Raw genomic sequence first — 112,382 nt, 5'->3', positions numbered from 1 at the left:
CCTCCGGCGCGTCGTCCGACATCGACCAGGCGACCAAGCTGGCGCGCGCCATGGTCACCCGCTGGGGCTTCTCCGACAAGCTCGGCCATGTCGCCTATGGCGAGAACCAGGAGGAGGTGTTCCTCGGACATTCGGTGGCGCGCACGCAGAACGTCTCGGAAGAGACGGCGCAGATCATCGACGCCGAGGTGCGCCGCCTGATCGACGAGGCCTATGTCGAGGCCACCCGCATCCTGACGGAATACAACAAGGAGTGGATCGCGATCGCCGAAGGCCTGCTCGAGTACGAGACCCTGTCGGGCGAGGAAATCCGCCAGCTGCTCACAGGCACCAAGCCGACGCGCGACACCGGCGACGACAACCCGCCCTCGCGCGGCTCGGCGGTGCCGAAGGCCGGAACCACGCGCGGCAAGCCGAAGGGCGGCGAAGAGCCTGACGCGCCGATGGAGCCGCAGCCGCAGGGCTGACGCTCCGCAAGATCGGATCTTTCGGAAGGCCGGGATGAACTCCCGGCCTTTTCCATGTCCGGCCGGCCGGGAACCTTCCGTGCAGCATCGGCCACTTTCGGCTTGCGCCGCAGGCGGCCGCAAGCGAAAGATCCTGCGGGCTTTCCGGCAGAATCGTTCGATCCCTTCGGATGTCGCTCTATTGCGCCGTCCAGCCGCCGTCGACGGAGATGTGGGTGCCGTTGACCTGGCTCGCGGCTTCCGAGCAGAGCCATAGCGCGGTCGAACCGATCTGCTCGACCGTCACAAACTGTCCCGTCGGCTGGCGTTCGAGCATGACTTCGCGGATGACGGTCTCGCGGTCCATGCCGTGCGCCTTCATCTGGTCGGGGATCTGTGCCTCGACCAGGGGCGTCAGCACGTAGCCGGGACAGATGGCATTGCAGGTGATGCCGCTGGTCGCCACCTCCAGCGCCGCGGTCTTGGTGAGGCCAAGCACCCCATGCTTGGCGGCGACGTAGGCCGCCTTGTAGGGCGATGCGACGAGGCCGTGGGCGGAGGCGATGTTGACGATGCGGCCCCAGCCGGCCTTCCGCATCAGCGGCAACGCTGCAGCGATGGTGTGGAAGGACGACGAGAGGTTGATCGCCAGGATGGCATCCCATCTGGCGACCGGGAAGTCCTCGACGGGAGCGACATGCTGGATGCCGGCATTGTTGACGAGGATGTCGACCGAGCCGAACCGCGCTGCGGCGCTGGCGACGAGTGCCCGGCAATCCTCGCCCTTCGCCATGTCGGCGCGGACGTAGATGGCTTCGACGCCGTTCTTCCGGGCGATGTCGCGCGCCAGTTCGTGATCTTCCGGCCGATCGGTGAAGGAGTTGATGACGACGTTGCAGCCTGAGCCGGCGAGCGCGTCGGCTATGGCGAGACCTATCCCCGACGTGGAGCCGGTGACGAGTGCGACCCTGGGCATGACACCCTCCTTTGGTGTTGTTGCATTGCAAAAAGATAGACCGCCCCGAAGGGCGGTCCAAGTCGTTGCGCAAACCGGATTCGAGAACGGCTACTCCGCCGGGACGGCCGCCGGCTCGAAGTTCGGGCTCTCCGGCTCGGGCGGCAGGTCGCGTGCTGCCAGGAAGGTGTAGAACATCGGTACCACGAACAGCGTGAACATGGTGCCGACGATCAGTCCGGCGAAGATCACGATGCCCATCGCCGAACGCGCGGCGGCGCCGGCGCCCGAGGCGACGATCAGCGGCACCACGCCGAGGGCCATGGCGGCGGTCGTCATCAGGATCGGGCGCAGGCGCACCTTGGCCGAGGCGATGATGGCCGCATGCCGGTCGTAGCCATGCGCATGGCGTTGCTGGTTGGCGAACTCCACCAGCAGGATGCCGTGCTTGGTGATGAGACCGACGAGGGTGATGAGGCCGACCTGCGTGTAGATGTTCAGCGTCCCGAGGCCCAGGTTGAGCGGCAGGATCGCGCCGAAGATCGACAGCGGCACCGACATCAGGATGATCAGCGGATCGCGGAAGCTCTCGAACTGGGCCGCAAGCACGAGGTAGATCACCACGACGGCGAGGGCGAAGGCGATGGCGATCGTGTTGCCCTGCTGGCTCTCCAGGCGCGACTGGCCCGAATAGTCGATGAAGAAGCCGTCCGGCAGCAGCGGCCTGGCGATCTCCTCGATGGTGGCGAGACCGTCGCCGCTCGAGACCGTGGGCAGGGGCAGGGCAGAGATGGTCGCCGCGTTGAGCTGGTTGAACTGCTCGATCGAGGCGGGCGAGGCATTGGTCGAGACCGAGACGACGGCCGACAGTGGCACCATGTCGCCGGAAACGGAGCGGATGAAGAACTCGCCCAGCCGCTCCGGATTGTTTCGGAAGGCTTCCGGCACCTGCATGATGATGTCGTAGCTGTTGGAGTCGCGGTCGAACTGGGCAACAGACCCCCCACCGACGAGCAGCGCCAGGGTCGTTCCGATGTCGCTGATCGGCAGGGAGAGCGCTGCGGCGCGGTCGCGGTCGATGGTGACCGTGACCTGCGGCGCGTCGAAGGCGAGCGAGTTCTGAACAACGATGAAGCGGCCGGACTTCTGCGCCTCGAGACGGATCTGCTCGGCGACCTCATAGACACGCGAGGCGTCGCCGGTCGAGCGGATCACGACCGAGATGGGCAGACCGCCACCGGTTCCCGGCAGCGACGGGGGAGCGAAGACCAGCGCCTGGACGCCGGCCACCTTGGCGAGGCGCGCCTGAAGGTCGGCCTGAACCTGCTTCTGCGATCTATCGCGCTCGGACCAGTCCTTCAGCGCCCAGACCGAGAAGGCGGAATTCGTCTGGCCCCCCGAGCCGGCGATCGAGAAGTTCGCATCGACCTCGGGTATCTCGCTGGTCAGAGCGCGGATCTGGTCGATGTAGAGCTGCGTGTACTCCGTCGTGGCATAACGCGGTGCCGTGATGAGGGCGAACAGCGCGCCGGAATCCTCCTCGGGCGCCAGTTCGGTCGTGGTGTTGAAGAACATGAAGCCCGAAACGCCGACCAGCGACAGGACGACCAGCAGCGTGACCGGTCGGTACTTCAGCGAGCCGGTCACCCAGCGCTCGTAACCATTGGCGAAACGATCGAAGAAGCGGTCGATCGCCTTCTGGAAACGGCTGTGGTTGCCGGCCTTGAGGATGCGCGCCGACATCATCGGCGTGATCGTCAGGGCGACGACGCCGGAAATGATCACAGCTCCGGCGAGCGTGAAGGCGAACTCGCGAAACAGCGAGCCGGTGAGGCCGCCGATGAACATCAGCGGTGCGAAGACGGCGGCGAGCGTGATGGTCATGGCAACCACCGAGGAGGTGATCTCCGCCATGCCCTTGTAGGCCGCCTGAAGCGGTGAGAGGCCTTCCTCGATGTGGCGGTGAATGTTCTCCACCACCACGATCGCATCGTCGACCACGAGGCCGATCGCCAGCACCATCGCCAGCAGGGAGAGCAGATTGATGGAGTAGCCCATCATGTAGAGGAGGAAGCAGACGCCGATGAGCGACAGCGGGATCGTCACGACCGGCATCAGCACGGAACGGAACGAGCCCAGGAAGAGCAGGATGACGACGATGACGATCGCAACGGCTTCGCCGATGGTCTTGAAGACCTCCTCGATCGACGCGCTGATGGTCTCCGTGGAGTCGTAGACCAGTTCGATCGACATGCCGTCGGGCAGGCTGGCGCGGATGTCGGGGAGCTCTTCGATGACGCCGGCCGAGGTGTCGAGCGGGTTGGCGGACGGCGTCGGGAAGATTCCGACGAAGGTGCCTTCCTGGCCGTTGAAGCGGACGACCGTATCCTCGCTCTCGGCTGCCAGCTGGACATTGGCGACGTCGATGAGGCGAACGATGCCGTCTTCATCGGACTTGAGCGGCAACTGGCCGAATGCATCGGGATCCTGAAGCGTGGACGCAACCGTGATCGAATTGGCCACGAAGGTGTTCTTGGTCTTGCCCGGTGCGGAGAGGAAGTTCGAGGCGCGGATGGCCGCCAGCACCTCGGCCGCGGTCAGGCCGCGCGACGCGAGCTTCACCGGATCGATCCAGACGCGCATGGAGAATTCCTTGGCGCCGAGCACCTGCACCTCGGCGACGCCTTCGATGGTCGACATGCGGGGGCGAATGACGCGCTTGATATACTCGGTCAGCTGCTCGGCCGTCATGTTCGGGTTCTGCATCGCCAGGTACATGATGGCGAACTGCTGGCCGGTGCCCTTGACGATGATCGGGTCGTCGGCATCGGACGGCAATTGGCCCCGCACCTGGTTGACCTTGGCGATCACTTCCGTGAGGGCGGCGTCGGGATCGGCGCCGAGCTGCATCTGCACGGTGACGACCGAGGCGGAAGGCCGGCTCTGCGAGGTGACGTAGTCGATGTTCTCGGTCGTCGAGACAGATGCCGAGATGGGGGCGGTGATGAAGCCCTGGATCAGGTCGGCGCTGGCGCCGGCATAGGTGGTGGTGACGGTGATGACCGTCTCCTCGACCTTCGGATACTGCCGGACCGACAGGCCGAAGATGCCCTGGATCCCGAGGAGCAGGATGAGGAATGCGAGGACCGTCGAAAGGACCGGCCGGCGGATGAAGATGTTGGAGAAGCTCATTTCGACACCGCTTCTCCCGCGGCCACTGCCTGCGGCTGGACCGTGTTGTCGATGATGACGGGCGAGCCGTTGTTGAGGCGGTTCTGTCCGGCGGTGACGACGATATCGCCTCCCGCGAGGCCGTCGGTGATCTCGACCCGGCCATCCGACCGCCGGCCCGTCTTGACGAAGACCTGCCGGGCGACGAGGCCCTCGGCGCCCTCACCTTCGGCGGGACGCACGACATAGGCATAGTCGCCGTAGAGGCTGGTCACGACCGCGGTCTGCGGTACGGCGATGACGTCCGTCTCCTCCGGCAGCTGGATGCGCACCTGGACGAACTGGCCCGGAGCAAGCTTCCCGTCGGGATTGGAGATTTCGGCCCGGATCAGGACGAGGCGGGTCGCCGCGTCGACCTTCGGCTCGATGCCGACGATCTCGCCGGTAAAGGGCATTTCATTGTCGGTGACGCCGAAACGGACCGGCTGGCCGATGCTGACCAGGGCGAGGCTCTGTTCGGGAACGGAGAAGTCGGCCCGCAGGACGTCGAGATTCTGCAACGTGGCCACGGTCGTGCCCGGCGCCAGGTACTGGCCGACGTCGATCCGAGGAATGCCGAGCGTGCCGGCGAAGGGCGCGACGAGCCGTTTCTGCTCGAGAACCGCTTCGAGCTTCTCCACCTGTGCCGCCGATGCCGTGGCCGATGCCTGTGCCTGCTCGACGGTCGTCTCGGAACCAACCCCGCGCTTCTGCAGTTCCTGGGCGCGAACAAGGTTCTGGACGTCGAGTGCCGCCTGGGCGCGCTGGGCCGAAAGCTCTGCCCGCTGCTGGGTATCGTCCAGCTGGACGAGAAGGTCGCCTTCTTCGACGCGCTGGTTGGCCTCGAAACGGATCGCTTTGACGATGCCGGTCGTTTCCACCGACAGGTCGACACCGCGCGAGGCGCCGACCGTCCCGATCGCCTGGATTCCCGGGGTCCAGGTTATCGGCGTCACGTCCACCGTCGACACAGGCGACGGAGCCACCGGCCTGTTTGCGAAGAACTGGTTGATCGCATTCTCGCGGAAGATGTTGAAACCGACAACTCCGCCCACCACGATGGCGAGTAGAACGATGACTATGAGAAAACGCTTGATCACGAGTGGCTCCGCGCGTGTCGACCGACGAAAATGTATTGCTTGTCGGGGTTTAACCTGCAATTTTGCAGCTCTCGCTAACTGTACCGTCTGGACGGTAATGTCAATTGGCGAGGGCTTGGGGAGGTTCAACTTGGGCACACAAAAAGCAAATTCGCGTGAACGAATCCTTGAGGCCGCTGCGGAAGTGGCTCGAAACTCTGGCCCCGGCCACCTGTCGCTCGACGCCGTCGCGCAGCGGGCGGGCGTATCGAAGGGCGGGCTTCTCTACAATTTTCCCACCAAGGCGAAGCTAATGCAGGGGCTCGTCGAAAAGCATCTCGGCGAGATGGAGGCGGCACTCGACGAGGCTTCGTCGCGAGGCGAGCCGCTGCTGTCGGCGCTTCTGCACGTCATCGAGAACAATTCCGCGGAGGATCGCCCACCGGCGGCCTGGCTCTTCTCCGCGATTGCGGAAGATCCCAGTTTCCTCGAGCCGATCAACCGGTTCCGTGGAAGCCTGCTGAAACGGTTGCGCGCGCAAGGGGGAAATCTCGGCGACATCCTCATGGTCTTCATGGCCATGGAAGGCCTGCAGTGCATGAAGCTGTTCGATACCGATCTCCTGAGCCCGCAGGAGAGGTCCGTCCTGTTCGAGCGCGCGCATGCCATTGCCGACGGCCGGAGCGCGTGAACCGCGCACCGGAACCGAACGCAATCTTGACATGGCGTGGTGGGTCCGCCACCTGATGGCTGTCCCTTCCGGTCGAGGAGACCGCCCATGACGATTGCCGCCCCCTTTCCCGCCACCTCGATTTCGGCCGCCCGGCCGGTTCAGGAGACGGATCGCGCAGGTCCCGCGCCGCGCCGCGCGGCCGTCGGCGTCGACGTGGGCGGCGTGACCGTCGGTGGCGGGGCGGCGATCGTCGTGCAGTCGATGACCAACACGGATACGGCCGACGTCGATTCCACCGTTGCGCAGGTCGCGGCGCTGCATCGCGCCGGCTCCGAACTCGTCCGGATCACCGTCGACCGCGACGAATCGGCTGCCGCCGTGCCGCGGATCCGCGAGCGGCTGGAACGCCTGGGCATCTTCGTGCCGCTGATCGGCGATTTCCACTACATCGGCCACAAGTTGCTCGCCGATCACCCGGCCTGTGCCGAGGCGCTGGCGAAGTACCGCATCAATCCCGGCAATGTCGGCTTCAAGGACAAGAAGGACCGCCAGTTCGCCGCGATCGTGGAGACGGCGATCCGTCACGACAAGCCGGTGCGCATCGGCGTCAACTGGGGTTCGCTCGACCAGGAACTGCTTACCCGGCTGATGGACAACAACCAGGCGAAAGGCTTTCCGCTGACGGCGGACGCGGTGATGCGCGAGGCCATCGTGCAGTCGGCGCTGCTGTCGGCCGAACTCGCCGAGGAGATCGGCTTGCCGCGCGAGAAGATCATCCTCTCGGCCAAGGTCAGCCAGGTGCAGGACCTGATCGCGGTCTATGCCGATCTCGCGCGCCGGTCGGACCACGCGCTGCATCTGGGGCTCACCGAGGCGGGCATGGGTACCAAGGGCATCGTCGCGTCGTCGGCCGCCATGGGCATCCTGCTGCAGCAGGGCATCGGCGACACGATCCGCATCTCGCTGACGCCCGAGCCCGGCGGCGACCGCACCCGCGAGGTGCAGGTGGCGCAGGAACTGCTGCAGACGATGGGCTTCCGCCAGTTCGTGCCGATCGTCGCGGCCTGCCCCGGCTGCGGACGCACGACGTCGACCGTGTTCCAGGAACTCGCGGAGAACATCCAGGCCGACCTGCGCCGCAACATGCCGGTCTGGAAGACGCAGTATCCGGGCGTCGAGATGCTGAAGGTCGCGGTGATGGGCTGCATCGTCAACGGCCCGGGGGAATCGAAGCATGCCGACATCGGCATCTCGCTGCCCGGGACGGGAGAGACGCCGACGGCGCCGGTCTTCATCGACGGCCGGAAGGCTGCGACGCTGCGAGGGCCTGCGATCGCCGAGGACTTCCAGAAGATGGTGGCCGATTACATCGAGCAGCGCTTCGGCACCGGCCGGACGACGGCTTCGGAGTAGGCCATGGCCGATCGAAGAGGCCTGGCGCGGCTTCTTCCCGCCTGCCTCCTCGGTTTGGCGACCGCCGCGCAGGCGGTGCCGCCGCCCGTGCCGAAGGCGCGGCCCGTTACCGCAGCGCGCATCTGCGACCTGATCGCCAGCCACGCCGACCGCAACGGCCTCTCACGCGACTTCTTCGCGCGCCTGATCTGGAAGGAGAGCCGGTTCGATCCGAACGCCGTCAGCCCAGCGGGTGCGGAGGGCATCGCCCAGTTCATGCCGGGGACGGCGAGGATGCGCGGGCTTGACGACAGCTTCGACATCGACGAGGCAATCCCGGCCTCGGCGGCCTATCTCGCCGAACTCGTGGCGGGTTTCGGCAATCTCGGCCTTGCGGCGGCGGCCTACAATGCCGGCGAGAGCCGCGTCTCCCGCTGGATCTCGTCAGGCGGGTTCCTGCCGCTCGAGACCGAGAACTACGTGCTCGACATCCTCGGCGCTTCGGCCGACAGCTTCATCGGCCAGACAGGGGCGGGTGTCGTTCCGCCGCTCGCCGACGGCAAGGATTTCGACGAGGCCTGCGAGGCGCTGCCCGTGACCCGGACGGCGACGGTGCCGATGTCGAGGGTGCAGCTGAAGCCCTGGGGCGTGCAGCTTGCCGGCCATTTCCGACGCGACGTGGCCATCCGCCAGTACCAGCGCGTGAAGGGCCGGTTTCCCCGCCTGCTCGATGCCTACGAGCCTGTGGTGAGCCGCGTCCGCTCTCCCATCGGCCGGCGGGGCATCCACGCGGTGCGGATCGGCGTCGACGACCGCGCGAACGCCGACATCATCTGCCGGGCGTTGCGTGCGGCCGGTGGGTCGTGCATCGTCCTGCGCAACCGGTAGGATTGGGGTTGTGCATGGCGCACCGATCGACTGTCATGATCCTCAACGGGGTCGGAAGCGTCGGCAAGAGCTCGATTGCGCGCGCCCTGCAGGCCATTTCGCGGCACGCTCTGCTGCACGTGCAGATGGATGCCTTCCTCGACATGTTGCCCGAGCGGCTGCAGGACGACCCAGCCACGTTCCACTTCGTGAACGAAACGGAGGCCTCGGCTCCATCGGTGCGGATTGACGTCGGTCCGGTGGGCACGCGGCTCATGAGCGGCATGCGGGCGGCGATTGCGGCGCTGGCGGATGCGGGAAACAGCCTCGTCGTCGACGAGGTGATGCTTGGTAGCGAAGTGGGAGAGTACCGCCGCCTGCTCTCCGGTCATGCTTTGTACCTGGTGGGTGTCCATGCTCCGCTGGAGATCATCGAAGAACGCGAGCGGGTGCGCGGCGATCGAATGATCGGTCTCGCTCGTTGGCAGTTCGAAAAGGTCCATCGCGGCATCGCCTACGATATGGAGATCTCGTCGGCCGACGAAACGGCCGCATCATGCGCGGTGCGCATCCGCGACGCGTTCGATCTCTGAGGCGGTCAGCTTTTCCGCTCGGCGACGAATCGCGCCGCAGCCCGCAGCATCGAGGCCGTCTCGCCGAAGGGCTCGAGCAGGTCCTCGGCCTGGGCGACGAGGCCATCGAGCTGCCGCCGCGTCCAGTCGACGCCGTGCAAGCCGGGCAGGGTGGCCTTGCCCGCGGCCGCGTCCTTGCCGGTGGCCTTGCCCATGGTGGCCGCATCGGAGGTCAGGTCGAGCAGGTCGTCGGCGAGCTGGAAGGCGAGGCCGACGGCTGAGCCGAACTCGGCCAGACGCGCCCGCTCGTCGGCATCGGCTCCGCCGACGATGGCGCCGGCCTCGCATGCGAAGCGGATCAGAGCGCCGGTCTTCATCGCCTGCAGCATCAGGATGCCGGCCTCGTCGGGCGCGTCGCGTTCCGCCGCGAGGTCGAGCATCTGTCCGCCGGCCATGCCGCCGAGGCCCGACGCGCGGGCGAGCGCAGTCACCAGCGCCACGCGGGCCGCCGGCGGCAATTCCGTTTCCTCGCTCGCCACGATGTCGAAGGCATAGGTGAGCAGGCTGTCGCCGGCCAGAATAGCGGTGGCCTCGTCGAAGGCCTTGTGCACGGTCGGCTCGCCGCGGCGCAGGTCGTCGTCGTCCATCGCCGGCAGGTCGTCGTGGATGAGCGAGTAGCAGTGGACGCATTCGAGCGCCGCGGCGACCCTGAGAGGCGCTTCGCCCTCGATCCCGAACAGCGCGGCGCTTTCCATCAGAAGGAAAGGCCGCAGCCGCTTGCCGCCGTTCAGCACGCCATGGCGCATCGCCTGCATCAGACGCTCCGGCCGCGTCACCTCGCGGTCGCGGGGCCGGCCATCGAGCAGAAAGCGCAGGCGCCGTTCCACGGCTTCGGCGTGGCTCATGCGCGCGGATTCGAAGAGGGCGAGGGCGTCGGCTTGCATGGCCCGAGCGATGGCTGCAATTTCATCCCCGGTCAAGCGCCCCGGCGCTTGCGCCGCGTTGCGGCGTTGCATGACCCGCCCGCAGGCTTTATTCAGCCTTCGAACGACCCGGTCAGGCTGGATTTGAACACACAAGACAACAGTCCCAAGGCCGCCAAGGGCCGTAGCGTGCGCCGGAAGGCGCGGAGTGGTCGCAGCCGTGCGAGCCTCGTGCTGCGGCGCGCCGGGCTGGTTCTCCTCACGCTGGTCCTGGCGCCCGTGGTGCTGACGCTGATCGGCCTGATGCCGTTCGTCCATCCGGTGTCGACGCTGATGGTCCGCGACTTCGTGACGCTCCGCGCCTTCGAGCGGCATTGGGTGGATATCGAGGACATCCAGCCGCTGCTCGTCCATTCCGTCATCATGTCCGAAGACGGGCAGTTCTGTGCGCATGGCGGCATCGACTGGGGTGCGCTGTCGTCGGTCATCGATGGCGCCCTCGCCGGTGAACCGACGCGTGGCGCATCCACCATCTCCATGCAGACGGTGAAGAACCTCTATCTCTGGCAGGGCCGCTCCTTCGTGCGCAAGGCGCTGGAGGTTCCGCTGGCGCTGGGTTTCGACCTGGTCGTCCCGAAACGACGGACCATGGAGATCTACCTCAACATCGTCGAATGGGCTCCCGGCATCTACGGCGCGGAGGCGGCCTCGCTGTATCATTTCGGCGTCTCGGCCGCAGACCTCTCCCGCCGCCAGGCGGCACTGCTGGCCGTCACGCTGCCCAATCCATACGAGCGGGATCCGGCCAAGCCGTCCCCCGGTCTCAGGCGCCTCGCGGACATCATCGAGAAGCGGGCCCGGCAGGCCGGAGGGCATGTCGACTGCGTCAAGTGAGGCTGTCCGGTCCGGCCGCGGCCAAAAAATTTGGGCCCTGCGGCTGGCCAAGCGGCGTATGAGCGTGTATAGGCACGCGACTTTCACAAGACGGCCTGTCGCCACGGCCCTTCTCCGAGGGCGCGACGGGCTTTTGACCGATGATGGAGCAGGTACTATGGCTGTCCCGAAAAGGAAAACCTCGCCGTCGAAGCGCGGCATGCGTCGCTCCGCCGACGCGCTCAAGGCCCCGACCTATGTCGAGGACAAGAATTCCGGCGAACTGCGCCGTCCGCACCACATCGACCTAAAGACGGGCATGTATCGCGGCCGCCAGGTCCTGGAGCCGAAGGAAGGCTGATCCGCCTCGCTTCCGACAACGTCTCGAGACCGGCTTGCGCCGGTCTTTTGCGTTTTGGTGGCGCGGATCGTGCGCGGGCACGCTGCGGGGATCCTGCCGCGAACTGTCAGCAGCCGTCCCTCTGGCCAGATGGCGGGCTGCGACAAAGCTGGTATGCGTGAGCCTGCCTGGCACGGTGACGGGACCGTCATCGCAACCGACGGATTCCCGCCATGAACGACCTACCGATCACCCCGGACAAGGCGGCCTCCGGCGCCGGCGTCGCGCTGGCCATTTCCGCCCGTGGCCTCGTCAAGAGCTATGGCGACGTCCGCGCCGTCGACGGCATCGACCTCGACGTTCCGCGCGGCATGATCTTCGCGATCCTCGGACCCAATGGCGCGGGCAAGACCACGCTGATGCGCATGCTGGCGACCCTGTCGCAGCCGGATGCCGGCACGGCCACGATCATGGGGCACGATCTCGTCACGACGCCGCACGCCGTGCGCGGCTCCATCGCCATGACGGGACAGTTCGCCTCGCTGGACGAAGACCTGACAGGTCGGGAGAATCTCGTGCTTCTCGCGCGGTTGTGGGGCTTTCGCGGCCGCGACGCCAGGGGGCGGGCCGACGATCTGCTTGCAGCGTTCGGCCTGTCGGACGCGGCGACGAAGCAGGTCAAGGACTATTCCGGCGGCATGCGGCGGAGGCTCGACATCGCTGCATCGCTGGTGGTGACGCCCGGCGTCCTCTTCCTCGACGAGCCGACCACGGGGCTCGACCCGAATGCCCGCAAGGACGTCTGGCGCATGATCCGGGAACTGGCGGGTTCGGGCGTGACGATCCTCCTCACGACCCAGTATCTGGAGGAAGCCGATCAGCTCGCGGCGCGTATCGCCGTCATCGACCACGGCCGCAAGATCGCCGAAGGCACCAGCCGCGAGCTGAAGGCGGCGACGGGCTCCGGCTTCCTCTATGTCGCGCTTGCCGACCCGGCACGGCTGGACGAAGCCGCAGTACTGCTCGAACGTCATCTCGGGCACAAGGTGCAGCGCAGCGCCGAGGGTGCGGAGCTTTCCATCATGGCCGGCACGACGCGGGCCGCAAGCGAGGCGCTTTCCGCCCTCGTCTCCGCCGGTCTCGAACCGGCCGACTTCTCGATGGGGCAGCCCAGCCTGGAGGCGGTCTTCTTCGCGTTGACAGGTCAGCCGAGAACCGGGGACGAACAGGGGAAACGGCAATGACGGAACCGACCTCCCTTGGCAAGCTGCCGCAGGCGGCCCGGCCCCGGCAACCCTCGGCGATCTCCAACGCGCTCGTCTTCGGCTGGCGCGCCGTGCTCAAGTTCAAGCATGTGCCGGAACAGCTCTTCGACCTGGTGATGACGCCGATCATGTTCACGCTGCTGTTCACATTCGTGTTCGGCGGCGCGCTCGCCGGCTCGCCCAGCGAGTACCTGCAGGTCTTCCTTCCGGGCATTCTCGTCCAGACCGTCGTGTTCAACGCGGTCTATTCCGGCATGGGCCTGTCGACGGATCTGGGCAAGGGGCTGTTCGACCGCTTCCGCTCGCTGCCGATCTGGCCGCTGGCCCCGTTCGCCGGCCTGATGGCGGGCGACGTGCTCCGCCACCTCATCGCCGCATCGATCATCCTGACGATCGGCCTGATCCTCGGCTACCGGCCGGAGTCCGGGCCGCTCGGCGTGCTGGCAGCCTTCGTCATGCTGGTCGCCATCGGTTTTGGCATGGGCTGGGTGTTCATCGTGCTTGGCTTCCTCGTCCGCACTCCGACCACGGTGATGACGATCGGCTTCACCTTCCTGTTTCCGCTCGTCTTCGCATCCAACATCATGGTCGATCCCGCGACCATGCCCGGCTGGCTGCGCGGTTTCGTGGACGTGAATCCGGTGTCGCTGATGACCACGGCCTTGCGCGGACTGATGGGTGGCGGCGCTACCCCTTCCGAGATCGGGCTGGCGTTGATTGCGCCGGCGGTGCTCACCGCCGTGCTGGCGCCGACGACGTTGTGGCTCTACCTGAGGCGATAGCCTCGCACGGGCGAGCGCTTCGTCGGGCCACATCGTCCATGCCACACGCTTCCTGATACGGGTTCATTTGACGGACCCGGCTTGACGCGGTCGCGCCACCGCGACAGTTTGCGCCACCGCATCAACCGGAAGCCGCATCATGGCGATCGTCCCGCTGCTCATCATCCCCTTCATCCTGTTCAATCTCGGCCTCACCGGCGTCATGGGAGGCGGGGCGACGGGGCCGTGGGGACAGGTGCTGTTCTCGATTCCGATGATGTCGGGCGGGTCCTTCGCCATGACGCTCGGCGACCTGATGGTCGTCATCGCGCTCTTCCTGCTCTTCTTCGAGATCATGAAGTCGACGCGCACCTCGAACGCGTCCGTGGTGGACCACCTGCTGTCGACGTTCGTTTTCGTCGCCTACCTCGTCGAGTTCCTGCTCGTCGAGCAGGCGGCGCATTCGGTGTTCTTCATTCTGATGGTCATCGCCTTCATCGACCTGATCGCCGGCTTCTCCGTCTCGATCCGGGCAGCGGGACGCGACGTCAGCTTCAACTGATCCCGTCGGCGAACCGATCGAGGGCTTCATGCGCAATTTCGACCTGCCGGGCCGCTCGCCGGTGATCGCCGAAAACGGCATGGCCGCGACGTCGCATCCGCTCGCCACGGCCACTGCGCTCTCGGTGTTGCGCGACGGCGGCAATGCCGTCGACGCCGCGATAGCCGCGAGCGCGGTGCTGGCCGTGGTCGAGCCGCACATGACCGGCATCGGCGGCGATTGCTTCGTCATCCTGGCCGAGCCGGACGGCACCGTGCACGGGCTGAACGGGTCGGGCCGGGCGGCCGCAGGCGCGCAGGCTGGCTGGTATCGCGCGCAGGGCTTTTCGAAGGTCCCGGCCTACGGGCCGCATGCGGTCACCGTGCCTGGTGCCGTCATGGCCTGGGAGGTCCTTGCGCAGCGCTTCGGCACGCGCGGCTTCGACGGGCTCTTCGCCGACGCGATCCGCTATGCGGAAGACGGCTTCGCCATCCACCCGCGCGTCGCTCGCGACTGGCCCAACCACGTCGCCGACCTCGCCGCCGACGAGGGCGGGCGCAGGCATTATCTGGTCGACGGGCAGGCGCCCGCAGCGTTTACGCGGATGAAGCTGCCTTCGCTCGCCCGCACGCTGCGCCGGATCGAGGCGGAAGGATCGCGGGCCTTCTACGAGGGCGCGATCGGGGCCGAGATGGCCTCGACGGTCCAGGCGAAGGGCGGCTTCCTCGATGAGGCCGACCTCGCAGCCGTCACCGCCGACTGGGTCGGCACGATCACCACCGACTATCGCGGCCAGACTGTCCACGAGATACCGCCGAGCGGGCAGGGGATCACGGCGCTGATCATCCTGAACCTGATGACCGAACTCGGTGCCGATCGGTTCGCCCCCGGCAGCGCGGAACGGCATCACCTGATGATCGAGGCGGCGCGGCTGGCCTATGCCGTGCGCGACCGGGAGGTCGCGGACCCGTCCGCCATGTCCGGTACGACCGGGCAGATCCTGTCGCCGGCCTTCACGCAGGCGCTTGCGAAGGGCTTCGATCCGGAAAGGCGCAACACCGCGCTGTCCCTGCCGCCCCTGCCGCATGCCGACACCGTCTATCTCACCGTGGTCGACCGCGACCGCCGCGCGGTCTCCTTCATCAACTCGATCTACTCGGGTTTCGGATCGCGGATCGTCACGCCCGAATCCGGCATCGTCCTGCAGAACCGCGGCGCCTGCTTCTCGCTCGTGGAGGGACATCCCAACGAAATCGGACCGTCCAAGCGGCCGATGCACACGATCATTCCAGGCCTCGCGACGAAGGACGGCCGCCCCTCGATCGCGTTCGGCGTGATGGGCGGCGCCTACCAGCCGATGGGCCATGCGCTGGTCCTGTCCAACATGCTCGACCACGGCATGGACCCGCAGGAGGCGATCGATCATCCGCGGCTCTTCTGGGGCGACGACGACCGGGTGCTGGAAGCGGAGACGGGTATTCCGCAGGCGGCTCGCGCCGAACTCGAGGCTAAAGGGCATGCCGTTCGCAGCGCCGCCGCACCGCTCGGCGGCAGCCAGATCATCGCCATCGATTACGAAAGCGGGTTTCTGGTCGGCGGCTCGGATCCGCGCAAGGATGGCTGCGCGGCGGGCTGGTAGAGGCGGTCTCGCCGTCGAGACGAAAGGCTGATCGGAAGGGCCGTTCAGCCCAGTTTGTCGATCTTGCGCTGCATGGCGGCGATCTGTTCCTTCAACTCGCGCAATTCCTCTCCGCTCTGGCCCGCCGGCGCCTTCGCAGGCTCGTCGGAAGCCGGCGTGGCAGCGCCGTTCTGCGGCGGGAAGGGCGTGAACATGCGCATCGCGTTCTGGAACAGCTCGACATTGCGCCGGGCCTGTTCCTCCAGCGCCTTGATCGGCGTCGCGACGTTCATCATCTCCATCGGCGTCCGGGGAAGCGCCGACTTCATCTGCTCGCGAAAGCGCTCCTGCTCCTTGGCGAAGGCGATCATCGACTGTTCGAGGAAGCTCGGCACGACCATCTGCATCTGGTCGCCGTAGAAGGAGATGAGCTGGCGGAGGAAGGAGACGGGCAGCATGTTCTGCCCTTCCTTGTTCTCCAGCTCGAAGATGATCTGCGTCAGGACCGGGTGGGTGATGTCGTCGCCGGACTTTGCGTCCTGAACGGTGAAGTTCTCGCCCTTCTTCACCATTTCGGCGAGATCCTCGAGCGTCACATAAGTCGATGTGCCGGTGTTGTAGAGGCGTCGGTTGGCATATTTCTTGATGACCACCGGATCGTCCTTGGATGCCACGCGACTCTCCCAGTTTTTGTCGAGATGGACCGGCCTGAGGACCGCCACACCCTGTCTGTCGGTCAGGATATGCGCAAAAGCCGGCCAAATGAAAGCGAATTGTGCAGTGCAGGAGCCCGGACGCCGGGCGCTCGACTGCGTGGTCGTCGCGCCATGGCGAATTCGGCCGCGGAGCCGGGCGCAATCATCGCCGCTTCCATTTCCGGTTTGACTCGGATCAACGAACGGGCAAGAAAAGTCGGGAATGTACGTGCTGGTCGGGCCTCGGTTCGAGCGGCCATCGTCTCATCCATCCAGGGAGTTTTCCATGTCCGCTTCACCGTCGATCGTCGTCGCCAGCGCGGCGCGAACCGCCGTCGGCTCCTTCAACGGCGCCTTCGCCAACACGACCGCCCACGACCTCGGCGCGATCGTCATCAAGGAAGTGCTGCAGCGGGCAGGGGTCGATGCCGCTGACGTGGACGAGGTGATCCTCGGCCAGGTGCTCACCGCCGGCCAGGGCCAGAACCCTGCCCGCCAGGCCGCGATCGCGGCCGGCCTGCCGAAGGAGACAACGGCCTGGGGTCTCAACCAGGTCTGCGGCTCCGGCCTGCGCACGATCGCCATCGGAATGCAGCAGATCGCCACCGGCGATGCGGGCATCATCGTGGCGGGCGGCCAGGAGTCCATGTCGCTGTCGCCGCACTGCGCCCATCTCAGGGCCGGCGTGAAGATGGGCGACTACAAGATGGTCGACACCATGATCAAGGACGGTCTCTGGGACGCCTTCAACGGCTATCACATGGGCACCACGGCCGAGAATGTCGCCAAGCAGTTCCAGATCACCCGCGACGCGCAGGACGCTTTCGCGCTGGCTTCGCAGAACAAGGCGGAAGCCGCGCAGAAGGCCGGCCGCTTCAGGGACGAGATCGTGCCCGTGACCATCAAGGGCCGCAAGGGCGACACGATCGTCGATCAGGACGAGTATATCCGGATCGGCGCGACGATGGACGCCATGCAGAAGCTGAAGCCTGCTTTCGACAAGGACGGCACGGTGACCGCCGCCAATGCGTCCGGGCTCAATGACGGCGCAGCCGCCGTTCTGCTCATGAGCGAGGCGGAGGCCGTGCGTCGCGGCATCGTGCCGCTCGCCCGCATCGTGTCGTGGGCGACTGCCGGGGTGGATCCGTCGATCATGGGCACGGGTCCGATCCCGGCGTCCAAGAAGGCGCTGGAAAAGGCCGGCTGGTCTGCCGCCGACCTCGATCTGGTCGAAGCCAACGAAGCCTTTGCGGCGCAGGCCTGCGCGGTCAACAAGGGGATGGGCTGGAACCCGGACATCGTCAACGTCAACGGCGGCGCCATCGCCATCGGCCATCCGATCGGCGCGTCCGGAGCGCGCATCTTCAACACGCTTGTGCACGAGATGAAGCGCCGCGGCGCGAAGAAGGGCCTGGCCACGCTGTGCATCGGCGGCGGCATGGGCGTCGCGATGTGCGTCGAGGCGATGAACTGAACGGGCGAATTGCGAATAGCGAATAGGGGAGAGACAAGGACGGATGCGGCCGGGGCGGCGTCCCCATTCGCCATTCGCCATTCCCTATTCGCCTTCTGAACAGAGGGAGGAGACCAGCATGGCAAGGACAGCACTCGTCACGGGAGGATCGCGCGGCATCGGCGCGGCCATTTCGGTGGCGCTCAAGGAAGCCGGTTACAACGTCGCCGCCAACTACGCCGGCAATGACGAGGCGGCGGCGAAGTTCTCCGCCGAAACCGGCATCAAGACCTACAAGTGGTCGGTGGCCGACTACGATGCCTGCGCGGCGGGCATCGCCCAGGTCGAGGCCGATCTCGGCCCGGTCGAGGTGCTGGTCAACAATGCCGGCATCACCCGCGACGCACCCTTCCACCGCATGACGCGCGAACAGTGGAACGACGTGATGCGGACCAATCTCGACGGCGTCTTCAACATGACGCATCCGCTCTGGAACGGCATGCGCGAGCGCAAGTTCGGCCGCATCGTCACCATCTCGTCGATCAACGGCCAGAAGGGGCAGTTCGCGCAGGCGAACTACTCGGCGGCCAAGGCGGGCGACCTTGGCTTCACCAAGGCACTGGCCCAGGAAGGCGCGCGCGCCGGCATCACGGTCAACGCGATCTGTCCCGGCTACATCGGGACGGACATGGTGATGGCGGTGCCCGAGAAGGTGCGCGAGAGCATCATCGCGCAGATCCCCGTCGGCCGACTTGGCGAGGCCGCCGAGATCGCGCGCTGCGTCGTCTTCCTCGTCTCCGACGATGCCGGCTTCATCACCGGTTCGACGATCACCGCCAATGGCGGCCAGTACTTCATCTGAAGTTGTCTCCGATGTCGGGCGGCCGGTTCGCGAGAGCGACCGGCCGCTTTTCTTTTTGCTTGACGCGGTTCTGCCGTTGACACCGCCCGTTCGGTCAGGGCCAAGGCAAGTGATTCAAAAGATTCACCATCTGGTGTCCGCGACCAGACTCCCCAACAAGATGATGTGTCGAACAAAGCATGAATCGTCGCGAGTCAGCGATTCGTCGCCCTTTCGTTCCAGACTCGTTCCGGTTGCAGCGAATCTCGGCGGGCGCGTCACATTTGCGATTGTCATCAGGGGGCGGAGACCCTATGTCTCGGCAGCGTGTGGTACCGGTCGTGCCGGGCCGGACTCCTGCGGGGGCGCAGTGTAGGGGCTAAGGCACGAAAGGCCGCATCTCCAGTTCATGAACGTGCACCCCTCAAAGACATCGCCGTTGATCCTGTCGGGTCGGGATGTGACCGCCGTTCTCGGTCCCACCAACACCGGCAAGACCCATCTGGCGATCGAGCGCATGGTCGCGCACCCGTCGGGGATCATCGGGCTTCCGCTGAGGCTCCTGGCCCGTGAGGTGTATGTCCGGGTCGCCGAGAAGGTCGGCGCCGCCAACGTGGCGCTGATCACCGGCGAGGAGAAGATCCAGCCGCCCGGTGCTCGCTATTCCGTATGCACGGTCGAGGCGATGCCACGCGAGACCAACGCGTCCTTCGTCGCCATTGACGAGGTGCAGATCGCCAACGACCTCGAGCGCGGCCACATCTTCACAGACCGGATCCTGCATCTGCGCGGGCGCGACGAGACCCTGCTGCTGGGCGCGTCGAGCATGCGCGGCATCCTGGAGAAGCTGCTCAAGGGCATTTCGGTCGTCACCCGGCCGCGCATGTCGCACCTCGCCTATGCCGGTTCCAAGAAGATCACCCGCCTGCCGCGCCGTTCGGCCATCGTCGCCTTTTCGGCCGACGAGGTCTACGGCATCGCCGAACTGATCCGCCGCCAGCGCGGCGGCGCGGCGGTGGTTCTCGGCGCGCTGTCGCCGCGCACGCGCAATGCGCAGGTGGAGATCTACCAGTCGGGGGACGTCGACTTCCTGGTGGCGACGGACGCCATCGGCATGGGCCTCAACCTCGACGTCGATCACGTCGCCTTCGCGCAGAACCGCAAGTTCGACGGCTTCCAGTACCGCGACCTCACGGCGGCGGAGCTCGGGCAGATCGCCGGCCGCGCCGGACGGCACCTGCGCGACGGCACCTTCGGCGTCACCGGCCAGGTCGATCCGCTGGACGACGAACTGGTCGAGAAGATCGAAGGCCATGATTTCGAGCCGGTGCGCGTGCTGCAATGGCGCACCGCGCAGTTCGACTATGCGAGCCTCGATGCGTTGAAGCGGTCGATCGAGACGCCTGCGCCCGTCGAGGGCCTGACCAGGGCGCTGCCGGCGGTCGACGCCCAGGCGCTCGACCACGTCTGCCGCGACGAGGACATCCGCAGGCTCGCCGATCGGCCGCAGCGGGTGGCGCTGCTGTGGGATGCCTGCGCGCTGCCGGACTATCGTCGCATCGCGCCTGCGCAACATGCAGACCTGATCGCCTCGATCTTCACCGACCTCGCGCAACGCGGCCATGTCGACGAGGCCTACATGGCCGAGCAGGTGCGCCGCGCCGATTCCGCAGAGGGCGACATCGATACGCTGTCGCAGCGCATCGCGCAGATCCGAACCTGGACCTTCGTCTCGCACAGGCCCGGCTGGCTTGCCGATCCGGCACACTGGCAGGAAAAAACACGCGAGATCGAGGACAGACTTTCCGATGCACTGCATGAACGGTTGACGAAACGCTTCGTTGACCGCAGGACATCCGTGCTCATGAGGCGCCTGAGAGAAAACACGATGCTTGAGGCAGAAATAAACCCCGCTGGCGAGGTGCTCGTCGAAGGTCACCACGTCGGGGAGCTGCAAGGCTTCCGCTTTACGGCAGACCAGTCTGCCGGCGGCGAGGATGCGAAGGCCGTCAAGGCGGCGGCGCAGAAGGCGCTGGCAACGGAATTCGAAAGCCGCGCCGAACGCTTCGCCGCATCCGCCAATGGCGATCTGGCGCTCGGTTCGGATGGCGTCCTGCGCTGGATCGGCGCACCCGTGGCCACGCTTGTGTCCGGAGAGGACACGCTGAAGCCGCGCGCCATCCTGCTCGCCGACGAACAGCTGACGGGGCCGGCTCGCGACCGGGTCTCCGCGCGCATCGACCGCTACGTCGCCTATCAGGTGGAGACGCTGCTGAAGCCGCTCGCCGACCTCAAGAATGCCGAGCAACTGTCCGGCATGGCGCGTGGGGTGGCGTTCCGGCTGCTGGAGAATCTCGGCATCCTGAACCGCCGCGACGTCGCCGAGGATGTGAAGTCGCTCGACCAGGAGGCCCGCGCGGCGCTGCGCCGGCTCGGCGTGCGCTTCGGCGCCTATCACGTGTTCCTGCCCGCGCTGCTGAAGCCCGGCCCTGCGGGATTGCTCACGCTTCTCTGGGCGCTCGCCAATGACGGCAAGGACAAGCCGGGCTTCGGCGACGTGGTCAACGCCTTGTCGACCGGCCGCACCTCGGTGGTGGTCGATCCCACCTTCGAGAAGGAGTTCTACCGCCTCGCCGGCTTCCGGCTGCTCGGCCGCCGCGCCGTGCGCGTGGACATCCTCGAGCGACTGGCCGACCTGATCCGCCCGGCGCTGGCCTGGCGCCCGGGGACCGGTGCGCGGCCCGAAGGCGGGTTCGACGGCGCAGCCTTCGTGGTGACGCCTGCGATGATGTCGATCCTCGGCGCCAATGCCGACGACATGGAAGAAATCCTCAAGGGGCTCGGCTACAGGGGCGAACCCAAGCCGGCAGGCGAGGTCAAGTCCAGGCTGGAAAGCCTGGATCAGGCCGCGCGCGCTGCGGCCGAGGCGGAAACTGCGCGCAGGAAGGCGGCCGCCGAGGCCGCCGCGGCTCCGGCCGCCGAAACGGTGGCCGCCGCACTCGGCGACGGTTCGAACGACGAGCCGCAGTCGCTGGGCGACGTGGCGGCCGACATCGCCACCGCCGATGCGGATGCCTCCGATCCCGCGGAGGAGGCGGCGGCAGCCGACGCCGTGATGGCGCAGACCGAAGAACCCAGCCCTGAGGCGGCCGAGACGGTCGTGGCTGCGGCCGATGCCGATCAGGCATCAGCCGCCGTCGAGCCGCTTGCCGAGGCAGCCGCCGCGGCGCTGGGCGATGGCGAAGACGAGCCGCAGTCGCTGGGAGAGGCGGCCGTGGAGTCCTCCGCCCCGCCGGCGACCGAAGCCGCAGCTCCTGTCGAGGCCGGTCCGCAGACGACCGTCCAGCCGGCCGAAGCCGCGGCGCCTGCCGAGCCGGTCGAGGCCGAAAAGCCGATCATGCTCTGGCGCCCCGGACGTTTTGGAGACCGGCAGCGGCAGGACAATCGGGGGCGTGGCCGCCGTGGGCAGCCGCGCGAAGGTCAGGCGCGCGATGGGCAGCCTCGCGAGGGCCACGTGTCCCGCGAAAGGCAACCCGGCGAGAGGCAGCCTGGCGAGAGGCAGCCGCGCGAGGGGCAGGCGGAACGTCCGGCCGGGCGCCCGGGCGAGGGTGGCAAGAGCCGGTTCGAGAACCGCTTCAAGGACAAGGGCGATCGTCCGCGCGGCGACCGGCCCGACCGGGGCGGAACCGGCGGCAAGCCGGAGCGCGACCGTGGCGGCAAGGGCGACCGTGGCGATCGTCGCCCGCCCTTCCAGCAGAAGCCGCGCGAGGAGCGGCCGGTCAAGTTCGACCCGGATTCGCCCTTCGCCAAGCTTGCTGCCCTGCGGGATCAGCTCAAGAAGTAGGCCGGATGGCGGGACCCGATCGCCAGCGGCTCGACAAGTGGCTGTTCTACGCGCGGGCGGTCAAGTCCCGCTCGCTCGCCGCCCGGTTGATCCAGGCGGGTGCCGTCCGCGTCAATCGCGAGAAGGTCGGCCAGCCGTCTCATCCCGTCAAGCCGGGTGACGGTCTGACGATCACGCTCGACCGGCGCATCCTCGTCTGGCGGGTGCTCGAAACCGGAACGCGCCGCGGCCCGGCGGAAGAGGCGCGCGGCCTCTACGAGGATTTGACGCCGAAGATCGATCCCGCCGCGGCGGCTCTGGAGCCTGCCCCGGCCGCCGAACGAGAGCCGGGTGCCGGACGCCCGACCAAGAGGGAGCGGCGGCTCATCGACCGCTGGCGCGGCGAGTAGCGCTCAGCCGCGGGTAAAACTTTCCCCGAAGCGGCACCCGCGCGCCAAACGGCCCCTTGCACCATTGCCGCAACGGGGCTACCTCAACCGCGTTGGACGCTGGAAGACGCTGCCGGAGCCGCCTGAATGACCTATGTCGTCACCGACAATTGCATCAAATGCAAGTACATGGACTGCATCGAGGTGTGTCCGGTCGACTGCTTCTACGAAGGCGAGAACATGCTCGTCATTCATCCCGACGAGTGCATCGACTGCGGCGTGTGCGAGCCGGAATGCCCGGCCGACGCGATCCGTCCGGACACCGAGCCGGGGCTCGACAAGTGGCTGAAGGTCAACGCCGACTTCGCGGAGAAGTGGCCCAACATCACGGCCAAGAAGGAGCCTCCGGCGGACGCCAAGGACTTCGACGGCGTCGAAGGCAAGTTCGAGAAGTTCTTCTCCGCAGAGCCCGGCGAGGGCGACTGACTGCCCCGGACTGACGCAGCGTCAGCCTCGATTTTGCTCCGTGGCATTGGCCGGCGGGGCCGCGTTGCCGTTCGCTTGTGCAGCAAGTTGTTGATTCTTTCGCATATTTATGTTACATAAAAACATCATGCAGGTGAGACAACGTCCGTTTGCGGCGCATACGCCCTAAATCTCGAAAGGTGCGATCAATTTCCGGTCCAAGGTGACTTGGCTCAGCCTGGAAGGCTTGCGCCAAGGTTTCTCGCCTCGATTCCGGAGATTGTGCGTTTGCGTGCGTCGTTCGGATCCGCGCGGCATTCGGCCGCAGCATGATCGCGGCCCATGAGAGTCGCTGCCGAAACTAAGGAGTTCAGGGCGTATGGCAACCCAGCAGAAGAAGACAGCAGCGCGCAACGGCTTCAAGACCGCGGAGTTCATCGTCTATCCGGCGCATGGCGTCGGTCAGATCGTGGCGATCGAGGAGCAGGAAGTCGCTGGCCACAAGCTGGAACTGTTCGTGATCGATTTCCAGAAGGACAAGATGCGGCTGAAGGTTCCGGTGGCCAAGGCTGCGACGATCGGAATGCGGAAGCTGTCCGAGACCGATTACGTCGACCGTGCGCTCAAGGTTGTGCAGGGCCGCGCCCGCGTAAAGCGGACGATGTGGTCGCGCCGCGCCCAGGAGTATGATGCCAAGATCAACTCCGGCGACCTGATCTCGATCTCGGAAGTGGTGCGCGACCTCTACCGCGCCGACAACCAGCCCGAGCAGTCCTACTCCGAGCGTCAGCTCTACGAAGCCGCGCTCGACCGGATGGCGCGCGAGATCGCGGCGGTCAACCGCATGTCGGACACCGAGGCCGTGCGTCTCATCGAGACCAACCTCAACAAGGGTCCGCGGCGCGGCGTGAAGGCCGACAACGAAGGCGACGACACCGAGCAGGAAGTGGCCGCCTGAGGGCGGTTTTTCCGCAGAAGTTCCGAAGCCCGGCCTGGCGACAGGCCGGGCTTCTTCGTTTCCGGGGACCGTCGTCCCGGCTGGCAGCCGGTGGCCCGGCAGCCAGATGTCGTGGCTGCCCTCGCCGCCTCAGATTCTCGCCGAACGCGTCACTCCTCCGGTTCGGTGCCGAAGAGGAGCGGGAACCCCATCTTTCGTCCGGCATCGGTCGCACGGGTGGCCTTGGTTTCGGCAACGTCCTTCGTGAAGACGGCGACCACGCAGGCGCCGCGCTGGTGGGCCGTGATCATCACGCGCCGCGCCTGGTCGGCGTTGAGACGGAACTCGGCCTTGAGCACGCTGACGACGAAGTCGCGTGGCGTGAAATCGTCGTTGAACAGAATGACCTTGTGCAGGCGCGGGCGTTCGGTCTTCGGCTTCGTGACGGTTCGCGGCGTGGTAAAGGCGTCGCTCATCGTGGCGGCTCTTCGGATCGGACGGGACGGGGCGGCAATCCGTCGCTTATGCCACGGACGGGCAGGGGCGTAAACGCAGTGCTTTCAGGCAGCCGATAGCGGCGCGGGTGAACGGGGACCGACGATGGCGCTCGCAAGGATACTGGCGGCGGGGGGTGGATTGAGCGGCGCGGGCGGGGTGGCGCTGTCTGCGGCTGCCGCCCATGCCGGTGGCGCCAACACCGGCACTGCCGCATCCTTCCTCCTGATGCATGCCGGCGCCTTCCTGGCGGTCGGCCTCACGCGATCGAGCCGGCCGATGCGCATCGGCGCCACCGTCGTCCTCGTCGGGCTTGCATTGTTTGCAGGCGACCTCCTGATGCGCGACTTCGCGGGCATGCGCCTGTTTCCCATGGCGGCGCCGATCGGCGGGTCGCTCATGATCCTCGGCTGGCTGGCCGTGGCCGTTACCGGCGCCATTCCCCGTTCCAGGCCCGCGGGCTGACAGCCAGGGTCCCGACCGCCGAAAGACGTCAATACCATTCCGGTCTCATGGCGAGCGTCGTGTCATCGAGCGACTCCAGAAGCGCGCGCTGCGTCCGGGCCTTCGGCAGTTCGTAGGTGAAGAAATAACGGCAGGCGGCGAGTTTGCCGTCGAGGAAGTTCGCGTCGCCCGATCCATCCGCCAGGCGGCGTGCCGCGGCGGTCGCCTGGCGCAGCCACATCCAGGCGATCACGACATGGCCGAACATGTCGAGGTAGATCGTGGCGTTGGCGAGCGCGCGCTTCGGGTCGTCGGCGGTGGCCACCGCGAGCTTGCGGGTGGTGGCGACGGTTTCGGCCAGCTCCGTCGCCAGCATTTCGGCGAAAGCTTCCAGCGACGCCATCTGATGCGCCGCCGAGACATCAGCCATCACGCGACCGGCCAGCGCCTTGACGCTTGCGCCGCCGCCCATGCCGACCTTGCGGCCGAGAAGGTCCAGCCCCTGGATGCCGTGGGTGCCCTCGTGGATGGGGTTCAGCCGGTTGTCGCGGTAGAGCCGCTCGACGGGATAGTCGCGCGTGTAGCCGTAGCCGCCGAGGATCTGGATGGCGTGCTTGTTGGCCTCGAGGCAGAACTCCGACGGCCAGGACTTGGCGATCGGCGTCAAGAGGTCGAGCAGCAGGGCCTCCTCCCTCGCCATGGCCTCCTCGCGCTCGCCATGGGCGCGGTCGACGAGATCGGCGCAATAGAGGCAGAGCGCCAGCGCGCCCTCGACGGCGGCCTTCTGCGCCAGGAGCAGGCGGCGGATGTCGGCGTGCTCGATGATCGGTACCTGCGGCGCTGTCGGGTCCTTCGCGCCCGTCGGCCGGCCCTGCGGCCGCTCGCGTGCATAGGCGAGCGAGGCGCGGTAGCCGGCCGATGCCAGCGCGGTCGCCCCCATGCCGACGCCGATACGGGCCTCGTTCATCATCTGGAACATGTAGGCGAGGCCATGGTGCGCCTCGCCGAGCAGGTGGCCGACGCAGGGCCGCTCGTCCCCGAAGTTGAGCAGCGTGTTGGTGGTGCCGCGGTAGCCCATCTTGTGGTTCAGCCCGGCGAGCGTGACGCCATTGCGCTCGCCGGGCGAGCCATCCTCGTTCAACTGGAACTTGGGCACGATGAAGAGCGAGATGCCCTTCACGCCGGCCGGGCCCCCGGGGATGCGTGCGAGCACGAGGTGGACGATGTTGTCGGAGATCTCCTGGTCTCCGCCCGAGATCCACATCTTGCGGCCGGTCAGGCGGAAGGTGCCGTCCTCCTGCGGCTCGGCCCGGGTGGTGATGTCGGCCAGCGACGAACCCGCCTGCGGTTCCGAAAGGCACATCGTGCCGAAGAACCGGCCCGCGACCATCGGGCGCAGGTAGCGGTCCTTCTGTTCGGCCGATCCGAAGGATTCGATCAGGCGGGCGGCGCCGACGGTCAGGAAAGGATAGGCGGACGTCGAGATGTTGGCCATCGAGAAGATGAAGGCGGCCGCGACGCGCAGCGTCTCCGGCATCTGCGATCCGCCCCATTCGGCGTCGAAGGCTCCGCCGAAGAAACCGGCGTCGCGGTAGACGGCGAGCGCGCCGGCCACAGCCGCATCCATCTCCACCCTGCCGTCGACGAACCGGGGCTCGTGTTCGTCCAGCCGCGCCGCGTGCGGCAGGAAATGCTCCATGGCGATGCGCTCGGCCGTGTCCAGCACGCCGTCGATGGCCTCGCGGTCATAGTCGGCGAAACGGGACATCGTGCCCAGCCTGTCGACATGGATGACGTCGTGCAGCTGGAAGGCCAGGTCGGCCCGGTCGATCGTGATCATGGAACGTTCTCCGATGGGTGGAGTTTGGGGTCAGCTGCAACCGAGCGCCCGGCTCCGGCGGGACGACGGAAACGGCTCCTCCGCGCTGCGCTGATCCAGAGGGACAGCGCAAGCGTAAAGCGCAGCGAATGCCATCGCAAGTTCAGGAGCGGTCCATGAATGGCGAGCCAGCCGGGACATCAATGATCAGCGCGGCGCGAAAGGCGCCATACCTCGACCGGGTCGAGGAGCACGAACTCGCGGTGCGCTGGAAGGAAAAACGCGACCAGGAGGCGCTGCACCGGATCACGATGGCGCACATGCGCCTCGTCATATCCATGGCGACGAAGTTCCGCTATTTCGGACTTCCTCTCAGCGATCTCATCCAGGAAGGGCATGTCGGGTTGCTCGAAGCCGCAGCCCGCTTCGAGCCGGATCGCGAGGTCCGGTTCTCGACCTATGCCACCTGGTGGATCCGCGCCTCGATGCAGGACTACATCCTGCGCAACTGGTCGATCGTGCGCGGCGGGACGAGTTCGGCCCAGAAGGCGCTGTTCTTCAACCTGCGCCGCCTGCGAGCCCGCCTGGCGCAGGGATCGGAGCCCCTTCGCGGTGCCGCCGTGTACAAGGAGATCGCGGATGCGATCGGCGTTTCCGTCTCGGACGTGGCGCTGATGGATTCGCGCCTGTCCGGTCCCGACACCTCGCTCAACGCGCCGCTTTCGGACGATGGCGAGGCCGGCTCCGAGCGGATGGACTTCCTCGTCTCCGACGCACCGACGCCGGACGAAGTCGTCACCGCATCGGTCGACGACGAGCGCCGCGTCCTTTGGCTCAACCGCGCGCTCTCGGTGCTCAATGACAGGGAACTGCGTATCATCCGGGAGCGGCGCCTGCGCGACGAAGGCGCAACGCTCGAATCGCTCGGCGAGAAGCTCGGCATCTCCAAGGAGCGCGTGCGCCAGATCGAGAACCGGGCAATGCAGAAGCTGCGCACGGCACTCCTGAAGATCAATCCCGACATGGCGCCCGCCATGATGTGACCGGCGGTCGTCCGGTCCGGACGGCTACTGGTCCGTGATGATCTTGACCTTGTCGCCCGGCGAGACGCTTCCGCCGGGCGGCATCGCGTTGAGCAGCCGGAACATGTCGAGCGCGCGGCCTACCCCGGTCATCTTCGCGGCGATGCTTCCGGCCGTTTCGCCAGGCTGGACGGTCACGACGCGGATGCGCAGGGGCTTCAGTTCCTTGCGCTCGTTGTCACCGAGCAGGCGGAAGCTGCCCGTCACGGTCGCCGCGGTCGTCTCGAGGCTCGCGCTGCCGCGCGGAGCGGCCGTGAGCACACGGTAGACCTGCCCGCCGGCGCGAACCACCGCGATGTGGAAGCTCCATTTGTCGGCCTGGGCATAGGCGACGGCGGCTTCGTTGCCGTTGATGGAGATCTTGCGCACCGAAGCCGGGTCCAGACCCGCCACCCAGCCGCTGCGCAAATAGTCGTCCAGCTTCTTGTTGCGGTTGAGCGCCACGCCGTCGAAGCGCACGGCGACGTCGCCGGGGCCCGCCGCCGTGACGGCGGCCGCCGAATTGTCGATGACGAAGCCTTCCGGAACACTGAAGGTCACCCCGAGGGTGGGATGCACGAAGGTTCGGCCGCGCACGTAGCCCTCTTCGGGCGTGTCGCCGAACAGCATGCCGTCGATGCCCGCGAGGTAGGAATCGCGGTCGCGTCGCCCGGCGCCCGGCGCACCGAACTGGCGAGCGTGGCGCAGGGCGAGATCGATGCGCTGCGGCGCGTTGGGGTGCGAGGCGAGGAAGTCGAGGCTCGCATCGGTGGCGCCGCTGATGCTGCGGAAGTCCGAATAGGACGCCATCGACTGCAGGAAGCGCGCGGCGGAATAGGGGTCGTAACCGGCGCTGCCGATGGTCTTGATGCCGATGCCGTCGGCCTCGAGCTCCTGGTTGCGCGAGAACTGCGCCAGCCGAAGCTTGCCGCGAACCACCGCTGCCCGCGCCACCTGGTTGTCCGTCAGCACGTCGTCGACCACCTGGGAGGCAAGCTGCTCCTCGGCTTCCTTCTGCTGGCGCTGGATGCCGTGGTTTGCGGTCACGTGCCCCATCTCGTGCGCGATCACCGCGGCCAGTTCGGCCGAATCGTTGGCGAGCGCAAGCAGGCCGCGCGTCACGTAGAGGAAGCCGCCCGGAAGCGCGAAGGCGTTGACGTTCGGCGAGTCCAGCAGGGTGATCTGGTATGTCTGGTCGGGATTGCCCGATGCGACCGTCAGGCTGCCGACGACCTTGGCGACCATCCGTTCGAGCTTCGGGTCGGAATATTCGCCGCCATAGGTGGCCAAAATTCGCGGATGCTGCGCGCGCGCGAGGGCCACCATGCGGTCGTTGCGCGTGACGGAGTCGACCGTCACCGGATTCGAGGACGGCACGAAGCCCTGCTCGCTGATGCCGGGGTTCAGCACCTGGCAACCGGCAAGCAGCATGACGGCGGCGCCGGCAAACAGCAGCCGCAGCGAGCGTCCGGCGGGTAGAGAAGCGCCCGCGTCGTGCATGGCCTCAGCCTTCACCTGTTTCAGAACCTGATCCTTCCCGGTCTTCGGTGCCGGTCGCTTCGATGCCCGAATCACCGGGCCGCAGCCGCAAGCGGGCCGCAGTCCGCGATAGTCGAGGACGACGGTTACCAAAGCTTCTACGCCATTGCCCGAGTGCTGCGGAACAAATATGGCCCGATCCTGGCAATTCTTTGTTATCGCGGGCTTCCTTCGCCAAGATAGCGGCCAAACGCCGCCGATCGGGTCGCCGCAAACAGATCCTCGGTCGGCCCCGTGGCGGCGATCCTGCCGTCTTCCAGGAAGGCAGTGCGCGGCGCGATGCGCCTGGCATCGCGCGGATCGTGCGTGACCATCAGCACGGTCATACCTTTCGATGCGTGAAGACCGCCGACGAGGTCGAGCATCTCGTCGCCCAGCGCCGGGCCGAGCGAGGCGAAGGCCTCGTCGAGCAGCAGGACGGGCCTGTCGCGCACCAGAACCCGGGCCAGCGCGACGCGTTGCCGCTCTCCGCCCGACAACTCGCGGGGGAGCCGCCGTTCCTTGCCGGCGAGGCCCACGCGCGCCAGCGCCTGATCCACATGGACCCGGTCTTCGGTAGTCAGGCGCAGCGAGGGCGAACGGCCGAGCCCGACATTTGCCGCGACGTCCAGATGGGCGAAGAGGTTGTTCTCCTGGAAGATCATGGAAACGGGTCGGGCTGCCGGCGCAAGCAGGGACACATCCTCGCCTCCGATCCGGATCGTGCCTGCGGTCGGTGTCTCGAAACCCGCCAACAGGGAGAGAAGCGTCGATTTTCCCGACCCGCTCGGACCCATGATCGCCAGGATTTCGCCGGCCGGCACCGTCAGGTCGAAGTGCATCGGCCGGCCCTTCGGCCATGCGAAGGTGACGCCGTCGAGCACGACGTCCGCTCCCCCCTTCGCCTGATCCGCGTGGCTCATGGTCTCCTCCCGCCAAGGCGCTCCGCGATCATCATCAGGGCGAGGCAGAGAAGCGCCAGGATGAGCGCCAGGCCTGCGGCGTCGGCCGTCCGGTAGCTGCCCATGCGCTGGAACAGCAGATAGGGCAAAGTCTGGACGGCGTCGCTGCCGAACAGCGCGATCACACCGAGATCGCCGAGCGACAGCGCCATCGCGAAGGCGAAGCCGGTGGCGAGCGGACGCCGCAGCGACGGCCAGTCGATCAGCCGCCAGCGGTCGAAGCCGCCGATCCCCAGCTGCGCGCAGAGCCGGTCGTGGCGGGTGGCGGCATCGTCGTGGGCGGGACGGATCGCGCGCATGGCGAAGGGGATCGCCATTGCCGCGTTGACCGTCACCACCATCACGGGGGCGAGCGCGAAAACGTCGGCTGCGTGCCGCAGCAGGATGAACCAGCCCGCGCCGATCACGATCGGCGGGATCACCAGGATCAGGCTTGCGCCGCCGTCGAGCGCCCGCTCCGTGAAGCCGGATCGCGAGCCGCGTCTCGCAGCCGCGAGGCGGTGGCGCGCGCGGGCCATGGACAGGGTAAGCGCGACGCAGAGGCCTGCCGAGAGCGTCGCCAGCACGAGGCTCGTCGTCATGGCATCGCGCACGGCTGTTTCGGTCATCAGGCGCAGAAGATCGGCCTGCAGCCCTGCCGCGACGATCGCAACGATGGGCCCGGCGACGAGGGCTGCGGCAAGCACGATGGCCGCCGCATTGAACCCGGATTCGAACCGGCCCGGCCGGTCGTAGCGCCTCGCCGAGACCGACAGCGTCGCGTCGCCCGTCAGGTCCGCGCCCAGCCGCAGCAGCAGCGCCAGCACGAAGACGGTAAGGCCGACTTGCAGGGCAGTCAGGGCGAGTGCCCGGGCCGGGTCGAAATCGAAGCGAAGCGCCTGGTAGATCGCCACCTCCAGCGTGGTCGCAGCCGGTCCGCCGCCCAGCGTCAGCACGATGGTGAAGGAGGCGAGGCACAGCATGAAGACGAGGCCGGCGATCCCCGGCAGGGTCGCCCGCAGCGCCGGCCATTCGATCAGCCACCACCGCGCTGAAGCGCCCATGCCGAGCTGGCTCGCCAGCCGCCACTGGTCGGCGGGAATGGCATCGAGCGCGTGCAGGAACAGCCGGGTCGTGAGCGGCAGGTTGAAGAAGGCGTGCGCAATGAGGATGCCCGACAGGCCGTAGATGCCGGGCCACTGTCCGCCGCCGAGCCAGCGGAAGAGGTCGGCGGCGAATCCGGCGCGGCCGAGCAGCGCCAGGATGCCGAGCGCCGCCACCAGCGCCGGCAGCGCGAGCGGCAGGGCAAAGAGCATCAGCAGGGCGCGGCGACCGAAGAACGCCGGGTGGCGCGAGAATGCGCGCGCCACCAGCAGCGCGGGTCCGACCGAGATCAGCGTCGACAGCAGCGCCTGCCAGAGCGTGAACCGCGCGACGCGCAGGAGGTAGGCGTCGAAGCTCGCGAGGGCGTTCCCGAGATCGCGGCCTCCCTCCACCAGCAGCCCCGCAAAGGCCCCTACAGCAAGCAGCGCCACGAAGCCGAGCGCAGCGATGCCGCCCGTGACGGACGATGTCGGTGGAGCGCGCATCGCGGCCGGCAGTCTGCTACTCGCTCATGGCCGCCAGCCATTCGTCGACCCAGGCCTTGCGGTTCGTGGCCACCGTCTCGGGCGCCAGGATCAGGGTCCTGGTCGGCTCGACCAGCCGCTCGAAGGCGGGATTCAGTGGCTTCGACGTCTCGCCGGCGGGATACATCCAGTTGGTTTCGGGAATGGCGTCCTGGAAGGCGGGGGTGGCGATGAAGGCCATGAAGCGGGCCGAATGCGGGTTGTCGGCACCTTTGGTCGTGATGCCGGCCACCTCGACCTGCATGTAATGGCCTTCCTCGAAGCTCGCCGCCTGGTAGCGATCGGTGCCCTCGGCGATCATGTGGTAGGCCGGCGAGGTGGTGTAGGACAGCACCATGGGAGCCTCCCCGGAGGTGAACAGGCCGTAGGCCTCGCTCCAGCCCGGCGTGACGGTCAGGATGCGGCTCCTCAGCTTCGCCCAGGCTGCCGGCGCTTCGTCGCCATAGACCGCCTTCACCCACAACAACAGGCCAAGGCCCGGCGTCGAGGTGCGGGGGTCCTGAATGACGATCTTCTGCTCCGGATCGCCCTCCACCAGGTCCTTCAGGCTCTTCGGCGGCGTCTCCAGCGCCTGCGTGTCGTAGACGACGGCGAAATAGCCGTAGTCGAAGGGCAGGAAGGTGTCTTCGGTCCAGCCGCCGGGCACATCGACGGCGGCCATGTCGGCGCCGTGCGGCACGAAGAGGCCGGTTGCTTTTGCGTCGGCGGTCAGGTTGGTGTCGAGGCCGAGCACGATGTCGGCCTTCGTTCCCGAGCCCTCCAGCTTCAGACGATTGAGCAGCGCCACCCCGTCGGCCACGGAGACGAAGGCGAGGTCGCAGCCGCATTCGGCTTCGAAAGCCTTTTCGACCTGGGGACCCGGACCCCACTCGGCGGTGAAGCTCTCATAGGTGTAGACGGTCAGCGTACCGTTCTCCTGCGCGAAGGCCGGCAGGACGGAAAGGGAAGCGGCAAGAGCCGCGGCAGTCGGTATCCATGTCATGCGCATGACGCGCCTCCTCTGTTCGAATGAAAGGAATTGAGGCGCCATCGGATGAGCGTCTAATCCCTCCGCCGGTACAAACCGGATCAGGTTCAGCGGGTTGGCCGGGTTTCCCCTTGGCCTCTCAGCCGGCCGGTCAAGCGACCGCCGGCACCCCGTTAGAGCACCTCGACATCTAGGACGGGTTTCATCGGGCGGCAAGCGCTTTCGGGCGCCGGGCACTTTGCCGGCCATTGAACGTGATGGCCCGCCGCCCTTTCGCACGGCGCCCGCCCCGTGATAGAGGCGACGCCCATGAGCACATTCGCGATCCTGCTCGGCGGCGATCTCGTTCGCACGCCCCGCCTCGACGCTGCCCTTGCGCAGGCCCGCGTGATCGCGGCCGATTCCGGCATCCGCCATGCCGCGACGCTCGGCGTTATGCCGGAACTGTGGATCGGCGACTTCGATTCCGTCACGGCCGCCGAGATCGCGGACAATGCCGGGATCGAACGCGACATGCATCCGCCCGAGAAGGACAGCACCGACGGCGAACTGGCGGCGGAGGCTGCGATTGCGCGCGGCGCGACCCGTCTGATCATGGTCGGGGCCTTCGGCGGCGAGCGCGCCGACCACGCCTTCCTGCACATGACCGCCGCCATCCGGCTGGCCGAGCGCGGCCTGCCGGTGCTCCTGTCGAGCGGTACCGAAGAAGGCGCCCCCCTGCTGCCGGGCGAGCACGGCTTCGACCTTCCAGACGGCACGCTGTTTTCGATCCTGGCCTTCTCGCCGCTTGCCGGACTCTCTGTCTCCGGCGCGAAATGGCCGCTGACCAACGTGGAACTGGCCTTCGGCTCGTCGCTGACGCTGTCGAACGAGGTGCGCGGCGACCTGCGCGTCTCGCTGCGCCAGGGCCGTGCGCTGCTGCTTGCCCGCCCCGAAACATCTCCCGCCTCGAAGGGCTGACACCGCATGGCGCCTCCCATTCTCCGCCTCGACGACATCGGCCTCACCTTCGGCGGCACCCCGCTGCTGCAGGGCGCGTCGATATCCGTCCAGCCCGGCGACCGCATCGCGCTGGTCGGCCGCAACGGATCGGGCAAGTCGACGCTGCTCAAGATCGCCGCCGGCTTCATCGAGCCGCAGGACGGCGAAATCTTCCGACAGCCGTCGGCGACCGTTCGCTACCTGCAGCAGGCGCCGGACACCGAGGGCTTCACGACCGTACGCGCCTATGTCGAGGCCGGGCTCGGTCCGGCCGATGACCCGTACCGCGCGACCTACATCATGGAGAACCTCGGGCTGACGGGCGAGGAGAAGCCGGACACGCTGTCCGGCGGCGAGGCGCGCCGCGCCGCGCTGGCGCGCGTGCTGGCGCCGCAGCCCGACATCCTGCTGCTCGACGAGCCGACCAACCATCTCGACCTGTCCGTCATCGAGTGGCTCGAAGAGGAACTGTCGCGTACCTCGTCGGCCTTCGTGGTCATCTCGCACGATCGGCGCTTCCTCGAACGGGTGACGCGGGCGACCGTCTGGCTCGACCGCGGCGTGACGCGCCGGCTCGACCGAGGCTTTGCCCATTTCGAGGAATGGCGCGACCAGGTGCTGGAGGAAGAGGAGCGCGACCAGCACAAGCTCGGCCGCCAGATCCTGCGCGAGGAGCACTGGCTGCGCTACGGCGTCACCGCCCGGCGCAAGCGCAACATGCGACGGCTGGGCGAACTGCAGTCGATGCGCGCGAAGTTTCGCGGCCATCGCGGAGCGGAAGGCTCCGCCAAGATGGAGGCGAGCGAGGCCGCCGAATCCGGCAAGCTCGTCATCGAGGCGAAGTCGATCGCCAAGACCTATGGCGATGCGGCCATCGTCAGGGACTTCTCCATCCGCGTCCAGCGCGGCGACCGCATCGGCCTCGTCGGGCCGAACGGCGCCGGCAAGACGACGCTGCTCCGGATGCTGACAGGGGAACTCGAACCCGATTCAGGCTCGGTGCGCCTCGGTGTCAACCTGGAGATCGCCACGCTCGACCAGCGCCGCGCCGCCCTCGACCCGGAGGAGACGCTGGCGCATTTCCTCACCGACGGCCGCGGCGAGACCGTGGTCGTCAACGGTGAGGAGCGCCACGTCGTCTCCTACATGAAGGACTTCCTGTTCAAGCCGGAGCAGGCCCGCACGCCGGTGCGCGAACTCTCGGGCGGCGAGAAGGCGCGGCTGATCCTGGCCCGCGTGCTCGCCCGTCCATCGAACCTGCTCGTCCTCGACGAACCGACCAACGATCTCGACATGGAGACGCTCGACCTGTTGCAGGAACTGGTGTCGGGTTTTGCCGGCACGGTGATCCTCGTCAGCCATGACCGCGACTTCCTCGACCGGACTGTGACAAGCACGATCGCGCCGGACGGCGACGGCCGGTGGGTGGAGTATGCGGGCGGCTACAGCGACCTGCTCGCCCAGCGCGGCAGCACGCGCTTCGTCAAACGAGCCGGCGAGACGAGAGCGGCTCCCGAGAAAGTCACACGTGAATCAGGCTCAGGAGAGGCGCCGGCAGCCAGGGGTTCCGCAAGAAAGCTCTCCTACAAGCAGAAATTCGCTCTCGAGAGCCTGCCGAAGAAGATGGAAGAAACCACCGCAGCCATCGCGAAGCTCGAGGCGACGCTTGCCGATCCGCAGCTCTTCGCCCGCGATCCGAAGAAATTCGGTGCCAACGCCGAGAAGCTCGACAAGGAACGCGCCGCGTTGGCGGCCATGGAAGAGGAATGGCTGGAGCTGGAGATGCTGCGCGAGGAGATCGAGGGCAGCTGAGCCGCGATCAGTGATCCTTCGGGCGGTTCTGCTCGAAGGCGACCTGCTTTTCCGGGGAGGCTTCGGTCTGGTTCTTCGCCTGCCATTCGGCATAGGGCATGCCGTAGACGATCTCGCGGCTCTCGTCCTTCGAGAGTTCCATTCCCTCTGCGTTCGCCGCGTCCCGGTACCAGTTCGACAGGCAGTTGCGGCAGAAACCGGCGAGGTTCATCAGGTCGATGTTCTGCACGTCGGATCGCGTGCGCAGGTGCTCGACCAGGCGCCGGAACGCGGCAGCCTCGAAATCGCGCTGCTGTTCGGGGGTGAGATCAGCCACGTCCGCCTCCTTTTCCAGGTCGTTGCCGGCAGCTCAACGCCGTTCCGCCACCGGGCCGGTGCGCGATCCGAAGAACCGCACCCGGTGGATATCGTCCCGGCGGTTGATGTCGTCAAGGATCGGCGCGAGACGGTCCGCCCAGGCCACCGCGCCGTCCTCCGTCGCGATCAGGTCCTGGCGGACCTCGATCAGGGCATGGGCATAGCCGCGCGTGATGGCGTGCTGGTACATGGTGTCGCCGCGCAACGCGCCGTCATAGGGCTCGTTGTCACCGACGACGAGTTCGGGGTCCGCGCGCAGCGCCGAAAGAAGCGGCACGACCGCGCGGTCGTCGAGGTCCCAGAGCACGCCGACGTGCCAGGGACGCTGAACCCCCTGCATGCACGGGGTGAAGGAGTGGATGGAGACGATCAGGGGCGCGGCTCCGCTGGCTGCATGCACGGACGCAGTCAGGGCGCCGACGGCGTCGTGCCAGGGTCTGTAGAAGCGTTCGAGGCGCCTCTCGCGCTCCTCCGGCGCAAGCGGGTAGTTCCCCGTTATCACCGTACCGTCATAAAGCTGGCGAATCAGCGTCGGGTCGTCGTCGCCGCGGTTCGGATCGATCAGCAGCCGCGAGTAGCTGCACAGCAGGGCCGGCGCGTCGAGCTGCCTTGCGAGTTCACGCGTGACCGTTTCGACACCGATATCGTAGGCGATGTGGCGCTGGAACTCCGCCGCTGGCAGCCCCAGATCGCCATACTCGTCGGGAAGTGCATTGCGTGCGTGGTCGGCGAGAAGCAGGAGGCCCCGGTCGCGTGCGCCTTCGACGATCTCATAGGGCGAGAATACGGCTGTGCGAGTCATTGTTTCCGGTGCGGGTTCCGCGAAGTGGTGACTGGATGCCCGGCAAGGCCGGCCTGTTCCTTCCTTCCACGACGACGGGACTGCCGCAATGCCGTCCTTTCGACAATCTTGTGACGGATGCCGTCGTTGCTTGCCGGATAAACCGATTTGAGCATATCGCCACGGCGCGTTGACATGGGCGCGCGCATTTCCGAAAAGGAGCATCGAAGCAATGTTTCGTCCAAGGGCAAGGGGCACGAGAATGGTTCTGCCGTGTGTCGGGGGGGCGTCGCGCCTCGCGGCGGCCTGTTCCATCGCTGTGTTTGCCTTGCTTGGCGTCGTAGCGACGACGGGCGCGGCCCGCGCGGATTTTCGCGTGTGCAACGCGACCCAGACGCTCGTCGGGGTGGCGATCGGCTACCGCGCGCCGGCCGGCTGGATCACCGAGGGCTGGTGGCACGTGGAAGGCTCGACCTGCAAGACGCTGATCGAGGGACCCCTGTCATCGCGCTATTACTATCTTTATGCAGAAGATGCTGAGCGCGGCGGGCGCTGGGATGGGCCAATCAACATGTGCATCGCCGAAAAAGAGTTCAAGATCGTGGGGGTCAGCGACTGTATCAGGCGCGGCTTCCAAAGAGCCGGCTTCCAGGAATACGACACCGCGGAACAGGCGAGCTGGATGGTGCAGCTGACCGACCAACCTGCCGCCGACGGTACCGCGGCCGTGACGGGAGCGCAGCAGTGAAGCGCCAACGCAACGTCCGCATCCTGGCCACGCTCGGCCCCTCCTCGTCCACCGAGGAGATGATCCGCAAGCTGCACGAGGCGGGCGCCGACACGTTCCGCATCAACATGAGCCACGCCGATCACGATCTGATGCGCCGCCTGGTGGCGATGATCCGCAGCGTCGAACGGCAGGTGGGGCGCCCGATCGGCATCCTGGCCGACCTTCAGGGTCCCAAGCTGCGCGTCGGCAAGTTCGCCGAGGGCACGGTGGCGCTCAAGGCGGGCGACACGTTCATCCTCGACAACGACACCACGCCGGGCGATTCCACCCGGGTGCACCTGCCGCATCCCGAGATACTCGCGTCCGTGAAGCCGGGGGACCGGCTCCTGATCGACGACGGCAAGTTGCAGCTCAAGGCCGTTCGAAACGACGGCAAGGCCATCGAGACGGTGGTCGTGGCCGGCACGAAGATTTCCGACAAGAAGGGCGTGAGCCTGCCCGACACGGACCTGCCGCTCGGCGCGTTGACCGAGAAGGACCGGCGCGACCTCGATGCCGTCCTGCAGGCCGAGGTCGACTGGATCGCCCTGTCCTTCGTCCAGCGGCCTGAGGACCTGGCCGAGGTGCGCAAGATCGCGCGCGGCCGCGCGGCGCTGCTGTCCAAGATCGAGAAGCCGCAGGCCGTCGCGCGGCTCGCCGAGATCATCGAAGTGTCCGACGCGCTGATGGTGGCGCGCGGCGACCTCGGCGTGGAGATGCCGCTGGAGGCGGTTCCCGGCATCCAGAAGCAGATCACCCGTGCCTGCCGCAAGGCCGGAAAGCCGGTGGTGGTCGCGACCCAGATGCTCGAATCGATGATCACGGCGCCGGTGCCCACCCGCGCCGAGGTGTCGGACGTTTCGATCGCCGTCTTCGAAGGCGCGGACGCGATCATGCTGTCGGCCGAATCGGCGGCCGGCCAGTATCCGGTCGAGGCCGTGGCGATGATGAACGCCATCGCAGTGCAGGTGGAGAAGGACCCGAACTACCCCTCCATCATCAACGCGCAGCGCACCGCCCCCGAAGCGACCGGCGCGGACGCCATCTCGCTGGCGGCACGCCAGATCGCAGAGACCCTCAATCTCTCCGCCATCGTCACCTACACCGCATCCGGTACGACCGGCCTGCGCGCGGCGCGCGAGCGGCCGCAGGTTCCGATCATCGCGCTGTCGCCGGTGGTCGAGACGGCGCGGCGGCTGTCGCTGGTGTGGGGGCTGCATTGCGTCGTGACGCCGGATGCGAGCGACCTCGACGACATGGTCGACCGGGCGTGCCGGATCACCTTCTCGGAAGGTTTCGGGCGGGCCGGCGACCGGGTGATCGTCACGGCCGGCGTGCCGCTGCGCACGCCTGGTGCGACCAACATGCTGCGCATCGCCTATATCGGCTCGGACGGGCTCGGCGGCATCTGATCATCCGTATGGACGATCAGGCGTCCCGGAGGAACCGCGGGGCGCAAGTCGGCTTGAAGCGCTGGCTCTACTGTTGCAGGGCCGGCGCCGGAGTGGGCGGCCCGTCGGCGCAAGCCTCGATCGGACCGAACGCATCCGTCGCGATGCGGCTTTCCAGCTGCCGCGCCATCGCCTGCAGGTCGCGCTCCAGCCCGGACAGTTTCTCGATCGCCGCCACGGCGAGAGCGGTGGCGATCCAGTCCGGCTTGTGGCCGAGGTTCTCCACCCAGAGCAGCTCGGCGCCCGGGATGTCGCGCGCCAGTCCCGCGGAGTGGATCTCCTCGTAGACAACCGTATCGCGATTGCCCGTGATCACCACCGTCGGCGCGGTGATCTCGCCGTAGCGCGGCGCGAGCTTCTCGACGAAATCGAAAAGGCCCGCGACGTCGCGGGCATTGGCGCGGAAGGCTGCCGGCCGCAGCACGAGCCTGATCGCCGCGTCCTGCGCATAGTTCTCCGGCACGGCATTGGGCGCGAAGACGCAATCGGTGGCCGTGCCGAGGCGCATCAAGCCTCCCGGCCAGGCAAGCGTCTCGGTGAACAGCCGGCCCACGACAGGCGTCTCCGACAGGTCGTAGTACCAGGACGTTCCGCCACCCGGCCAGGGATGCGACGCCGGAGCCAGGAAGACCAGCCCTGCGACGCGCTCGGGGCGCAGCACGCCGAAGGCGGTCAGGACGGCGCCGGCAAAGGAATGGCCGACGACGACTGCCTGCTCCATGCCGTAGCTGTCCATCAGGGCGGCGATCGTCTCGGCCTGTCCGGCGGGCGTGTCGTTGGTCGCGGGGCCGCGGCCGGACCAGCCGTGCCCCGGCCGGTCGACGAAAAGCATCTCGGCGCGGCCTTCGAGCAGCGGCCGGAAAGGCAGCATCTGGTCGAGCAGGTTGCCGCTGGCGCCATGGACGAACACCAGCGGCGGCAGGTCGGAGCCCGCTCCTGCGGGCACGTGGACATGGTGCAGGCGCGTTCCGTTGACGGTGGCGAAGCTGCCGACCGGCGGATGCCGGCGCTCGATCAGCCACGCACCGACGCGCGTCGCCCCGGCCAGGATCAGCAAGAGAGCGAGCAGGAACGCGACGACGGCATAGACGAGGTTCATGAAGGGCCGGTGCGGACTGGGGGAGGGGAACGATCGGCGGACCGGTGCCGACGCCGGCGCTGAATGTCGCGTCAGATGCCTTCGCCGGCGAGTTCTTCCGAAAGCGTGGCGACCTCCGACTGGGCGTCGCGCATCATTGGATAGATGTCGAGGGTGCGCTCGTAGGCGTCGAGCGCCAGTTCCTTGCGGCCCGTTTCCTTGAGGATCGCGGCAAGGCCAGTCAGCGCACCGAAATGGCGCGGCTCGAGCCGCAGCGTGTGCTCGATGTCGGCCATCGACTTCGCGTAATTGTCCATCATGAAGTGGACGGTGGCGCGCCGGTTCCAGCCTTCGGCGAAACCGGGCTGAAGCGTGATCACCTGGTCGAGAAAGTCCAGCGCCACGTCGAACTTCTTGCTCTCCGCCGCCTCGTTCGACCACTGCAGCATGAGATCGACCGAAGCGCTGCCCGACTTGCGCCATTCGGCCCAGATCTGGTTCGCGATGCGTTCGGCCGCCTTCTCGTTCCGCTCCCGCTTCAGGTCGGCGAAGAGCTGGTCGAGCCGCGAAGCCTCGTCGGTCGGAGCCGCATCCTCGGCCGAGGAGGCGGGCGACAGCACCATGAGGATGGCGACCAGCGCCGGTATCAGGACATGAAAAACGTTCCGCATACCGCAGAACCTAATCCTGTGGCGCGGAACGTCAAACTGAAAATGCCGTGATGGGCGAAGGGAGCGCAAGCGGCTCCCCGCAGGTCAGCCCTGGCGCGCCTTGTAGCGCGGCGCCGACTTGTTGATGATGTAGATACGGCCCTTGCGGCGAACCATGCGGTTGTCGCGGTGACGGCCCTTGAGCGACTTGAGCGAATTCTTGATCTTCATTGTCTCAGCCCGTGGTGTACGGCCCGCGCGGGCCAGAAGTGAAAGACGCGCCAGAAGGCGCGCCGGAAAGGTCGCGCGGTCATAGACGCAAAGGTCGTCCGGTGTCAACCAGACCGATCCGGCTCGTCGAGCAACCGGGACTCGACCAGGACGATCGAATCGACGAAAGCGGGCCAGGCCTTCATAATCCGATCGAGGTTCTCCTGAACCTTGTCCGGCTTCAGATCGAACCCGTAGCGATGTCAGACGAGGTGCCGAAATCCCTTCAACTCACAAAGTGCCTCGTAAAGGCCGGACCCGAGCAGCGCGGGCCGGATACCGGCGATCGGAGCCGACATCTGGTCGAGGACGTCCTGATGAACGGCAGGACCGCGTGGAACCAGTCCATCCACATCATTCGCAAGACTGAGCAGGATGTCCTCGATGCCGTCGTAGACGTTGTGGATGCCCAGAGAAACTGCGCCTGGCGCGCCCCATTCACCGGCGGAAACTTCATTCTGGTGCGCCGACGCGTAGCTGCTCACAAGCCGAAGTTCGTTCTCCGCCCGGTCCAGTTTCGGCGAGAGCTTGGCAAAAGCGGGATGCCTAAACGTTTTCATCAAGGATTTCCCGGACCCGCTCCGGCGTCAGATCGGACGCGAAGATCAGGTCGTAGGCAATGTCTGTTTCGCGAAACTGATCCGCGACCAGGCGCTCCATTGCGGCTCGAAGGCCGCTGGTCGGCACGTCATGCACCAGAAAGTCCACGTCGGAATGAAGACGGAACCGATCTTTCGCAAGCGATCCGACGAGGGATACCCGGTAACCGCTCTCCTGTGCGGTCTGCAGGACCTTCGCTGCGCGATCCCGCGCAACCCTGCGCCGGTCCTCTGTGCGCCGGCTGATCAAGGCGTCGATCCTTCTCACCGTCGAGCCTCCGCACACCTTTCACCGGAAATGACTTACAGCAAACGTACGGCCCGGTCACCTGTGCAGAAGCGAGGAACCGCCGTGAGGCGCAGCACGACGACCCTTCACCCAAGTCGGGTAAAATGCCCCATCTTGCGGCCGGGGCGGGTTTCCGTCTTGCCATAGAGATTGAGCACCACGCCCGCCTCGCCCATGAGGTCGGGGATGCGCTCGACGTCGTCGCCGATCAGGTTTTCCATGACGCAGGCGGAATGGCGCCCCGGCGCGCCGAGCGGCAGGCCGGCCACGGCGCGGATGTGTTGCTCGAACTGGGAGACGACACAGGCGGCTTCCGTCCAGTGTCCGGAATTGTGGACGCGGGGCGCGAACTCGTTGGCCAGCACGGTGCCGTCCGCCAGTGCGAAGAACTCGACGCCGATCACGCCGACATAGCCAAGCGCGGCCATGAGCGCGAAGGTGGCCTCTCGCGCCGTTTCCTCCATCTTCGGATCGAGCCCGGCGGGGACCGTCGAGCGGCGCAGGATCCCGTCCGAGTGCTCGTTTCGAGCCGCGTCGTAGGCCATCATCGAGCCGTCGAGGCCCCGTGCGGCGATGATCGAGAACTCGAAATCGAAGGCGACCAGTTCCTCCAGGATCAGCGGGACGCCCCCCATGGCCTCGAACGCACCGTCGACGTCTCCGGCCGTCGCGTTGCGCAGCAGGCGCTGGCCCTTGCCGTCATAACCGAGGCGGCGCGTCTTCAGGACGCCGCTGCCGCCGAAGATTTCGAGCGCGGACTTCAGATCGGAGTCGTTGTCCACAGGGTGGAAACGGGCTGTGGATATCCCCTGGCGGTTCAGGAAGCTCTTCTCGGCCAGCCTGTCCTGCGCCGTTTCCAGCGCCAGAGGTGGCGGGAACACCGGCACGTGGTCGGTCAGGTGCTTCGCCGCACCCACCGGCACGTTCTCGAACTCGTAGGTCACGACGGCCGAGCGGGCAGCGAGCGACGTCAGCGCCGCGCGGTCGTCATAGGCGGCGAGGATCTGGCTGTTTGCGACCTGCGCGGCCGGACAGTCCGGCTGCGGCTCGAGGATGGTCGTCCGGAAGCCGAGCCGGGCGGCTGCCATGGCCAGCATGCGGCCGAGCTGGCCACCGCCGATGATGCCGATCATGTCGCCGGGGACGAGAGGGCGGATCATGCGTCGTCCGACGGCCGCAGGGCCACCTTGCCGGTCTGGGCAGCGCGGTAGCGATCCAGCCGCCCGGCCAGCGCTTCGTCGGAGAGGGCCAGGACGGCGGCGGCGAGCAGTGCTGCATTGACCGCGCCGGCGCGGCCGATGGCCAGCGTTCCGACCGGGATGCCGGCAGGCATCTGCACGATCGACAGGAGCGAATCCTGGCCCGAAAGCGCTTTCGATTCGACCGGGACGCCGAAGACCGGGAGGGGAGTCAGGGAGGCCGTCATCCCGGGAAGATGGGCGGCTCCGCCGGCGCCCGCGACGACGACCTTGTAGCCGGCGGCTTTCGCGCCCCTGGCGAAGTCGAAGAGCCGTTCGGGCGTGCGGTGGGCGGAGACGATGAGCGAATCATGCGCGATGCCGAGCTCGGCCAGCGTGTCGGCGGCATGGCGCATGGTCGCCCAGTCAGACTGGCTACCCATGATGATGGCGACTTCGGGACGCACGCTTTCCAAGGATCCGATCTCTCCCATCAAAGCCGCGCCTTAACCGAATACCCATCATGCCGCAAGAAAAACGGCGCCCTCGCGACCTGGCATTGCCGCCTCAGGCGATGATGTCGGGAATCACGCGGTCCTCGAGATGGGTCAGCCTGTCCTTGATCGCCAGCTTCTTCTTCTTCATCCGCTGGATCTGGAGCGGGTCGCATCCAGTTGCGATCATCGCGTTGATTGCCGCGTCGAAATCGGCGTGTTCCTGCTTCAAGCGCGCAAATTCGAGACGAATTTCGGCCTGTTCCTGTTCCGACATGCATGCTTCCCCGGCGCAGGATTTCGCGCCCAAATGGCAGGACCGGGGTCTCGCCCGGGCCGCAGGCCCATATCACATTTCGAGCCGACAGAAAATGCTACCACGGCACATTCGACAGGCCGATCGAGTGGTGGCACACTGTCATCGCGTTGTCATGAATCGCGGCCTGCGGTGGGACGCGGTTCCTGACGTCCGAACGAGGAAAGGGAGCACCACGCATGTCTCTGACGTCGCACATCGAGGAACTGAAGCGCAAGCACAACCAGCTCGACCGCGAAATCGCCGAGGCGATCGCGCGTCCGTCCACCGACGACATCGAGGTCAATCAGCTCAAGCGGCGAAAGCTCGCCCTCAAGGATGCGATCGAGAAGCTCGGATCGCATCACACGACGCACTGACGAGCCAAGGCCCGAGCTCCGCGCACCTGCGCCGGAGCCGGGCTTTCCTGGACCGGCGGATCCTCCTGCCGCCGGTCTCTTCCCCGGGGAAGGTCATTCGGTCCAGAACTGATCGAGCCAAATGTTGAGGCGCGTGAACCCGCCCGGGTTGATCGCATAGATCCGCTTCGTGCCGTCACGGCTCGCCACCACAAGTCCGGCGTCCAGAAGGACCTTCAGGTGCTGCGATACGGCCGGCCGCGAGACCGGCAGTCCCGCTGCAAGGGCGTTGACGGTTTTCGGCCCGCGGCGCAGCTCTTCGAGCAGGTGCCGGCGGTTTGCATCCGAAATCGCCATGAACGCGTCGATCGTGACCATGCGCTCACGATAGCCGCTCGCGGGACAAACTCAAACCCGATCCGACGGACTGGCGACAAGGGAGCGAGCCAGGGTCGGCCGGCCGCTTTCGAAGCGCTCGTGCGGATATCGTCAGGCCGCGTCCTTCTCGCTTGTTTCGCTCCCCAGGTCGCCATCGCCGCGCGGATCGAGGCGCAGCACTTCGGGCGTGGTCGCGCGCTCGGGCGGCAGCGAGCTGAAGGATTCGCGCTCCTCCACCGGCACCGGGGCGCGGCGCCTGATGCGCAGTAGCGTGTAGCCGGCGATCAGGAGGTGGGCGAGCGCGGTCGTCAGGAACAGGCTCTCGGGCCGCATCCGGTCCATCAGGGCGCCGCCGACGAGGGGACCGATCATCGTGCCGAAACCGTAGAGAAGCAGGAGACCGCCCGACACTTTCACGAAATCCTCGGACTTGGCGTGGTCGTTGGCGTGCGCGACGGCCAGGGAATAGAGCACGTAGGCCATGGCACCGTAGGCAGCGGTCAGCGCGATGACCGTCGTGCCATCGCGCGCGCCGACGACGAAGATGAGGAGGCCGATGGCGGCAGCCGCAAAGGCCGCTCCGGCCAGCACGTAGCGCCGGTCGGTGCGGTCGGAGAGACGGCCGGCCGGCAACTGGAACACCGCGCCGGCGACGACGGCCAGGCTCATCATCAGCGCGATCTGGGCGGTCGAGATGCCGATCTCGGCACCGAACACGGCGCCAAGCGTCCCCCAAGCGCCGTTTGCGACCCCGACCAGCAGGCACCCGGCCGAGGCGACCGGCGAATTGGCGTAGAGCGCTTTCAGGTCGAGCGAGACGCCCACCAGCGGCTTCGGCGTCGCCTGCGTCGACACGGTGGTGGGGATCAGCGCGAGGCAGAAGAAGATGCCGGTGACCATGAACAGCGATGCCGTCGTGACGTCGCCCGCCGCGACGATCAGCTGTCCGCCCATGAGGGAGGCGTTGGTCACCATCATGTAGATGCCGAAGACGGTGCCGCGGTTCTCATTGGTGGCGCTCTCGTTCAGCCAGCTTTCGATCACCATGAAGGCGCCCGCCATGCAGAAGCCGGTGAAGACGCGCAGGAAGATCCAGACATACTGGTCGATGATCAGGCCCGTCAGCAGGGCGATGATCGCGGCCGAAGCCGCGAACGCGCCGAAAGCCCTGACGTGGCCGACCCGGCGCACCAGCCGCGGCGCCGTCAAACAACCCGCGACGAAACCGGCCGCCCAGGCCGTGCCGAGCAGGCCGAGCGAGGTCGTCGAAAATCCTTCCGCCTGGCCGCGCAACGGGAGCAGAAGGCTGTGCAGTCCCGACGCCGCCAGCAGGAAGGCGGTGCCGCGCAGCAGAGACAGGATCGGTCTGTAGCTCGCGAACATGGGAACCTTCCGTTTGGGGTCGAACGAATCGCGGGGCGGCTTCGAAGCGGCGCGTGACAGCTTCGGCGACAGGGCGGCGAGGTCAACCCGTCAAATGCGGCGGAATAGCGCCTCGGCGGCCTGTTTCGTGGATCCCTTCGCCTTCAATTCTACCTCGATGCGCGCGATTTCTGCGCGCAAAAGCCCGATGCGTTCCTCGAGATCGGCGACCGAGAGCAAGGAGAGATCCTGGCCGATCTCGTGTGGCCGGGCCTTGCGCGGCTGTTCTTCTTCGAGAATACCCATGGCCGTCTCCTCCGGTTGCCGTTCGTGGTGAGGAGGATACAGTCCCGCGGGGTCGGGAATCAAATCTCCGGCTCCAGACCGCCGATCGACAGGAGACATCATGGCAGACGCCCTTCCCGAGATGATGACAGCCATCGCCATCAGCGAGCCGGGTGGGCCGCGCGTGCTGAAACCGGAAACGCGGCCGGTGCCGAGGCCCGAGGGCGGCGACATTCTCATCCGCGTCAGCGCAGCGGGCGTTAACCGGCCCGATGTCGCGCAGCGGACGGGGGCTTATCCGCCGCCGCCCGGCGCGTCGGACCTGCCGGGTCTGGAGGTGGCCGGCACGGTGGCCGCAGTCGGTCCCGAGGCCCGCCGCTGGCGCGTCGGCGACCAGGTCTGCGCGCTGACCCCCGGCGGCGGCTATGCCGAATACTGCCTGACCCACGAGAGCAATGCGCTGCCCGTGCCGCACGGTTTCACGCTGACGGAAGCGGCCGCACTGCCCGAGACCTTCTTCACCGTCTGGCACAACGTCTTCCAGCGCGGAGGCCTCAAGGCGGGCGAGACCTTCCTCGTCCACGGCGGTTCGTCCGGCATCGGCACGACGGCGATACAGCTTGCCGCCGCCTTCGGCGCCACCGTGCTGGCGACGGCCGGATCGGCAGACAAGTGCGAAGCCTGCGTGAAGCTCGGCGCCACCCGCGCGATCAACTATCGCGAGGAGGATTTCGTCGCGGTGGCGAAGGAGGCGACCGGCGGCAGGGGCGTGGACCTGATCCTCGACATGGTGGGCGGCAGCTACATCGATCGCAACTACGAAGCAGCAGCCGTGGAAGGGCGGATCGTCCAGATCGCCTTCCTCGGCGGCGCGAAGGCCGAGGTGAACTTCGCCAAGCTGATGGTGAAGCGGCTGGTCCACACCGGCTCGACGCTGCGGCCGCGGACGGTCGAATTCAAGGGTGCCGTCGCCGCGGAACTCGAGCGGCTGATCTGGCCGCTGCTCGGCGAGCGCAAGGTGGCGCCTGTCATGGACATGATCTACCCGATGCGCGACGCCTGGCGGGCGCATGAGCGGATGGAGGAAGGCGACCACATCGGCAAGATCGTGCTCGACGTCGGCTGACGCCGCCGAACGGCGCGCGCCGCGTCAGCCTTCGTGCGTGGCGCGCCTCCGGAGGGTGGCTGCCCCGCCGGGCGCCCGCTCTTCCATCTGGCGGTAGAAGTCGGCCAATTGCTTGCCGCGCTCCTGCCGGAAGGTCCGCTCGGCCAGGGTCAGGCAGGCGATGCGGTCGATGCGGAAGGCGCGGAAATCCTCGCGCAGCTCGCACCATGCGACCAGGGTCCACACCTTGCCCCAGAACCAGAGCCCGAGCGGGCGCACGTCCCGCACCGAACTCTTGTCGGCCTCGTCCTGATAGTCGAGCGTCAGCACGGTGCGGCTCTCGATTGCGCGCTCGATGGTATCGATCTTCTCCCGGTCCGGCTGGCTGACGACATAGAGCGGCGCGTGGATCTCGGTGCGCGCGATGCGGTCCTTTTCGCTGTCGGGCAGGACGGCTGCAATCTTGACCAGCGCCTCCTCGGCGGAGCGAGCCATGGCCGCACCGCCGAAGGCCCGCACCATGCGGGCTCCGGCGACCAGGGCCACGATCTCGTCGCGCGTGAACATCAGCGGCGGCAGGTCGTAGCCGGAGCGCATGAGGTAGCCGACGCCGGCCTCCCCGTCGATCGGCACGCCCGTCGACTGGAGGTCGGCGATGTCGCGGTAGATCGTGCGTTCCGAGACTTCCAGCCACTCGCCGAGCATGCGCGCGGTGACGAGCCGACCGCCGCGCAGATGCTGGACGATCTGGAACAGGCGGTCGGCGCGTCGCATGGCAGGTATCCTCTCGATGTGCCGATCAGGCGGTGAACAGGCCGATGGAGTTGCCGTCCGGATCGAGGCAATAGGCGAAACGGCCGGCGGGGATCTGGATTACCGGCGAGACGACCTGCCCGCCATTGACCGTCACGCGCTGCATGGCTTCCTCCAGCGGCGCCGCAACGGCGAGATGGATGGTGCTGCCGGTGCCCGGCGCTGCCGGCTTGCCGGGATAGAGATGGCCGGACGTTGCCTCCTCGCTTGCTGCACGGAACCGGGCCATGGGATTGGGCCCTCCCTCTTCGTCGGCGAGTTCGTTCTGCAGCACGGCGCCGTAGAAGGCCTTGGCGCGCGCCATGTCGGTGACCGGGATCTCGATCCAGACGACGGAATTCTGCGGAGTGAATGACATCGGCATTCCTTTCTTGGTGGATTAGACAGTGGCAGGGTGCTCCTGACAACATACTGTCAGGAGATGTCAGTTTGCGGACGCCCACATCAGGGCGGCCGCACTGCACGGATGGCAGGGTGGAGAAGGAGATGGGGAGCCCTGCCAGGCGCATCGGCCGCGCGCCTCACTTGCCGTCGACGATGTGGCCGCGCCAGCCGGTCTGATGCGAAACCGCATCCGGCCAGCCGATGTCGCGACGAAGCGCCGGCGACAGGCGGGCGATCGCTCTTTCCGTACGAACCCTGTCGCGGGTCGCGCGCCATCTCTCGGCCCAGCGGCCGAGCAGTGAGGTCGGGAAGGTGGTCATGAGTGTCTCCATCGACTGTCTTGCGATGGAGAGATTGTGCCATCCCCCTCCTGACGACATCGCGTCAGGAGCGATCGGCGACCGCGCTTATTCCTCCGGAACGGGCACCGTGTAGTTCAGCGGCAGGCGGCCGCCGTCGGCGTAGATCGTCTGGCCGGTGACGTAGCTGGCCTCGTCGGACGCAAGGAAGACGGCGATGGCGGCAATTTCCGATGGATTGCCGATGCGGCCGAGGGGCGTGCGCGAGAGGATCCGCTCACGCGCTGCGGGATCGGCATTGACGCTCGCCAGCATGTCGGTGCGGATCGAGCCCGGGCCGATGGCGTTGACGCGGATTCCGTGGGGCGCGAGCGACAGCGCCATCGCCTTGGTGAGCTGGCTGACGCCGCCCTTCGACACCGAATAGGGCACCTGGCTGGCAATCGCGAGCACGGCGTTGATGGACGACATGTTGACGATCGATCCCGCCGGGCCGCCCGAATTCACGCGTTCGACCATGTGCCGGGCGACCGCTTGCCCGGTCAGGAAGGAGCCCTTCAGGTTGACCGCGAGCACGCGGTCGAAATCCTCCTCGGTCACGTCGAGGAAATCGGCGCCATGGGCAATCCCGGCATTGTTGACGAGGATGTCGATGTCTCCGAACGTGTCGATGGTCGCGGCGACCAGGTTGTGCACGTCCAGACGCCGGCCCACATCGGCCTTCACGAACTGGACGTCGCCGAAACGGGCGAGGTCGCGCTCGGCGCGGGCGCCCTTCTCGGTGTCGACGTCGGCGATTACCACCTTGGCCTTCTCGCGCGCAAAGCGCTCGGCGATGGCGTAGCCGATGCCGCCTGCGCCTCCGGTGACGATGGCGACTTTCCCGTCGAGTGGCATGGCGCGCTCCTGAACATGTCCGAGCGCCGCTTATAGACCTCGCAGCGTGGGCGGGCCAGAGGGCGCCTGCCCTCCGGCTCAGCCCAGGCCCTTCGTCTTCAGCGCCTCGGCGATCTCTTCCAGGATGGCCGGATCGTCGATCGTCGCCGGCATCTTCCATTCCTCGTGGTCGGCGATCTTCTGCATCGTGCCGCGCAGGATCTTGCCCGACCTGGTCTTCGGCAGGCGCTTGACCGGCACGACCGTCTTGAACGCAGCCACCGGGCCGATCCGGTCGCGCACCAGCGCCACGACCTCCCTTTCAAGTTCGGCGGGATCGCGCGTGACACCGGCATTGAGCACGACGAAGCCGCAGGGCACCTGACCCTTCATCGTATCGGCGATGCCGATGACGGCACATTCGGCGACGTCGGGATGCTCGGCCAGAACTTCCTCCATGCCACCGGTGGACAGACGATGTCCGGCGACGTTGATGATGTCGTCGGTACGGGCCATGATGAAGAGATAGCCGTCGTCGTCGATGAAGCCCGCGTCGGCGGTCTTGTAGTAGCCGGGAAACTCGGCGAGGTAGGCGTCGCGAAAACGATCGTCCGCATGCCAGAGCGTCGGCAGGGCGCCGGGCGGCAGCGGCAGCTTGACGACCACGTTGCCGAGCGTGCCGCGCGCCACCTCGTGGCCCGCATCATCGACGACGTGCATCTCGTATCCGGGCATCGGCACGGCGGGCGAGCCGTACTTCACCGGCAACTGGCCGAGGCCGATCGGGTTCTGGCTGATCGGTGCGCCGGTCTCCGTCTGCCACCAATGGTCGATCACCGGCACCTTCAGCTGGTTCTCCGCCCACTTGATCGTCTCCGGGTCGGCGCGCTCCCCGGCGAGGAATAGCGTGCGGAACCTCGACAGGTCGTACCTGCCGACGAATTCGCCCTTCGGATCCTGGCCCTTGATGGCGCGGAAGGCGGTGGGCGCGGTGAACAACGCCACCACGCCGTGCTCGGCGATCACCCGCCAGAAGGTGCCGGCGTCCGGTGTGCCGACCGGCTTGCCCTCGAACAGGATCGTCGTGCAGCCGTGCAGCAGCGGCGCGTAGACGATGTAGGAGTGGCCGACGACCCAGCCGACGTCGGAAGCCGCCCAGAACACCTCGCCGGGCTTCACGCCGAACTCGTTCCACATCGTCCAGGCGAGCATGACCATGTGCCCGCCATTGTCGCGCACGACGCCCTTCGGCTGCCCGGTGGTGCCCGACGTGTAGAGCACGTAGAGCGGGTCGGTTGCCGCGACGGTCACGCAGGGCACGGTGCGGCCCGCCGTCTTCGCCGCGCCGACGGCTTCGGCATAGTCGATGTCGCGGCCCGCCATGAGATCGCAGCGCTGCTGGTCGCGCTGGAGCACGATGCAGGATTGCGGCTTGTGCCGGGCGATGTCGATCGCCCCGTCCAGCAGCGGTTTGTAGGCCACCACGCGGCCCGGCTCGATGCCGCAGGAGGCCGAGACGATGAGCTTTGGCGTGGAATCGTCGATGCGGGTGGCGAGCTCGCGCGCCGCGAAGCCGCCGAAGACGACGGAGTGGACCGCGCCGATGCGGGCACAGGCGAGCATGGCGAAGACCGCTTCCGGCACCATCGGCATGTAGAGGATGACGCGGTCGCCCTTTGCCACGCCCTGATCGACCAGAACCGCGGCGAGCGCCTCGACTTCGATCTTCAACTCCGCGTAGGTGAAGCTCTTCTTCGACCCGGTGACGGGGCTGTCGTAGACGAGGGCCGGCTGGTCGGCGCGGCCGTTCTCGACGTGGCGGTCGACGGCGTTGTGGCAGGTGTTGCAGGTCGCGTCGGGGAACCAGCGGCCATAGACGCCGGCACTTGCGTCGAAGATCGTCTTGGGCGGCGAGACCCAGTCTATGGCACCGGCGGCCTCGGCCCAGAAGCCTTCGGGATCGCGTTTCCAGCCTTCGTAGACCTCGTGATAGCGCGAGACCATGACATCCTCCCCTGTCGTCCTTGCGCGTGTTCTAGCCGCTGCGGCCGCGACGCGTCCATCTGACTATGTTCCGATATGCCCCGGAGGGGGAAGAGGCTTTGACTTCCGTCAAGCAGGCTGGTCAATGGGGGTTGGCGGTGGCAACTCGCCAGCAACGCAGGAGCCGTCCCGCGGCATGACCAAAGCCCTTTCGATCGTCATCATCCTGCTCATGGCGGTGCAGATCATCAAGCCGCTCGGGCTGCCCGGACTGCGCAAGCGCAGCGATTTCTGGAAGCTGGCGCTCGGCGCACTTGCGCTGATCTCATTGACGGTCGTCCTCAGCCACGGAAGCTGAGGCGAGCGCTTCGACCGCCGGCAGTTCGATCAGCGGCAGGAGGTGCTCGGCCCAGGCGCGATAGCCCGCCTCCGAGGCATGGAAGCCGTCGGTGGAGAAGCCGAGCGTCGGGTCCTCGACCGGCAGACGGCTGGCCGGCACGGCGCCGCGTTCATGGCAAAGTCGCGTCCCCATGGCGTTGATCGCTTGGGCGCGGATCTCGAGGATGCGCGCCAGCAAAGGCGGCAGGGCCGGTACGGTCGTCATGTCGATCACCGGCGACCAGACGATCCGCGCCGCGGGGAACTTCGCCCGCAGGGCATAGAGCAGGCCGCCGAAGTCGCGCTTGAAGCGGTAGACGGTGTGGAAGTTTTTCGCATCGTTCGTGCCTACCGAGACAACGATGTGGGTCCAGTCGTCATGCGCTAGGTTGGGCACGACGACATCACGCAGTTGCGTCGCGGTTGCGGAATTGAAGCCCGCCGCGCGCCAGGTGACCGGGCGCCCGGTGTCGCGCGCCAGCATGCCGGCCAGAAGCGCCGCGATACCGCGGTCTGTGCGGGTGATGCCGACCGATGCGGCCGAGGAGTCGCCCAGCACGAGCAGCCGCACCGCCGTACCCTGTCCGGGAAGCGAATGCGTCACCGGCCCTCCGGCCGGCAGGAGGCGCCGCGTGCGCAGCCGGACGCCGATGCCCTGCCAGACATAGATCGGGAAGGCGAGCCAGGACAGCAGCGGAAGCAGTCGGGACATGGGCGTTCGGGTGTGGCGCGTTGTTGATCGCCTCACCTATAGCCGAATGCGGGAGATGGAAAAGGTGCAACCGGGATACGGCACCTGCTCCCCGGTACCGACGGCATGACGGGGAGACGGACAAGGCGGTCGCTCCTCCTGGAGAAGAGCGGCCGCCGCAGCAGTCATGCCATCCGCGTATGGCACGGCCGAGGATCGCTCTTCAGACCGCGGCCTTGTCGGCGCGCGACGCCTGGAAGATGCTGTCGATCGTGGCCGCCAGCGTCGCGTTGAAATCCGCATCGCTCTGGCCGGCCGACAGGCCCTCGGTCAGCGCGCGCGAGAAGCTGGCGATCAGGCCGTCATTTTCCCGCAGCTTTGCGTTCGCCTCGTCGCGCGTGTAGCCGCCCGACAGCGCCACGACGCGCATGACGCGGGGATCGTCGATCAGCGGCTTGTAGAGGTTCGGCTTCGTCGGGATGGTCACCTTCAGCATGACCTTCTCGCCAGCCGGCAGGTCGTCGAGATGCTTGCGGATCTCGGCCAGAAGCATCTCCTCGGCCTGCGCCTTGTCGGCGATCGAGATCGTCACTTCCGGCTCGAGAATTGGTACGAGGCCGTGCGCCAGGATCTGCCTGCCGACCTCGAACTGCTGGTCGACGATGGCCTTGATCCCGGTGGCATCGGCGGCGTCGATCACCGAACGCATCTTGGTGCCGAAGATGCCCTTCGCGACGGCCCGCTTCAGCAGTTCGTCCAGGCCGGCGATCGGCTTCATCAGCTTGACGCCGTCCTTGCCGTCGGCGAGGCCCTTGTCGACCTTGAGGAAGGGCACGACGCCGCGCTTCTCCCAGAGATACTGCGCGGTCGGAACGCCCTCGACCGTGCGGTCCATGGTCTGCTCGAAGAGGATCGCGCCCATCACCTTGTCGCCGGTGAAGGCGGGCGAGGTGATGATGCGGGAGCGCATCTGGTGGATGAGGTCGTACATCCCGTCTTCGTTGGACCACGCGTCTTCGGACACGCCGTACAGCTTCAGCGCCTTCGGCGTGGAACCGCCGGACTGGTCCAGAGCTGCGATGAAGCCGTCCTTGCCGGCGACCTGGGTCGCCATGTCCGCGCGCGCCGATGCCGCAACCTCGTTCAGCCGTTCGCTCATCTGATCCTCCTGAAAATGGTTTTCCGGCCTCTAACAGAAGCGCCAAGCAAACGGAACGCCGCTGCAAGCCCTTGAACCGATTGAAAAATATTCAATCGGTTTAGCGGGAGCCGACACTATTTGACGAGTGTTAAACAGTTAACGGACCTCTGGTGCGGCGGGCGCTAGGTTGGCTCCATCACCAACGTCCCCGGCCCGTGTTGCCACACGGGCCCACGAACATATGCAAACGGGGCACGGCCTTGTTTGGGAGCCTTCCAGATGTCACCGATCACCACCGCCCTTTTCGGTTCAGGCGCAGCCGTCGTGTACGTCGTCGCGACCTGGATCATCGAGCCGCTCGGCGGTTCGCCCTACCTGATCCTCATCCCTCTGGCCATCGTCACGATGCTGGCCAGCGCGTGGATCGAGGCCGCCTCGCCGCGCCGATTCCGCTTCGGACCGATCGTCGCGCTGGTCGTCGCCCTCGAAGTCTCGATGGCGGTGGTCGCGACCATCCTTTCCCTGAACGAGATCTATCCCGGCCGCGAGGTGCTCGGTGCCATCATGGCCTTCGCCGGCCTCGCGCTCCTCGGCACCCGGGCAGGGCGCGCGGACTGAGACTGGGCGCGCGGAGCCCCCATCGTGTCGCCGGGAAAGCTGCGGCGACACTCGCGCTTTGGTTGCAAATCTTTGATATCGTTGGGAAAATTGCCGCGCGGAGTGTTAAGGCCTTAACAGAAGACGGCATTCTTCCGGAGTAGGTTCCTCTGCGTCAGGCCCGCAAGGCTCCAGGGTCCGCAAGGATCGCGCGCATGGACCGGCTATCCTGCGGCATCATCCGACACGGAGTTCGCATGTCACAGATGATCACGCTCATGCTGGCGTCCGGCGCCGCCTTCTTCTACATGGCGGCGAGCTGGATCATGAAGGCCTGGGGCGGGTCGACCTATCTCGTCCTGATTCCGGCCGTCATCCTGACGCTGTCGGCCGCTGCCTGGTTCGAGATCGAGGTGCTGCGCACGACACGGCTGGGACACGTGATCATCCTGATCCTCGCGATCGAGTTCCTGATGACCTTCCTCGTGGCTGTCTGGTTCCTCGGCGAGCAGTACACGATGCGCGAACTTGCCGGAGCGGCGATCGTGCTCGTCGGGATCGCCATGCTGTGCATGACACCCCATCACGCAGGTTGAGCCGACGGGCCAGGCTGCCCGCCTGGCTTCCGGCGGCTCCCGCGACGTGCCGTGCTATCGCCTGAGAACGTCGACGCCGGGGAGGGGCTTGCCTTCCATCCATTCGAGGAAGGCGCCGCCGGCGGTAGAGACATAGGTGAAGTCGTCGGCAACGCCGGCATGGTGCAGCGCCGCCACCGTATCACCGCCGCCGGCGACCGAGACGAGCCGGCCTTCGCGGGTCTGAGCGGCCGCGAACTTCGCTGCCGCCACCGTCGCGGCGTCGAAGGGGGCGATCTCGAAGGCGCCGAGCGGACCGTTCCAGACCACCGTGGCCGCCCGATCGATCCAGGCGTTTACGGTGTCCACGGTCTTCGGCCCGACGTCGAGGATCATCGCGTCGGCGGGAACCGCGTCGATCGCGACGGTCTCGCTCGCTGCGCCCGCCTTGAACTCGCGGGCCACGACGCCGTCGATGGGCAGCACGACGGCACAGCCGGCTGTCGCCGCCTCGATCATGATCTGCTTGGCGGTCGCCGCCAAATCATGCTCGCATAGCGACTTGCCGACATCTGTGCCGCGCGCGGCGAGGAAGGTATTGGCCATGCCGCCGCCGATCACCAGCGCGTCGACCTTCTTCACCAGGTTCATGAGGAGGTCGATCTTCGAGGACACCTTGGCGCCGCCGACGATCGCGACCACCGGACGCCGGGGATTGCCGAGACCCTTCTCCAGCGCCTCCAGCTCGGCCTGCATGGTGCGGCCGGCATAGGCCGGCAGCAGGTGTGCAAGGCCCTCGGTCGAGGCGTGGGCGCGGTGCGCGGCCGAAAAGGCGTCGTTGACGTAGACGTCGCCATTAGCCGCCAGCGCCTTGACGAATGCCGGGTCGTTCTTCTCCTCGCCCTTGTGGAAGCGGGTGTTCTCCAGAAGCAGGATGTCACCGCCCGCCATCGCGGCGACAGCGCCGGCCGCCACGTCGCCGACGCAGTCGGACGCGAAGTGGACCCGGCGGTCGAGCACCGCTTCGGTTGCGGCCGCAATGGGGGCGAGCGACAGGTCCGGGTCGGGTCCATCCTTCGGGCGACCGAAATGCGCAAGCAGGATCACCTTCGCGCCCCTGTCCGACAGTTCGGCGATGGTGGGGGCGACGCGCTCGATCCGGGTCGCATCGGTTACAGTCCCGTCCTTCATCGGCACGTTGAGGTCGACGCGCAGCAGGACGCGCTTGTCCGTCACGTCGCCGATATCGTCGAGGGTCTTGAAGTCGGGCATCGTCGTCTCCGTGAATTCAGTCGGCGGGACCATACATTTTGCCCCGACACGCGCAAGGGATGGTCAGTCCGGATCGCGCGGCAGCACAACGTCGGGACCGCGTCCGGCATCGGCCTGGCGCGCGGCCTCCACCTCGCTCCTGCGGAGCCTCGCTTCGCGCCTTCGCTCGCGCCAGCGGCGCACGGCGTCGACCATGCGATCGCGCATCTCGCCGGCGCTGAGGAAGACGGGAACCTGCGGCGCGGCGTGGTGCGGCTCGGTCGACAGACCGACGGACGCAAGCGTGCCGTCCTCGCCGACGTCGCGGACGATCAGCTCGATCGGGCCGACGATGACCCGGTCGGCATATTCGGCACGGCCGCCGAGGCGGGCGATGACGAGTTCGGCGATCGTCAGCCTGGCTTCTTCTTCCGACAGGCCCATCCCGTAGGCCGAGTCGAGGTCGGACGCGGGTCGCGTCGCATCGACTGCGAATTCGCCGAAGAAGTCGGCGTCGTCCTCGTCGAGATCGGCACGGCTGGCGAACAGCCGGTCGAGCAGCGGCGGATAGCGGTCCGGCACGAAGATGTAGACGTGGTCGTCGACGGCCAGGCGGCCGGCATATTGATAGGCCATCGAGCGCCCCTCGCGCACGACCAGCGACGGACGCGCCCAGCGGGGAATGCGCACGCCGCGGGCCACAGGGCTTCCCGCGGCGACGCGATAGGCGAGGAGTTCGTGCCGCGCCGCGCCGGGCAGTTCCAGTTCCACCTTGTCGAGCGGCCCGATCCGCGGTGGCACGACGAGCCCCAGCCGCCGCGCCAGCGGCCCGATGGTCCAGCCCTGCACCACCAGCGAGACGAGGACGATGATGAAGGCGCTGTTGAAGACGTAGCCGCCATTGGGCAGGTCGTCGAGCAGGGGCGTCAGGGCGAGCAGGATCGAGACCGCGCCCCGCAGGCCGACCCACGAGACGAAGGCGGTCTCGGCGCGGGCAAAGCGGAACGGGACCAGGCAGAGCCAGACGGCGAGCGGTCGGGCCACGAAGATCAGGAACAGGCCGAGGCCGATCGCCGGCAGCGCGATCGCGCCGAACTGCGAGGGCGTGGCGAAGAGCCCGAGCACGAGGAACATGATGATCTGCGCCAGCCAGGAGATGCCGTCCTGGAAGCGCTTCAGCCGCGCGGCCGAGCGGATGCGGGAATTGCCGGCGATGAGCCCGGCGACGTAGACGGCGAGGAAACCCGAGCCGCCTATCGCGCCGGCGACGCCGAAGAGCAGCAGGGCCAGCGCGATCACGAAGATCGGCAGGAGGCCGATGTCGAGCTCCAGCCGGTCGACGAGCCGTGCCATCAGGAAGCCGCCGGTGACGCCCGCGGCAAGACCGAGACCCATCTGCATGACGAAGCCCTGGAGGATGTCCATGAGCAGCCAGTCCGCCTCCGGCGAACCACCCGCCGCGATGACGGAGACGAGCGTGATGGTGAGGAAGATGGCGATCGGGTCGTTCGAGCCCGATTCGACTTCCAGCGTCGAGCGCACCCGGTCGCGCAGGTTGAGGTTGCCGGCACGCAGCAGGAAGAACACCGCGGCCGCATCCGTCGAGGCGATGGTCGCGCCAAGCAGGAAGGATTCGAGCCAGGACAGGGGCGTCACGTAGTAGGCGGCCACGCCGAAGACGCCGGCGGTGATGGCCACGCCGACGGTTGCCAGCGACAGGGCAGGCAACGCGGCCTGACGAAAGACCGAGAGCTGCGTTCCGAACCCCGAATCGAACAGGATGACGGCCAGCGCCAGCGAGCCGATGAAATAGGCGATCGCGGCATTGTCGAAGTCGAGCCCCAGGCCGTCGACGCCGGCCAGCAGTCCGATCCCAAGGAAGATGAGCAGCAGCGGGGCGCCGAAGCGAAAGGCGATCAGGCTGGAGAATGCAGCCGCAAGCACCAATGCCGTGCCGATCATGATCGCCAGGTAGACGCTGTCCATGCCGATGTCCCGAACCCTCCGTCGCGCTGTCCGCCCACAGTGCGGCGAAGGCATGGCGGGGGCAAGTCTGGCGTGCACAGAATGCGCCCCAGGGCGGCCGGGCCGACATTTCCCGGGTCTGCGGGAGACGGGTGGCCGGTACGGCCGAAGCCGAGGTCAGGTCATGATGGCGAGGCTGCTGTCAGCTCCCGCCGTCGCTGGCGCCGCTGTCCGTGCTGCCGGGACCTCGGCTGGAATCGTTCTCCCAGCGTCCGGGCGGGCTCGCCCGGGCCGGGTCGTCCCGGCGGCTAGCGCCTTCGCGGCCCCAGCGCATGGCGCCGGGGCGGGAGGGGCGGCGCGCCCTCCGGATCAGGGCGAAGGCCGCCATCAGGGCGACCACGCCGAGAAACAGCCAGAACGGTTCGTTGCCGTCCAGGGCCATCCTGTCGTCAGATGGTCTTGGCGAAGGCCGCGGCCGTGTCCGACATCCGGTTCGAGAAGCCCCACTCGTTGTCGTACCAGGACATCACGCGCACGAGGTTGCCCTCGATCACCTTGGTCTGGTCGAGGGCCACCGTGGAGGAGGCCGCGTCGTGGTTCATGTCGATCGAGACGAGCGGATCGTGGGTATAGGCCAGGATGCCCTTGAGCTTGCCGTCGGCAGCCGCGACGAGCGCGGCGTTGACTTCCTCGACCGTGACGTCACGCTTCGGCACGAACTTGAAGTCGATGACGGAGACGTTCGGGGTCGGCACGCGGATGGAGACGCCGTCGAGCTTGCCCTTCAGCTCCGGCAGGACGAGGCCGACGGCCTTGGCCGCGCCGGTGGAGGTCGGGATCATCGACATCGCAGCCGCGCGGGCGCGGTAGAGGTCCTTGTGCATGGTGTCCAGCGTCGGCTGGTCGCCCGTGTAGGAGTGGATGGTGGTCATGAAGCCCTTCTCGATGCCGAAGGCGTCGTTGAGCACCATGGCCACGGGGGCGAGGCAGTTCGTCGTGCAGGAGGCGTTGGAGATGACGACGTGGTCCTTCGACAGCTTGTCGTGGTTGACGCCGTAGACCACGGTCAGGTCGGCGCCGTCGGCCGGGGCGGAGACGATGACCCGCTTGGCGCCGGCCGCCAGGTGAGCGGAGGCCTTGTCCTTCGAGGTGAAGATGCCGGTGCATTCCATAACGATGTCGATGCCGAGTTCGCCCCAGGGCAGCTTCGAGGGGTCACGCTCGGCGAAGACCTTGAAGGAGTCGCTGCCGACATGGATCTCGTCGCCCTTCACCGTGACCTGCGAGGGAAAGCGGCCGTGCACGCTGTCGTAGCGCAGGAGGTGCGCATTGGTCTCGACCGGACCGAGATCGTTGATAGCGACGATGTCGATGTCCTTGCGGCCGGACTCGTAGATGGCGCGGACGATGTTGCGGCCGATGCGGCCGAAGCCGTTGATGGCGATCTTTACCGACATGCTGGATACCTCCTGGAGGGAAACTGCGGGCGTGGAAACGCCCTCGCTTGATGGTTGCCGCTTCTTAGCGACGCGGCGACCAAGAATCCAGCCGCACGGCCGCGCCGCCATCGGCAAATCCGTTCGGCCAGGGGCCTTTCAATCGATAAACATCGACCAGTCCCCCGCCGGCGGCGCCGCGACAGGATTGCCAGGCGCCGCGAAAGCGTGCTCAGGCCGCCTCGTGCAGCCGCTCCTCGACGGCCGTCACCACCGCTTCGGCCGTGATGCCGAAATGCGCGTAGAGGTCCTCGTACCTGCCGCTGGCGCCGAAGCTCTTCATGCCGACGAAGATGCCGTCCTGTCCGATCAGTGCGTCCCAGGGCTGACGAATGCCGGCCTCGATCGCGACACGGATCGGCGCATTGCCGACGATGGCGGTGCGGTACTGCCTGGTCTGCATCGCGAAGCGCTCCATCGACGGCACCGACACGACGCGGGTCGGGTGGCCGTTCGCCTCGAGCTTCTTGCGGGCGGCGAGAGCGATCTCGATCTCGGAGCCGGTGGCGAAGATCGTCACGACGGCATCGTCGCTCGCGGTCTCCAGTTCGTAAGCGCCGAAGCCGCAGAGATTTTCCTCGACATGCTCGGTGCGGACGGCGGGCAGGTTCTGGCGGGTCAGCGCCAGAACCGACGGTCCGGTCGTGTCCTCGAGCGCCAGCTGCCAGCACTCCGCCGTCTCCACCGCGTCGGCCGGGCGGAAGACGCGCAGGTTGGGAATGGTGCGCAGCGCGGCCATGTGCTCGACCGGCTGGTGCGTCGGACCGTCTTCGCCGAGACCGATGGAATCGTGCGTCATGACGTAGATCACCCGCAGGCCCATCAGTGCCGAGAGGCGGATGGACGGCCGGCAGTAGTCGGTGAAGACGAGAAAGGTGCCGCCATAGGGGATGACGCCGCCATGCAGCGCCATGCCGTTCATGGCCGCGGCCATGCCGTGCTCGCGGATGCCGTAATAGACGTAGCGTCCGGAATAGTCGTCCGCGGAGAAGGGCTTCGTCTGGCTGGTCTTGGTGTTGTTCGAGCCGGTCAGGTCGGCCGAGCCGCCGATCGTCTCGGGAACCGCCGCGTTGATCACCTCGAGCGCGTTCTCCGACGACTTGCGGGTCGCCAGCTTCGGTTTCTCGGCTGCGAGCTTCTTCTTGTAGTCGGCCATGGCGCTCTCGAAGCCGCCGGGCAGTTCGCCGCGCATGCGGCGCTCGAACTCGGTGCGGATCTCGCCGCTGGCCGCGGTGAGGCGGGCGTCCCATTCCTTGCGCTCCTTGGTCGAGCGCAGGCCGGCCAGCCGCCACATGTCGAGAATGTCGGAGGGCACGACGAAGGGCTTGGCATCCCAGCCGAGCGCCTTGCGCGCACCGGCGATCTCCTCGGCGCCGAGCGGCGAGCCGTGCGCCTTGTTCGAGCCGGCGCGGGTGGGGGCGCCGAAACCGATCGTGGTCTTGCAGGCGATCATCGACGGCTTGTCGGAGGCCTTCGCCGCCTCGATCGCCCGGGCGATCGCCTGAGCGTCGTGGCCGTCGCAGCGCTGGACGTGCCAGTTCGACGCTTCGAAGCGTGCGCACTGGTCGGTCGAATCGGACAGGGAGATCGGGCCGTCGATGGAGATGCCGTTGTCGTCGAACAGCACGATCAGCTTCGACAGCTTCAGGTGGCCGGCCAGCGCAATCGCCTCCTGGCTGATGCCTTCCATCAGGCAGCCGTCACCGGCCAGCACATAGGTGTGATGGTCGACGAGATCGTCGCCGAAGCGGGCGTTCATGATGCGCTCGGCCATCGCCATGCCGACGGCATTGGCCAGGCCCTGGCCCAGCGGGCCGGTCGTCGTCTCGATGCCGGCGGCGTGGCCGAACTCGGGATGGCCGGCGGTCTTCGAGCCGAGCTGGCGGAACTTCTCGATCTCGCCGATCGTGATGTCCTCGTAGCCGGTCAGGTAGAGCAGCGAGTAGAGCAGCATCGAGCCGTGGCCTGCCGACAGCACGAAGCGGTCGCGGTCGGGCCAGTGCGGGTGATGCGGGTCGTGCTTCAGGAAGCGCGTGTACAGCACGGTGGCGATGTCGGCCGCACCCATCGGCAGGCCGGGATGCCCGGAATTGGCTTTCTCCACGGCGTCCACCGACAGGAAGCGGATCGCATTGGCCATGCGGGCATGATGGTCGGAAACGGGCATGGTGGCTCTCTCGTCGTGAAACGGCTGGAACGGACCACGCAAAGGCCCGCGAAATGCCCCGGAAAGGCGAGGCGACACATAGCAGGTGCCGATTGCGAGTCAACAAATCCCGGCCTCGTGCTGTCCGGCATCGACAGCTTTGGGGCGACAGGCCGCCGGCTGGTCGACGTCTTTGCTGGGGACCGGGGTGCGGAGTTTGTTGACGCCCCTTTCATGCGGCGTCTAATCTTTCACGGATAACGCGCTCGCAACGCGCACGATTCGGGTTCTCCGCGCAGGAACGGCCGTGGAAGCGACACTGAAAGAGGTCATCAACCGGCTCGGCAAGGCCATGGACGTGCTCGAAAACGCGGCTATGGCGCGGATCGAGCAGGGCCAGGACTATGCCGAGGCGGAGGCGGAGGTGCAGCGCATGAACGCCGACCGCTCCCGGCTCGCGCAGGAACTCGACGCCTCGGAGGCGCGCGCCGAGCGCCTGCAGGACGCCAACAAGGAAGTGTCGCGCCGTCTGGTCACCGCCATGGAGACCATCCGAGCCGTCCTCGACAGGTAGGGTCCCCATGGCGCAAGTCACCGTCAGCATCGACGGCAAATCGTACCGGATGGCCTGCGACGAAGGGCAGGAGGACCATCTCCTCGATCTGGCGCAGAAGTTCGACCGCTATGTCGGCCACCTCAAGGCCTCCTTCGGCGAGATCGGCGATCACCGGCTCGCGGTGATGGCGGGCATCATGGTGATGGACGAGCTGTCGGAGCTGCAGCACCGCGTGAAGGGTCTCGAGACGGAGGTCGCAACGCTGCGCAAGACCCGTGACGAGGCGCTCGCCAAGGCGGACCGGACCGACGCGACCGTGGTCGGAGCCCTTTCCGGGCTGGCGGAACGCATGGAGACGCTTTCCGCGAGGCTTGCCATGAAGGACGTGCCCGGCGGGTGAGGCCTCGGCGGCTCGCCTCATTCTACTACCCACGGACGGCCGTGTTTTGATCGCTTGCGGCTTGACCCTTCCGGCCGGCTGATGCATCGAGACGCCTCGAATTCAGGCGCCGCCCGAACAGAGTCGCGGCGCCCCTTCCAAAGCGGAGCACGAGCATGGCCGACGAGATCACCGAAGAATCCTCCCAGACGATCGCCGCAGGCCAGCTGCGCGCCTTCATCGAGCGCATCGAGCGCCTCGAGGAGGAGAAGCAGACGATCGCCGACGACATCAAGGACGTCTATGCCGAATTGAAGGGCACGGGCTTCGACGCCAAGGCGGTGCGCACCATCATCCGGCTGCGCAAGAAGGATGCCAACGAGCGGCAGGAGGAGGAGGCGATCCTCGATCTCTACCTGGCCGCGCTCGGCATGGCGTGAAAACCGCTCTTCGAGACGCGTCGACTTTCCGGACGTCCCGGTCAGTCCCATCTCGTGTGTCGCCCGGACCGGATGTCCGGAGGAGTTCCTCCGGAAGCGGTCCGGCCCCTACCGGCTTCGGGTGAAAGAACCGCGGCGGACTGCGATCTCACGAGGCGCTCCGTTCGCTTCGTTTTCGCGCTTGCGGAAGGGGACAAGCCGACCCCGGTGCCCGCTCCGGAAGACCTGAGCCCGGCTCCGGCCGGTGTCGATGCCGCGCTTGGCGCCAGTCCGCTCTCTCACGACGGCCGTTTCGCCGCCGGGTTCGTGTGCAGGGGTATCGTCAGCACGAATTCCGCGCCGCCGCCGCCGGGGCTCGCCAGTTCGAGCGTGCCGCCGAAGCGGTCGACGATCTGGCGGCTGATGGCCAGTCCGAGCCCGGCTCCCACCTGACGCGGCATGGGTCCCCTTGCGAACTTGGCGAAGATCCGGTCGCGCTCGCCTTCGGGAATGCCGGGACCGTTGTCGCTGATGCGGGCTTCGTAGGCGCCCTTGCGCACGGCGGTGGTCACCGTCACCAGTGGGCTGGCACTGGTGTTGTAGCGGATGGCGTTCGAGATGAGATTGATGAAGACCTGCGCCAGCCGGTCTTCGTCGCCGTCCACGACGACCTTCGATGCGCGGGCGCGCCGCTTCATCGCGACATGGGCCGCCTTGGCCAGCGCCTCGCAGCTCTCCATCGCCCGGTCCAGTGCGGCTTCCGGATCGAACGGCCTGCCGTCCCAGCCCATGACGCCGTTCTCCATGCGGTTCAGGTCCAGGATGCCATCGAGCAGCCGCGTCAGCCGCAGGCTTTCGTTCTGGATGATGCGCAGGTAGCGGTCCATGTCGCCGGCCGGCAGGTCCGGGTTCGACAGGAGGATGTCGCTGAAGGAGCGGATCGAGGTCATCGGCGTGCGGACCTCGTGGCTCACCTGGCTCAGGAAGTCGTCCTTCTGCATGTCGATCTCGCGCAGCCGCGCGTTGGCGCGCGTCAGTTCGGCCGCCGCGGCCTCCAGCTGCCGGGAGTTGCGTTCCAGTTCGGCCGAATAGGCGCGGATCTGCTCGGTCTCGTCTGCGAGACGCTTGAGTTCGTCGACGCTGATGCTCTCGCTGGTCACGACGCTGGAGACCAGCGCGCGCGCCGTCGCCGCGCCCACGCTCGCGCCCAGCCGGTGCTCCACCTGCGAGATGAGGTCGTCGCTGGCGATCGCGTTCGGGTCGCGCGCCGTGCCACCGGGAAACAGCGCCAGGGCCTCGGACGCGCCGAGGACGCGATCGGCGATCTGTCTGAGCTCGGCGACACGCGCGATCCGCCGGATCACGCTGAACTCGCCCTCGGTCTGGCGGCGGAAGACGTCGACGAAGAGACGCGACTGGTAGCGTGCGAGCGGCGTCGGTTCGGTCGCCAAGGAGACGCCGACGAAGAGGGTGATGTTGGCCAGCATGCTCCAGATGACGGCGTGGACGAGGCTGTCGAAGCGGTCGAGCCCGAAAAGTCCGTGCGGCCGCAGCCATTCCAGTCCCCACGGGCCTTCGCGGATCATCGTCGCGCTCATGACGAAACTGTCGCCGAAGCTCGGCAGGAAAAGCGCGTAGAGCCACACGGCGAAGCCCGCCGCGATGCCGGCAATGGCGCCGCGCTCGGTTGCCCGGCGCCAGTAGAGCCCGCCGACGAGACTTGGAAGGAACTGCGCCACCCCGCAAAACGAGATCAGTCCGATGGCGGCCAATGCCTCCGACGTCCCGCTCAGGCGGAAGTACAGGAAGCCGAGAAGGATGATGAAGACGATGCTCGCGCGGCGCGCGCCGAGGATGAAGCTCCGCATCATCTGCGCGCTCGCTTCGGGGACCAGCGAGAAGCGCAAGGCGAGCGGCATGACGATGTGGTTGGAGATCATGGTCGACAGCGCGATGGAGGAGACGATCACCATCGAGGTCGCTGAGGAGAAGCCGCCCAGGAAGGCGAGCATGGCGATCGTGTCCTGGCCGGCGCTCAGCGGCAGGGTGAGGACGAAGAGGTCGGGATTGGAGCCGGATGGCAGGCGGCCGAGCCCGGCAAGCGCGATCGGCACGACGAAGAGGCAGATGAGGAAGAGGTAGGCCGGAAACAGCCACGAGGCGGTGCGCAGCTGGCTCTCGCTTGAGTTCTCGACCACCGTCACCTGGAACTGGCGGGGCAGACAGATGACGGCGGCACCGGCGAGGAAGCACAGCGTCACCCAGCGCGTGCCAAAGGTGCCTTCGGGATCGAGCAGGCTGACCGGCGCGTGCGCGAAGGCGCCGGCAGGAAGATCGCCGACGCTGGAGACGACCCAGATGCCCACCACCAGCAGCGCGACCAGCTTGACGACGGCTTCCAGCGCGATGGCCGCCACCACACCCTGGTGCCGCTCGTTGACGTCGATGTTGCGCACTCCGAAGATGATCGAAAAGACGCAGAGCCCCGCAGCCACCCAGAAGGCGGTGGAATAATCCGGCGCGAGCGGGATGTTGGCGGCGGTCACCGCACCCGCATGGAAGGTGATGACCTGATAGCTGGCGGTCAGCGCCTTGAGCTGAAGCGCGATGTAGGGCGCGGTCGCGACGAGGGCCACGACCGTCACGAGGGCGCCGAGCGCGGGGTTCTTGCCGAAGCGCGCCGAAATCAGGTCGGCGATCGACGTCGTGTGGTGGATGCGGCCGATGGTGACCAGCTTGCGCAGGAAAATCCACCAGCCGACGAAGACGATCGTCGGTCCGAGATAGATGGTCACGAATTCGAGGCCGTTGCGCGCCGCCGACCCCACCGCGCCGAAGAAGGTCCAGGACGTGCAATAGATCGAGATCGAGAGCGTGTAGACCAGCGGGGACGAAAGCCAGCCGCCCTGGTCCTTGCGGGCGCGGCGGTCGCCGGCGAAGGCGACCGCGAAGAGAATCAGCACGTAGACGAGGCAGACGAGGATGACGACGTCGGCGGGCAGCATCATCGCCTGCCGGGGGAGCTCGCACGGATTGCGGCATCCTCGACGCCGGGCTTCAGCCGGCGCGAGACAAGATAGGCGGCAAGGATGATGGCGGCCCAGACGCCGAAGAGGTAGAGCACGATCAGCGGAACGCCCGCGACGGCCACCGGCGCGGCAAAGATATAGACGAGCGGGGGAAAGATAAGGACGACGCTCACGAAGGGCAGGATCGCGGCGGCGTCACGCGCTCCCCTGTTCTCCCGTTCCGCGTTCTTCATTTCCTTACTGCCAGGTTCCGCACCTGCGCCACCACGTCGGCATTGGCGAAGGGTTTGGTGATGAAGGCGCTCGCGCCGATCTCCTGCGCGCTCTTGCGGTCCGTCGCCTGCCCCTTGGCGGTCAGCACGATGACCGGCAGCCCGCTCAGCCGGGGGTCGGCGCGCACGGCCTTCAGAACGTCGAAGCCGTTCAGCCCCGGCAGCATGATGTCGAGCACGACCGCATCGTACCGGCCGCTTCGCATGCGCCGCAACGCATCGGCGCCGTCGCCGGACACGTCCACCGCAAATCCTGCCTGGGCCAAGATGAACCGCAAGGACTCAACGATGTTCGGTTCATCCTCGACGACCAGGATCCTCGCCTGTGTCAAATCCGTCTTGCCCTCCCAAGCTCTGCAAGCAGTACAACCTGCGGCTGGCGACTGCCATAGGTCTTTCGTTCCGGCGTAGCGACCCCCGTTCACGCGATCAGAGGCGCCTCCTGTCTGGCACCGCATTCGAGCCGCGCGCAAAGGCGGCAGATGGTGCCGACCGGAACCATGGCGGCCTTCCGGTCCAGGCCATCGCCATAGACCACGTGCGCCGCGTCGGCAGCCGAACAGGCCAGCATGATGGAGAGAAGGTGGCGCGGGTGTCCCACCACGGCCGGCGTCTTCTCGACCGCCCGTGCAAAGAACAGGAACTGTTCGCCGCCCGGCAGCTCGCCGAAGCTGCGGACGGTCGCTCCCGGCGATTGGAAGGCTCCGTAGATCACCCAGAGCGGGCAGGCCGTGCCGTAGCGCGGCAGGGGCAACCCCGACAGGGGCAGGCGCTTGGTGACGAAGCCGGACGGATCGGAGCGCATGTAGGCGAAGCGGACGCCCTCGGCACCCGGCTTGCGCAGCGTGGCGATGCGATGGGCCGCCTGCTCGTAGGAGACGCCGAAACGGGCGCACAGGGCGTCGAGATCGTAGCGGCAAGCCCCGGCTGCCTGGAGGAAATCATCGTAGGGCATCAGCACCGCCGCTGCGGCGTAGCTCGTGAGCGCAGAGCGGGCCAGTTCCCTTGCCTCGGCGGATGGGAGCGCCGGATGACTCGAGACGATCCGTGCGATCTCACCCTCCACGGTCGGCGAGACCATCCTGCGGACCGACTGGAACCCGCGGTTGGACGGAATCCTTCCGGCATCCTCCGTCGCGCCTTCGAGGCTGCGTTGCGCTGCCATGTGGGGCGTTTCCCCGGGACGGAAGCCTGCGCGAATCTCTGCCGCAGCCATCTCGAGCGAGCCGAAATAGTTGTTGGTCTCGAAGATGAAGGCGTCGACATGCTCCATCGTCGTCGCCGATCGCACGCGGATGCTGGCGTCATCGAAAAACGAGAGCAGGGAGCGCGCCGCGTCGGAGAGTTTCGCGCCGTCCGAGGTGACGATCGACAGGAAGCGATCGCGGTCGGCCGGGTCGAGCGGCATCTGGCCGGCGAGAATTTCGGCGGACGATCGAATCGAGGTGACATGGGTGAGGAGGCGGTGGACGCTTTCGCCCAGAAACGGGTCGTGGTTCAGCCGGTCGGCCAGCGCGAGCACCGATTGCCGCTGATCGCGATAGGCCCGGTAGAGCCGCCGGATGAGCTCGGCCCAGCCGGGGTCCCTTCCGACGAGGTCCTCGGCGCTCCCGGCGGAAATCTGCGTCGAATCCAGCACCGGATCCGCGATGATCTCGCCGATCTCCTCCGACAGTCGACGGTCGGCCTCGCCATCGAGTTCGGAACTCTCGACACCCAACGCGTCGGCGATCCGGCCCAGGATCGCCGGGGACGCACGGCGCTTGTTCCGCTCGATGAGGTTCAGGTAGGGCGCCGAAAGTCCTGTGCGGCGCGCGAGGTCGGCCTGCGAGAGCCCGCCGGCCAGCCGCGCATTGCGTATCTTCCATCCTCTGAGGGTGCTGCTCAAGGGTCGCCGCCATCGATCTTGTAAGTCATTATCACACGCTTTGACATTCACATACAAACATTTACAAAACTACCTTGTTAAACCAAAGGCTTATTGCGGTATTTACAGTTCTCCGCGATGCTTGGATCAGGCGTCGCGCGCGTCGCCGCGTCCGTTTCACGAATCGAAGCGACAGCCAGGGAGGACTTCCATGAACTTCGACAAGATGAACCGCCGTATATTCCTGCGGAGCAGCGTGCTTGCGGGCGCCGGCCTCGCCATGCCCACGATCTTCACCAGCCGCGCCTGGTCGCAGGAATTCTGCAACGCGCCGACCGGCTCCAGCGTCGTGCTCGGCTTCAACGTGCCGCAGACCGGTCCCTATGCGGAAGAGGGCAAGGACCAGCTCAAGGCCTACCAGCTTGCGGTCAAGCACCTCAACGGCGAGGGCGACGCCGGCATGCTCAACACCTTCAAGGGCTCCGCCCTGAAGGGCAACGGCATTCTCGGCAAGAAGGTCGAATACGTCACCGGCGACACGCAGACCAAGTCGGACGCCGCGCGCGCCTCTGCGACCCGCATGATCGAGCGCGACAAGGCCATCATGGTCAGCGGTGGTTCGTCCTCGGGCGTCGCGGTCGCTGTGCAGTCGCTGTGCCAGGACATGGGCGTCATCTTCATGTCGGGCCTGACCCACTCCAACGACACCACCGGCAAGGACAAGAAGGCGAACGGCTTCCGCCACTTCTTCAACGCCTACATGTCCGGTCAGGCGATCGCGCCCGTGCTGGCTGATGCCTATGGCAAGGACCGCCGCGCCTATCACCTCACGGCCGACTACACCTGGGGCTGGACGCAGGAGGAATCCATCAAGAACGCCACCGAGGCGCTCGGCTGGGAGACCGTCGCGGCCGTCCGCACGCCGCTCGGCGCGGCCGACTTCTCGCAGTACATCACGCCGGTCCTCAATTCCGGCGCCGACGTGCTGATCCTCAACCACTATGGCAACGACATGGTGAACTCGCTGCGTCAGGCTGTGCAGTTCGGCATGCGCGACAAGCAGGCGAACGGCAAGAACTTCGAGATCGTCGTTCCGCTCTTCTCCGAGCTCATGGCGCAGGGCGCAGGCGATGCGATCAAAGGCATCTACGGCACCGCCAACTGGGACTGGCAGCTCGACAATGACGGCACCAAGGCCTTCACCAAGTCGTTCGGCGAGGAATACGGCACGCCGCCCTCGCAGGCCGCGCAGACCGGCTACGTCCAGGCGCTGCTCTACGCCAACGCCTGCGAAATGGCCGGCACCTTCAATCCCGAAGGCGTGGTCAAGGCACTCGAAGGCTTCGAATTCGACGGCCTCGGCAACGGTCCGACCCTCTACCGCGCCGCCGACCACCAGTGCTTCAAGCCGGTACTCGTGGTGCAGGGCAAGGAGAGCCCGCGCGACAAGTACGACCTGCTCCAGGTCGTCAAGGAAGTGCCGACCGACGTCGTGACCTACGATCCGTCGATCTTCGGCGGCGAACTCGGCCCCGTCTCCAGCAAGTGCTGATCCGCTGAAACGCAGGCGGCCGGCCGAATGGGCCGGCCGCCTGCGGACGGAATGCGGCTTCTCCATTTCCCCGCGCGGGGCGGAAACATCATGGACCAATTCGTTCTGCAACTGCTCAACGGCCTCGACAAGGGCGCCGCCTATGCGCTCATCGCGCTCGGTCTGACGCTGGTCTTCGGGACGCTCGGCGTCGTCAATTTCGCGCACGGCGCGCTGTTCATGATCGGCGCCTTCTGCGCCGTCGTCTTCAGCCGACTGCTCCAGCTCGAGACCGTCACCGTCGATCCTGAGAAGCTGACGCCCTGGGGCTCGCCGATGGAGATCCGCACGCCGCTCGTGCAGGCGTGGCTCGGCGACTTCGGCGCCTTTCTCGTCGAATGGTCGGTGCCGCTGTCGATCCTGTTTGCGATTCCCGTGATGCTGTTCGTCGGCATCGCCATGGAGCGCGGCCTGATCCGCTTCTTCTATCGCCGCACCCATGCCGAGCAGATCCTCGTGACCTTCGGCCTGGCCATCGTGCTGCAGGAGATCGTCAAGGCGAATTTCGGTGCCAATCCTATCCCTGTCGCGACGCCTCCGGCCCTGTCGGGCAGCGCCGACGTCGGCACGTGGATCGGGCTCGGCAGCATCTACTATCCGTGGTGGCGGCTGATCTATCTGGGCTTCGCGCTGGTGGTCGTCGGACTGGTGATCTCCTTCCTGCGCTTCACCACCTACGGGATGGTCGTGCGCGCGGGGATGGAGGACCGCCAGACGGTCGGTTTCCTCGGCATCGACATTCAGCGACGGTTCACCGTCGTGTTCGCCATCGCCGCGGTCGTGGCAGGCGTCGCGGGCGTGATGTACACGCCGATCGTGCCGCCCAACTACAACATCGGCATGGACTTCCTCGTCCTGTCCTTCGTGGTCGTGGTGGTCGGAGGCATGGGGTCGGTGTCGGGCGCCGTGCTGGCCGGATTCCTGCTCGGCATCCTGCAGTCCTTCGCCGCCATGAACGAGATCAAGAACATCATCCCCGGGATCGACCAGGTCATCATCTATCTGGTCGCGGTCGTCGTGCTCCTGACGATGCCGCGCGGTCTTCTGGGACGCAAAGGCGTGATGGAGCGTTGAGATGGCGATACTGCGCAACGACCTCGTCCGGCTCGCCCTCTTCGCTCTGGTCATATTGACCATGCCGATCTGGCTCGCGCCCATCGGCGCCGCCTATCCGGACCTGATGCAGAAGATCGCGATCTACGGGATCTTCGCCATCGGTTTCAACATCCTGTTCGGCATGACTGGCTACCTGTCCTTCGGCCATGCCGCCTTCCTCGGCGTCGGGTCCTACGCCGCCGTCTGGTCTTTCAAACTGCTGACGATGAGCGTCATCCCGGCCGTCCTGTTCGCGGTCGTCGTGGCGGGGCTCTTCGCCGCCGTCATCGGCTTCGTCAGCCTGCGACGGTCAGGGATCTACTTCTCGATCCTGACGCTCGCCTTCGCGCAGATGTCCTACAATCTGGCCTATTCGGTGCTGACGCCGATCACCAATGGGGAGACGGGCCTGCAACTGGCGCTCGGCGATCCGCGCATCCTCGACAGGGCCTTCACGGACGCCGGCTCGGGCATACCGCCGCCCAACCTGCTCGGCGAAGAGCTCAGCGGGCTGAGCGGCTTCTTCTTCTGCGCAGCTCTGCTCATCCTGTGCTTCTATCTGGCGATGCGCATCGACCGGTCGCCTTTCGGGATGATGCTGAAAGCGATCAAGTCGAACCAGACCCGGATGGCCTATACCGGCTTCAACACCCGGCCCTATACGCTCGCCGCCTTCATCATCTCGGGCATGTATGCCGGGCTCGCCGGCGGGCTGCTCGCCGCGACCGATCCGCTCGCGGGCGCCGAACGCATGCAGTGGACGGCGTCGGGCGAGGTGGTGCTGATGACCATCCTCGGCGGCGTCGGAACGCTCGTCGGTCCCGTCGTCGGCGCCGGTGTGATCAAGTACTTCGAGAACATCTTCTCCGCCTTCCACGAGGCCAAGCTGCACGAGGCCTTCTCCTTCCTGCCGGACGGTCTGGAGAATTTCTTCGTCACGATCACGGCACCGTTCGTCGGCGAGGGCTGGCACCTGACGCTCGGCGTCGTCTTCATGCTGATCGTCATCTTCCTGCCCGGCGGCCTGATGGAGGGCGTCCGCAAGATACGAAATGCCTTCACCCGCAAGCCGGCCAGTCGGGAAGAGACCGGCCGGCTCGCCCCGGCAGAATGAGTACGGAACCCAGATGGCCAACGCTGTTCTTCATGTCGCCGACGTCCACAAGAGCTTCGGCGGGCTCAGGGCCCTGTCGGACATCGACCTCCAGGTGATGGAAGGGACGACCCACGCCATCATCGGCCCGAACGGTGCCGGCAAGTCGACCCTGCTCAACGTCTGCATCGGGCGCATCGCCCCCGACACCGGCGCCGTCGTCTTCGACGGGCAGGTCATCACCGGCAAGCAGCCGCACGAGATCAACCAGATGGGCGTTGTGCGGGTGTTCCAGACGCCCGAGATCTTTCCCGATCTCTCGCTCCTGCACAACGTAATGGTGCCCGCCTTCGCCAAGCGGGACGGCTCGTTTCGCCTGAACGCGTTGCAGGTGACGTCGCGCCAGACGGCGATCCGCGAGGAGGCCGAGCACTGGCTTGAGGATGTCGGGCTCTACAAGCAGCGTGAAACGCTCGCCGCCAGCCTCTCGCGGGGCGACAAGCGCCGGCTGGAACTGGCCATGGGGCTCGTCCAGCATCCGCGCCTGCTGCTGCTCGACGAGCCGACCGCCGGCATGTCGCGGCACGACACCAATTCAACCATCGATCTCCTGCGGAAGTTCAAGGAACGCGGCATGACCAAGGTCATCATCGAGCACGACATGCACGTCGTGTTCTCGCTCGCCGACCGCGTCACGGTGCTCGCTCAGGGCCGGATCATCGCCGACGGCAAGCCGGACGAGGTCCGCGGCAATCCGGTGGTCCAGGAAGCCTATCTGGGAGGGGCACATTGATGAACGCCATGACCATGCCGAACCCGGCCGAGGCAACCGAAAAGGCACCGTTCTTCAGCGTCCGCGACATTCACGCCTATTACGGCGAAAGCTACATCGTCCAGGGCGTCAGCTTCGACATCCAGGAGGGCGACATCGTCGCGCTGCTGGGGCGCAACGGGGCCGGCAAGACCTCGACGCTGCGGACGCTGGCGCGCGCGCTCGATCCGCAGCTGAAGAGCGGCGAGATCTGGCTGAACGGCGAGGCGGTGCACAAGCTGCGCGATTTCCAGGCGGCCGGGAAGGGCATCCAGCTCGTCCAGGAGGATCGCCGCATCATTCCCGGCCTGACAGTCGAGGAGAATCTGAAGCTGGCGCAGATCGCCGAACCGAAGGGATGGTCGATCGAGAAGATCTACGATCATTTCCCGCGGCTGGCCGAACGCCGCCGCCAGGACGGCGTGACGCTTTCGGGTGGCGAGCAGCAGATGCTGGCGGTGGCGCGCGCGCTCGCCCGGGACCTGAAGCTCCTCCTTCTCGACGAACCCTACGAGGGGCTGGCGCCGGTCATCGTCCAGGAGATCGAGCGTATCGTCGAGCAGATCAAGGCGCTTGGCATCACCACCATCATCGTCGAGCAGAACGCGGTTGCCGCGCTCGAACTGGCGAACCGGGCTCTCATCCTCGACATGGGCCAGATCGTCTTTGACGGATCGGCGCAGGCGGTGCTCGACAACGCGGATCTTCGCAACGAGTACCTGGCAATCTGAACCGCGCGACCGGACGGCGGCCCGTGCCGCCGGCTGGCGTCCGTCCGTTCTTCAGCCGTGTCCGGTCGGATCCCGCAGCATCGCCTGCATCTCCGCCAGTCCCTGGGCACCGGAGGCGGCGGCATCCGCCTCGAACCGGCGGTACAGGTCGAGAACCCGCCTGCCGGTGTCGGTAAGGATCGCGCCGCCGCCCTGCGGGCCGCCGCGCGTGCTTTCGACGAGCGGTTCGCGGAACATGGCGTTCAACGTTTCCACCAGCATCCAGGCGCGCTTGTAGCTCATGCCCATCTCGCGCCCGGCGGCCGAGATGGAGCCGGTGCGGTCGATCCGTTCGAGGAGATCGGCCTTGCCGGGACCGATCATCTCGCCTTCGCCGAAGACGATGCGGATCCTGACGACGGGTTGCTGCGCGGCGCTGTTCATGCCGTCATCATCGACCGCCCGAGCCGCGCGGACAAGCCGCTTCGCTCTCACGAATCGCCCGTCTCCTGGAGACCCTTCGCGGTCATGTCCGCCCTGACCGAGGCGGCAAAGACCTTGGCGGAGGCGAAGAAGGCCTCGCTCACCTGGCCGGCATCGTCTCGCGGCGCGAAGACCACCTCGTCGTAGAGGCGCTCCATCTCGCGGACGGGAATGCGCCGGATCGCGTCCGTCCGGCCGGTGCCTTCGCGCCACATGAAGCCGACGCCGATGCCGTTTGCCACGGCCTCGTATACGCCGTCGCGCGTGTCGAGCGTGAGCAGAGGCACCGGGCTGAGACCGGCGGCGTTGAACGCCCGGTCGACGACGCGCTGGGTCGACGAACCGCGGGTGCGGAAGACGAGCGGCGCGGTGATCAGCTGCTCGCAGCTCAGGCAGTCCTCCCTCGCCAGCCCGCTGTCGGCGTTGACGATCGCTACGACCTGCTGGCGAACCAGCAGTTCGCGCCGGAAGCGACCGTCGTCCGGCAGGTTGGGCAGCACGCCGACGTCGACGCGGCGGCTGATGACGGCGGTGGTGATCTCCTCGAAGGAGCCGGTCTGCACCGAAATCGACACCGAGGGATGGCGCTTGTTGAACAGCGCGATGAGCGCCATGCCCGGCATCGAATTGCCGAGCCCGACCGACAGGTGTCCGTCGGCGAGCGCGTTGCGGCGGGTGAGGATGCGGGTCGCCGCGCTTTCGGCCTCCGTCATCCGTTCCGCCACGTCGCAGAGTTCCAGGCACAGCGGCGTCGGATGGAGCGCGCCGTTGCGGCGCAGGAACAGGCGCACGCCGAACTCCTCCTCGATGCCCTTCACATGCTGGGATACCGCCGGCTGGGAAATGCCGAGCGCCCGGGCGGCGGCAGCGAAGGAGCCGGAGGCGGCGACGGCGTTCACGGCGCGGATGCGGGTGGGCGAGACGGTCAAGGAAATCTCCAGCGGCAGAAGCGGGGCTTTGATCGAACCCAAGTCTAGCTGTCGTCTGTAAAGCCTGTGTCACAGAGAAGGCCCAGGTTGCAGATGCAGCGGGCGACGTGCCGGCTGCCCCATTGGACCCACAGGCGGACGGGACGAAACTGCTGCGGCGCGCATGCGCCGTCGGACAGCCTCGTCGTGCCCGTCGGCAGCGGAGCGCACGCGTGACGGACGAGACGATCAGGATAGAGGACATCGCGCAGGCCCCGGTCGAGGGCTGCGAAGCCATCTTCTGCGACCTCGACGGGTGCCTCGTCTCGGGCGGACACGTCTATCCGAACGTGCGGGAATTCGTCGCCCGCCATTCCGATCGCCTCTGGATCGTCTCGAACAATTCGTCCGACACCGCCGAGACGCTCTCGCGCCGCATCGCGGTCATCGGGCTCGCGGTGGAGGCGAGCCGCATCCTTCTCGCCGGCGAGCAGGCGGTGCGGCGGATCGCGGCGTCGCGACCGGGTGCGGCGATCTCGCTCTATGCCGAGCCGCCGATCCGCGATCTCGCCCGTGCGCTCGGCCTGCGGACGGAGGCCCGCAAGCCCGAGATCGTGCTTCTGGCGCGCGATGCAGGCTTCTCGGTGCGGGACCTCGCCCTGCTGATCGACGATGTCCAGGACGGCGCGCCCCTCGTCGTCACCAACATCGACACCGTGCATCCCGACGATCGAGGCCGCCCGGTTCCCGAAACCGGGGCGATCGTCGCGGCGGTCCGGGCCTGCGTTCCGTCGATCCGCTTCACCAGCATCGGCAAGCCGGCGCCGGACCTGGTCGAGCTTGGACTGAGGCTCAGCGGCGCTTCTCCCGCCGCCTGCATCTTCATCGGCGACAATGCGGGCACCGACGGCGTCGCGGCGGCGGCGGCGGGCGTCCGCTTCGTCCACCTGCGGCGCATGACCGCGAACGGACCACCGGCCGCGGGTGCGCTCGCGATGCCGGACGCGGCCGCAGCCGAGAGATCGATCTGATGCTGCGCCACATCACCCGCACCCTGTTCAAGATGGTCGTCACGCTCTTCGTGATCGTGACGCTGGTCTTCTTCGCCACCCGTCTGTCCGGCGATCCGATCGACTACGTCGTCGGCCAGGGGATCACGCAGGAGGATCGCGACCTGCTGACCCGCTATTACGGTCTCGACGCCTCGATCTGGGAGCAGTACGTCCGCTTCCTCGGCTCCTTCATCGACGGGCAGTTCGGCCTGTCCTTCGTCGAGCGGCGCCCGGTGGCCGAGATCGTGGCAGAGCGCATCTGGCCGTCGCTGCAACTGCTGCTGTCCGGCGTCTCGCTCACCATCCTCGTCGCCGTCCCGCTCGGCATCCTCGCCGCGATCCATCGCAGCAACTGGATCGGCAGCACGGTGATGACCATCGCCTTCGTCGGCTATGCGGTGCCGAACTTCGTGCTCGCCATCTTCATGGTGCTCGTCTTCGCCTTCACGCTGAACTGGCTGCCGGTGGTCGGCAACTCGACCCCGTGGCACTTCATCATGCCCACCATCACGCTGGCCGGCGCGCTGATCGCGGCGCTGACGCGCTTCACGCGCAACGCTATGCTCGACGTGCTCAGCCAGGACTTCATGCGCACCGCCCGCGCCAAGGGCCTGTCGGAAGCCGTCGTCATCCTGAAGCATGGCTTCTCCAACGCTTCGATCACCATCCTTTCGGTGCTCGGGCTGCAGATCGCCGGCCTCGCCGCGGCCGGAAACGTTGTCGTCGAGGCGATCTTCGCCTGGCCCGGCATCGGCGACCTGCTCGTCAACGCGGCGATCCTGCGCGACTTCCCCGTGCTGCAGTTCGCCGTGCTCGCGGTCGCCTTCGCGGTGATCATCGTCAACGGATTGATCGACATAGCCTATGCCTATGCCGATCCCCGCATCCGGCTCGGGAGGGCATGATGGCCGAGGCAGCGATCGCAACCGCCGCGTCCCGTCCCGGCCTTCTGGCCGACGCAAGGCGGATCTGGAATGACGCGAACGGCGTCCAGCGCGCGGCGATCTGCATCGCCGTCCTGCTTCTGATCGTTGCGGCGTTCGCGCCGTTCATCGCGCCGCACGAGCCGACGGCGCAGAGCCTGATCGCCCGGCTGCGCCCGCCCTTCGGCTTCGAACGCTACAGGGAGGGCTATCTGCTGGGCACCGACGAACTCGGCCGCGACGTGCTGTCGCGCTCGCTCCACGGCCTGCAGCTGACGCTGATCCTCGCCGCCCTCGGCGCCACGATCGGCCTCGTGCTCGGCGGGGCGCTCGGGCTGGTTTCCGGCATCGCCGGCGGTCTCGTCGACGACATCATTATGGGCGCGGTCGACGCCCAGATCGCCATCCCCTTCACCCTCATCGCGCTGCTGACGCTGGCGATCTTCGGGTCGTCCATCGAGGTGATGGTGCTGGTGCTCGGCCTGTACGGCTGGGAACAATATGCCCGCATCGTGCGGGGCGAGGTGCGGCGGCTGATGGCGATGCCCTTCATCGAGGCAGCGCGCGCGGCCGGGGCGTCCGGCGGGCGGATCGCCTTCCGGCACGTGCTGCCGAACGCGGTGTCTCCGCTCGTCGTCCAGTTCACCCTGTCGATTTCCAACATCGTGCTTCTGGAATCGACGCTGTCCTTCCTCGGCATGGGCGTGCAGCCGCCGACGGCAACGCTCGGATCCATGGTCGGCATCGGCCGCGACTACCTGCCGACGGCGCCGTGGATCGTGGTCGCGCCGGCCGTGATGATCCTCTTCGTCACCTTCGCCGTCCAGATCCTCGGCGACTGGCTGCGCGACCGCGCCGACGTGCGGCTGCGCGGCAGATGACCCGTTTCCCATTCAAGAAGAAGAGGCCCTTCCGAGGCCCGCCGATCCCAAACCCAACCGTCCTTTCAGGAGGCATGACATGACCAGGTTCCTTGCGACGACCGCGATCGCCACCGTACTCGCGGGCTCCGCCTTCGCCGTCGAACTGACCGTCGGCGCGGCCAACGTGACCGGCTTCATCGATCCGGGCCGCGACCATTCGAACGTCGGGTCGCAGTTCTACTACAACAGCTTCGACACGCTGGTCGAAAAGAACTACGACAAGCTCCAGGGCGAGTTCCGCCCCGGCCTCGCCACCGAATGGACGCTGGTCGAGCCGACCGTGATGGAGCTGAAGCTTCGCCAGGGCGTCACCTTCCACAATGGCGAGGCGATGACCGCCGACGACGTGGTGTTCTCGCTCAACCGCATGTACCAGGCGACCTTCCCGCCCTACCAGGTGCGCGCCCGCGACCGGCTCGCCAATTTCGACAAGGCCGAAAAGATCGACGACTACACGGTGCGCATCCACGCCAAGCGCGAGGAGCCGCTGTGGGAGACGCTGCTCAACCTGCAGCAGGTCATGATCATCCCGGAAGACTACACCAAGGGCCTGACCGGCGATCCCAAGGTTGCCGAGAACGACGACTTCGAGGCCTTCTCGCTGAAGCCCGTGGGCACCGGTCCCTACGCCATCACCCAGCTCGTTCCCGGCGAAACGCTGGTCTGGGAACGTTTCGACGGCTTCTGGGGCGAGAAGGCACCGCTGGACAAGGTGACCGTGAAGCACATGCCCGAGACCGCCTCGCGCATCACGGCGCTGAAGACCGGCGAGGCTGACCTCGTCACCAACATCGCGCCCGACCAGCTGTCGCTGATCGAGTCCGATCCGGCGCTCAAGGCCGCGGGTTCGGCCACTGCGCTGTTCCACGTCATGATCATGAACGCCAACCATCCTGTGCTGAAGGACCCGCGCATCCGCCAGGCCATGAGCCTCGCGGTGGACCGCGACACGCTCAACGAGGCGCTGTGGCTCGGAAAGGCGATCGTGCCTGCGTCCCACACCATGGAGGAGTTCGGCGAACTCTACATGCCGGAGCTCAAGACCTTCGAGTACAATCCGGAGAAGGCGAAGCAGCTGCTCCAGGAGGCCGGCTACAAGGGCGAGGAGATCGTCTACACGAGCTTCCCGACCTACTACACCAACGGCCTGCTCGCCGCGCAGGCGATCGTGGAGATGTGGAAGGAAGTCGGCATCAACGGCAAGGTCAACGTGGTCGACAAGTGGAACGGCGGCGATGCCGACATGATGGCCCGCAACTGGTCGAATCCGATGTACTTCGCCGACCCCTTCGGCTCGTTCGGCGTGATGTGGGCGCCCAAGGGGCCGTCGGAGTCGGAAGGACGCTTCAACACTGACGCGGCCTATGCCGAGGCCTGGGAGCGTTTCCGCTTCTCCAAGGACGTCGAGGCGCGCAAGGCTGCCTATGCCGAACTGATGGAGCGTATCAGCCAGGATCCGCCGGTGCTGCCGCTCTACCGGCCGTTCGAATCCTGGGCGATGAACAAGAACGTCAACTGGGCGCCGAAGCCCGGCCACATCCCCTACGTCCTCGATTTCCGCGCCGGTTCGATCTCCTTCGCCTCGAACTGACGCCCGTTCTCGAAGCGCCGCCGGCCTGCGCCGGCGGCGCATCGCGCCCCATGCCAGCCTGAACAACGGGAACCGAAGCCATGTCCGTCCGCATCTGCGTCGTTGCCGACATTCACCACGGAAAGCCTTCCGCGACCAAGCGGGGCGACACCGCGCTGCCCCTGATGGCGGAGTTCGCCCGCTTCACCAACGAGGCCCGACCCGATCTCGTGCTCGACCTCGGCGACCGGATCTCCGACGAGAACCGGGAGACCGACCTCGTCCTCCAGAAGGAGGTCGGCCAGGCATTTCGCCAGGTCGAAGCGCCCATCCACCACTTCAACGGCAACCACGACCGGGACCACCTGGAGGTCGCCGACAACGAGACCATCCTCGGCCAGCCGATGAAGTCGATGACGCTCGATGTGGGCGGCTGGCGCATTGCGCTGTGGCGGGCGGACGCGAAGATCCATCGCGACGCGGAGCGCCAGGGCTTCGTCCTTCGCGAGGAGGACCTGCTCTGGCTGTCGCGCACCGCACAGGCCGCCGACCGCCCCCTCCTCGTCGTCAGCCACGTGCCGATCTCTGGCCACGCCCAGACCGGCAACTACTATTTCGAGCGCAATCCCGGCGTCTCGACTTATCCGATGGCCGAGCGGACCCGCGCGGCGCTTGCGCAGGCGCGCGTCCCCGTCGTCTGCCTCGCCGGCCATGTCCACTGGAACACGGTGACCACGGTCGACGGCATCACGCATCTGACACAGCAGTCGCTGACCGAGAGCTTCACCACGCAAGGCGAGCCTGCCGGCGCGATGGGGCTTCTCGAGCTGGGCGAGACCGTGAACTGGCAGGTCGCCGGCCGCGATCCGATCGCCTTCGGCTTCACGCCGTCCGCGAGCCGCTGGACCCCGCCGCTGCCGGTCTTCGCCGAGCATCCGGAGATCGGAGCGCGAATGCGGAGGGCCGCTTCGTGACGCCGCTGCTGTCCGTCCGCAATCTCAAGGTCGGCTTCGGCGCCACGGAGGCGGTGCGCGAGCTCTCCTTCGACGTGCCGAAGGGCGCGACGCTGGCGCTTGTCGGCGAATCGGGCTCGGGGAAATCCGCCACTGCCCTGTCGATCCTGCGGCTGATCGAACGGGAGGGCGGAAGGATCGCTGGCGGCACCATCACGCTGCACGAGGAGGGCGGCCCCGTCGACATCACGGCGCTCGACGAACGGCAGCTGCGCGGGCTGCGCGGCAACCGCATCTCGATGGTCTTCCAGGAGCCGATGACGTCGCTCAATCCGGTGCTGACCGTGGGAAACCAGGTCGCCGAGGTGTTCATCCGCCACCGCTCGATGAGCGGCAGACAGGCGCTCCTCGCCGCGCGGGATGCGCTCGACAGCGTCCGGATCCCGGAGCCGCAGCGCAGGCTGTCGCAATATCCGCACGAACTCTCCGGCGGGCTGCGCCAGCGGGTGATGATCGCCATGGCGCTCGCCTGCCGGCCGAAGCTGCTGATCGCCGACGAGCCGACGACGGCCCTCGACGTCACCACCCAGGCGGAAATCCTGAGCCTGATCCGGGATCTGCAGGCCGAGATCGGAATGGCCGTCCTGTTCATCACGCACGACATGGGCGTGGTGGCCGAGATCGCCGACCGGATCGTGGTCCTGCGCCAGGGGCGAAAGGTCGAGGAAGGTGCGGTCGCCGATGTCTTTGGCGCGCCGAAGCACGCCTACTCCCAGCAACTGATGGCGGCGACCCCGAAGCTGGGTTCCGGTTCGCCTGCCGCGCCGTCGGGGGCCTCGAAGCTTCTCGACGTGCGCGACCTGACCACCCGTTTTGCGGTTCGCAGCGGCTTTCTTGCCGGGCGCCGCAGCATCGAGGCGGTGCGCGGCGTCTCGCTCAGCCTCGGGCGCGCCGAGACGCTCGGGCTGGTGGGCGAGTCCGGCTGCGGCAAGTCCACGCTGGCGCGCTCGATCCTGTGCCTGATCGAGCCATCGAGCGGCGCCATCCTGCTCGACGGCCAGGACGTGATGCGGGCCGACCGGCAGGGCCTGCGTGCCATGCGCCGGCACGCGCAGATGATCTTCCAGGACCCCTATGCCAGCCTCAACCCCCGCCTGCCGGTGCACGATCTCGTCACCGAGCCGGCCCGGATTCACGGCGTCGTGTCGGCGCGCGACCAGCGCGACCTCGCCGCGGAGCTCCTGCAATCCGTCGGACTGCAGCAGGATGCGGTCGACCTCTATCCGCACCAGTTTTCCGGAGGCCAGCGCCAGCGGCTCTGCATCGCCCGCGCGCTCTCCGTGAAGCCCAAGCTCATCGTCGCCGACGAGCCCGTCTCCGCGCTCGACGTCTCGATCGCCCGTCAGGTCACCGACCTGATGCTGGAACTGCAGCAGCGCGAGGGCATCTCCTTCCTGTTCATCAGCCACGACATCGCCGTCATCGAGCGCGTCAGCCACCGCATCGCTGTCATGCATCGCGGCGAGATCGTCGAGACCGGGCCGTCGCAGTCGGTGCTGCGCGATCCGCGCCATGCCTACACGAGGCGGCTGCTCGCATCGGTGCCGCGCCATGATGTGTCAGGCCGCCGCGCCGCGCTCGAGCCGCTGCCGGCAAAAGCTGTACCGGCGGGACCCGCCAATGGCGCAGGGCTCCGCGAAGCCGCCCCGGGCCACTTCGTTCGGGAGAACGCTGCTTGACAGGGCGTCAGGGACGTCCCGGGATCATTCCCCCGGGGACAGTTCCTGCGTGTGTACGATGACCGCGTCGTGGTCGACCAGCACGACACTGTAGGCGGGCGCTTCGAAGCTTACCTCGTGCGGCCCCTCAAGACGCAGGGCCGACTGGTGGTTGGTGCCGCGAACCGTCGTGAAGGGGATGCCCTGCCAGCTGCCGTGGGCCAGCCGATGGACGTGGCCAGCGAAGAGATGGCGCACATTGCCGTGCCTGCGGATCAGCGACAGCAGCTTGTCCGGCTCACCGAGCCGGCACTCGTCGAGTGAGGGGATGCCGAGGCGGAACGGCGGATGATGCAGGAAGAGGAGCGCCTCGGCCGCCCCGACGAGTTGCCGGCCGAGCCATCGCAGCCGTGTCTCGCACAAGAGCCCGTCGACATGTCCCGGCCGGAGCGTATCGAGCAGGATGATCCGCGTGCCGTCGATGTCGACGCTCGACTGGATGAACCCGTCCTCGTCGGCCGGCTGTGACAATGTCCGCAGGAAGCGGGCGCGATCGTCATGGTTGCCCATCATGAAGCGATGCGGCGGCGCGAGGTGGACGATGCGTTCGGCGAGGGCTTCATACGCGGCGGCTTCGCCGTCATCGGTCAGGTCGCCGGCAAACACGACGAGGTCGGCATCGGCATGCGTTCGGTTGATGTCGGCGATGCAGGCTTCGAGCCCGCGCAGCGGATCCATGCCGAAGAGGGTCTTGCCCGGCGCGACCAGATGAAGATCGGAAACGAGGATGATCTTCATGCCGTCGACCCGGCGTCGGAGGTGTCGATCGATGTCATGATGATGCCCGCGCAGCGCACAGTCGATGAGCCGAGGGTGGACCGGCGCGCAAAGCGGGAGAGACCCGGCGCCGTAGCGTCGCGGAAGAGGTGTGTCGCGGTCCGGACGCTTGCGGTATTGTCGTAGTCCTGCGGGGTATGCATCGGTTCTCGTTATTCGTTTCGAGTGCTGTCGCGGAGGATGAGGACCGGGTCCAGCTGGATGATCGACGGTGCCGCGCCGGGGTCTGCAAGCCGCCGGTCGAGCTGCTCGATGGCGCGCGCGGCCATCTCGTCCGGGTCCTGCCGGAACGTGGTCAGGCGGTAGGCGTCCCACGACGCCTCCGGAATGTCGTCGAAGCCGATGACGGACAGGTCTCCCGGCACACGAAGCTTGAACCTGATCCGCGCGGCGTCGAGCAGACCAATCGCGATCAGGTCATTGACGCAGAAGATCGCCTGCGGCCGCTCGGCCTGGCCCAGCAACACGGCCGCCGCCTGCTGGCCGCCCGCATAGTCGGAATCGCCACCCCGCGCCGTCTGCACGGTCGCGCCGAGCCGCTGCGCCTCGGCGACGAATGCGCGTTCGCGTTCGACGATGCTGGGCGTGCCGGAGTCGGAGCCCGCCAGACCGAGCCGCATGATGCCCCGTCCAACGAACAAGGCCGCCGCCTTCGCCGCAGCCCCGGCGTTGTCGATGCGCACGTGGTCGCAGTCCGGCTCGGAACGGCCGAGCATGACGAGCGGCTGCCCGTTCTGGCGGGCCAGTTCGGCAAAGGATGCGGGCGGCGAGCCGGACAGAATGATGGTTGCCTCGGCGCGGTATCCGAACAGGGCTGTCTGGGCGGCCTGGATCTCAACCTCGGAATCGCCCGTGTTGATGAGGAAGGGAACGTTGCCCCTCCGGATCAGCGCGCGGCTCAGCGCCGCGACGAGGTGGGCGCGAAAGCCCAGTTCCGGCTTGGTGACGACGAGGCCGACCAGCCGGCTGCGGTTTGCCAGGAGGCCACGCGCGAGGTCGTTGACCCGGTAGCCAAGCTGTGCGGCTGCCCTGTCCACCTTGTCGCGGGTCTCGGCGGCGATGCTCGCGCCGGGCGTGAACGCGCGCGAGACGGCCGAGCGCGACACGCCGGCAAGCTGCGCGACCTGCTGTGCGCTCACGAAGCTCGGCGCCCCCTGCTTGGCGTCCCGTTTCAATGGCCGACCTTCGAAAGCACATCGGATCTGAGGAATCGTTCCACCACCAGCATGAAGCCCACTGAAGGAATGAGGAGCAACAGCGCCGTGATGGAGGCGATCTGGTAGTTGCCGCCCGCGCTCGCGGTGTAGAGCAGAAGCGGCAGCATGTTCACGTCCGGTGCGCCGACGAAGTAGCTGCCGGTGAATTCGTCCAGCGATTCCAGAAACACGAAGATGGCGCTGGCCAGAAGGCCGGGCGCGGCCAGCGGCAAGGTCACGTCCCTGAAGGTGCGCAGCGCACTCGCACCGATCGACCGCGCCGCCTCTTCCAGCTCCGTATCGATTGCCGAAAAAGCGGCGGTCGCGATCCATACGGCATAGACCAGTCCGTGGGTGACATGCACCAGCACCACACCCGTGACGGTTCCGTTGAGGCCCAGCTGATAGAAAAGCCGCGCGATGTTGACGTAGACGGGCAGGTTCGGAAACGCCTGCGGCACGAGGAAGGCAAGCAGGATCAGGGCGCGAAAGGGCAGTTCCAGGCGCGACAGCGCATAACCGGCGGGAACCGCCAGCGCCATCGACGCCATGACGGTCATGGATGCCACGACGACGCTGTTGGCGAGCGATTCCATTGCCGTGCCGCGGGGCGAGAACACGCGCTCCCAGTAGCTGAAGCCATAGTCCAGCGGCATCGCGTGCGGGAAATACCAGCGTTCGGCAACTGTCCACAGCAGCAGGTTGGTCAGCGGGCCGAAGATCGCGAAGGCCAGGAGGCCAAGCACGATGGCTCTCGGGATCCACCACAGGTCGAAGCGGGAGGCGAGGCGGGCGAGCCAAGGGATCGATCGGGTCATGACCGCTCTCGAAGGGTCTGACGCAGATAGAACCAGCCGACGCAGGCGCTGGCGACGAGCGAGATGAGGCCAAGGGCATTGGCGACGCCGTAGTCGCCATAGGCATTGATGCGGAAGGCGATGTCGGCGGTGATCATGGTCGGAGACTGTGCGTTGATCATCAGGGGCACGGACAGGACCGACATCATCGTGACGAAGGACAGAACAAGACCGACCATCAGGGTGGTGGCCACCTGCGGCACGATGATCTCCACCAGGATGCGCAGGCGCGAGGCGCCGAGATTGCGTGCCGCCTCGATCGTGCTGCGGTCGACCGACGCCATCGCCCCCGAAACCAGCAGGGCGACGAAAGGCGTCTGCTTCCAGACGAAAGCGATGACGATGCCGCGCCAGTCGAGGAAGCTGACGGCCTGCAGCGGGGTGATGAGCCCGACCTCGATCAGGACGTTGTTCATCAGGCCGTTCTTGGCCAGAAAGGTGCGCAGGATCTGGCCGACGACGATGAAGGGAATGAACAGCGGCCAGCGGTAGAGCCAGCGCAGGATCGCGACGGCGCGGGGATTTTCGCCAAGCACGAGATAGCCGCCGATGGCGACGGACAGAATGCCGATGATGGCCGTCGAAAGCGAGACGATGACGACCGTGAAGACGATGTCGGACGTATAGAGTTCGAACGACTTGGCGAAGTTGCCGAAGCCAAACCTGTCTTCCACCTTGAAAGCGCCGACGAGCGACGTCGCGAGCGGCACGACGAACAGGAGGAGGATCACCGCCAGCGCTGGCAGCACGAGAAGCAGTCCGAGAAGATGTTTCGGCATCGATCGATCCGGATCGCGGCTACGGGGAGGCCGCCCGCGCGGGGCGGGCGGCCGAAGCTCTGCGGTGGCAGGGCTCAGTTGGTGACGTGACGCTCGTAGGCCTCGAGGATCGCCTTGTTGTAGGGGGCGATCGGGAAGGGCTTTCCCTTGGTGGCGAGATCGTCCGGGGTGACGTCGATGAACAGCTTGTTCCAGGTCGCCTCGTCGAGTTCGGCCTGGACATGCTTTGCATCGATGCCCGGATACCAGTTGAAGCGCTTGACGATGCCTTCGGCCTGCACCTTGGCGCTGGTCGCCAGTTCGACGAACTTCTCGGCCAGGTCCTTGTTCGGCGCGTTTGCCGGGATCACGTAGTGCATCGGCTGGCCGGGCATGCCCGGAGCGGGAAGCACCAGCTTGAACTCGGGCGGCAACTGGCCGTTGGCCTGCCAGGAGTAGAACATGTCGACCCAGACGGGTCCGACGGCGATCTCGCCGCGCGAAAGCAGGTCGAGCGTGCCGGCATTGCCCGGCGTGAGCGTCGCATGGGTGGTGAAATCGGCCAGGCTGTCGAAGGCGCTGTCCCACTTCGTGGCCTCGGTCTCCTCGAACGGCCCGTTCATCAGCTTGTCGGCGTCGCCGTCTCCGAAGGCATAGATCCAGCCCATCACGAAGCTGACGCCGGAAGCGCCGCCCTTGATGCCGTTGTAGCCGAACTGCTTCGGGTTGGCTTTGGCCCATTCGGCGAGTTCCGCGTAGCTCTTCGGCGGATTCGGCAGCAGGGCCGGATTGTAGGCCAGCGCGGTCTGGCTGTTGAACATGGGCATCACATAGCCCTTGACGTTGGCGCCCAGCGCCATGTCGGCGTTCGACCGGGTCACGAGACCGCCGGTGGCGATGCGGTCGCGGTAGTTGTCGAGATAACCGGCCTCGACCATCGGGCCGACGAACTTCTCGTGCACGACGGCGACGTCGGTGTCCCAGACCTTAGCGTCGGCCTGCTTCTGCGCCTCGAAGCGCTCGAGGATTTTCTGCGAACCGGCGTCACCCGGCCCGGTGCCGACGGCGCGAACGGTATTGCCGGGGTTCTGCTCCTCGAAGAGGGGGGCGAGGTATTCGTTGACGTAGTCGACCATGTTCTGGTCGCCTGCGGTGATGAGCGTCAATTCGGCTGCGGAGGCCGGCACGGCCGAAAGGCTCAGAGCCAGCGATGCCTGGAGGAGTTTCTTCATGGTTGATGTCTCCGTTCGACAAGGTTCATGCGTGGGATGCTTCCAGGACGCGGGCGGCGCCACCCTCGTTCAGGGAACTCGGTTGCGGCCGCGAATCACGGCCTTGCTGATTGAAAAGAAAGAGATTTTTCGCCGGGATCCGGACGCGCACCGCCTGGCCCTGTGCGCATGGCCGGGCGGCATCGATCAGCATGATGTCGTCGCCGACCCGCACCGAATGTCGCCACGCCCCGCCGGGATAGCTCGCGGCCTCGACATGACCGAACAGATCCAGCGCGTCGACCGCTTCGGACACCGGCATCCCGTCGTCGATCAACTGCGCGCCTTCGGTGCGGAACCGCGCCTCGAACCCGCCGCTTTTCAGATTGCGCCCGTCCAGCGGCAAAATGGCCTTCGCGTTGGCGTCGCTGGCATCGATGGCGATCCTGCCGCCGCCCACGGAGCCGTTGAGCGCGATCACGTTTTCCGCGCCCATGAAGGCGGCGACGAAGGGCGAGGCCGGACGGTTGAACACCTCTTCCGGCGCGCCCTGCTGGGCGATGCGGCCGGCGTCCAGAATGACGATCCGGTCGGCCATCACCATGGCTTCCTCGCGATCGTGGGTCACATGCACGGCGGTGATGCCCAGCCGCTTCTGCAACGCGCTGATGTCGTGGCGCACCTTGAGGCGGATGCGCGCGTCGAGGTTCGACAGTGGCTCGTCGAGGAGCAGGATGGACGGATCGACAGCCAGCGCGCGTCCCAGCGCCACGCGCTGGCGCTGCCCGCCCGAAAGGGCGGTCGGCTTGCGGCTGCCGAGGCCGGCCAGGCCGAGCAGTTCCTGCAATTCGCCGACCCGGCGGTCTATGCCTGCGCGGGGCGTTCCGCGCAGCTTGAGGCCATAGCCGATGTTCTGCGCGACCGTCATGTGCGGCCAGAGCGCATAGGACTGGAAGACGAGGGCCATGCCGCGCCGGTCCGGCGGAAGACGGGTCACGTCCTCGCCGTCGACTCGGATCGTCCCCGCATCGGGCTTCACGAACCCTGCCAACGCCCGCAGCAGCGTGGTCTTTCCGCAGCCCGAAGAGCCGAGAAGAGCCACGAACTCGCCTTTGCGGATCGACAGGTCGAGCCCGTCGAGGACCGTCGTCTTTCCGTAGCCGACGGAAATCTGCTCGACGCTGACGAAGTCGTTCTTGCCCATGATCTGCCTTTGCACAGCTGTGCAATCGCGCTCGCAGCGCCGTTTACGTACGCGGCAGCGATAGGGGCCATTCATAACGCTGGCATGACGGCGGAGCCTTTTTCGCGTCTGGCGTCGTCGCGGGGAGGGGACAGCTACGCACATCCGGGCCGGTCCGAACCGGAAGCGGCGTCACTGTCCGTCGATCAGGTGACGCCATGGATCCGCCCTTTGCCGACACGGCCAGGGCGCCAGATCCTGATGCGCGGACACGTGCCGCAACAGTCCAGCCCCTGTCATGCGACCGACACGCGATCCTCCTATTCAGCGACCATCCTTCCACGACGGAGCAGAACCATGACACGCTCGACAGCCATCGCCGGCTCCATGCTCGGCGCCCTGCTGCTGACTGCCTTCCCCGCCTGGTCGAAGACGGACATCGTCATCGGCATGCAGCAGGAGCCGACGTCCCTCGATCCCACCAGCGACGCGACGGCGTCGATCGACGGCATGCTCGCCCACAACGTCTTCGAGGCGCTGACCTCGGTCACCGAGCAGGGCGAAGTCGTCCCGGAACTCGCGAAGGGCTGGACCCTGTCGGATGACGGCCTGACCTACACCTTCGATCTCCAGCAGGGCGTGACCTTCCACGACGGCACGGCCTTCGACGCCGCCGACGTGAAGTTCTCCTTCGACCGCGCCATGGGTGCCGACAGCGTGAACCCGTCCAAGGGCATCTTCGAGCCGATCGCGGCCGTCACCGTGATCGACCCGGCGACGCTGGAGCTCAAGCTCAGCCGGCCGGACGCCTTCCTGCTGTTCAACCTCGCCCAGGGCGATGCCTCGATCGTGGCGCCCGAGTCGGTCGAACTCGCCAAGACCACGCCGGTCGGCACCGGTCCCTTCCGGTTCGACAGCTGGACCCGCGGCGACCGCCTGACGCTGGCGAAGTATCCGTCCCACCGCGATGCCGCGACCGTGCAGATGGAGAAGATCACGTTCCAGTTCATCGCCGACCCGGCCTCGGCGAGCGCGGCTCTCCTGTCGGAGACGCTCGATGCCTATCCCGGCTTCCCTGCGCCGGAGATGATGGCGCAGTTCGAGGCCGATCCGCGCTTCGCGGTCGAGATCGGCAGCACCGAAGGCGAGGTCATCATGGCGATGAACAACGCCAGGGCGCCCTTCGATGACATCCGCGTGCGCCGCGCGATCAGCCATACGCTCGACCGCAAGGCGATCATCGACGGCGCCATGTACGGCCAGGCGACGCCGATCGGTAGCTTCTATCCGCCGCACGGCAAGGCCTATGTCGACCTGACCGGGATGTACCCGCACGACGTCGCCAGGGCGAAGGAACTGCTCAAGGAAGCAGGCGTCGCCGAAGGCACCGTGATGACGCTGCGCGTGCCGCCGTTCCCCTACGCCACACGCTCGGCCGAGATCATCCAGGCACAGCTTGCCGAAGCCGGGCTCGACGTGAAGGTCGAGAACGTCGAGTGGGGCTTCTGGCTGGAAGAGATCTACAAGAAGCTCAACTACGACATGACCATCATCGCCCACACCTCGCCGAACGACATGAGCAACTTCGCCCGCGGCAAGAGCTATTTCTACGGCTACGAAAATCCCGAGTTCACCGCGCTCTGGGACCGGATCAAGACCGAGGCCGACCCCGAGAAGCGCGACGCGCTGCTGAAGCAGGGCCAGGAGTTCCTGGCGACGGAGGCCGTTCATGGCTTCCTGTTCCAGCTGCCGAAGCTCGGCGTCGTCCGCAAGGAACTGTCCGGCTTCTGGAAATCCTCGCCGGTGCTGTTCCAGCCGCTGGCGCAGGTGAAGTGGGACGGCTGAGACCGCTTGCCGCAGGGGCGGCAGCGCACGGAAGTGCGCTGCCGCCTGAGTCGCTCCCGGCCGATTGAAGATCTCGCATGGTTCTGTTCCTTGCCAAGCGCACGGTGGGTCTGCTCGCGACGCTGCTTGCCGTCTCCATCGTCGTCTTCCTGGTCATGAACGTGCTGCCGGGGGATCCGGTGCTGGTGATCCTCGGCATCGACTCCACCCCGGACGCGCAGGCGGCCCTGCGCGAGCAGCTCGGCCTGAACGCGCCTCTGCTCGAGCGCTACGTCTCGTGGATCGCGGGCGTCCTGCGCGGCGATTTCGGCACCAGCCACTCCTTCGGCGTCCCCGTCGCCGGACTGATCGCCGAGCGCCTGCCGCTGACGCTTTCGCTGGCCCTCTCGGCCACGCTTCTCACCGTCGTCCTGGCGCTGGCGCTCGGGGTCTTCGCCGCTTCGAACCACCGCAAGGCGGGAGACTGGGGTGTCATGACGCTGTCCCAGCTCGGCATCGCCGTGCCGGCCTTCTGGCTGTCGATGCTCCTCGTGCTTCTGTTCGCCGTCAGGCTGCGCTGGCTGCCGCCCGGCGGCTTTCCGGGCTGGAGCGATCCGGCCGCGGCCCTCCGGGCGCTGGTGCTGCCCACCGTTGCGTTGGCGCTGGTGCAGGCGGCGGTGCTGGCACGGGTCACCCGCTCTTCCATGCTCGAGGTGCTGCGGCTGGACTTCACCCGCACCGCGCTGGCGACCGGCCTGTCGCGCGGCCGCGTCCTGTGGCGCCACGTGCTGCCCAACGCCCTCGTGCCGGTCGTCACCATCGTCGGCATGCAGTTCGCCAACGTCGTCACCGGCACCATCGTCATCGAGAACGTCTTCTACCTGCCGGGCCTCGGGCGGCTGATCTTCCAGGCGATCAGCAACCGCGACCTCATGACGGTGCAGGCGCTGGTGCTGCTGTTTGCGGCCATCGTCGTCACCGCCAACTTCGTCGTCGACATCCTCTATGTGCTGATCGATCCGCGGCTGCGGGGGCGGCTGGCATGAGCGCGCGCCCCTCCCTGCCGGTGAGCCTGGTGCTCGGCGGCGCGCTGGTGGCAGCGTTGACCGCTGCTGCGCTGCTGTCGCTCGTCTGGACGCCGCATCCCTTCGCGGCGATCGATGTCGCGAACCGGTTCCAGGGGCCGAGCGCGGACCACTGGCTGGGCACCGACCAGCTCGGCCGCGACATGGTCTCACAGCTCATGGCGGGCGCGCGCACCTCGGTCGCCATCGCCTTCGTCGCGGTCGTGCTCGGCGGGGCGATCGGTACCGCGCTCGGGCTCCTGGCCAGCGCCGTCGGCGGCATCGTCGAGGACGCGGTCATGCGGCTCGCCGATTTCAGCTTCGCCTTTCCCGCGCTGCTCTTCGCGATCATGCTCGCCGCCGTCTTCGGCCCCTCGCTTGCCAACGCCATCGTGGCGATCGCCTTCATCAACATCCCCGTCTTCGCCCGCGTCTCGCGCGCCGCCGCCAATCAGGTGTGGACACGGGAATTCACGCTGGCGTCGCAGGTCGCCGGCCGCGGTGGCTTCGCCATCACGGTCGACCACATCCTGCCCAACATCGCCGCGCCCGTCATCGTCCAGGCGACGATCGAGTTCGCCGTCGCCATCCTCGCCGAAGCCGCGCTGTCCTATCTCGGCCTCGGCGTCCAGCCGCCGGCGGCCTCGTGGGGACGCATGCTGTCGGAGGCGCAGACGCTGCTCTATCTCGCGCCGCAGCTCGCCATCTATCCCGGCCTGTGCATCGTCGCCGCGGTGCTCGGCTTCAACCTGCTCGGCGACGGGCTGCGCGACATCACCGATCCGCGCCTGTCGCGGCGGCCATAGATAGGGGGCCGGACTATGCTCGAGGTCGAACGCCTGTCCATCCGTTTCGGCGAGGCTTTTGCGGTGCGCGAGGCGAGCCTGTCGGTGGCGCCCGGCGAGCGCGTGGGGATCGTCGGCGAATCCGGCTGCGGCAAGTCCGTGCTCGCCGCCAGCCTGCTCGGACTGGCGCCCGAGGCGGCACGGGTGGCCGGCTCGATCCGCCTGTCCGGCGCCGAGCTGGTGGGTGCGTCCGAGCGGCGCTGGCGCTCGCACCGGGGCCGTGACATCGCCATGGTCTTCCAGGAGCCGATGAGCGCGCTCAACCCGCTGCGACGGATCGGCCAGATCCTCGCCGAACCGATCGTCCTGCACCAGGGGCTCAGCCGGATAGCGGCCGAGGTCCGGGTGCTCGCTCTCCTCGACGAGGTCGGTATTCCCGACCCGCGCGCACGGCTGTCGCAGTTCCCGCATCAGCTGTCGGGCGGCCAGCGCCAGCGCGTGCTGATCGCGCTGGCGCTGGCCGCCGATCCCTCGATCCTGATCGCGGACGAGCCGACGACGGCGCTCGACGCGAACATGGCGGTCAGGATCGTCGACCTGCTGGTCGATCTGACGCGCAGCCGCGGCATGGGTCTCATCTTCATCAGCCACGATCTCGGGGTGGTGGCGCGAGCGACGGAGCGGGTCATCGTCATGTATGGCGGCGACATCGTCGAGACCGGTCCGACCCGCGGCACCCTCGCGGCGCCGCGCCATCCCTACACCGCGGGCCTCCTCGCCGCCCGGCCGTCGATCGCCCGGGTGGGTGCCGTGCGAACGCGTCTTTCGACCATCCCCGGCACGGTGCCGCCGGTCGGACGCCGCGCGCCGGGATGCCCGTTCAGCGGCCGCTGCGCGGTCGAATTGCCGCGCTGCGCCGGCGATCGGCCCCGGGCGATCGATCTCGGAGAGGGCGCCCGGGCGGCATGCCACCGGCTCGCCGACGCCGGGCCGCGGGGCGATCGCGTTCCGGAGGATGCGTCCGGCCGGGCGCCTGAGGCCGTCCGATGACCCTCGACAGCCCGATCCTGTCGGTCGACGCGGTCTCGCGCCGCTACCGGCTGCCGCGCCGGACGCTCTTCGGGCCGGCTCCGCGTCTTGCCGCCGTCCAGGACGCCAGTCTGGTGGTCGGGCGCGGCGAGGTGCTCGGCATCGTCGGCGAAAGCGGCTCGGGCAAGTCGACGCTGGCCCGCATGGTCATGGCGCTGGAAAGGCCCGACGGCGGGACGATCCGCATCGACGGCGTCGACCCGCACCGCTGCGGCCGCGCCGAGCTGACGAAACTGCGCAGGCGCATGCAGATGGTGTTCCAGGATCCCTTCGGCTCGCTCGACCCGCGCCGGGACATCGGCTGGAGCGTGGCCGAGCCGCTGCTCGCGGCGTCCGGCCTCGCGCGCGAGGAACGCAGATCGACGGTCCTCGACATGCTCGGGCGGGTCGGCATCGATCCCGATGCCGCGCCCCGATATCCGCATGAATTCTCCGGCGGCCAGCGCCAGCGCATCGCGATCGCCCGAGCGCTCGTCACCCGGCCGGCGCTGCTCGTGGCCGACGAGCCGGTCGCCTCGCTCGACGTGTCGGTCCAGGCCCAGATCCTCAACCTGCTGATGGACCTGCACGAGGAATTCGGCCTGTCCATGCTCGTCATCAGCCACGACCTTGCCGTAATCGCCAGCATCTGCGACCGCGTCGCCGTGATGAAGTCGGGTCGCATCGTCGAGACCGGCGCCACCCGCTCGGTGCTGACCGCCCCCGCCCACGCCTACACGAAGGAACTCGTCGCTGCGTTCGTGTAGCCGCTGTGGCCCCGCCGCAAGCTGGCCCTATGCGCCGAGCTTGCCGAGTTCCCACAGCAACGCCGAGCCGGTGCGGATGCCGTCGACGAAGCGGACGATTTCGAGGTTCTCGTTCGGCGCGTGGTTCGCCTCGTCGGCATTGGCGTAGGGCACGACGAAGGACGGAACGCCGAGGATCTTGGTGAAGGCGTAGTCGGGCAGACTGCCGCCGACACCCGGATAGAGCAGCGGCTCGACGCCGCGCGCGGCTTCCACCGCCCGCCGCAGCGGGGCAGCGAAGGGCGAATCCATCGACGTTTTGGACGGCAGCATGCTGTTCAGCGGCACGAACTCGACGTCCGGCGCGCGGTTTTCCACATGGGCGCGGATCTTCTCGTAGACGTAGTCAGGCGTCAGCGGCTCGACCAGCCTCATGTCGCACTTCACGAAGGCCTCGCACGGCAGCACCGTCTTCATGCCCGGTCCGCCATAGCCGCCGTGGAAGCCGTTGATGGTCAGCGTGGGGTGGAACATCAGCCGGTCGAAATAGCCTCGCCCAGCAGGACCGTCGAGTTCGGCGAGCCCGAGATCGGCCTTCACCTGCTCGATGTCCACCGGCAACCGCGACATGGCCTCGCGCTCGGAATTCGTCGCCGGGATCACCGGCTCGTTGATGCCCTCGATGGTGATCTCGCCATCGGCGCTCTTCATCGTGGCGAGCAGCTGCACGAGCTTCCAGATCGGGTTCGGAACGATGCCGCCGAAATTGCCGGAGTGCACGTCGCGGCTGGCCGTCCTGCAGCGCAGCTCGAAGCTCGCCACGCCGCGCACGCCGAACGTGATGACCGGCAGGCCGGATTCGTGCAACGGCCCGTCGGAGGTCACGACCAGGTCTGCCTGCAGGCGATCTGCGTGTTCCCGGACGAAGCTGGCGATCTGCGGGCTGCCGATCTCCTCTTCGCCCTCGAGCAGGAAGATGATGTTGCACGGCAGGTCGCCGTGCACGGCCAGGTGTGACTCGATCGCCAGAAGCTGCGCGAAATGCTGGCCCTTGTTGTCGCCGATGCCGCGCGCATAGATGCGGCCGTCGCGGATGGTGGGTTCGAAGGGCGGGCTGACCCAGAGCTCCAGCGGGTCTGGCGGCTGCACGTCGTAGTGGCCGTAGAGCAATACCGTCGGCTTGTCGGGCGAGACCATGCGCTTGCCGAGCACCATCGGGTGGTTGGCCGTGGCCACCGCCTCGGCCTCCATGCCCAGCTCCTTCAGCGTCTCGACCAGGAGCGCCGCGACCTCGCGGATGCCGATGTCGTGGGCGCTGATCGAGGGGTGGCGGACGTAGTCCATCACCCGTTCCACGAAGGAATCGCGATTGGCTTCGATATGGTCGAAGACCGCCTGGAGCTTCGCGTCGGTCATTGCAGGCCCTCTTGATGATGCGTCAGCAGGATGGCGCCGGTCTCGTGCACAGTGCCCGACCAGCCGGGCGGTACCAGCGTGGTGGTGTCGAGCTGGGTGAGGATGAGGGGGCCGGCGAAGCTGGCCCCTGCGCCGAGCGAGGCGCGGTCGACGAGCGGGGTGCTGATCTTCCCGCCGTCGAAATGCACCCCCACGTGGTCGTACGGCGTCACAGCGGAGGAGACCGACAGCCGGATCGGCGGCTGCTGCGCCGTCAGCCCGACGGCCTCGATGCGCAGCGTGACGAGTTCGATCGCCGCGCCGAGCGTGAAGCCGTAAAGCGCCTGGTGCTCTGCCTGGAAGGCGTCCTCGGTCGCCTCGCGCGTTCCTGCCCAGCCGATGGCGATCTCGCCGCCCTGGCCGTGGTAGCGCAGCAAGGCGACGCGGGAGGCGCGGCGGTCGTCGGGCGCGACGCCTTCGACGTCGAGCCAGGCCCTGGCCTGCTCCTCGAGCTGGATGAAGATCGTTTCGGCTTCCGCAACGTCAATCGCCCCGGCGCACGGAAGCGTGCGGCTGAACTCGGCCTTGAGATCGGCCGCAAGCAAGCCGTCGGCGCAGAGGATGCCCGGCGCGGGCGGGATCATGACGCTGGTGATGCCCAGCAGCTCGGCGAGTGCCGTTCCATGCAGCGGGCCGGCGCCGCCGAAGGGCACGAGGGTGAACTTGCGCGGATCGTGGCCACGCTCGACCGAGACGACGCGCACCGCGCCCACCATGTGGTTGTCGACGATGGCGAGAACGCCACGCGCGGCGTCTTCCGGCGAGAGGCCGAGCGGTGCGGCGACCGTGTCGCGGATCACCGCGTGCGCCGCCCGGACGTCGAGCGTCATGCGCCCGCCGAGGAGCTTTGCTGGCAGGTGGCCGAGCACCACATGCGCATCGGTGACGGTTGCTTCGCGGCCGCCATGGCCGTAGGCGGCGGGACCTGGCCGCGCGCCGGCGCTGCGAGGGCCGACCGTCAGCGTCTCGTCGGTGACGGCTGCGATCGAGCCGCCGCCAGCGCCGATCGTCACCATGTCGACCATCGGCAGCGGCAGCGGCCATTCGCCCACTCTGCCACTCTGGGTGAGACCGATCTTTCCGTCCTTGATGAGGCAGATGTCGGCGCTGGTGCCGCCGATGTCGACGGTGATGATATCGCGGATGCCGCAGGCCGCCGCGATCGCCCGCGCGCCCACGACACCGGCGGCGGGGCCGGACAATGCGGTCAGCGCCGGAGCCTGGCGGATCGCGGCGGCTCCGGCGACGCCGCCGTTGGACTGCATCAGCAGCAGCGGCGCCGACACGTTCTCGTCCGCCAGCCGCTGCTCGATGCGGCCGACATAGGTGGTCACGCCTGGCATCACGCTGGCATTGAGCACGGTCGTCAGCGAGCGCTCGTATTCGCGCACCACGGGCAGCACGTCGGTGGAGATGGTGACTGCCATGCCGGGCAGTTCCTCGCGCAGGATCTCGGCGGTCCGCCGCTCATGTGCGGGATTGGCGAAGGCGTGCAGCAGGCACACGCCCACCGCCTCGACGTCCATGTCGCGCAAGGCTGCGGCTGCCTCGCGAACGGTGGCTTCATCGAGAGGCTCGACCACGGTTCCACCGGCGCCGATGCGCTCGTTCACCTCGACGATGCGGGAGGCCCGCACCGGGCGCGGGGGCTTCGTCCAGGTGTAGAGGTTGGCCTTGCGCGGAATGTCCTGGCGACCGATGTCGAGCACGTGGCGGAAGCCCCGTGTCGTCACCAGCGCCGTGCGCGCACCCTTGCCCTCGAGGATCATGTTGGTGGCGACCGTGGTGCCGTGCAGCACCTGCCCGAGCCCCGATGCGTCGGCGCCGGCCTCGGCGAGTGCGAGGCGGATGCCGGCGAGGAACGCCTCCGACGGGTCGGTCGGAACGCTCGGCGTCTTGGCGCGCCAAACCTTGCCGCTGGCGCGGTCGATCAGCGAGACGTCGGTGAAGGTGCCGCCGATGTCGACGGCGATGGCGAGCGAGGATTCAGGCGAGGACATCGACGTACTCCGTGCGATGGAAGCGGCCGGCGGCGGGTCGGTCGACGCGCGCGCGCGCCGTGGCGGCTTCGTCCACCGCGTTGCCGGACAGGATGACGCCGTAGAGGCCTTCGGCGGCTTCGCGGCTGACATAGCCGCCGAGCACGTCCTCAAGCACCTTGGCGGGCAGGCGGTCGAAAGGGTGGCCGTAGCCGCCGCCGCCGCCGGTCTCCATCCGCAGGATGTCGCCGCGCACCAGCCGGTTGCCGTCGGAAAGCGGCCTGAGAACGCGCTCGCGGTCGGTCCCCGGGTTCACGACAGCCCGACCGGTGCCGCCGCCCATGCCGCCATGGATGCCCCAGGGGGGATTCTTCAGGCTGTCGATGCGCACGGCGAGCAGCGCGTCCTCGGCGAGGATCTCGTATTCGCGCACGATGCCGCAACCGCCGCGATGCGTGCCCGCGCCGCCAGAATCGCGGGCGATGCCGTAGCGCAGCAGCCGGATCGGATAGCCGGTTTCGAGAAATTCGACCGGGTAGTTTTCCTGCGCGACGAAGTAGACCGCGTCGATACCGTCGGCGTTCGGCCGCGCGCCATAGCCAACGCCGATGCCGTCGGCGAGCAGGAACCTCTCCAGTTCGCCCGCCTCGTTGCGGAACCTGCCGCGCATGATCGAGATGACATAGGCGGAATTCGCCGCTGGCGCGTTGCCGCCCGCGACGTTGACGAGGCCGCCGATCGCAGAGATCACGCGCATGGTGGTCAGGCCGCGCATGCCCAGGGGGGCCGGCCATTTCGGCAGCAGGAATGAGCCCTCGCGCAGCCGCACCTCGTCGATCGCGTTCGGGCCGCCCGCGTTGCAGACCTGCGCGGAATCGCCGCCGAGGTAGAACAGGCCGAGCGCCATGCCGGGCACGCCGCGGTTCATCAGGTAGTTGACCGGACCCGGCGCCTGGTCGTCGCTTTCGGTCGCGTCGAAGATGAAGCGGTCCTCGCCGTCCTTTCCCTTTTGGCGGGTCAGCGCAAAACGCATCCTGAACGGGCCATTGCCGTGGCCATCCGCGTCGATCGCGTCGGTGAAGCGATGCGTTCCATAGTCGAAGGTCTCTGCCAGCCTGGCGCGCACGAGCCGCCGCGTGCGGGCGAGAAGCTGCGCGAACGCATCGGCCACCACCTCCGCGCCGAACCGGTCGAGGATTTCACCGACGCGCCTGACCCCCAGTTCCACGCTCGCCATCAGCGCCCGCATGTCGCCATTGCTCTGCTCGGGGAAGCGCGAGTTGCGGTGGAAGATCGCCAGCGTCGCCTCGTTGGTCACGCCCTGGTCGATCAGCTTGGTCGGCGGGATGATGATGCCTTCCTGGAAGATATCCGTCGCGTCGGGGCTGATCGACCCCGGGTGCATGCCGCCGATGTCGGCGAAGTGCGCCCAGCTCATCACGAAGGCGCAGCGCTTGCCGTTCCTGAACACGGGCGCCAGCAGCACCTGGTCGTTGGAATGCGAGACTGCGCCGCGCGAGCCGTAGCAGTCGTTGTACCAGTAGAGGTCGCCGGGCTTCATCGTCTCGGGCGGAAAGTGCTCGAAGACGGGGCTGGTCATGTCGCCGAAGATCGGCACCATGGAGCCGATCGCCATCACGCCATTCTCGTCGAACAGGGCGGTGTAGAAGTCCTTCTTCTCGCGGATGAAGGCGGAGATCGCGGTGCGCTCGAGAAGCGCTTCCATCTCCGACTGCGCGGCCGCGATCGCGCCGCGGATGATCTCCAGGGAGACGGGGTCGCAGGCCGGCCGATCCGGGGTCGGATCGGGCGCCTGCGCGGTTCTGGCCGTTTGGAGCATGGGGGTCCTCGGGAAATTCATTCAGGGAGTGTCAGATGGTCACGACGATGTTGCCGAGGTTGCCGCCGCGCTCGACATCGGCATGCGCCTGCGCGATCTCGGCGAGCGGGTAGGTCCTGGCGATGGCGATCGAGAGCCTGCCGTCGGCGGCGAGTCGCGACAGCAGTGCCTCGCCTTCGCGCCGTGCGGCCGCAGGAATGGCGAAGCCCTGGATGAAGCGCAGGTTCGCGCCCTTCGACTGGAAGGCGTAATAGGGGAGGACCGGCGTCGGATCGCTGCTCGAAGAATAGGAGGCGACGGTACAGTTCGGTTTCAGCACGGCGGCGTCGAGCGTCATGTTGGCGGCGAAGTCGACCTCGACGATCCGGTCGACGCCCCGTCCGTCCGTCAGTTCCATGACACGCGCGGCGACATCCTCGCCCTTGCGGTCGATGGTGGCGAAGGCGCCCGCGGAGAAGACGTGCGCCGAAGCCGAAGCGCCGCTCACCGTGCCGATGACCCGGGCACCGCCAGCCGCAGCGATCTGCACGGCGCAATGGCCAACGGCGCCGGCCGCGCCGTTGACGAGGATCGTCTGCCCGTCGACCGGTCCGTCGGCATGGACCGCCCGAAATGCGGTCATTGCGGGGACGCCGAGACAGGCGCCGGCGGTGAAATCCAAGGCGTCGGGGAGTGGGACGGCTTGTGCCGCATCGATCGCAATCAGCTCGGCCGCGGTCCCGAAGGCGCGCCCCGCCGTTCCGTAGCCGCCCTGCGCGTTCCACAGCCAGACGCGTTCGCCGATACGCGCGCGGTCGACGCCCTGGCCGACATCGACGATCTCGCCCGCTCCGTCGGTGTGCGGGATGACCAGCGGATGTTCCATCGCCATGCCGTTCCAGCCGGCGCGGCGCTTTACGTCCGCCGGATTGATGCCGGACGCGTGGACGCGCACCAGTACCTCGCCGGGCTCGGCGACGGGATCTGGCCGGTCGCCGACGGCGAGCACGTCGGCTGCGGGTCCGGTCCTGGTGTAGCTGGCTGCGAGCATCGATCCTCTCTGGTCAGAACAGGTGGCAGGCGACCTGCCGCGTGCCGGCGTCGCGCAGGGCCGGCACCTCGCTGGCGCAGCGGTCGAAGGCGTGGGGGCAGCGATCGCGGAACACGCAGCCCGACGGCGGATTGCGCGGATCGGGCGCGCCGCGCCCGATCGGCAACGGGTCGTGGCTCTGGTGCGGATTGGGCACGGGGACAGCCGCCACCAGCGCCTTCGAATAGGGATGCAGCGGCTCGTGGACGATGTCCTCGGTCGGCCCGTCCTCCATAACCTTGCCGAGATACATGACGATCGTTCGCTCGCAGACGTAGCGCACCAGCGCCAGATCGTGGCTGATGTAGATGGCGGTCAGGCCCAGCCGGTCGCGCACGTCGCGGAAGACGTTGAGCACGCCGGCCCGCACGGAGACGTCGAGCATCGACACCGGCTCGTCGGCGACGACGAACTCGGGCTGGAGGATCAGCGCACGGGCCATGACGACGCGCTGCAATTGGCCGCCCGAGAGCTGGTGCGGGTAGCGGTCGAGATACTGCGCCGGCTGCGGCAGGCGGACGAGTTCGAGCGCGTCGACGATCCTGGCTTCGTGCCCGGCCCTGGGCACGCCGGCATTTTCCAGCGGTTCGGCCAGGATGGCGCGGATGGTGAAGCGCGGATTCACGGCGTCGAACGGGTTCTGGAAGATCAGCTGGGTGCGGGCGCGGTAGCGCCTCAGCGCCTTGCCCTTGAGCCGCGAGACGTCCTCGCCGTCGAACAGGATTTCGCCACCGGTGGGTTTCTCCAGCTTGAGCAGCAGCCGGCCCATCGACGTCTTGCCGCAGCCGGATTCGCCGAGCAGGCCGATGCTCTCGCCGCGCGCGATGGCGAAAGAAACCCCGTCGACCGCCTTCACCACGCTGGAGCGTCCGCGCAGGGCCGACAGCGCTCCGCCGACGCGGTAGTGCAGTCGGGCCTCGCGGATTGAGAACAGCGGTTCACCGGTGTCTGTCGCGGGCGGCCTCATGCCTCGGCCATCCATGTGCTGACGTGCCTGGCGCGCTCGCGCAGGGCCGGCGCCTCCCCGGCGCGATGGCAGGCTGCGAAATGACCCGGCTCGACCTCGACCTGTGGCGGCGTGACCGACGCGCAGACCTCTATCGAGAACGGGCAGCGCGGCGCGAAGCGGCACCCGGGCGGCGGGTCGGCGAGGCTCGGCGGCGCGCCCTCGATCGGCGTCAGCACGCCGCTCGCCGCGCCCTGGAGATCGGGGAATGCGTTGCGCAGCCCCATCGAATAGGGGTGCGACGGCTGCGTGAGCGTCGCCTCCATCGTGCCCTGCTCGGCGACGTGGCCGGCATACATCACCACGGTCCGGTCGCAGATATAGGCAACGACGGAGATGTCGTGCGTCACCAGGATGACCGAAATCCCGAGCTGCCGCTGCAGGTCGCGCAACTGGTCGAGAATCTGCCGCTGCACGATCACGTCGAGCGCCGTCACCGGTTCGTCGGCGATCACCAGCTTCGGGTTGAGCGCCAGTGCCAGTGCGATGGCGACGCGCTGGCGCATGCCGCCGGAGAACTGGTGCGGATAGTCGCGCAGCCGGCCGACCTCTATGCCGACCATTTCGAACAGCTCCTCGCAGCGCTTGCGCGCCTGGGCCCGGCCCAGGCCGCCCCTCAGCCGCAGCACCTCGTTGAGCTGGTACTCGACCGTGTAGACCGGATCGAGCGAGTTCATGGCGCTCTGAGGAATGAAGGCGATCTCGCGCCAGCGCAGCGCGTTCATGTCGCGCTCGGAGAGCGCGGCCAGGTCGCGGCCGTCGAACAGCATCCGGCCGCCACTGATGAAGGCGTTGTCGGCCATGACGCGCGTGAGCGCGCGGGCGACCGTCGTCTTGCCGCAGCCGGATTCGCCGACGAGACCGACGATCGAGCCGCGCGGCACGTCGAAGCTGACGCCGTCGACGGCGTCGAGGGAGCCGCGGCCGACACGGTAGCTGACCTTGAGGTCGCGGACGGAGAGGAATGTCTCGGTCATTTGCCCAGCTTGGGAAACAGGAGGTTTTCGTAGCCGCGGGTGATGAAGAAGCCGGCGGAGACGACGAGTATGATGCAGATGCCGGGGGGCACGAACCAGTAGTAGGCCTGCTTGGCGAGCGCCTGGCTGGCGAAGGCGTCCTGCAGCATGTAGCCCCAGCTGATCGACTGCGGATCGCCGAAGCCGAGGAAGGAGATCGACGCCTCGGTGAGGATCGCCCAGCCGATGGCGATCGAACCATAGAGGAACGACAGCGGCAGGATGTTGGGCGCGATGTGGCGCAGGATGATCTTCAGGTCGGACGAGCCGGAGACCCGCGCTGCGTCGACATAGCCGCGCGAGCGCAGCGTCAGCACCTGGCTGCGGATCACCCGCCCGGTGTCACGCCACAACACCAGCGCCATGGCCAGCACGACGTTCCAGATCGACGGCTCCAGAAAGGCCGCCAGCACGATGACGAAGGGCAGGAACGGGATGCCGAAGGCGATGTCGGCCAGCCGCATCAATACGGCGTCCACCCATCCGCCGAAGTAACCCGACACGAGCCCGACGACGGAGCCGATCAGCGCCACCATGAAGGCGGCGGTGATGCCGATCAGCAAGGCGGAGCGCGTGCCGTAGACGATCTGGGAAAAGATGTCGCGGCCGAGGCTCGTGGTCCCCAGCAGATGACCTTCCTCTCCCGGCAGCAGGTCGGCGGCGAGATCGTATTCGGGCGTGTAGAGGATCTCCGTCGGGTCATAGGGCGCGATCTGGTCGGCAAAGACTGCCGTCACCAGGAAGATCCCGTAGATCAGCAGCCCGCAGACGGCGAAAGGGTCGTTCAGCGGCAGCCGCAGCGTGCCGAACAGGCGCGCGACGAGGCCGGGACGGCGTGTGGTAAAGGCGCCGTCACGCATGCCCGACCCTCGGGTCGAGCAGTGTGTAGAGCATGTCTGCGACCAGGTTCATCAGGATCACCACCAGGGCGATCATCAGGAAGGCGCCCTGCGCCAGCGGATAGTCCGATGCCGACACGGCATTCACCAGTTCGCGCCCGAGGCCCGGCCAGGAGAACACCGACTCGACGACGACGTTGCCCTGCAGCTGGTAGCCAACGGCGATCGCGAAGGAGGTCATCACCGGCAGGAGCGCGTTGCGTGCCGCGTGGCGCACGACGACCGTCCAGTTCGACAGGCCCTTGATGCGGGCCATCGTGACGAAGTCCTCCTTCATCACGTCGAGCATGTTGGAGCGCATGAGAAGCAGCGGCAGGCCCTGGCTGTATATCGCCAGCGTCAGGGCGGGAAGCGCCAGGTAGGTCAGAAATTCGCCGGAGGTGTAGAGCGCAAACAGGCTGTCGAACTCGGCGCCGGCCGAACGCGTGCCCCCGGCGGGGAACCAGCCGAGCCAGAAGGAGAAGATCGCGAGCAACACCATGCCGAGCCAGAATTCGGGCATCGCACGCGTCGTCAGCACCAGCGGGATCGCCGCCTGCTCCACGGCGCTGCCGCGGCGCCAGGCGAGGTAGGCGCCGGCGAGAATGCCGAAGGCGTAGGCGATGATCAGTGACGAGAAGGTGAGGACCAGCGTGTTGGGCAGCAGCGCCAGGATGCGCTCGGCCACCGGTTCGCGATAGCGGAAGCTCTGCCCGAGTTCGCCCTGCAGCAGGTTGCCCAGATAGATGAAGTACTGCTCCCAGAGTGGCCGGTCGAGGCCGAACTGGGCCATCAGCGCCTCCTGCTGCTCCACCGTGAAGGTGGGATCGATATAGGCGGCCAGCGGGTTGCCCGGCATCAGCCGGAACATCAGGAAGAGGATCGTCACCACGGCCCAGAGCACCAGGGCGAGCTGGAGCGTCCGGCTGGCGGCGGCCTTGAGATGCGACATGGGCAGGAGGTTCCCGTTGCGGCGCTCGTGCTGTCTGCACGGCGTTCGACGTCGTACCCGAATGATCCCGCAGTGTGTCGCGGGCCATGAAATGGGCGCGCCATCCGAAAAGACGGCGCGCCGGGACCGTTCCTATTGAGCGGCCAGTTCTTCCTTCTTGTCACCGGGATAATGCAGCTTGCCATCTTCAAGCGTATAGCCGGCCTCCTCCAGCATCTTCCTGGCGACGTCCTGCCCCGTGGTGAGGCCGCTGACGACGGCCGGATCGTGCCAGAATTCGAGCGCAGGCGAGACGACCGAGTTCGACGGCTCGGCAAAGCCCTTGAACGCCGCCTTCACGATCAGCTGCCGGTCCACCGCTCGCGAGAGGGCGTTGCGGAAGGCAGGGTCGTCGAAAGGCGCGCGCCGCTCGTTGAAGGCGATGTAGCGGAAGCCCATGTCGACGGTCGAGACGACTTCGAGGTCGCCATCCTGCTCTGCCGCGGCGATCAGCACCTGCGGATCGCCGGTGAACTCACCCATGAAGTTGATCTCGCCGGAGCGCAGCATGCCGAGCGCCGCTTCCACGTTGGGGACGATGCGCAGGATCCAGCGATCGGCCTTCGGCGCGTTGAAGTGGTCCTTGTTGGCCGACAGGACGATTTCCTCGTTGGTCAGCCAGCGCTCGAACTTGAACGGGCCCGAGCCGATCGGCTTGTCTTCCTGATGGCTTTCGGCATTCGTTTCCTTCGTTTTCAGGTCCTCCAGGATCGGCTCCCAGACGTGCTTGGGAATGAGGTTGATCTTGGCGAGGCTCGAGGTGACGAAGGATGCCGCCGGCTTCTTCAGCTTGAAGACCAGCGTCGCGTCGTCGACGATCTCGATGGATTCGACGTTGGAGGCGAAGGGCGCGTACATCGGCGCCTCGCCGGACACGACGGCCTCGTAGGAGAACTTCACATCCTCGACGGTAACCGGCTGCCCGTCGTGCCACATCATTCCCGGGCGCAGCTTCACCTCGACGGTCTTTGCGTCGGTGAACTCGAAGCTCTCCGCCGCCCAGGGCTTCGGCAGACCGTCTGGCCCGACGCGGGCAAGGCGGTCGTAGATCAGTTCGAACACCCAGGAATCCACGCCGCCGGAGATATAGAGCGGATTGATGGCCTGCACGTTGTCGCCCGAATTGACGATGATGTCGCGCTTTTCCCCGGCCGGCTCGAGCGCCATGAACGTCCAGGTGTTGCGGATGCCGATGCCGCTCTGGTTGACGACCGACTCCGGCTTCCACACGGTCTTGTCGTAGGCGAAGGTCGACTTCGGATGCACGAGCATCATGTTGGGCTGGTCGGCGGCGAGGAGTTCCTGCGCCTTGAAGATCAGCTCCTTGCGCTTGGCGGGGTCGATCTCGACGCGCTGTGCTTCGACGACGGCGTCATACTCGGGATTGACGTAGCCGATGAAGTTGTAACCCTTTTCGGCAGTCGAGGAGTGAAACAGATTGTAGACGATCTCGTCGGGGTCTGACCGCTCGGGCCGGCCGACCATCTGCCAGGCGGTCGTGTCCCACTTGTCGCGCTGGTACCAGACGACGTCGGACATCTGCTCCCAGGGCATGGCCTTTACCTGCACGTCCAGGCCGAGCTTGCGCCATTCCTGCGCGATTAGCTGGACGGACTGGAACTCTTGCGGCTGGGCCGCCTGGGGGCGGGTGAACAGTTCGATCTTGCGGATCGGATCGCCGGCGAGGGCCGGCGAGGCGGCAACGAGCGCGACAAGCGCGGTCGCCAGGGCGGATTTGTAGCTGAACCTCATTCTTCTTCTCCTCTGGAACGGTTTGACCGGCGATTCTTGTTCTTGTTGGCGGGCCGCTCAGGCGACCCGCAGCGCCTCGAAAGGCTTGCCTGCCAGCATCTTGGCCGGCATGGGAAATGCGGTCTTGGAATGAGAGAGCCCCATCGAGACCAGCATTTCGGCGTGCTTGAGGGCCGCCTTGCCTGCGTTGACCGCCGGAGCGCCGACCGCTGCCGAGACCGCCTCGCCCATGTCGAGGAAAGACATCGTCATGCAGCCGAACAGGAAGGCGTCGGCGCGATCCTGGGTAACGCAGGCCTGCGCCACCTCGATCAGGCGGCGCTTCGTGAACTCCGGGTCCTTCATCAGGTCGAGCACCGGGATGCCGGTGGCCCGGACCGAGGCGAGTTTGGCGCGCACGCCTGCCTTCACGGCAAGCAGTTCCTGCCCGGCGATCAGGCTGTCGAAGACGGTCAGCACCGAGAAGCGATGCCCCAGCCCTGCCGCCAGCAGCAGCGAGCTTTCGCAGGGGCCGACCACGGGCATGGTGACCAGTTCGCGCGCCGCTTCGAGCCCCGGATCGCCGAAGCAGCCGATGATGGCCGCGTCGAAGCCATCGCGCTCGCATTTCACGATCAGTTCGACGGTCGCGGGGACGGAGAGGGCCTCCTCGTAGGCCGACTCGATCGACAGTGGGCCATCCGCGACGTCGATGACCGAGACCTCGGTGCCCGGGAACGCCCATTCGTTCAGCAGGCCTTCGCGCCGGCGCATCTCCTTCAGTCCCATCGGACCTTTCGACATCGGTCCGGGAACGACATAGGCAATTCGCATTGACGAGGCCCTCGTTTCATCTATTAAAACAGCGTTTCTGTTTCATGTTGAGTAAAGCACAAAACTCCAATATTGCAACAGGCGATCAATCGGCGATAATCCACTCTGGAGGAGATCCAATGACACGAGGCGAGGACGCGACGTCCGACGACACGCAGGAGGCGCGCGGCAAGGACTACACGATTGCAGCCGTCGATCGTGCTCTGCTCGTCCTGGAGGCGCTGGCCGACGAGCCGGGGCAAGGTGTGACTCGCCTCTCGAAGGCTCTCGGCATGACGAAGTCCATCGTCTTTCGCCTGCTGCAAACGCTTGAGGATCGCGGCTTCGTGTCCCGCGACCCTGATCACGCCGTCTATTCGCTCGGCTACCGGATCGGGGTTCTCGGCGAACGCGTGGGGCGCGACGGCAGTCTGCTGGTCGCGGCGCGGCCGGTGATGGACGCGCTGCGCGACAGCACGTCGGAGAACGTCAACCTCGTGGTTCGCGAGGGGCTGCGCTCGCTCGTTCTTGCGACGCGGGCCGGCCATCACTCGATCCGCCTGTTCGCGCAGGCCGGCCGTCATGGGCCGCTCCATGCCGGTGGCGGGTCGCTCTGCATCCTGGCCTATTCGGATGCCGCGGTGGTCGAGTCCGTTCTGGCCAATCCGCTGGAGGCGTTCACGCCCTACACCATCACCGACCGGGACAAGCTGCGCCAGTCACTGTTGCGCATCCGCGCCAACGGCTACAACATCGCCCTCAACGATCTCGACGAGGGCGCCTTCTCGGTGGCGGCGCCGATCTTCGGCTCCGACGACAGCGTCATCGCCTGCATCTCTGTCGCTGGCGCGATGGTGCGCTTCGACGAGGAGCGGCGCGAAGGCTACATCCGTGCCGCGCTCGACGCGGCGGCCGAGATCTCCGCCAAGCTGTCGCTGCACCGCAGCGACCCGATCAGTTCCCGACAGGCCCTGCGCTCCATCGCCTGAACGACCGGGATCGCATCTTCCGACAGCCCCCCCTGCGGCCGCTGCCCTTCCGGCGTCGGGTGTCGCCCGGGGCATGCTTCTTGCGCGCCTTCGCCGCTCGATTTCCCCTTTTCCTGATGCCGCGCGACGCGAAAAGCCGCCGCGCGGCCGCTTGCCGCTCGGAAATCTCTCTGCTAGCCTCACGTCAATGACCGAAACGGTGTTTTACTAGATAAAACGAAAGGGAGACAATTTCATGAACAAACTCGAATCCGACCTGCTTGCCCAAGTCACGCTCGATGAGCCGTGGGCGCTGGTGGAGAGCTTTTCGACCTTCAAGCGCGAGCATCCGACTGACGTGAACCGGGGCATGGATGAGGTCGTCTCGCGGCTGAGGAAGCACGGCGTCGAGGTGACGGTGCACGAACCGAGCCTCTATCTGAGCCTGCCAGGCCAGGCCCGCGTCGAAGCCGGAGGCAAGACCTTTCGCGCCAAACCGCCGGCCTACAGCCTCGATGCGCGCAGCGGCCTGACCGGCCCGCTCGTCTATGTCGGCGCGCGTCACAATGCGATGATCGAGGACATGTTCGAGCGCAAGGTCGAGAGCAGCGCCGAAATGGCCGAGCGCGTGCGCGGCAAGATCGTCATGTCGGAGGGCTTCGCCAGCCCCGGCCTGATCTCGCAGTTCGAGGAACTCGGCGCCATCGGCGTCATCGGCATCAATCCCGGCATCGACATCCACTGGGGCATCTGCACCACGGTGTGGGGAACGCCTGACCTCGACGACCTGCCGCGCAAGCCGAAGATCCCTGCGGTCGCGGTCAACAAGCCGGACGGCGAGGCGCTCATCGCCATCGCCGATAACGGTGGCGAGGTCACGATCTTCACCGAGATGGAAGAAGGCTGGTTCACCTCGAAGCTGCCGGAGGTCTTCATCCGCGGGAGCGAGGAGCCGGAGAAGTACGTCTTCCTGCATGGTCATCTGGACAGCTGGGACGTCGGTGTCGGCGACAATGCGACCGGCGACGCGACCATGCTCGAGATCGCCCGGGTCCTGTGGGCCAATCGCGGCAGCCTCAAGCGGTCGGTGCGCATCTGCTGGTGGCCGGGCCACTCGACCGGCCGCTATGCCGGCTCGACCTGGTTCTCCGACGCCTTCGCACTCGATCTCGAGCAGAACGCGGTCGCGCAGGTCAACTGCGACAGCCCCGGCTGCCGCTGGGCAACCGAGTTCATCAACCTGTCGCGCATGAGCGAGGCCGAGGCCTTTCTGGCCGACGTCATCGAGGAGGTCGCCGGCAAGGCGATCGCCGGCGAGCGGCCGCACCGGGCGGGCGACTACTCCTTCAACAACATCGGCATCTCGTCCTACCTGATGCTGTCCTCGACCATGCCCGACGTGCTGCGCGAGGAGAAGGGCTACTATACGGTCGGCGGCTGCGGCGGAAACATCGCCTGGCACACCGAGAACGACATCCTGGAGATCGCGGACCGCGACGTCCTGCTGCGCGATATGAAGGTCTACTTGCTCGCCGTGCTGCGGAATGCCAATGCCGAGATCCTGCCCTTCGACTGGCGGGCAACGGCGAAGGAATTCGCCGAAACCGTCGCCGGGTATCAGGACAAAGCGGGCAGCCGCTTCGACCTCTCCGCGTCGAAGGCCGCGGTCGCGGAGTTGGCATCCGCGCTCGACGGCTTCTATGCGCGCGTGGAGGCCGGCACGGTGACGCCGGCGGCGGCCAACACCGTTATCCAGGACCTGGCGCGCATCCTCGTGCCGATCAACTTCACCCGGGTTAACCGCTTCCGCCACGATCCCGCACTGACGATCCCGCCGCTGCCCTCGATCGCGGCTGCCGCCGAACTCGACAAGTTCGACGCGACCACGCTCGGCTTTGCGAAGACACAGCTGGTGCGCGGCCAGAATCGCCTGATCTCGGCGCTGCGCCAGGCACGCCGCCACATCGAACTCGTGGCCGGCTGACGCAAGCCTCCGTCATCATGATGGTCCGCCCGCGAGGCGGGCCATCCCGGCCGCCTCAGCTTCGGGCGTCGAGCCAGCGATAATACCGCACCGAGGCCGCCAGGAACCAGGGATTGCCGGTGTAGAGCGGGCGGGTCTGGAACCGCGGGGCGTCGAATCCTGTGCGGCCTTCCTCCAGGCCCAGCACCTTCTGGCCTGTGCGCATGCCGAGATAGCTCGCCATCGAGACGCCCGAGCCGCAATAGCCCATGGCGTAGTGCATGCCGTCATGGGTTCCCGTGTGGGCCATGGTGTCGAAGGTGTAGCCGACGAAGCCCATCCAGGAGTGGCTGATGCGGGTCTTTCCGAGTTGCGGGAAGAGGCGCGCCATCTCCGCGCGCAGCAGCGGGCCGCTGACGCGCGGATCGGTCTCGGCCTGGCTGACGCGTCCGCCGAAGATCATGCGCGTTCCGTCGGGCGACAGGCGGTAGTAGTAGACCACCTTGCGGGTGTCCGACACGATCCGGTCCTTCGGGATGACGGACCGCATCGTCTCGCGCGGCATCGGCTCGGTGGCGATCACGTAGCTGCCGATCGGGATCACCCGGCGCCGCAGCCAGGGCGTGACGGCGCCGGTGTAGCCATTGGTGGCGATCACCACCTCGCGCGCCTTGATCCGGCCGCGCGGCGTCGACACGACGAAGCCCTTGCCGTCGCGCTCGATGCCGGTGGCCGGGCAGCGTTCGGCCACGGTCGCGCCCGCCTCTCGAACGCGGGCGAGCAGGCCAGCATGATAGCGGCCCGGATCCAGCACGGCATGGCGCTTGAGCACGATGCCGCCGTGATAGGCGTCGGTGCCGATCTCTGCGTGCTGTTCGGCGCGCGGAACGACGTCGAGCTCGACCTCGAGGCCGGGCGTCTGTAGCTTTGCGTCGCGGGTCATGGCCTCGAAGGCCTTCTGCGAATGTGCGGCATGGAAGCGGCCGCAGACGGCAAAGCCGCAGTCGATGCCTTCCGTGCTGGTGAAGTCGCCGATCCAGCGCAGCGCCTCGCGCCCGTCCATCAGGATGGCGCGCGCGGCATCCGGCCCGTGCCGCTTCGACAGTTCGGCGAAGGACGGCTTCACGCTGGTGCTGATCTGGCCACCATTGCGGGTGCTGCAGCCCTCGCCGACGCGGTCCTTCTCCAGCACCAGCGTCGACCGCCCGCCGCGCGCGGTCACCAGCGCCGCGTTCAGGCCGGTATAGCCGGAGCCGACCACCAGGACATCGACGCTTTTCGGCAGCGGTGCTTCGGGCAGGGTGGGTCGCGGCGAGGCCTCCCACCAGTAGGGATCGGTCTTGAAGTCCGGGGTGAAGATTTCTGCTGCGGCCATCCTGGTCACCTGGCCGACGGCGTCACGCGCGCGGCGACGCTCTTCAGCTTCATGTAAGTTCGCAAGGCATCCACGCCCTTTTCGCGGCCGAAGCCCGACATCCGATTGCCGCCGAAGGGAAGCGCGATTCCGCCAGCGAAATACTCGTTGATGTAGACCTGTCCGGCGTCGATCCGGCGCGCGAGGTCGTGCGCGGCCGCGAAGTCGCGCGTGTAGACGCCGCCGACCAGCGCGAAGCGCGTGGAGTTTGCCACCGCCAGCGCCTCCTCGGCATCCTCCACCACCTGCACGGCCAGCACGGGCCCGAAAATCTCCTCCTGCGCGATCGGGTCGTCGACCGGCACGCGATCGATGATGGTCGGCTCGTAGAACCAGCCGAGGCCGGTCTGCGGGTCGGCGGTGGCCGTGCCGCCGGTGGCGATCTCCAGCCCGCGCGCGCGGGCCTCATTGACGAAGGCCGCGATCTTCTCGCGCTGCTGCGCCGAACTGATCGGTCCCATGTCGGGGCGGCGAAAGCCGTGGCCGAGGCGGATCGCACGGGCGCGCGCGACCAGTCGTTCGACCATTTCGGCATGGACGGCGCGCTCCACAACCAGGCGTGAGCCGGCCGAGCAGATCTGACCGGCATTCTCGAAGATCGCGCCGACCACGCCGTCCACCGCGGCGTCGAGGTCGGCATCGCGCAGCACGACCACCGGCGACTTGCCGCCCAGTTCCGGCAGCACGCTGGTGACGTTGCGCGCCGCGGCCCGCATGACCTCGATGCCCGTGGCGGTGGAACCGGTGAATGTGACCTGGCGAACCAGCGGATGGCCGACCAGCGGCGCGCCGGCCTGCGCGCCCGTCCCGGTCACGACGTTCAGCACGCCCTCCGGCAGGCCCGCGCGCACCAGGATTTCGGCCAGCATCAGCGCCGTCAGCGGGGTCTGCTCGGCGGGCTTTGCCACCACCGTGCAGCCGGCGGCGAGTGCGGGCGCGATGCCGCGCGCGAAGGTCGACAGCGGATAGTTCCACGGAATGATGTGAGCGGTGACGCCGATCGGCTCCCAGCTCGTGTAGCCGAGATGCTCCGGCCCAAGAGGGATCGTCCGGCCCTCGATCTTGTCGGGAAGCCCGGCATAGTACTCGAAGCAGCGCGCCGCGCCCTGCACGTCGCCTTCGGCCTCCTGCAATGGCTTGCCGCTGTCGAGGGTCTCGGCGAAGGCCAGTCGTGCGGCGGCCTCGCGGATCAGCACCGCGGCGCGGGCGAGCACGGCGCCGCGCGCGGCGGGCGACACGCGGCTCCAGGCGCCGCGCAGGGCCGCGTCGGCGCCGCGCACCGCGCGGTCCACGTCCTCG

The 112,382-nt window shown here is 67.1% G+C and carries 108 protein-coding genes and 1 riboswitch (1 of these 109 running past the window's edge); of the genes, 49 read left to right on the top strand and 59 right to left on the bottom strand.

The features are described from left to right. Positions 1-467: the end of an ATP-dependent zinc metalloprotease FtsH gene (gene ftsH, locus N1F91_RS07920; protein ID WP_289991278.1), read on the top strand. The gene continues 1,471 nt to the left of window position 1, outside the view; the window shows 467 of its 1,938 coding nt (coding positions 1,472-1,938); its start codon lies beyond the left edge, outside the window; it ends in the stop codon at positions 465-467. A 178-nt stretch (positions 468-645) separates the two neighbouring features. Here the strand turns inward: ftsH and N1F91_RS07915 are convergent, their stop codons facing one another. The 3 genes from N1F91_RS07915 to N1F91_RS07905 form a co-directional block, all read right to left on the bottom strand. Beyond that, the gene (locus N1F91_RS07915; RefSeq protein WP_289991277.1) at positions 646-1,422 is read right to left on the bottom strand and encodes a 3-hydroxybutyrate dehydrogenase; all 777 of its coding nucleotides are present in this window, start codon (positions 1,420-1,422) and stop codon (positions 646-648) included. A gap of 90 nt (positions 1,423-1,512) precedes the next feature. Next, a complete protein-coding gene (locus tag N1F91_RS07910) occupies positions 1,513-4,593 on the bottom strand; it encodes an efflux RND transporter permease subunit (protein ID WP_289991276.1) in 3,081 nt (1,026 codons plus the stop codon). Further along, positions 4,590-5,711 (bottom strand): efflux RND transporter periplasmic adaptor subunit, encoded by a 1,122-nt coding sequence (locus N1F91_RS07905; RefSeq protein WP_289991275.1) that lies wholly within the window; start codon positions 5,709-5,711, stop codon positions 4,590-4,592. The genes N1F91_RS07910 and N1F91_RS07905 overlap by 4 nt, the downstream gene beginning before the upstream one ends. Between N1F91_RS07905 and N1F91_RS07900 the strand changes: the two genes are divergently transcribed. The 4 genes from N1F91_RS07900 (at position 5,704) to N1F91_RS07885 (ending at position 9,215) form a co-directional block, all read left to right on the top strand. Next, positions 5,704-6,381, top strand: coding sequence for a TetR/AcrR family transcriptional regulator (locus N1F91_RS07900; RefSeq protein WP_354670528.1), 678 nt, complete (start codon positions 5,704-5,706; stop codon positions 6,379-6,381). The two genes, N1F91_RS07905 and N1F91_RS07900, sit on opposite strands and share 8 nt — an antisense overlap. Before the next feature lie 87 nt (positions 6,382-6,468). Then, positions 6,469-7,776: a flavodoxin-dependent (E)-4-hydroxy-3-methylbut-2-enyl-diphosphate synthase gene (gene ispG, locus N1F91_RS07895; RefSeq protein ID WP_289991273.1), complete on the top strand. Its 1,308-nt coding sequence runs from the start codon at positions 6,469-6,471 to the stop codon at positions 7,774-7,776. Between the two features lie 3 nt (positions 7,777-7,779). Next, positions 7,780-8,643, top strand: coding sequence for a transglycosylase SLT domain-containing protein (locus N1F91_RS07890; RefSeq protein ID WP_289991272.1), 864 nt, complete (start codon positions 7,780-7,782; stop codon positions 8,641-8,643). Between the two features lie 35 nt (positions 8,644-8,678). Further along, a complete protein-coding gene (locus N1F91_RS07885) occupies positions 8,679-9,215 on the top strand; it encodes a chloramphenicol phosphotransferase (RefSeq protein WP_289991271.1) in 537 nt (178 codons plus the stop codon). 5 nt (positions 9,216-9,220) lie between these two features. Here the strand turns inward: N1F91_RS07885 and N1F91_RS07880 are convergent, their stop codons facing one another. Beyond that, complete coding sequence (locus tag N1F91_RS07880) at positions 9,221-10,099, bottom strand: polyprenyl synthetase family protein (protein ID WP_289991270.1); 879 nt, start codon at positions 10,097-10,099, stop codon at positions 9,221-9,223. 249 nt (positions 10,100-10,348) lie between these two features. Here N1F91_RS07880 and N1F91_RS07875 point away from each other — a divergent pair, with 249 nt between their 5' ends. The 6 genes from N1F91_RS07875 to N1F91_RS07850 all read left to right on the top strand — a co-directional run bounded on the left by N1F91_RS07875 (position 10,349) and on the right by N1F91_RS07850 (position 15,536). Continuing rightward, positions 10,349-11,011: a transglycosylase domain-containing protein gene (locus N1F91_RS07875; protein WP_289991469.1), complete on the top strand. Its 663-nt coding sequence runs from the start codon at positions 10,349-10,351 to the stop codon at positions 11,009-11,011. A 157-nt stretch (positions 11,012-11,168) separates the two neighbouring features. After that, positions 11,169-11,351 (top strand): 50S ribosomal protein L32, encoded by a 183-nt coding sequence (rpmF, locus tag N1F91_RS07870; protein WP_047147461.1) that lies wholly within the window; start codon positions 11,169-11,171, stop codon positions 11,349-11,351. Positions 11,352-11,563: 212 nt separating this feature from the next. Beyond that, positions 11,564-12,574: an ATP-binding cassette domain-containing protein gene (locus N1F91_RS07865; RefSeq protein WP_289991268.1), complete on the top strand. Its 1,011-nt coding sequence runs from the start codon at positions 11,564-11,566 to the stop codon at positions 12,572-12,574. Continuing rightward, positions 12,571-13,377: an ABC transporter permease gene (locus tag N1F91_RS07860; protein WP_289991267.1), complete on the top strand. Its 807-nt coding sequence runs from the start codon at positions 12,571-12,573 to the stop codon at positions 13,375-13,377. Before N1F91_RS07865 ends, N1F91_RS07860 begins: the two co-directional genes overlap by 4 nt. Before the next feature lie 136 nt (positions 13,378-13,513). Beyond that, on the top strand, positions 13,514-13,918 hold the full coding sequence (locus N1F91_RS07855; protein WP_289991468.1) for a hypothetical protein: 405 nt from the start codon (positions 13,514-13,516) through the stop codon (positions 13,916-13,918). A gap of 28 nt (positions 13,919-13,946) precedes the next feature. Beyond that, complete coding sequence (locus N1F91_RS07850) at positions 13,947-15,536, top strand: gamma-glutamyltransferase family protein (RefSeq protein ID WP_289991265.1); 1,590 nt, start codon at positions 13,947-13,949, stop codon at positions 15,534-15,536. Between the two features lie 44 nt (positions 15,537-15,580). Here N1F91_RS07850 and phaR read toward each other — a convergent pair whose 3' ends face one another. After that, positions 15,581-16,189, bottom strand: a complete 609-nt coding sequence (gene phaR / locus N1F91_RS07845; protein WP_289991264.1) for a polyhydroxyalkanoate synthesis repressor PhaR — start codon at positions 16,187-16,189, stop codon at positions 15,581-15,583. A gap of 307 nt (positions 16,190-16,496) precedes the next feature. Here phaR and N1F91_RS07840 point away from each other — a divergent pair, with 307 nt between their 5' ends. From N1F91_RS07840 to N1F91_RS07815, 6 genes are all read left to right on the top strand, one after another. Next, complete coding sequence (locus N1F91_RS07840) at positions 16,497-17,684, top strand: acetyl-CoA C-acetyltransferase (protein ID WP_289991263.1); 1,188 nt, start codon at positions 16,497-16,499, stop codon at positions 17,682-17,684. A 118-nt stretch (positions 17,685-17,802) separates the two neighbouring features. Then, positions 17,803-18,525: an acetoacetyl-CoA reductase gene (gene phbB / locus N1F91_RS07835; RefSeq protein WP_289991261.1), complete on the top strand. Its 723-nt coding sequence runs from the start codon at positions 17,803-17,805 to the stop codon at positions 18,523-18,525. A gap of 388 nt (positions 18,526-18,913) precedes the next feature. Further along, positions 18,914-22,348 carry a helicase-related protein gene (locus N1F91_RS07830; RefSeq protein ID WP_289991260.1) on the top strand — a complete coding sequence of 1,145 codons (3,435 nt, stop codon included), beginning with the start codon at positions 18,914-18,916 and terminating at the stop codon, positions 22,346-22,348. Positions 22,349-22,353: 5 nt separating this feature from the next. Then, on the top strand, positions 22,354-22,737 hold the full coding sequence (locus N1F91_RS07825) for an RNA-binding S4 domain-containing protein (protein WP_289991259.1): 384 nt from the start codon (positions 22,354-22,356) through the stop codon (positions 22,735-22,737). 126 nt (positions 22,738-22,863) lie between these two features. Further along, positions 22,864-23,202, top strand: coding sequence for a ferredoxin FdxA (fdxA, locus tag N1F91_RS07820; protein ID WP_289991258.1), 339 nt, complete (start codon positions 22,864-22,866; stop codon positions 23,200-23,202). A gap of 358 nt (positions 23,203-23,560) precedes the next feature. After that, a complete protein-coding gene (locus N1F91_RS07815) occupies positions 23,561-24,139 on the top strand; it encodes a CarD family transcriptional regulator (protein ID WP_289991257.1) in 579 nt (192 codons plus the stop codon). Between the two features lie 149 nt (positions 24,140-24,288). Here N1F91_RS07815 and clpS read toward each other — a convergent pair whose 3' ends face one another. Beyond that, the gene (clpS, locus tag N1F91_RS07810) at positions 24,289-24,594 is read right to left on the bottom strand and encodes an ATP-dependent Clp protease adapter ClpS (RefSeq protein ID WP_289991256.1); all 306 of its coding nucleotides are present in this window, start codon (positions 24,592-24,594) and stop codon (positions 24,289-24,291) included. Between the two features lie 124 nt (positions 24,595-24,718). On the opposite strand from clpS, the gene N1F91_RS07805 reads away from it, so the two are divergent. Beyond that, positions 24,719-25,078 (top strand): DUF423 domain-containing protein, encoded by a 360-nt coding sequence (locus N1F91_RS07805; RefSeq protein ID WP_289991255.1) that lies wholly within the window; start codon positions 24,719-24,721, stop codon positions 25,076-25,078. Between the two features lie 28 nt (positions 25,079-25,106). Here the strand turns inward: N1F91_RS07805 and N1F91_RS07800 are convergent, their stop codons facing one another. Further along, positions 25,107-26,897 carry an acyl-CoA dehydrogenase gene (locus N1F91_RS07800; protein ID WP_289991254.1) on the bottom strand — a complete coding sequence of 597 codons (1,791 nt, stop codon included), beginning with the start codon at positions 26,895-26,897 and terminating at the stop codon, positions 25,107-25,109. A 155-nt stretch (positions 26,898-27,052) separates the two neighbouring features. Between N1F91_RS07800 and N1F91_RS07795 the strand changes: the two genes are divergently transcribed. Continuing rightward, positions 27,053-27,919, top strand: coding sequence for an RNA polymerase factor sigma-32 (locus N1F91_RS07795; RefSeq protein WP_289991253.1), 867 nt, complete (start codon positions 27,053-27,055; stop codon positions 27,917-27,919). 24 nt (positions 27,920-27,943) lie between these two features. Here N1F91_RS07795 and N1F91_RS07790 read toward each other — a convergent pair whose 3' ends face one another. The 4 genes from N1F91_RS07790 to thiB form a co-directional block, all read right to left on the bottom strand. Further along, positions 27,944-29,368, bottom strand: coding sequence for a M48 family metalloprotease (locus N1F91_RS07790; protein ID WP_289991467.1), 1,425 nt, complete (start codon positions 29,366-29,368; stop codon positions 27,944-27,946). Between the two features lie 263 nt (positions 29,369-29,631). Continuing rightward, positions 29,632-30,378, bottom strand: coding sequence for a thiamine ABC transporter ATP-binding protein (gene thiQ / locus N1F91_RS07785; RefSeq protein WP_289991252.1), 747 nt, complete (start codon positions 30,376-30,378; stop codon positions 29,632-29,634). Beyond that, a complete protein-coding gene (thiP, locus tag N1F91_RS07780; RefSeq protein ID WP_289991250.1) occupies positions 30,375-31,985 on the bottom strand; it encodes a thiamine/thiamine pyrophosphate ABC transporter permease in 1,611 nt (536 codons plus the stop codon). Before thiP ends, thiQ begins: the two co-directional genes overlap by 4 nt. A 16-nt stretch (positions 31,986-32,001) precedes the next feature. Then, positions 32,002-33,012, bottom strand: a complete 1,011-nt coding sequence (thiB, locus tag N1F91_RS07775) for a thiamine ABC transporter substrate binding subunit (RefSeq protein WP_289991249.1) — start codon at positions 33,010-33,012, stop codon at positions 32,002-32,004. A gap of 40 nt (positions 33,013-33,052) precedes the next feature. Further along, a riboswitch (TPP riboswitch) is annotated at positions 33,053-33,174 on the bottom strand. Positions 33,175-33,300: 126 nt separating this feature from the next. On the opposite strand from thiB, the gene N1F91_RS07770 reads away from it, so the two are divergent. Next, positions 33,301-33,951: a thiamine diphosphokinase gene (locus N1F91_RS07770; protein WP_289991248.1), complete on the top strand. Its 651-nt coding sequence runs from the start codon at positions 33,301-33,303 to the stop codon at positions 33,949-33,951. Between the two features lie 6 nt (positions 33,952-33,957). Continuing rightward, the gene (locus N1F91_RS07765; protein ID WP_289991247.1) at positions 33,958-35,784 is read left to right on the top strand and encodes an ABC-F family ATP-binding cassette domain-containing protein; all 1,827 of its coding nucleotides are present in this window, start codon (positions 33,958-33,960) and stop codon (positions 35,782-35,784) included. Between the two features lie 7 nt (positions 35,785-35,791). Here N1F91_RS07765 and N1F91_RS07760 read toward each other — a convergent pair whose 3' ends face one another. Both N1F91_RS07760 and N1F91_RS07755 read right to left on the bottom strand, forming a co-directional pair. After that, positions 35,792-36,100 carry a DUF1244 domain-containing protein gene (locus N1F91_RS07760; RefSeq protein ID WP_289991245.1) on the bottom strand — a complete coding sequence of 103 codons (309 nt, stop codon included), beginning with the start codon at positions 36,098-36,100 and terminating at the stop codon, positions 35,792-35,794. Positions 36,101-36,133: 33 nt separating this feature from the next. Continuing rightward, on the bottom strand, positions 36,134-36,943 hold the full coding sequence (locus N1F91_RS07755; protein ID WP_289991244.1) for an N-formylglutamate amidohydrolase: 810 nt from the start codon (positions 36,941-36,943) through the stop codon (positions 36,134-36,136). A gap of 241 nt (positions 36,944-37,184) precedes the next feature. Between N1F91_RS07755 and N1F91_RS07750 the strand changes: the two genes are divergently transcribed. After that, positions 37,185-37,670, top strand: coding sequence for a DUF1036 domain-containing protein (locus tag N1F91_RS07750; protein ID WP_289991243.1), 486 nt, complete (start codon positions 37,185-37,187; stop codon positions 37,668-37,670). Next, entirely contained in the window at positions 37,667-39,103 is a 1,437-nt protein-coding gene (gene pyk, locus N1F91_RS07745) for a pyruvate kinase (protein WP_289991242.1), read from the top strand. The genes N1F91_RS07750 and pyk overlap by 4 nt, the downstream gene beginning before the upstream one ends. 67 nt (positions 39,104-39,170) lie before the next feature. Here pyk and N1F91_RS07740 read toward each other — a convergent pair whose 3' ends face one another. From N1F91_RS07740 to N1F91_RS07705, 8 genes are all read right to left on the bottom strand, one after another. Continuing rightward, on the bottom strand, positions 39,171-40,241 hold the full coding sequence (locus N1F91_RS07740) for an alpha/beta hydrolase (RefSeq protein WP_289991240.1): 1,071 nt from the start codon (positions 40,239-40,241) through the stop codon (positions 39,171-39,173). A 71-nt stretch (positions 40,242-40,312) separates the two neighbouring features. Then, positions 40,313-40,891, bottom strand: coding sequence for a hypothetical protein (locus N1F91_RS07735; protein ID WP_289991239.1), 579 nt, complete (start codon positions 40,889-40,891; stop codon positions 40,313-40,315). An 84-nt stretch (positions 40,892-40,975) separates the two neighbouring features. Further along, on the bottom strand, positions 40,976-41,101 hold the full coding sequence (gene ykgO, locus N1F91_RS07730) for a type B 50S ribosomal protein L36 (RefSeq protein ID WP_126701392.1): 126 nt from the start codon (positions 41,099-41,101) through the stop codon (positions 40,976-40,978). A 242-nt stretch (positions 41,102-41,343) separates the two neighbouring features. Next, a complete protein-coding gene (locus N1F91_RS07725) occupies positions 41,344-41,700 on the bottom strand; it encodes a hypothetical protein (protein WP_289991238.1) in 357 nt (118 codons plus the stop codon). After that, positions 41,687-42,007 carry a nucleotidyltransferase domain-containing protein gene (locus N1F91_RS07720; RefSeq protein WP_289991237.1) on the bottom strand — a complete coding sequence of 107 codons (321 nt, stop codon included), beginning with the start codon at positions 42,005-42,007 and terminating at the stop codon, positions 41,687-41,689. The genes N1F91_RS07725 and N1F91_RS07720 overlap by 14 nt, the downstream gene beginning before the upstream one ends. A 107-nt stretch (positions 42,008-42,114) precedes the next feature. Continuing rightward, complete coding sequence (locus tag N1F91_RS07715; protein WP_289991236.1) at positions 42,115-43,188, bottom strand: 5-(carboxyamino)imidazole ribonucleotide synthase; 1,074 nt, start codon at positions 43,186-43,188, stop codon at positions 42,115-42,117. Further along, on the bottom strand, positions 43,185-43,682 hold the full coding sequence (gene purE, locus N1F91_RS07710; RefSeq protein ID WP_289991234.1) for a 5-(carboxyamino)imidazole ribonucleotide mutase: 498 nt from the start codon (positions 43,680-43,682) through the stop codon (positions 43,185-43,187). Before purE ends, N1F91_RS07715 begins: the two co-directional genes overlap by 4 nt. 91 nt (positions 43,683-43,773) lie before the next feature. Continuing rightward, entirely contained in the window at positions 43,774-43,977 is a 204-nt protein-coding gene (locus N1F91_RS07705) for a YdcH family protein (RefSeq protein WP_289991232.1), read from the bottom strand. A 218-nt stretch (positions 43,978-44,195) separates the two neighbouring features. Between N1F91_RS07705 and N1F91_RS07700 the strand changes: the two genes are divergently transcribed. Then, a complete protein-coding gene (locus N1F91_RS07700) occupies positions 44,196-44,375 on the top strand; it encodes a DUF465 domain-containing protein (protein WP_289991231.1) in 180 nt (59 codons plus the stop codon). Positions 44,376-44,468: 93 nt separating this feature from the next. Here the strand turns inward: N1F91_RS07700 and N1F91_RS07695 are convergent, their stop codons facing one another. The 3 genes from N1F91_RS07695 to N1F91_RS07685 form a co-directional block, all read right to left on the bottom strand. After that, on the bottom strand, positions 44,469-44,732 hold the full coding sequence (locus N1F91_RS07695) for a metalloregulator ArsR/SmtB family transcription factor (protein ID WP_289991229.1): 264 nt from the start codon (positions 44,730-44,732) through the stop codon (positions 44,469-44,471). A 111-nt stretch (positions 44,733-44,843) separates the two neighbouring features. Continuing rightward, the gene (locus N1F91_RS07690) at positions 44,844-46,115 is read right to left on the bottom strand and encodes an MFS transporter (RefSeq protein WP_289991228.1); all 1,272 of its coding nucleotides are present in this window, start codon (positions 46,113-46,115) and stop codon (positions 44,844-44,846) included. 90 nt (positions 46,116-46,205) lie between these two features. Then, positions 46,206-46,400, bottom strand: coding sequence for a DUF1192 domain-containing protein (locus tag N1F91_RS07685; RefSeq protein WP_289991226.1), 195 nt, complete (start codon positions 46,398-46,400; stop codon positions 46,206-46,208). A gap of 100 nt (positions 46,401-46,500) precedes the next feature. Here N1F91_RS07685 and N1F91_RS07680 point away from each other — a divergent pair, with 100 nt between their 5' ends. Continuing rightward, complete coding sequence (locus tag N1F91_RS07680) at positions 46,501-47,505, top strand: NAD(P)H-quinone oxidoreductase (protein ID WP_289991224.1); 1,005 nt, start codon at positions 46,501-46,503, stop codon at positions 47,503-47,505. 24 nt (positions 47,506-47,529) lie between these two features. Here N1F91_RS07680 and N1F91_RS07675 read toward each other — a convergent pair whose 3' ends face one another. From N1F91_RS07675 to N1F91_RS07655, 5 genes are all read right to left on the bottom strand, one after another. Then, a complete protein-coding gene (locus N1F91_RS07675) occupies positions 47,530-48,258 on the bottom strand; it encodes a YafY family protein (protein ID WP_289991222.1) in 729 nt (242 codons plus the stop codon). Positions 48,259-48,283: 25 nt separating this feature from the next. Then, positions 48,284-48,655 (bottom strand): VOC family protein, encoded by a 372-nt coding sequence (locus N1F91_RS07670; RefSeq protein ID WP_289991221.1) that lies wholly within the window; start codon positions 48,653-48,655, stop codon positions 48,284-48,286. A 163-nt stretch (positions 48,656-48,818) separates the two neighbouring features. Next, positions 48,819-49,001: a hypothetical protein gene (locus N1F91_RS07665; RefSeq protein ID WP_289991219.1), complete on the bottom strand. Its 183-nt coding sequence runs from the start codon at positions 48,999-49,001 to the stop codon at positions 48,819-48,821. 87 nt (positions 49,002-49,088) lie between these two features. After that, a complete protein-coding gene (locus N1F91_RS07660) occupies positions 49,089-49,877 on the bottom strand; it encodes an SDR family oxidoreductase (protein WP_289991218.1) in 789 nt (262 codons plus the stop codon). Positions 49,878-49,955: 78 nt separating this feature from the next. Beyond that, on the bottom strand, positions 49,956-51,860 hold the full coding sequence (locus tag N1F91_RS07655) for a propionyl-CoA synthetase (protein ID WP_289991217.1): 1,905 nt from the start codon (positions 51,858-51,860) through the stop codon (positions 49,956-49,958). Positions 51,861-52,035: 175 nt separating this feature from the next. Between N1F91_RS07655 and N1F91_RS07650 the strand changes: the two genes are divergently transcribed. Then, complete coding sequence (locus N1F91_RS07650) at positions 52,036-52,197, top strand: hypothetical protein (protein ID WP_289991216.1); 162 nt, start codon at positions 52,036-52,038, stop codon at positions 52,195-52,197. Here N1F91_RS07650 and N1F91_RS07645 read toward each other — a convergent pair. After that, positions 52,165-52,929: an SGNH/GDSL hydrolase family protein gene (locus N1F91_RS07645; RefSeq protein WP_289991215.1), complete on the bottom strand. Its 765-nt coding sequence runs from the start codon at positions 52,927-52,929 to the stop codon at positions 52,165-52,167. The genes N1F91_RS07650 and N1F91_RS07645 overlap by 33 nt on opposite strands. A gap of 202 nt (positions 52,930-53,131) precedes the next feature. Beyond that, complete coding sequence (locus tag N1F91_RS07640) at positions 53,132-54,022, bottom strand: fructose bisphosphate aldolase (RefSeq protein WP_354670532.1); 891 nt, start codon at positions 54,020-54,022, stop codon at positions 53,132-53,134. A gap of 306 nt (positions 54,023-54,328) precedes the next feature. Here N1F91_RS07640 and N1F91_RS07635 point away from each other — a divergent pair, with 306 nt between their 5' ends. After that, the gene (locus N1F91_RS07635; RefSeq protein ID WP_289991213.1) at positions 54,329-54,667 is read left to right on the top strand and encodes a hypothetical protein; all 339 of its coding nucleotides are present in this window, start codon (positions 54,329-54,331) and stop codon (positions 54,665-54,667) included. Between the two features lie 236 nt (positions 54,668-54,903). After that, entirely contained in the window at positions 54,904-55,242 is a 339-nt protein-coding gene (locus N1F91_RS07630) for a hypothetical protein (protein WP_289991212.1), read from the top strand. Between the two features lie 54 nt (positions 55,243-55,296). Here the strand turns inward: N1F91_RS07630 and N1F91_RS07625 are convergent, their stop codons facing one another. From N1F91_RS07625 to tkt, 4 genes are all read right to left on the bottom strand, one after another. Then, positions 55,297-56,493 carry a phosphoglycerate kinase gene (locus tag N1F91_RS07625; protein WP_289991211.1) on the bottom strand — a complete coding sequence of 399 codons (1,197 nt, stop codon included), beginning with the start codon at positions 56,491-56,493 and terminating at the stop codon, positions 55,297-55,299. Between the two features lie 63 nt (positions 56,494-56,556). Continuing rightward, positions 56,557-58,458, bottom strand: coding sequence for a potassium/proton antiporter (locus N1F91_RS07620; protein WP_289991210.1), 1,902 nt, complete (start codon positions 58,456-58,458; stop codon positions 56,557-56,559). 428 nt (positions 58,459-58,886) lie between these two features. Further along, on the bottom strand, positions 58,887-59,894 hold the full coding sequence (gap, locus tag N1F91_RS07615) for a type I glyceraldehyde-3-phosphate dehydrogenase (RefSeq protein ID WP_289991209.1): 1,008 nt from the start codon (positions 59,892-59,894) through the stop codon (positions 58,887-58,889). Between the two features lie 211 nt (positions 59,895-60,105). After that, positions 60,106-62,100, bottom strand: a complete 1,995-nt coding sequence (gene tkt / locus N1F91_RS07610) for a transketolase (RefSeq protein ID WP_289991208.1) — start codon at positions 62,098-62,100, stop codon at positions 60,106-60,108. Positions 62,101-62,386: 286 nt separating this feature from the next. Between tkt and N1F91_RS07605 the strand changes: the two genes are divergently transcribed. The 3 genes from N1F91_RS07605 to N1F91_RS07595 all read left to right on the top strand — a co-directional run bounded on the left by N1F91_RS07605 (position 62,387) and on the right by N1F91_RS07595 (position 63,454). Beyond that, a complete protein-coding gene (locus N1F91_RS07605; RefSeq protein ID WP_275403581.1) occupies positions 62,387-62,653 on the top strand; it encodes a DUF4164 domain-containing protein in 267 nt (88 codons plus the stop codon). A gap of 7 nt (positions 62,654-62,660) precedes the next feature. Beyond that, the gene (locus N1F91_RS07600) at positions 62,661-63,035 is read left to right on the top strand and encodes a cell division protein ZapA (protein ID WP_289991206.1); all 375 of its coding nucleotides are present in this window, start codon (positions 62,661-62,663) and stop codon (positions 63,033-63,035) included. Positions 63,036-63,190: 155 nt separating this feature from the next. After that, positions 63,191-63,454: a DUF2312 domain-containing protein gene (locus N1F91_RS07595; protein ID WP_126701369.1), complete on the top strand. Its 264-nt coding sequence runs from the start codon at positions 63,191-63,193 to the stop codon at positions 63,452-63,454. A 278-nt stretch (positions 63,455-63,732) separates the two neighbouring features. Here the strand turns inward: N1F91_RS07595 and N1F91_RS07590 are convergent, their stop codons facing one another. From N1F91_RS07590 to N1F91_RS07575, 4 genes are read right to left on the bottom strand one after another with little or no spacing between them, the layout of a single operon-like run. After that, positions 63,733-66,441 carry a sensor histidine kinase gene (locus N1F91_RS07590; RefSeq protein WP_289991205.1) on the bottom strand — a complete coding sequence of 903 codons (2,709 nt, stop codon included), beginning with the start codon at positions 66,439-66,441 and terminating at the stop codon, positions 63,733-63,735. Beyond that, positions 66,438-66,695, bottom strand: a complete 258-nt coding sequence (locus N1F91_RS07585; RefSeq protein ID WP_289991204.1) for a hypothetical protein — start codon at positions 66,693-66,695, stop codon at positions 66,438-66,440. Before N1F91_RS07585 ends, N1F91_RS07590 begins: the two co-directional genes overlap by 4 nt. Beyond that, complete coding sequence (locus tag N1F91_RS07580; RefSeq protein ID WP_289991203.1) at positions 66,692-67,159, bottom strand: response regulator; 468 nt, start codon at positions 67,157-67,159, stop codon at positions 66,692-66,694. The genes N1F91_RS07585 and N1F91_RS07580 overlap by 4 nt, the downstream gene beginning before the upstream one ends. Next, a complete protein-coding gene (locus tag N1F91_RS07575; protein ID WP_289991202.1) occupies positions 67,156-68,622 on the bottom strand; it encodes a helix-turn-helix transcriptional regulator in 1,467 nt (488 codons plus the stop codon). The genes N1F91_RS07580 and N1F91_RS07575 overlap by 4 nt, the downstream gene beginning before the upstream one ends. Before the next feature lie 190 nt (positions 68,623-68,812). Between N1F91_RS07575 and N1F91_RS07570 the strand changes: the two genes are divergently transcribed. The 5 genes from N1F91_RS07570 to N1F91_RS07550 all read left to right on the top strand — a co-directional run bounded on the left by N1F91_RS07570 (position 68,813) and on the right by N1F91_RS07550 (position 73,922). Beyond that, positions 68,813-70,153 carry a substrate-binding protein gene (locus N1F91_RS07570; protein WP_289991201.1) on the top strand — a complete coding sequence of 447 codons (1,341 nt, stop codon included), beginning with the start codon at positions 68,813-68,815 and terminating at the stop codon, positions 70,151-70,153. Between the two features lie 90 nt (positions 70,154-70,243). After that, entirely contained in the window at positions 70,244-71,266 is a 1,023-nt protein-coding gene (locus tag N1F91_RS07565) for a branched-chain amino acid ABC transporter permease (protein ID WP_289991200.1), read from the top strand. A 61-nt stretch (positions 71,267-71,327) separates the two neighbouring features. After that, on the top strand, positions 71,328-72,401 hold the full coding sequence (locus N1F91_RS07560; RefSeq protein WP_289991465.1) for a branched-chain amino acid ABC transporter permease: 1,074 nt from the start codon (positions 71,328-71,330) through the stop codon (positions 72,399-72,401). 13 nt (positions 72,402-72,414) lie between these two features. Next, positions 72,415-73,173: an ABC transporter ATP-binding protein gene (locus tag N1F91_RS07555; RefSeq protein ID WP_289991199.1), complete on the top strand. Its 759-nt coding sequence runs from the start codon at positions 72,415-72,417 to the stop codon at positions 73,171-73,173. Further along, on the top strand, positions 73,173-73,922 hold the full coding sequence (locus N1F91_RS07550; RefSeq protein WP_289991198.1) for an ABC transporter ATP-binding protein: 750 nt from the start codon (positions 73,173-73,175) through the stop codon (positions 73,920-73,922). The genes N1F91_RS07555 and N1F91_RS07550 overlap by 1 nt, the downstream gene beginning before the upstream one ends. Positions 73,923-73,973: 51 nt before the next feature. On the opposite strand, the gene N1F91_RS07545 is transcribed toward N1F91_RS07550, so the two are convergent. Beyond that, positions 73,974-74,345, bottom strand: coding sequence for a winged helix-turn-helix domain-containing protein (locus N1F91_RS07545; RefSeq protein WP_289991197.1), 372 nt, complete (start codon positions 74,343-74,345; stop codon positions 73,974-73,976). Between the two features lie 47 nt (positions 74,346-74,392). After that, positions 74,393-75,313 (bottom strand): LysR family transcriptional regulator, encoded by a 921-nt coding sequence (locus N1F91_RS07540; protein ID WP_289991196.1) that lies wholly within the window; start codon positions 75,311-75,313, stop codon positions 74,393-74,395. A gap of 212 nt (positions 75,314-75,525) precedes the next feature. Between N1F91_RS07540 and N1F91_RS07535 the strand changes: the two genes are divergently transcribed. The 6 genes from N1F91_RS07535 (at position 75,526) to N1F91_RS07510 (ending at position 82,452) form a co-directional block, all read left to right on the top strand. Beyond that, positions 75,526-76,323: an HAD family hydrolase gene (locus tag N1F91_RS07535; protein ID WP_289991193.1), complete on the top strand. Its 798-nt coding sequence runs from the start codon at positions 75,526-75,528 to the stop codon at positions 76,321-76,323. Beyond that, positions 76,323-77,249 (top strand): ABC transporter permease, encoded by a 927-nt coding sequence (locus N1F91_RS07530; protein ID WP_289991191.1) that lies wholly within the window; start codon positions 76,323-76,325, stop codon positions 77,247-77,249. Before N1F91_RS07535 ends, N1F91_RS07530 begins: the two co-directional genes overlap by 1 nt. Further along, the gene (locus tag N1F91_RS07525; RefSeq protein ID WP_289991188.1) at positions 77,246-78,148 is read left to right on the top strand and encodes an ABC transporter permease; all 903 of its coding nucleotides are present in this window, start codon (positions 77,246-77,248) and stop codon (positions 78,146-78,148) included. The genes N1F91_RS07530 and N1F91_RS07525 overlap by 4 nt, the downstream gene beginning before the upstream one ends. Before the next feature lie 79 nt (positions 78,149-78,227). After that, complete coding sequence (locus tag N1F91_RS07520; RefSeq protein ID WP_289991186.1) at positions 78,228-79,781, top strand: ABC transporter substrate-binding protein; 1,554 nt, start codon at positions 78,228-78,230, stop codon at positions 79,779-79,781. An 80-nt stretch (positions 79,782-79,861) separates the two neighbouring features. Beyond that, a complete protein-coding gene (locus N1F91_RS07515) occupies positions 79,862-80,734 on the top strand; it encodes a metallophosphoesterase (protein ID WP_289991185.1) in 873 nt (290 codons plus the stop codon). After that, the gene (locus N1F91_RS07510) at positions 80,731-82,452 is read left to right on the top strand and encodes an ABC transporter ATP-binding protein (protein WP_289991184.1); all 1,722 of its coding nucleotides are present in this window, start codon (positions 80,731-80,733) and stop codon (positions 82,450-82,452) included. The genes N1F91_RS07515 and N1F91_RS07510 overlap by 4 nt, the downstream gene beginning before the upstream one ends. A 24-nt stretch (positions 82,453-82,476) precedes the next feature. Here the strand turns inward: N1F91_RS07510 and N1F91_RS07505 are convergent, their stop codons facing one another. The 6 genes from N1F91_RS07505 to N1F91_RS07480 all read right to left on the bottom strand — a co-directional run bounded on the left by N1F91_RS07505 (position 82,477) and on the right by N1F91_RS07480 (position 88,494). Continuing rightward, on the bottom strand, positions 82,477-83,229 hold the full coding sequence (locus N1F91_RS07505; protein WP_289991183.1) for a phosphodiesterase: 753 nt from the start codon (positions 83,227-83,229) through the stop codon (positions 82,477-82,479). Positions 83,230-83,420: 191 nt separating this feature from the next. Beyond that, the gene (locus N1F91_RS07500; RefSeq protein ID WP_289991180.1) at positions 83,421-84,443 is read right to left on the bottom strand and encodes a LacI family DNA-binding transcriptional regulator; all 1,023 of its coding nucleotides are present in this window, start codon (positions 84,441-84,443) and stop codon (positions 83,421-83,423) included. After that, the gene (locus N1F91_RS07495) at positions 84,440-85,282 is read right to left on the bottom strand and encodes an ABC transporter permease subunit (protein WP_289991179.1); all 843 of its coding nucleotides are present in this window, start codon (positions 85,280-85,282) and stop codon (positions 84,440-84,442) included. Before N1F91_RS07495 ends, N1F91_RS07500 begins: the two co-directional genes overlap by 4 nt. Beyond that, on the bottom strand, positions 85,279-86,100 hold the full coding sequence (locus tag N1F91_RS07490) for an ABC transporter permease subunit (RefSeq protein ID WP_289991177.1): 822 nt from the start codon (positions 86,098-86,100) through the stop codon (positions 85,279-85,281). The genes N1F91_RS07495 and N1F91_RS07490 overlap by 4 nt, the downstream gene beginning before the upstream one ends. 74 nt (positions 86,101-86,174) lie before the next feature. Beyond that, on the bottom strand, positions 86,175-87,311 hold the full coding sequence (locus tag N1F91_RS07485) for an extracellular solute-binding protein (RefSeq protein WP_289991175.1): 1,137 nt from the start codon (positions 87,309-87,311) through the stop codon (positions 86,175-86,177). A gap of 25 nt (positions 87,312-87,336) precedes the next feature. Continuing rightward, positions 87,337-88,494: an ABC transporter ATP-binding protein gene (locus N1F91_RS07480; RefSeq protein ID WP_289991174.1), complete on the bottom strand. Its 1,158-nt coding sequence runs from the start codon at positions 88,492-88,494 to the stop codon at positions 87,337-87,339. Between the two features lie 336 nt (positions 88,495-88,830). Between N1F91_RS07480 and N1F91_RS07475 the strand changes: the two genes are divergently transcribed. From N1F91_RS07475 to N1F91_RS07455, 5 genes are all read left to right on the top strand, one after another. Next, positions 88,831-90,318, top strand: coding sequence for an ABC transporter substrate-binding protein (locus tag N1F91_RS07475; RefSeq protein WP_289991173.1), 1,488 nt, complete (start codon positions 88,831-88,833; stop codon positions 90,316-90,318). A 77-nt stretch (positions 90,319-90,395) separates the two neighbouring features. After that, on the top strand, positions 90,396-91,343 hold the full coding sequence (locus N1F91_RS07470) for an ABC transporter permease (RefSeq protein ID WP_289991172.1): 948 nt from the start codon (positions 90,396-90,398) through the stop codon (positions 91,341-91,343). Continuing rightward, positions 91,340-92,167, top strand: coding sequence for an ABC transporter permease (locus N1F91_RS07465; RefSeq protein WP_289991171.1), 828 nt, complete (start codon positions 91,340-91,342; stop codon positions 92,165-92,167). The genes N1F91_RS07470 and N1F91_RS07465 overlap by 4 nt, the downstream gene beginning before the upstream one ends. Positions 92,168-92,182: 15 nt before the next feature. Then, positions 92,183-93,196 (top strand): ABC transporter ATP-binding protein, encoded by a 1,014-nt coding sequence (locus tag N1F91_RS07460; RefSeq protein ID WP_289991170.1) that lies wholly within the window; start codon positions 92,183-92,185, stop codon positions 93,194-93,196. Beyond that, the gene (locus N1F91_RS07455) at positions 93,193-93,981 is read left to right on the top strand and encodes an ATP-binding cassette domain-containing protein (RefSeq protein WP_289991168.1); all 789 of its coding nucleotides are present in this window, start codon (positions 93,193-93,195) and stop codon (positions 93,979-93,981) included. Before N1F91_RS07460 ends, N1F91_RS07455 begins: the two co-directional genes overlap by 4 nt. A gap of 27 nt (positions 93,982-94,008) precedes the next feature. Here N1F91_RS07455 and N1F91_RS07450 read toward each other — a convergent pair whose 3' ends face one another. From N1F91_RS07450 to N1F91_RS07405, 10 genes are all read right to left on the bottom strand, one after another. After that, positions 94,009-95,376, bottom strand: coding sequence for a M20/M25/M40 family metallo-hydrolase (locus N1F91_RS07450; protein ID WP_289991166.1), 1,368 nt, complete (start codon positions 95,374-95,376; stop codon positions 94,009-94,011). Then, complete coding sequence (locus tag N1F91_RS07445) at positions 95,373-97,415, bottom strand: hydantoinase/oxoprolinase family protein (protein WP_289991164.1); 2,043 nt, start codon at positions 97,413-97,415, stop codon at positions 95,373-95,375. Before N1F91_RS07445 ends, N1F91_RS07450 begins: the two co-directional genes overlap by 4 nt. After that, on the bottom strand, positions 97,402-99,234 hold the full coding sequence (locus tag N1F91_RS07440; RefSeq protein WP_289991163.1) for a hydantoinase B/oxoprolinase family protein: 1,833 nt from the start codon (positions 99,232-99,234) through the stop codon (positions 97,402-97,404). The genes N1F91_RS07445 and N1F91_RS07440 overlap by 14 nt, the downstream gene beginning before the upstream one ends. A gap of 31 nt (positions 99,235-99,265) precedes the next feature. Further along, positions 99,266-100,264, bottom strand: coding sequence for an NADPH:quinone reductase (locus N1F91_RS07435; RefSeq protein ID WP_289991162.1), 999 nt, complete (start codon positions 100,262-100,264; stop codon positions 99,266-99,268). Between the two features lie 13 nt (positions 100,265-100,277). After that, on the bottom strand, positions 100,278-101,270 hold the full coding sequence (locus N1F91_RS07430; RefSeq protein ID WP_289991160.1) for an ABC transporter ATP-binding protein: 993 nt from the start codon (positions 101,268-101,270) through the stop codon (positions 100,278-100,280). Next, the gene (locus N1F91_RS07425; protein ID WP_289991159.1) at positions 101,267-102,286 is read right to left on the bottom strand and encodes an ABC transporter ATP-binding protein; all 1,020 of its coding nucleotides are present in this window, start codon (positions 102,284-102,286) and stop codon (positions 101,267-101,269) included. The genes N1F91_RS07430 and N1F91_RS07425 overlap by 4 nt, the downstream gene beginning before the upstream one ends. Then, entirely contained in the window at positions 102,283-103,185 is a 903-nt protein-coding gene (locus N1F91_RS07420) for an ABC transporter permease (protein ID WP_289991158.1), read from the bottom strand. The genes N1F91_RS07425 and N1F91_RS07420 overlap by 4 nt, the downstream gene beginning before the upstream one ends. After that, positions 103,178-104,155, bottom strand: coding sequence for an ABC transporter permease (locus tag N1F91_RS07415; RefSeq protein ID WP_289991157.1), 978 nt, complete (start codon positions 104,153-104,155; stop codon positions 103,178-103,180). The genes N1F91_RS07420 and N1F91_RS07415 overlap by 8 nt, the downstream gene beginning before the upstream one ends. A gap of 132 nt (positions 104,156-104,287) precedes the next feature. After that, on the bottom strand, positions 104,288-105,946 hold the full coding sequence (locus tag N1F91_RS07410) for an ABC transporter substrate-binding protein (protein WP_289991155.1): 1,659 nt from the start codon (positions 105,944-105,946) through the stop codon (positions 104,288-104,290). 57 nt (positions 105,947-106,003) lie between these two features. Further along, positions 106,004-106,714 carry an aspartate/glutamate racemase family protein gene (locus N1F91_RS07405; RefSeq protein ID WP_289991152.1) on the bottom strand — a complete coding sequence of 237 codons (711 nt, stop codon included), beginning with the start codon at positions 106,712-106,714 and terminating at the stop codon, positions 106,004-106,006. Between the two features lie 164 nt (positions 106,715-106,878). Here N1F91_RS07405 and N1F91_RS07400 point away from each other — a divergent pair, with 164 nt between their 5' ends. Both N1F91_RS07400 and N1F91_RS07395 read left to right on the top strand, forming a co-directional pair. Then, positions 106,879-107,727, top strand: a complete 849-nt coding sequence (locus N1F91_RS07400) for an IclR family transcriptional regulator (RefSeq protein ID WP_289991149.1) — start codon at positions 106,879-106,881, stop codon at positions 107,725-107,727. 235 nt (positions 107,728-107,962) lie between these two features. Continuing rightward, on the top strand, positions 107,963-109,690 hold the full coding sequence (locus N1F91_RS07395) for a M28 family peptidase (protein ID WP_289991147.1): 1,728 nt from the start codon (positions 107,963-107,965) through the stop codon (positions 109,688-109,690). A 55-nt stretch (positions 109,691-109,745) separates the two neighbouring features. On the opposite strand, the gene N1F91_RS07390 is transcribed toward N1F91_RS07395, so the two are convergent. Beyond that, positions 109,746-111,044: an FAD-binding oxidoreductase gene (locus N1F91_RS07390; RefSeq protein ID WP_289991146.1), complete on the bottom strand. Its 1,299-nt coding sequence runs from the start codon at positions 111,042-111,044 to the stop codon at positions 109,746-109,748. A gap of 5 nt (positions 111,045-111,049) precedes the next feature. Further along, positions 111,050-112,382: aldehyde dehydrogenase family protein (locus tag N1F91_RS07385; protein ID WP_289991145.1), on the bottom strand; the 1,333-nt coding region annotated here is incomplete at its 5' end.

The sequence above is a fragment of the Aquibium sp. ELW1220 genome (assembly GCF_030398385.1).
In the GTDB taxonomy this organism is placed as follows: domain Bacteria; phylum Pseudomonadota; class Alphaproteobacteria; order Rhizobiales; family Rhizobiaceae; genus Aquibium.
The sequence above is the reverse complement of the archived record's forward strand: the minus strand, read 5'-3'. Positions and strand labels throughout refer to the sequence as shown.

Bases quoted from the DNA above. Each gene is read 5' to 3' on its own strand.
- N1F91_RS07915 (WP_289991277.1), bottom strand. From the start codon at position 1,422: ATGCCCAGGGTCGCACTCGTCACCGGCTCCACGTCGGGGATAGGTCTC.
- N1F91_RS07910 (WP_289991276.1), bottom strand. From the start codon at position 4,593: ATGAGCTTCTCCAACATCTTCATCCGCCGGCCGGTCCTTTCGACGGTC.
- ispG (WP_289991273.1), top strand. From the start codon at position 6,469: ATGACGATTGCCGCCCCCTTTCCCGCCACCTCGATTTCGGCCGCCCGG.
- N1F91_RS07890 (WP_289991272.1), top strand. From the start codon at position 7,780: ATGGCCGATCGAAGAGGCCTGGCGCGGCTTCTTCCCGCCTGCCTCCTC.
- N1F91_RS07885 (WP_289991271.1), top strand. From the start codon at position 8,679: ATGATCCTCAACGGGGTCGGAAGCGTCGGCAAGAGCTCGATTGCGCGC.
- N1F91_RS07880 (WP_289991270.1), bottom strand. From the start codon at position 10,099: ATGAGCCACGCCGAAGCCGTGGAACGGCGCCTGCGCTTTCTGCTCGAT.
- rpmF (WP_047147461.1), top strand. From the start codon at position 11,169: ATGGCTGTCCCGAAAAGGAAAACCTCGCCGTCGAAGCGCGGCATGCGT.
- N1F91_RS07865 (WP_289991268.1), top strand. From the start codon at position 11,564: ATGAACGACCTACCGATCACCCCGGACAAGGCGGCCTCCGGCGCCGGC.
- N1F91_RS07860 (WP_289991267.1), top strand. From the start codon at position 12,571: ATGACGGAACCGACCTCCCTTGGCAAGCTGCCGCAGGCGGCCCGGCCC.
- N1F91_RS07850 (WP_289991265.1), top strand. From the start codon at position 13,947: ATGCGCAATTTCGACCTGCCGGGCCGCTCGCCGGTGATCGCCGAAAAC.
- N1F91_RS07840 (WP_289991263.1), top strand. From the start codon at position 16,497: ATGTCCGCTTCACCGTCGATCGTCGTCGCCAGCGCGGCGCGAACCGCC.
- phbB (WP_289991261.1), top strand. From the start codon at position 17,803: ATGGCAAGGACAGCACTCGTCACGGGAGGATCGCGCGGCATCGGCGCG.
- N1F91_RS07830 (WP_289991260.1), top strand. From the start codon at position 18,914: ATGAACGTGCACCCCTCAAAGACATCGCCGTTGATCCTGTCGGGTCGG.
- N1F91_RS07825 (WP_289991259.1), top strand. From the start codon at position 22,354: ATGGCGGGACCCGATCGCCAGCGGCTCGACAAGTGGCTGTTCTACGCG.
- fdxA (WP_289991258.1), top strand. From the start codon at position 22,864: ATGACCTATGTCGTCACCGACAATTGCATCAAATGCAAGTACATGGAC.
- N1F91_RS07815 (WP_289991257.1), top strand. From the start codon at position 23,561: ATGGCAACCCAGCAGAAGAAGACAGCAGCGCGCAACGGCTTCAAGACC.
- clpS (WP_289991256.1), bottom strand. From the start codon at position 24,594: ATGAGCGACGCCTTTACCACGCCGCGAACCGTCACGAAGCCGAAGACC.
- N1F91_RS07805 (WP_289991255.1), top strand. From the start codon at position 24,719: ATGGCGCTCGCAAGGATACTGGCGGCGGGGGGTGGATTGAGCGGCGCG.
- N1F91_RS07800 (WP_289991254.1), bottom strand. From the start codon at position 26,897: ATGATCACGATCGACCGGGCCGACCTGGCCTTCCAGCTGCACGACGTC.
- N1F91_RS07795 (WP_289991253.1), top strand. From the start codon at position 27,053: ATGAATGGCGAGCCAGCCGGGACATCAATGATCAGCGCGGCGCGAAAG.
- N1F91_RS07790 (WP_289991467.1), bottom strand. From the start codon at position 29,368: ATGCTGCTTGCCGGTTGCCAGGTGCTGAACCCCGGCATCAGCGAGCAG.
- thiQ (WP_289991252.1), bottom strand. From the start codon at position 30,378: ATGAGCCACGCGGATCAGGCGAAGGGGGGAGCGGACGTCGTGCTCGAC.
- thiP (WP_289991250.1), bottom strand. From the start codon at position 31,985: ATGCGCGCTCCACCGACATCGTCCGTCACGGGCGGCATCGCTGCGCTC.
- thiB (WP_289991249.1), bottom strand. From the start codon at position 33,012: ATGCGCATGACATGGATACCGACTGCCGCGGCTCTTGCCGCTTCCCTT.
- N1F91_RS07770 (WP_289991248.1), top strand. From the start codon at position 33,301: ATGAGCACATTCGCGATCCTGCTCGGCGGCGATCTCGTTCGCACGCCC.
- N1F91_RS07765 (WP_289991247.1), top strand. From the start codon at position 33,958: ATGGCGCCTCCCATTCTCCGCCTCGACGACATCGGCCTCACCTTCGGC.
- N1F91_RS07755 (WP_289991244.1), bottom strand. From the start codon at position 36,943: ATGACTCGCACAGCCGTATTCTCGCCCTATGAGATCGTCGAAGGCGCA.
- N1F91_RS07750 (WP_289991243.1), top strand. From the start codon at position 37,185: ATGGTTCTGCCGTGTGTCGGGGGGGCGTCGCGCCTCGCGGCGGCCTGT.
- N1F91_RS07740 (WP_289991240.1), bottom strand. From the start codon at position 40,241: ATGAACCTCGTCTATGCCGTCGTCGCGTTCCTGCTCGCTCTCTTGCTG.
- N1F91_RS07735 (WP_289991239.1), bottom strand. From the start codon at position 40,891: ATGCGGAACGTTTTTCATGTCCTGATACCGGCGCTGGTCGCCATCCTC.
- ykgO (WP_126701392.1), bottom strand. From the start codon at position 41,101: ATGAAGATCAAGAATTCGCTCAAGTCGCTCAAGGGCCGTCACCGCGAC.
- N1F91_RS07725 (WP_289991238.1), bottom strand. From the start codon at position 41,700: ATGAAAACGTTTAGGCATCCCGCTTTTGCCAAGCTCTCGCCGAAACTG.
- N1F91_RS07715 (WP_289991236.1), bottom strand. From the start codon at position 43,188: ATGATCCGCCCTCTCGTCCCCGGCGACATGATCGGCATCATCGGCGGT.
- N1F91_RS07705 (WP_289991232.1), bottom strand. From the start codon at position 43,977: ATGTCGGAACAGGAACAGGCCGAAATTCGTCTCGAATTTGCGCGCTTG.
- N1F91_RS07700 (WP_289991231.1), top strand. From the start codon at position 44,196: ATGTCTCTGACGTCGCACATCGAGGAACTGAAGCGCAAGCACAACCAG.
- N1F91_RS07695 (WP_289991229.1), bottom strand. From the start codon at position 44,732: ATGGTCACGATCGACGCGTTCATGGCGATTTCGGATGCAAACCGCCGG.
- N1F91_RS07690 (WP_289991228.1), bottom strand. From the start codon at position 46,115: ATGTTCGCGAGCTACAGACCGATCCTGTCTCTGCTGCGCGGCACCGCC.
- N1F91_RS07685 (WP_289991226.1), bottom strand. From the start codon at position 46,400: ATGGGTATTCTCGAAGAAGAACAGCCGCGCAAGGCCCGGCCACACGAG.
- N1F91_RS07680 (WP_289991224.1), top strand. From the start codon at position 46,501: ATGGCAGACGCCCTTCCCGAGATGATGACAGCCATCGCCATCAGCGAG.
- N1F91_RS07675 (WP_289991222.1), bottom strand. From the start codon at position 48,258: ATGCGACGCGCCGACCGCCTGTTCCAGATCGTCCAGCATCTGCGCGGC.
- N1F91_RS07670 (WP_289991221.1), bottom strand. From the start codon at position 48,655: ATGTCATTCACTCCGCAGAATTCCGTCGTCTGGATCGAGATCCCGGTC.
- N1F91_RS07665 (WP_289991219.1), bottom strand. From the start codon at position 49,001: ATGACCACCTTCCCGACCTCACTGCTCGGCCGCTGGGCCGAGAGATGG.
- N1F91_RS07660 (WP_289991218.1), bottom strand. From the start codon at position 49,877: ATGCCACTCGACGGGAAAGTCGCCATCGTCACCGGAGGCGCAGGCGGC.
- N1F91_RS07655 (WP_289991217.1), bottom strand. From the start codon at position 51,860: ATGGTCTCGCGCTATCACGAGGTCTACGAAGGCTGGAAACGCGATCCC.
- N1F91_RS07650 (WP_289991216.1), top strand. From the start codon at position 52,036: ATGACCAAAGCCCTTTCGATCGTCATCATCCTGCTCATGGCGGTGCAG.
- N1F91_RS07645 (WP_289991215.1), bottom strand. From the start codon at position 52,929: ATGTCCCGACTGCTTCCGCTGCTGTCCTGGCTCGCCTTCCCGATCTAT.
- N1F91_RS07640 (WP_354670532.1), bottom strand. From the start codon at position 54,022: ATGGCGACCCAGGTCGCCGGCAAGGACGGCTTCATCGCAGCTCTGGAC.
- N1F91_RS07635 (WP_289991213.1), top strand. From the start codon at position 54,329: ATGTCACCGATCACCACCGCCCTTTTCGGTTCAGGCGCAGCCGTCGTG.
- N1F91_RS07630 (WP_289991212.1), top strand. From the start codon at position 54,904: ATGTCACAGATGATCACGCTCATGCTGGCGTCCGGCGCCGCCTTCTTC.
- N1F91_RS07625 (WP_289991211.1), bottom strand. From the start codon at position 56,493: ATGCCCGACTTCAAGACCCTCGACGATATCGGCGACGTGACGGACAAG.
- N1F91_RS07620 (WP_289991210.1), bottom strand. From the start codon at position 58,458: ATGGACAGCGTCTACCTGGCGATCATGATCGGCACGGCATTGGTGCTT.
- gap (WP_289991209.1), bottom strand. From the start codon at position 59,894: ATGTCGGTAAAGATCGCCATCAACGGCTTCGGCCGCATCGGCCGCAAC.
- tkt (WP_289991208.1), bottom strand. From the start codon at position 62,100: ATGCCCGTTTCCGACCATCATGCCCGCATGGCCAATGCGATCCGCTTC.
- N1F91_RS07600 (WP_289991206.1), top strand. From the start codon at position 62,661: ATGGCGCAAGTCACCGTCAGCATCGACGGCAAATCGTACCGGATGGCC.
- N1F91_RS07595 (WP_126701369.1), top strand. From the start codon at position 63,191: ATGGCCGACGAGATCACCGAAGAATCCTCCCAGACGATCGCCGCAGGC.
- N1F91_RS07590 (WP_289991205.1), bottom strand. From the start codon at position 66,441: ATGATGCTGCCCGCCGACGTCGTCATCCTCGTCTGCCTCGTCTACGTG.
- N1F91_RS07585 (WP_289991204.1), bottom strand. From the start codon at position 66,695: ATGAAGAACGCGGAACGGGAGAACAGGGGAGCGCGTGACGCCGCCGCG.
- N1F91_RS07570 (WP_289991201.1), top strand. From the start codon at position 68,813: ATGAACTTCGACAAGATGAACCGCCGTATATTCCTGCGGAGCAGCGTG.
- N1F91_RS07565 (WP_289991200.1), top strand. From the start codon at position 70,244: ATGGACCAATTCGTTCTGCAACTGCTCAACGGCCTCGACAAGGGCGCC.
- N1F91_RS07560 (WP_289991465.1), top strand. From the start codon at position 71,328: ATGCCGATCTGGCTCGCGCCCATCGGCGCCGCCTATCCGGACCTGATG.
- N1F91_RS07555 (WP_289991199.1), top strand. From the start codon at position 72,415: ATGGCCAACGCTGTTCTTCATGTCGCCGACGTCCACAAGAGCTTCGGC.
- N1F91_RS07550 (WP_289991198.1), top strand. From the start codon at position 73,173: ATGAACGCCATGACCATGCCGAACCCGGCCGAGGCAACCGAAAAGGCA.
- N1F91_RS07545 (WP_289991197.1), bottom strand. From the start codon at position 74,345: ATGAACAGCGCCGCGCAGCAACCCGTCGTCAGGATCCGCATCGTCTTC.
- N1F91_RS07530 (WP_289991191.1), top strand. From the start codon at position 76,323: ATGCTGCGCCACATCACCCGCACCCTGTTCAAGATGGTCGTCACGCTC.
- N1F91_RS07525 (WP_289991188.1), top strand. From the start codon at position 77,246: ATGATGGCCGAGGCAGCGATCGCAACCGCCGCGTCCCGTCCCGGCCTT.
- N1F91_RS07520 (WP_289991186.1), top strand. From the start codon at position 78,228: ATGACCAGGTTCCTTGCGACGACCGCGATCGCCACCGTACTCGCGGGC.
- N1F91_RS07515 (WP_289991185.1), top strand. From the start codon at position 79,862: ATGTCCGTCCGCATCTGCGTCGTTGCCGACATTCACCACGGAAAGCCT.
- N1F91_RS07505 (WP_289991183.1), bottom strand. From the start codon at position 83,229: ATGAAGATCATCCTCGTTTCCGATCTTCATCTGGTCGCGCCGGGCAAG.
- N1F91_RS07495 (WP_289991179.1), bottom strand. From the start codon at position 85,282: ATGACCCGATCGATCCCTTGGCTCGCCCGCCTCGCCTCCCGCTTCGAC.
- N1F91_RS07490 (WP_289991177.1), bottom strand. From the start codon at position 86,100: ATGCCGAAACATCTTCTCGGACTGCTTCTCGTGCTGCCAGCGCTGGCG.
- N1F91_RS07485 (WP_289991175.1), bottom strand. From the start codon at position 87,311: ATGAAGAAACTCCTCCAGGCATCGCTGGCTCTGAGCCTTTCGGCCGTG.
- N1F91_RS07480 (WP_289991174.1), bottom strand. From the start codon at position 88,494: ATGGGCAAGAACGACTTCGTCAGCGTCGAGCAGATTTCCGTCGGCTAC.
- N1F91_RS07475 (WP_289991173.1), top strand. From the start codon at position 88,831: ATGACACGCTCGACAGCCATCGCCGGCTCCATGCTCGGCGCCCTGCTG.
- N1F91_RS07470 (WP_289991172.1), top strand. From the start codon at position 90,396: ATGGTTCTGTTCCTTGCCAAGCGCACGGTGGGTCTGCTCGCGACGCTG.
- N1F91_RS07465 (WP_289991171.1), top strand. From the start codon at position 91,340: ATGAGCGCGCGCCCCTCCCTGCCGGTGAGCCTGGTGCTCGGCGGCGCG.
- N1F91_RS07460 (WP_289991170.1), top strand. From the start codon at position 92,183: ATGCTCGAGGTCGAACGCCTGTCCATCCGTTTCGGCGAGGCTTTTGCG.
- N1F91_RS07455 (WP_289991168.1), top strand. From the start codon at position 93,193: ATGACCCTCGACAGCCCGATCCTGTCGGTCGACGCGGTCTCGCGCCGC.
- N1F91_RS07450 (WP_289991166.1), bottom strand. From the start codon at position 95,376: ATGACCGACGCGAAGCTCCAGGCGGTCTTCGACCATATCGAAGCCAAT.
- N1F91_RS07445 (WP_289991164.1), bottom strand. From the start codon at position 97,415: ATGTCCTCGCCTGAATCCTCGCTCGCCATCGCCGTCGACATCGGCGGC.
- N1F91_RS07440 (WP_289991163.1), bottom strand. From the start codon at position 99,234: ATGCTCCAAACGGCCAGAACCGCGCAGGCGCCCGATCCGACCCCGGAT.
- N1F91_RS07435 (WP_289991162.1), bottom strand. From the start codon at position 100,264: ATGCTCGCAGCCAGCTACACCAGGACCGGACCCGCAGCCGACGTGCTC.
- N1F91_RS07430 (WP_289991160.1), bottom strand. From the start codon at position 101,270: ATGAGGCCGCCCGCGACAGACACCGGTGAACCGCTGTTCTCAATCCGC.
- N1F91_RS07425 (WP_289991159.1), bottom strand. From the start codon at position 102,286: ATGACCGAGACATTCCTCTCCGTCCGCGACCTCAAGGTCAGCTACCGT.
- N1F91_RS07420 (WP_289991158.1), bottom strand. From the start codon at position 103,185: ATGCGTGACGGCGCCTTTACCACACGCCGTCCCGGCCTCGTCGCGCGC.
- N1F91_RS07415 (WP_289991157.1), bottom strand. From the start codon at position 104,155: ATGTCGCATCTCAAGGCCGCCGCCAGCCGGACGCTCCAGCTCGCCCTG.
- N1F91_RS07410 (WP_289991155.1), bottom strand. From the start codon at position 105,946: ATGAGGTTCAGCTACAAATCCGCCCTGGCGACCGCGCTTGTCGCGCTC.
- N1F91_RS07405 (WP_289991152.1), bottom strand. From the start codon at position 106,714: ATGGGACTGAAGGAGATGCGCCGGCGCGAAGGCCTGCTGAACGAATGG.
- N1F91_RS07400 (WP_289991149.1), top strand. From the start codon at position 106,879: ATGACACGAGGCGAGGACGCGACGTCCGACGACACGCAGGAGGCGCGC.
- N1F91_RS07395 (WP_289991147.1), top strand. From the start codon at position 107,963: ATGAACAAACTCGAATCCGACCTGCTTGCCCAAGTCACGCTCGATGAG.
- N1F91_RS07390 (WP_289991146.1), bottom strand. From the start codon at position 111,044: ATGGCCGCAGCAGAAATCTTCACCCCGGACTTCAAGACCGATCCCTAC.